The organism is Desulfonatronum thiosulfatophilum, assembly GCF_900104215.1.
GTDB classification, from domain to species: Bacteria; Desulfobacterota; Desulfovibrionia; order Desulfovibrionales; family Desulfonatronaceae; genus Desulfonatronum; species Desulfonatronum thiosulfatophilum.
Genome location: NZ_FMXO01000001.1, coordinates 1 through 115,343, shown reverse-complemented (window position 1 = coordinate 115,343; position 115,343 = coordinate 1). Strand labels below are relative to the sequence as shown.

Below are 115,343 nucleotides of genomic sequence, written 5' to 3'. Positions count from 1 at the left end.
TCTATCCTCGGGTGGTGACCATCAAGGCCACGAACATGTGCGCCATGTACTGCACGCACTGTCTGCGCATCGCTCACATCGGCGCCAAAGACCGCATCTACAGCAAGGAGGCTTACGGCGAGGCCCTGGACTATATTCGCGACAATCCGGAAATCCGGGACGTGCTGGTGACCGGCGGGGACAGCCTGGTTCTGCCCAACAGCATGCTGGAGTGGCTTCTGGGTGAGCTGGACGGCATCGACCACGTCCGGATGAAGCGCCTGGGCACCCGCATCCCGGTGACTACGCCACAGCGCGTGGATGCCGAACTGCTCGACATTCTGGAGGCCAGCAACGACCGCAAGCCGGTTCGCGTCGTCACCCAGATCAATACTGCCCGGGAGATCACCCCGGTCTCCAAGGCCGCGTTCAAGGCCGTCGCCAAGCGCGTGGCCGCGGTGATGAACCAGGCCGTGCTGCTCAAGGGCATCAACGATACCCGCGTGAAGATGTGGAAGCTGTGCGAGACCATCCATGAGGCCTATGTGCGGCCTTACTATGTCTTCAATTGCAGCTACCGCAATCCCCAGTTCGCGCATCTGCGGGTTCCCGTTGCCGTGGGGCAGGACATCATTGAAAGCATGTACGGTAATATTTCCGGGGATGCGATTCCCCGGTACATCGCCACCGCCGGCGGCAAGATCCCGTTGCATAAAACAAACCTTCTCGGGCGCAAGGACGGCAATATCCGGATGCAAAAGCCCTGGAGCGGGGAACGGGTCATGTATCCGGACGCGGATCCCAAGGAATACGCCCGTACCGATTTCGGATTCGGCAAGTACGAAGAGTAGCCGCCACAGTCGATTTTTTTTGCAGCAGGAAGGAGTGTTCAGGGTATGTACGACAAGATAGCCGAGTATATCGCGGCCCATGAGGCCGAAGCCCTGGCCCTGCTTCGACGGCTGGTGGAAATTCAAAGCGGCAGTTGGAACAAGCCGGGACTGGATCGGATGGCCGTTGCCATGGCCGATGTCCTGGGCGGCATTCTGCCCCAGGTGCGGGTTTTGCCTTACACTTCACACGGAAACATGGTTCAGGGGCAGACGTTGCCGGCCGCGGCCGGAAGCAGGGGGATTCTGCTGGTGGGGCACATGGACACGGTTTTCCCCGCGGACACTTCCTTCACCATGTACCGTGAGGACGCGCAAAACTGTTACGGTCCGGGCGTTTACGACATGAAGGGAGGACTGGTTGCCGGCGTCTATGCGCTCAAGGCGCTGGACCATCTGGGTCTGCTGGAAAAAATTCCCGTGACCTTTTTCTGCAACTCGGATGAGGAAATCGGCTCGCCGGCCTCGAAGACATGGATCGACGAAAACGCCATGCGGAACACGGCGGCTCTGGTCCTGGAGGGAGGTGGAATAAACCGTGAGGTGGTCACCGGCCGTAAAGGGCGGATGGGCCTGCGGATGACGGTACGCGGGCAGGCCAGACATGCGGCCAAGCCAGGGCCCAAAGCCAGTGCGCTGCTCGAGGCGGCGCACAAAGTCATCGCCCTGGAAGCTCTGAACAACAATGTTGAGATCACGGTGAATGTCGGGCGCGTGGAGGGGGGAATCGGACCCAACACCGTGCCCGATACGACCACATTGCTGGTGGATGCGCGTTTTTTATCTTCTCATGATCAACAGCGACTCGAAGAAGAAATCCGCTCGATAGCCGCCCGAAACACCATACCCGGAACATCATGCGAACTGGAGATGATCTCCGGTCGTCCCGCCATGCCCCAGTCCGCCGCCAACATGAAACTGTTTGAAGTGGCCCGCCTGCAGGCCGCGGCAATGGGATACGATCTTCCCCAGGAATTGCGATTCGGGGTTTCAGATGCCAACTATATTGCCGATCACGGAATTCCTGTCCTGGACGGCCTGGGTCCGGTGGGAGACATGGACCACAGCGACCAAGAGTACATCGTCAAACAAAGCGTGATGGAGAGAGCCTGCCTGGTGGCCGCAACTCTGCTCGCGCTGAGTGCCACTTTTCCCAGCTAAGTCTATCAATTCGGGCAGATATTTGACAGCGCCCTACTTCTTCGGCATAAAAACAAGAGCTAGGTTGTTGGCAGATGTTCTTTTGGAGTTTAACAAATTGCTTTGGAGGTGTGACTATGGTTGGGAAAAAATGGTTCGTTGCCTTGGTTGTCGCTCTCGGGTTGTCCCTGTCGGGCCCTCAGGCCATGGCGAAACAAGATATTCTTTTCGGCGGCGCCTCCATTACCGGGGTGTATTACCAGGTCGCCCTGCAGATCAGCAACATGATGAACAAGCACATGGGCAACCAGTACAACTACATCGGCCGCCCCACCGGCGGTTCCGTGTTCAACATCAACGCCCTGGATCGCGGCGCATTCGACTTTGCCGTGGCCCAGTCCGACAGGAATTATCAAGGCTATAACGGGACCGCGGATTGGGACGGCAAGCCGGTAAAGGGCTTGCGCAGCGTATTCAGCATGCATCCGGAAACCGTGATGCTCGTGACCCGTAAGGAAGCCGGCATCAACAGCGTTGAAGATTTGAAAGGCAAGCGTGTGAACATCGGCAACCCCGGTTCAGGTCAGCGCGGAAACGCCGAAGACGTTTTGCGGCTCTACGGCCTGGATTTCAACAGGGACTTCAATGCCGAGGCGCTGCAGCAGGCCGAAGCATCCCGGGCCCTGGTGGACCAGAAGATCGACGCCTTCTTCTACACTGTCGGCAATCCCAATTCCGCCATTGAGGAGCCGGCCCAGTCCATCAACCTGGATATGGTTCCCTTGAATTCCGATGCCATCAAGGAATTCGTGGCCGAGCATCCCTACTACATCATGACCGCCATTCCGGCCGGCACCTATCGCGGCATCGACAGGGACATCGAAACCTATGCCGTGACCGCCACAGTCGTGACCAGCGAGAGCGTCAGCGAGCAGGTCGTTTATGACATGGTCAAGACCGTATTCGAGAATCTGGACGAACTCCGGGCTTCCCACGCCGCTTTCAGATATTTGAAACCCGAAGAGATGATCCAGGGACTTTCCGCTCCGCTGCATCCCGGTGCAGAGAAGTTCTACAAGGAACAAGGCTGGATGTAGTTGACCGTTTCCAGTCATGAGGGGCCTTTTTGGCCCCTTTTTTATGCTCTTTCGTCGTTCACGCACAAAAATAATATTTATTTGTGGATCTGTAACTACTCAGCTAATCCATGTCAGGATGATCAACCACGAAGAGCACGAAGGACACGAAGGATGTTTTCTGTACGGGTGATTTAATGCACAGTGTCCACAAAGTGTTTTCTTTTCTTTCTTCCTTCGCGCTCTTCGTACCACTTCGTGGTGATAAAGATTCTCATGACATCAAAGAAACCAATCTGCATCAGAATTTGCTGGATAATGACATGGATTTTACTGACATGACTTGTTACGGCTCGCACAACGGACAGCAAGGACAGAAATGATGACCGACCAGAATCCTGTCGGAATACCAGCAGATCAGAAACCGTCTCGGCGCAAAGCATCCGTTCGCGAATCCGCCGAAGACCTGGTTGCGATTGTCGAGGCCGGCGCCAGAGAGCCGAAGAATCCCATCGCATCATGGCTGATTACCTTTTTATGCCTTGGCTGGTCCGGTTTTCAGCTCTATCTGGCCTATGCGCCGATGAACTCCCATATCGCCCGTTCCTGGCATTTGGGATTTGCAATCTGCCTCGCCTTTCTGTGTTATCCCGCATACAAGCAGTACAGTCCGCCGATGTGGGTCACCTGGACCCAGAAGGTGATCCCCAGTTTCGCACGCCGTTCCATCCGCACGCACATTCCCATTTACGATTATGTCCTGGCCGCGCTGGCCACCGCCGGCGCATTGTATATCTGGTGGGACTACAGCGGCATCATCACCCGCATGGGCCTGCCTTCCCAAACAGATATCATTATGGGCGTGATCCTGGTCGTGCTCCTCCTGGAAGCGGCTCGCCGCGCCTTGGGACCGGCCCTGGCCATTTTGGCCACTATTTTTCTGTTCTACACCGTGGTCGGGCCGCATCTGCCTGAAATCTTACGGCACAGAGGCGTTCCCCTGGATTTCATCATCAGCGACATGTACCTGACCACGACAGGTATCTTCGGCGTGCCTCTTGGGGTTTCCACGGATTTTGTCTTCCTGTTCGTGCTTTTCGGGGCCTTGCTGGACCGGGCCGGCGGGGGCAAATACTTTATTGACGTCGCTTTCTCGGCCCTGGGCACCTTTCGCGGCGGCCCGGCCAAGGCCGCGGTCATGGCCTCGGGGCTGACCGGCATGGTCTCCGGCTCATCCATCGCCAATACCGTGACCACGGGCACCTTCACCATTCCCCTGATGAAAAAGGTGGGCTTTCCCGCGCACAAGGCCGCGGCCGTGGAGGTCGCTTCCTCGGTCAACGGCCAGCTCATGCCCCCGATCATGGGCGCGGCAGCGTTCATCATGGCCGAAATCATCGGCATCCCTTATCTGGATGTCGTGCGTGCGGCGTTGTTTCCCGCGCTCATTTCCTACCTGGCGCTGTTGTACATTGTGCACATTGAAGCCATGAAAATAGGCATCAAGGCCATTCCCCGCTCAGAACTCCCGAAATTCACCAAAACCGTGCTCCGCGGATGCCATTTCCTGATCCCGCTGTCCGTCCTGATCTTCTACCTCGTGGTTATGCGTCGCTCTCCCGTGACCGCCGCATTTCTGGCCATTCAGAGCCTGGTCGTGCTCATGCTCATCCAGCGCCCGATCATTGCATTCCTGTCCTTGGGCGCACACAGGAGGGCCGGAACCCTCAACCCAGACATCGACTTGAAAAGCTTTTTGGCCACTGCCGCCTGGCAGGGCGTGCAGGATGTCTGGAGCGGGTTGATCATGGGCGCCCGAAACATGATTTCCGTTGGAGTGGCCACGGCCACCGCCGGAATCATCGTCGGCGTGGTGACCATTACCGGTCTGGTGGGGCGATTCATCACCATTATTGCCACCTTGTCCATGGGCAATATCGTGCTGATGCTCTTTTTCACCGCGCTCACCAGCTTGATTCTGGGCATGGGCATGCCCACCACGGCCAACTACATCATTATGGCCACCCTGACCGCACCGGTGATCATTCAGCTCGGTGGAGACGCGGGCTTGATTTTTCCGCTGATCGCGGCGCACCTGTTCGTCTTCTACTTCGGCATTCTGGCGGACGTGACCCCGCCTGTGGGATTGGCGGCCTATGCCGGCGCGGCAATTGCCCGGACCGATCCGATCAAGACCGGAGTGCAGGGCTTCGCCTACAGCATGCGCACTGCGATTCTGCCGTTTATTTTCCTGTTCAACACCGACCTGTTGATGATTGCCGGAGTAACCGCTGCCGGCGCGATCATCTGGCTGGATGACCCTGTCCAGTTGGCCTGGATCTTCTTTTCCGGGTTGATCGCCATGTTCGCCTTCGCCTCGGCGCTGCAAGGATGGCTGGTGACAAGCTGCAACTGGTTTGAACGCATCCTCCTGCTTGCGGTTTGCGCCACGACATTCCGGCCCGGTTTCTTTGAAGCCTACTTTCCCTTTGAACGGCTGGGTATGCAAATCATGGGCGTTTCAATCTATTTTGCCCTGTTCGCATGGCAGATGGTCCGTACGCGTCGTCCGGTAGCCAATCCCTGATTATCACGGGCTGTGAACCAGACACCTTTTATTCGTCTCTGGAGGAGTGATCCGCATGTACAAGCGCATTCTTGTCCCCATTGATTTGCAACAGGACGACCGGGCAAGGCGGTTGGGCCTGAACCGGGCCGTGGAGCTTTGCCGGTTTTATCATGCCAAGTTGTTCGCGCTCACGGTAGTGCCGGACATGGGCATGCCCATCGTGGCCCATTATTTTCCCGAGGACGCCGGCGACAAGATCGTGGCGGAAGCGGAAACAATGCTGCATGAAATGGTCGATTCCTACATTCCCGACGACATCGAGGTGCAGCATCTGGTGGCCCAGGGTTCGATCTACAGGCGGATTTTGCGCATGGCCGAGAAGGTCGATGCCGATTTGATCGTCATGCCCGCGCACCGAATGAAGCTGCAGGACTATCTGCTGGGGTCGAATACGGCCAAGGTGGTTCGCCACGCTCCGTGTTCGGTCCTTGTGGTGCGTTGCGACAATGACGATTGCTATGAGCTTTACGAGCAGAATGGTTGATCCGGCGCGTTGAGCCGGCGCGACATCATCAATAAGAAGCCCCCGACGCCAACGAGTTCTTGCGAGACTCCTTGGTGTCGGGGGCTTCTTTCATTTGTTCGGGTATCTACATCAGCTGTGGATTGGCGAGAGTTACTCCTGAGTCGCTCGCAGGGCTTGGTCCAGGTCGGCGATGATGTCTTCAGCGTCTTCCAGCCCCACGGAAATCCGGACCAGGTCCGGGGTGACACCGGCCTGGAGTTGTTCTTCCGGCGTCAGCTGGGCATGGGTCGTGCTTGCCGGGTGGATGACAAGCGTCTTGGCGTCCAGGATGTTGGCTAGGTGGGAGCAGAGCTGGACCGAGTCGATGAACCTGCGGCCGGCGCCCAGACCGCCCTTGATGCCAAAGCCGAAGACAGCGCCCGGGCCCAGGGGAAAGAGGTGCTTCGCTCGGTCATGGTCCGGATGCGACCCAAGGCCGGCATAGTTGACCCAGGCCACCTGATCGTGGGCGGCCAGGGCTTCGGCCACCTGCTGGGCGTTGCGGCAGTGGGCCTTCGCACGCAGCGGCAAGGTTTCCACGCCCTGGAGGATCAGGAAAGCGTTCATGGGGGAAAGGGCCGCTCCGGTGTCCCGCAACAGGCCGGTGCGCATTTTCAGGGTGAAGGCCTGACAGGAATCCGGATGGTCCGGGGAACAGAAGTTCTCCCAGATATTCAAACCGTGGTAGGCGGGATCCGGTTCGGTAATCTCCGGGAACTTTTTCTCGGCGCTCCAGTCAAAGCTGCCTTTTTCCACCACGGCTCCGCCGATGCTGTTGCCATGGCCGCCGACCATCTTGGTCAGGGAGTAGACGAGGATATCCGCGCCGTAGTCGAAGGGGTTGAAGATCGGCGGCGGACTGACGGTGTTGTCCACCACGAAGGGTAGCCCGCGGCTGTGGGCAATGGCGGCGATGGCTTCCATGTTGTCAATGTTGCAGCGGGGGTTGCCGATGGATTCGGTGAAGACGAGCCGGGTATTTTCGTCGATGGCCTGTTCAAAATTCTCCGGCCGAGAAGAGTCGACGAACCGCACCTGGATGCCGAAGCGGCTCAGAGTGTGCGCGAACAGGGTGTGGGTTCCGCCGTAGAGGTTGCTTCCGCTGACGATGTTTTGCCCGGCAGAAGTGATGTTGGCCACTGTATAAAAAATCGCGGCCATGCCCGAAGCCACGGCCAGAGAGACGCTGGCGCCGTGCATGGCCGCAAGGCGTTGCTCCAGCACCTCGGTAGTCGGGTTCATGATCCGGGTGTAGATGTACCCCGGTTCGCTGAGTCCGAAAAGATTGGCCGCATGATCGCTGTCCCTGAAGACGTAACTGGTTGTCTGATAGATGGGTACGGCCCTGGATCGTGTTTGAGAATCCGGCGACTGTCCGGCGTGGAGGGCCAGGGTACTCAGGCCAGGACGGCGTTGCTCCTTCATGACTCATCTCCTTTCATAACACGAACACCTTGACGTTCCGCGGCATCCATGAATTAACTTTAATCGAAATCGAAATCGAAATCGAAATCGAAATCGAAATCGAAATCGAAATCGAAATCGAAATCGAAACCAAACCGAAATCGAAATCGAAAATATCTTTTCGTTTTAAATTAATATCGTCCACATCACGATTCGCCTCAAGTCGCTGAGGCTTGCTCCTGCACGGCACGAAAGATCACTCATGCTGGCACCATGGAATCAAAAAGTCCAGTTCACCCCGGCTTCCAGCCCCGGAACGGCCTTCAGGTCGTAGCCGCGGCGCTTGTCTCCCCCGGAATCATAAAAATCCAGCCTTCGTCCGAAATTGTACGTGGGACCAAAACGAATCGTCAGTGACGGAGTCGGGGTGACGTCCAGATAAATTCCCGAAGTGTACGTTTTCGCCCGTACATACCCTCGAGGCATGACCGTGTTGTTGTCGGCAAGGCGGTAGGTGCCTGAATTGATGCCAACACCAAGCCATGTGGACCAGACGGGATTGAAGGTATAGCGCAATTCGCTTTGAGGGAAGCCGAGACGTGCGGAAAAGCCCGTGGCGCCGGGGTGACGATATTGGACAAAGGGACCGACCATGGCAAAAGTGCTGGAAAAGCCGAAACGGCTGGTGGGGGCCAGACCGATGTACCCACCGAGGCCCAAGGACCAGTCTTCATCCCAGCCGTAGATCACGCCGCCGTTGGCAGCGATGCCCAAGGAACGCGATATCTGCTTCTCGAACCCGGAGCGGATTGCTCCCTGAACAAAATAGGACCAACGTGATGATAGGCGTCCCCGCTGGTCCACCAGCAGTGAGAGCGAGTGCAAATCGTTCCATGGATCTGTTCTTGCGTCGCCAAAGGGCAGGGCATGCTTGTCCTGCCAGGAATACCAGGATGTCTGCCAGCTCAGAGTGTACCGGGAATAGGATGCATCGACACGGGAATGCGACACCGAAACCTTGCCCTGATCACCATTAAGATGTCCTGGGAACTGATGGTTTCCGCTGATTTTGACACTGCCCGTCGGCACGACCCGGTCCGGGCGCGACTGTCCGGTGCCGGCCGGTGATTCCTCACGGCTCCAGCCCGGCGCGGTGAAGAGCAGGACCAGGCCGAGGATCATCGAGATTTCAAGCATGCGGCGCATGCGGTTCAAGCAGATTGTTGAGCCCATGAAATTCTCCTTGCACGCAAAAAAAAATCCCGCCGCGCGGTTTCGCGGGCGGGATACGACGACGCTGACCTATGCGCAACATCTCCAGGGTTGTTCTTCCCCCTTGGCCAGGCGCTGAATGTTGTCCTTGTGTCGGGCATAGACCAGGATCATGACGAGCAGGGACAACGGAAGAAAATTATACATACCGGTGAGGAGCAGCAAAATGGGCATCAAGGTGACCAGGGTCAGGGAACCGAGGGAGACGAATCCGCCCAGCTTGATCACGGTCAGGCAGACGAGGAGGCCGAGAAACGTGGGCCAAAAGGCCAACCCCAGGTACAGACCGACGGTGGTGGCCGCTCCTTTTCCTCCTTTTCCACTCAGAAAGACGGAATACATATGGCCCAGAAGCACGGCCAGGGCTGTGAGGGTAATGAAGAACCAGGAGTTGCTGAAGGAGACCGCCACGGCAACCGGAAAAAATCCTTTGAGCATGTCCAGCAACAGTGTCGCGACGCCGCACCCTGTGCCGCAGACGCGAGCCACATTCGTGGCGCCCATGTTGCGGCTGCCATGCTTGCGCGGATCGGGGAGGCCCCGCATTTTGGTCAACAGCAAGCCGAACGGGATGGCCCCAACCACGTAGCTCATGCCCAACCAGAGAATCGTAAACATTGTCTACTCCTTTTCAATTGATTGATCTTCTATGACTTCCACCACTTTTATCTCATTGAGCAATGGATCAACTCTGCTCAGTCGCAGCAGGTAGCTCCCTCCAATGCAAAATTTGTCTCCCAACAGTCGTTTCGGGGCACGAACCATCACCTGTTCCGCGGGCAGGGAGAATACTGCCTGAGTCGGTGTTTCGTCCACCAGAACAGCGGACCAAAATTTTTGCGGTCCCTGGAGGCGCAAATATTCCAGCTTCCAGTAGCGCATCCGGTAGCGTTGCACCCGGCCGACGGCCTCGAGACGCGATCGCCACATGGGCAGGCCGGCTTCAAGGTCCGCCTTGCCCAATCTGCCGGATCCGCTTTGCAGCCACGCTGCGACTTGTCCAAGATTCAAAAAATCCACATATCGGCGCAGCGGCGAGGTGACCGAGGCATAGGCCTGGACGCCCAGGCTGGCATGCAGCACCGGCTTGGTCTGCAGTGTTGCGTTGGCCAGCATGCGGGCCATCCGGTACATGTCCTCGGGTCGTGTATAATGTCCACCCGTTCCCGGCGGCAAGGCCACGTTCTGGGTTCGAAAAAGGAGCGGCAGATCATTGGCGCAAGCCCATCGGGCCAGTTCGGCATTGGCCAGGACCATGAATTCGCTGACCAAAAGCTGGGCTTTGTGAGCGGGATCTTTCGACTCCAGGAGCACCTGCAGGTTGGCGTCCTCTCCTGTCAGCTTCAATTGTGGATCCGGCTGATCAAAGACCACGGCGCCCTGGCGGATTCGGCGGTCGCGGAGCATGGCCGCCAGAACGTGGGCCGCGGCAAAGGGTTCACGCCCCTCCAGGATATCCTGTTCCACCTGATCATAATGGGTATTGGACCAAACCTGAACCCAGCCCATACGGGGTTGCAGTGATTTGACCCGGGCCTCTGAATCCAGCTCGAATTCCAGAAGCAGGGCAGGGCGGGGTTCGTTTTCCCGCAGGCTGAACAGGCCGATGCCCAGCTCTTCGGGAAGCATGTGGCAGACACCTTCAGGAAGGTAGAGGCTGGACGCGCGCTGGGCAATGGCTGCATCCAGTTCCGATCCCCATGGCCATTCCAGAGCCGGGCAGGCAATGGCCAGGGTCAGGTGAAATCCTCCGTCGGCGGTGCGCTCCAGAGCAAAGGCGTCGTCAATGTCCTGCGTTGTTTCCGAGTCCACGCTGAACAAGCGCAGGGGCTCGAAAGATCCGGTCCGGGCACGGACCGCATCGCTCAAGTTCCGGATTTCAAGGTCGTGGTCGCGAGCCCACGCGTCCTGCCATTCATAACCGGCCTGGTCCAGGAGGTGATTGTGGTGGGGCGGAACAAGGCCCCAGGCCTGGGCCAGGATCAAGGCCTGCTGCGGATGTTCCGGCAGCTTCTTAATCAGGTTGCGCCAGAGCTCGTCCTGAGAGGCATCTTCGGGATTCGAAATCCGTCGCAGGAGCAGGTCTTTCAGCCTTCCGGCGGCGGGTTCCGGCGGGCAGCCGTCCGTATTGCCCGTTTTCCAGAGCTGATTGAAAAAGTCCTGGCCGGCCACGACCAGTTCCTGGTGTTCACGGGCGGCCTCCTGCTCGGCCAGCCGGGCTTGCACGGTCTGTTCCGGGTAGATCAGGAAGGAGGGGGGCTGAAACTTGAAATGCGTCTTGGCGTCCAGCAGGACACGACCCATGGCGGAAAGCTGGTCATGATTCGGACTGTCCCAGATCAGCTCCGCGAACCACTCCAGGGGGGCGGAGGTCATTTCACCCTGGGCCAGATTCCAGATATCCATCACCTCAATGGTCCCGGCCAGTTCAGTCCGCTGTTCCAGATGGCAAGCCAGGCGCTCTTCCATCTCGCTTCGGGTGGCGGGGTGGGGGTATTTCGGGCCGTGCCAGGGCAGCAGCCGGGCAGCGGGGAGGACCATTTCCCGGCCGCGCTGGGTAAACAGCCGGACTCGGCCGCTCTGTTCCTCAATCACCACGGCCAGGTGGACCTGGTTGTCCTGGAGGTATTCGACGATGGTACCTGGTCCTGGTGGGACCTGGGGCTTGATCAAAACATTGTCCTTTGCCTTGCTTTCCCGGATCGAAGAGTCAGACCCTGATCGCAGTATAGGGGGAGATGAGAGCCGTCAGGCCCTAATGCCGGAAGGACCGCTGGCCGGTGAAGACCATGGCCACCTGGGGCTCGGCTTGGTTGACCGCCTCGATGATTTCATGGTCCCGGATCGAGCCGCCGGGCTGGGCAATGGCCATGACGCCCTGGGCTACGGCCAGATCCACGCCGTCACGAAAGGGGAAAAAGCCGTCGGAAACCAGAACCGATCCGGGCAGCCCGCCCTTGGCCAGTTGGGTCCGGGATTGAATGTCATCCAGCGCGGTGCGGGCCTGGTCGTCGGATTCGGCCTTGGCCTGCAACTCGTAAAGGGAGATGCCCTGTTCGGTAAAGCAGAGCCAGTCGGCGTATTTGGTGTAGGCCTTGTGAATGGTCAGCTGGACGCATCCGACCCGGTCCTGCTCGCCGGTTCCTACGGCAACGGTAGCTCCATCACGCACGAAAAGAACGGAATTTGACGTGACCCCGGCTTCCACGGCCCAGGCAAAGAGCAGATCGTCCATTTCCCTGGGGTTCGGCGTCCTGGCCTGGAACAGAACATTGTCCTTTTCGGCTTTGGCCGGCAGGAAGTCCTGGGGGGTTCGAATCCGGTTGGTAAAGGAAAACTGGACGATCATGCCCCCGTCGGCCAGGGACTTGATGTCCAGAAACGGTTTCCCGGCGAATTCCTCGAGACGGGCCAGCCCCGCTAGGCGGAGGATACGCAGGTTCTTGCGCTTTTTGAGGAGTTCCAGGGCCTGGGGATCGTATTCCGGCGCGGCCACGACTTCAAAGTAGGACTCCCCGAGAAAGGCGGCACAGGCGATGTCTACGGTCCGGTTGACGACAACGGTACCGCCGAAGGCGGCGATGCGGTCGCTCCAGTAAGCGTTCTTGAGGGCGGTTTCCAGCCCCTGCTCATTCCACGCGGCGCCGCAGGGATTGTTGTGCTTGAGGATCACGGCCGCAGGCTTGGCGTGCAGGTACTGCAGAATGTTGATTCCGTTGTCCACGTCCGTGAGGTTGATCTTTCCCGGGTGTTTGCCGGACTGGAGCATGTGCTCCTCGGTAACGGCGGAGACCAGCCCGTCGCCTGCGTCGCGAAATTTAATTCCGTCCAGTTCCAAAGTTCCTTCGGCAAGAGCGTAGAGGGCCGCGGGCTGATCCGGGTTTTCGCCGTAACGCAGGCCGCGGTCCTCGCCGTCGATGTGCCAGGAACGCTTGTGAAAAAGCAGTTCCTGGTCCCCCAGGCGAATGGTCATGGTCTTCGGAAAGGGATCCGAGGACAGGGTCCGGTAGATATTTTTCAAATCCTGCATTTATGCTCCGTTTTCGGTTGAAACGAGTTGAAAGTCTATTGGGCGATAGCCGCTTTCGCATCCCGCTGCGAGTGATCCGGGGAATAAGGGCATGAGGGGCATCAGAACCTGGGTCGCATCCGGATCAGGCGGCTTGAAAAGCCGGGCCGGAACGCTTAGACAGAGCCAAAGCAGCAGTGTGCTGTCTCAAATGAATGCATCAAAACGAAGGAAGGCAATACCCGTGGAAAAGGTGTTAATCAAGTTGGCTGATCAGCTTGCGGCGTTCGATGAGGCCTCATTGACCGCGTTATGGGACAAATACGAGAGCATGGCCGCCGAGTTTCAGCCGACGAAAAAATGGGAACAGGCCGTCATGATTCTGGGCTTGATTCAGGTCGTACGCTGGAAAAATCATCTCTTCAACCATCATTGGGCGGCCCAGCAGAAACCGAAAAAAGATCTGGATCCGCCGGCGTTGCCGCTGCCCGGGTCAGGACAGAAAGGGCGCGAATCCAAGCCGGCCAAGGTGCTTCCCTTCAGGGCGCTCAAGGACGAATAGGCCGTGCAGGATGTAGTAGTAGTATCGGATCGCCTCGACATGGGCCACGGCCTCGAATCCCCTGGTATAACCGTGGCGGGCCCTGCTGAAGTATTCCTGTTGGCTGAGCAGGGGAAAAACGGTTTTCACGTCGTTCCAGCTCGTTTCCACCAATCCGAATTCTCCGGCCAAGCGCATGGCGTCCCAGGTATGCCCCAGTCCCTGGTTGTAGGCTGATAAGGCCAGAAACCAGCGGTCCCATTCCGCTATGTCCGGCCTGTCCAAACGATCCCATAGCTGGCGCAGATAGGCTGCTCCCGCCATGATGCTCCCGGTGGGATTCATGGGATCGTCCAGGCCGAGGGCTTGGGCCGTGGCCTGGGTGATCTGCATGATCCCGCGTACACCGGTCCGGCTGACCGCCGAGGCATCGAACATGGATTCGTGATAGATCAGGGCAATGAGCAGCAACGGGTCGATTTCATGGCGCTCGGCCGCTTTAAGGATGGTTTTGCTGTAGCGTGGGAGTTCGCGCTGCAAGGTCTCCAGAAAATGGCGCAGGGCAAAGTGATCGCTCCTGTCCGGAAGGAATCCGAGGTACTTGTCCTGAATCCTGGTCAGCTCGCTGTCCGTAATCATTGTTTTCCAGAACCGTTCCAGATGTTTCGCGGGTCCGGCATGATCCCCGCGCCAGAACCAGCGGTATTCCAGTGAGGCATCCAGACTGTCGGCGAGCTGCAGGTCCGCGTAGAACGGCTCCCAGAGCGTAAAGCGACCGGTATCCACGAGGGTATAGCGGGCATCGGATTCCACCATGGCAGCGAACTGGACCGGCAATGATCCTTCATTCGTGAATAGGGCCGGCGTCGTGCACGCGAGGTCGTCCAATAGTCGGGCGTATGTTTGCCGGAGCAGGGTGTTCTCCGGCAGGAGCAGCTGCTCCGCGCACAGGTCGGAGAGGTCCGGTGAGCCCTGGTTGTTTCGTTGATGAACCACGCCCACGGAATGGCGGGCGTAGGTGGGGCCGGCGGATACAGGAGCCACCAGGACATCCAAAAGGTGGCGCGGGGGGGCATAGCCGGCGCCCACCAAGAGATCGGCCCGGTGGCGGCTCAGCTCATCCCAGGCTGCGCCGGCGCTGTCCATGTGGATCCAGACAGGGTGCATTCCGGCCTGCTCCGCGAACAATTCCACCAGCTCTCGTTCCAGGCCCGGTCCGTAAGGAGAGATTTGGGAATGCACCAATTCCGATTCCGGCGCCAGGACCCTGATTACAGGAGCGATCAATCCCGGGGGACGGGCATTCCAGAGCATGTTGTTCACCAGGATGAGCTGAACAAACACCAGTAAAAAAATGAGCAGGCGGGCGCGCGGGCCGGGAAGAGTCGAAACGATGTTTTTCATGGGCGATACAAGCATCCGCCGGACTGGACGTGCTTGCGTCCGGCAAAACATCCGTCGCACCCCGGGATAATCGTCAGGATCATGAAGATATCGAGGTTACGATTCGCGTGGGATGGTCTGAGGTTGAGCAGGAGCGGACTCTGAGAAGGTTGCGGCCCTAAAGGCTGTACCGGGACAGTTGTCTGCCGAACGAGAGGAAAAAAAATCGTAAGGACCGAGGTTCTTATTGAAATGATCGTGCATTTTTTTGAGATGCATTGACTTTATGGACGGCCTTTTTTAGGGAGTGAGGTCGTCTTGCGCAAACTTCCATAGGTACTTTCAAGGAGTGGTTAATGTCAAATGTGGTAATCGTCGGCACCCAGTGGGGTGATGAGGGCAAGGGCAAGATCGTTGATCTGTTGACGGAGCGCGCGGAACTGATCGTACGCTTTCAAGGCGGGAACAATGCCGGTCATACCTTGGTCGTGGGCGGGGAAACATTCATCCTGCACTTGATCCCCTCTGGTATTCTGCATTCCGGCAAGGTCTGTCTGATCGGCAATGGCGTGGTCCTGGACCCGGAAGTTTTTTGCCGTGAACTGGACGCCTTGGCCGCACGCGGCATTGATGTCGGTTCGAAACGCCTGGCGATCAGCCCCAAGACCCACGTGATCATGCCGTACCACCGCCTTCTGGACAAAGTACGGGAAGAAAAGCGTACCGGCGAGAAAATCGGCACCACCGGCAGGGGCATCGGTCCCTGCTATGAAGACAAGGTCGCGCGGATCGGCATCAGAGCCGGAGACTTTGCAAAGCCGGACCTGCTGCGATCCAAGATCATCGAAGCCCTGGCGGAAAAGAATGCGCTGTTCACGAACTACTTCGGCGCTGAAGCCATGGATGGGGATTCTGTTTTCAACGAAGTCATGGAGCATGGGGCGCGGCTGGTCGAGTACCTCGGCGACGTGTCGGAACGCATTGCCCTGGCCGTCAAGTCCGGGCAAAATATCCTGTTCGAGGGCGCTCAGGGAACGCACCTGGATATTGATCACGGCACCTATCCCTTTGTGACATCCTCCAACACCGTCTCCGGCAATGCCGCTGCCGGGGCGGGATGTTCCCCGAGGGACCTGGGCACGGTGCTGGGGATCGTCAAGGCGTATACCACCAGGGTCGGTTCCGGACCGTTTCCAACGGAACTGTTCGATGCGGTGGGCGAGCGCCTGCAGCACCAGGGCGGCGAGTTCGGCGCGACCACGGGCCGCAAGCGACGCTGCGGGTGGCTGGATCTGCCGCTGCTCCGGGAATCCGTCCGCCTCAACGGCGTGCATGAAGTCGTCCTGACCAAGCTGGACGTCCTCAGCGGCCTGGACCGGATCCAGATCTGCACCGGGTACGATCACAACGGTAAAACTCTGCTCTATCCTCCCCAGGGCGAAGGTCTGATGGCCGAGGTTCAGCCCCGGTATGAAGAAGTGGAGGGCTGGCAGGAAGACATCAGCGCAGCCGTTTCCTGGGAGGATCTGCCCGTTGCGGCCCAGATCTACATTCAGCGGATCGAGCTGGAACTGGGCGTGCCCGTATCCATTATTTCCGTGGGGCCGGACCGCAGGCAGACCATTGAACGCAGAGGCTGACGTGGATTGCGATGAACAACCCATCCCAGGAGAGCGAAACTGGTAAAGCGATCGACCCTTTCTCGCTGAGAGGTCAGGACAGGGTCCTGGATTGTCTTTCCCGTCTGATCGAACGTCCGCCGAGAGTTCTGTTGCTGGAGGGCGGAGCAGCTGAGGATCGTGAAAAGCTCGGGCTGTACTGGGTTGCGTTGCTGAACTGCATGGCATTGCTGAACCGCGAATCAGGTCGAGAACCATGCCGGAGCTGTCCGGCATGCACTCAGATTCGGGATGCGGCATTTTTGGACTTGATCTATCTTGACGGTCGGGAAGGGCGGATCAGCATCGATGCGGTGCGGGAGTTGCGGGGGCTTTTGGGGCAGGCTCCGCGGAGCGGGAAGCGCAGGGTTCTCGTGCTGGGCGAGGCGCAGGAGTTGACCGTGGAAGCCGCCAATGCCCTGCTTAAATCCATGGAAGAGACGGATTCCCGGAACAGCTTCGTCCTCCTGACTCCGCAACGCGAACGCCTGTTGCCGACCCTGGTCTCCCGGAGCTGGGTCGTTACCCTGCCCTGGGATTTGGAAGCGGCCGGGTCTGCCGCGGTTGCCCCGGAATGGGAGGAGGCGCTCTGCGTGTTCCTCAAGTCAGGGCGGGGCTGGTTCGGCAAAACCATGGCCAAGGGGCAGGTCGACCGCGCCCTGGCGTTCAACATGATCCATGCTACACGACGCAGTCTGATCAAGGCATGCCAAGGCGTCTCGGATTCAGAGCTTTCCAGGGTCTTTCAGGCCCAGGGGCATCCCCGGATTTGGCGGCGGATCGACCTGCGGCTCGATGAAGCTGAAGAAGCGCTGCGTGACCAAGTATCGCCGGCCCTGGTACTGGATTGGCTGGCGACCGGAATGCGGCAAAGTCTGTCGACACGGCAGATTTGAGCACCCACTTTCAACCAGCATTTCTCCCTCAGCATTTGGAATCCTGATCCGGTTCATCCTTCATTTCCATCTCTCGCTCGATTTCCGTTGCACTTTCCATCTCAGCCATTTCGTCAGGGGTGGCGGGCATGGCGGTTTTCATCTCCCGTACGGCCGGATTCTGATGGTTCTTCAGCTTCCCCAGGATATTGCCGAGGGATGTTTCCAGCTTGTTTGCCGCTCCTTCCACGGCCATGGTCAATGTCCCGGCCTTGTGCGTCACAGCGATGGGGTTGCGGCCCTTGAGGCGGGCTTCCATCATGCAGCGCTTGTCGTTGTCGCCGCCGCGAACGAGGCTGTTTTCGTCACTGAGATGGACTTCCACGCGAGTGACATGGTCGCGGTGCTTGGCCAAGCTTTCTTCCACGGTATTCTGAACTTCGGCGGACAGCTTCTCACGACCTTCGATATGCTTGTCAGTGTTTACTTGAATGATCATTTTTTCCTCATTGTCTTGCGGTTGAGGGCCGGTTGAACTCCAATAAATTCAAAGTGCATGCCGGGCCTTTGAGTAGTTGCCTCTGACGCAACAGCGTTCTTTTCCACAACATCGCGGCGTCCCGCCCAAGCACAGGGCAGTTCCGTATTTATCCGGATGTTCCGCGGGCAATATTTTTGCAACGCCTTGCCGATGAGATCTGTTATGCTACTGCCGTGCTAATCATAGAAATAATTGAGCCTGATGCCAATGGATTCGACATCCCGGATATAAAACTCTCCATCCGGTGATCGGCCGAAAAAATATTCGATCAAAAAAAGAAGCCTGTGGTTCAGGAGCAGCGAGTTTTCAATTTGGAATCCGGCCCGCATGGAGACATCCATGTACCATTCATCGTCTTTGAAATTGCGGATGTTGATGGAGCCGATGGGCCGAAGCCCGACGTCAAGCCACGCTTTGGGCATTTCAAATTCCAGCCCTGATCGGACGAACCACGGCTTGACAGGGGTAGGCTCATGCTGGAACCAACGGCCTCCGCCTCCAAAAATGCGCAATCCATGGAACAGGTCATAGGAGATAAAGGAGCCGATCCCTTCCGGGCTCGGTTTCATCCGTTGCTTGAAGGGGTCTGATTGATATGCATTAGTAAATGGCGGATTATGGATAAAAAAACGCTCAAACTGGGAAAAATTCTCAGTGTTGGACAGGAAGGAGGATTCGAATCCAAAACCAGCCGCGAGATCATGGGGAAATACTTCATCAGGTTCAAGGACGGAAAAGAGGCCGATCCGGTTGCCGTCCACTTTTTGAATGTCCCAGGAATTTCCTTCTCTTGAGATGTTGAATGTCTCATCCGGCAGTTCTTGAACTCGGCTCTGGTAACCGTTCCCGTGAATTGTCGAACGCACTTCCGCGTAGGCGCCTGAATCGGCCGCCGATATGGCGTGCACCGATGCAAGCAACAGCATCCCCATGGCAATGACCACAGCCATGGATATCGTGCGGAAGGGCCTTTTCATAACGCGTCTTTCTTTGTTGTTTCAGATGTCTTGGAGTACGTGGAATAAATGTTGTCCGACCCCGGGTACGACCTGTCGGCGCGGGGTGCAGAGGAGATGTGGGGATCCCTGTTACGTGGCATGGATCTGTTCCTTCCTCGCGTTGAACCACAAGTACTCCCGTCAAATCCAGCCGCGGATCAGAAAAAAAAGCACCAGAACCGGAATCGGCGCTCCCAAGATCCAAAGCATCAACCTGCCGACTTTTCCGGAATCTTGCAGCCTTCTACGGTTGCTTTTCAAATGCCACCTTTGGTGGTTTCTCATTTGGTAGTATCCTCCATGTTTCGGAATCAGAAAGCTCCCCTGGTTCCGATCATGGCTGTCAATCATGACGGATTTTGCTGGTGAGACTTTCATGTGTCGCTTTCCTCTGTTTCATTCACTGTGAAGCGAATCCGCAAACAAGACAAGCAGTCTGGGGCTGAGCAGGTACGCTATGTCTTGCTCGTCATCCCGGATACCGTGCCGAGCTTGAACCGGAGCAGACATTTAGTTCATGTTTGCCTGGTTTCGAATCATTTACATCGTCCGGGGCAAGGTTGCCGGTCGTTGCGGTTGAACAACCCGATCCTCGCTCCGAAGATTTACAACATGTCATACGATCAGATGAATTGAAGCGGTTCAAGCTTTAGAATTCCAAACGCAATCCGCCCCCGAATCGTCCATAATCCCTCAGGTCATCCAGCTCATCTACGGCCCCTCTGGCTTCCAGAAAGAGGGATGCGTTGAACTGGTTCGGTTCTCCGTAAATTCTGTACCCCGTATTCACGATGAGATCGAAACGATCGTTGTCGCTGGAAGTCCAGAAGCCGACGCCGGCTCCAAAAAACATACGATGGTAATGATAGTTCGCCAGCAGATCGATCATGAACGAATCATCGTCGCCGTCTCCCCTGAAAACGGGAGCGAAACCGACCATGCCCAGAATGGAAATATTTTGATGGATGGGATACCTGTACCCAATACGGAACAATGCGTAATTGGCCGCATTAGGTTGATGCATGTAGCCGAGATCGGCAACAAAATTGCCGGGTATTCTTGTGACCAGTTCCTGGACTTCGTCAACCGGAGGAGGGGTCGGAGCCGGGGTCGGAGCCGGTGCGGGCGCTGGAGCCGGCTGCTGGGTCGGGGCCGGTGCGGGGGCCGGCGCTTGAATCGTCTGCGCCAGGGTTATGTTTCCACACACCGCGGGTACGATGAACACATGCCTGTTCGGGCCACTGTCCACAAAGAGCTGAAAGGCGTTGAAAGGCTGTGGGCCCGCCCAGACAAGGTCATTGATGATTTCAATGCGTCCATCCGTTCTGAACATCATCCACTGCATTCTCTGTCCAGGCGGAATGCTGGTTTGTTCCACATTGCCCTGTCGGACCTGGTCCACAAACGGGTCCACCAAATCCGGTGCACCCATCATGCTGAAGCCTTCTCGAATGGCCGGCAACGTCTCCCTAACCATCTCCTGGAAATCACTCACCGTGTTCATCTCAACCGGATAAAACGGACTCCGTCCCAATTCCCTGAGCTGTGTCTGGGCCTGCACCGGTCCGACGAGTCCGACCAGCAATAGCGCAGCCAAGATCAGAAATCCGAATTTGAATGCGTGTTTCATGTCAACTCCTCCGTTTGAAAAAAATACAACTCAAACTCAAAAATTCTTGTTTTGTAACTACTCAGCACTTTTTCTTGACGAGACAGAGAGTGTTCCGGCTTGTCTTGATTATTTGGGCATCACTTGTCTGACTGAGCCAGGATTCGTTCATCGAACCATTGCCGGACGCCTGAAACGCCAACTGGTGTTATTCGGGCAATGGTTCGATGTTACGAAGCCGGCGAAATAATTGCGAGGCCGATAAATCAAGACAAGCCGGAACGCTGCTGAGTAATTTCTTTTGATTTTTTAAAAAATGATTCCTCAGCCGTTCTGCTGCCCAGCATGCTCCTTGTATGCATCACTCACGTCTATCATTGCGTAAATGCCCACCGGACCGCATATGGAGCCGCCGGTCAGCAGTAATTTGGATGGATCAATCAGAATCAGTAGATGATGGATCCCCTTGAGATCTGATCCCTTCTGATATCATATTCTTCCTTGGTGATTCTTCCCGCTGCCAGATCCTCCTCCAGCTGGTCCATCTGGCGTTTGGTCTGGTATTCGTAGGCGGCCCCAGTTCCAAGAACGCCCACTGCACCTCCCGTAGCCGCGCCGCCGGCAAACCGCCCGCATCCGATCTGCATCAAGGAAAGGCTTGCCAGTAGAATCACGAGTACAATTGATTTTCTCATTGCTTTTCTCCTTTGACTTTTCTTGTTCAATTTCATCGCCTGTCATAAACATCCTGTGCGGTGAGTCCGAATGGCTTCTGATCAAATACATCTTGAGCAACATCCATGCCCAAGATGAAGAGATATTATAAATCGTTTCATTCCAGATTGTTGAGGATGTTTTGCGTGGCCTGATCCAAGTAAATGTATCTAAGAAAGTGTTGCATGCAACATAATTGTTGCGTACTTTCGCCGAGTGCAGGCCTTGGAATCTGGAAAAGCAAGACATTTCTCCGGCGATGAATTCGGAGCGTTTCGCAAAAGTAAGGCTAAGTCATGGTATCTCAGCCATCGCAAGGTTCATCGCCGCTTCGTGGCGCCGGACCATTCGCGGAGATTTCTTCGGCGAATCGGGTTCTTGCGGAGTAAAGGTTCCGGATCAATCCAAGGCCAAACCGGAGGGTTCTTATGCCTGACGAATTTGAAAAGCCTGATCGTGTCCTGAAGGCCCGAGAGGGTGAAGAAAGCAAGGAGTCTCAGCAGTCACCGGTTGGAAACGAATCACTGCATGACCGGCAGGATCTGCTTCATGAGCTGCAGGTGCACCAGATTGAGCTGGAAATGCAGAATGACGAACTTCGCCGGACCCAGGAACGACTGTATCAGGCGATGGAAAAATATAATGATCTTTATGACTTTGCTCCGGTCGGCTATGTAACTTCAGACATAATTGGTCATATTTTGGAGTCCAATCTTACTTTTGCCGACCAGCTTGGAGTAGCCAGAAGTCATCTGATCCACAGTCTTTTGTGGGGTCACGCCTTCGCGCCTGACCGGGATATTTTTGTATCGCATCACGATCAGGTTTTTCGAACCGGTAAACGCCAATCATGCGAACTAAGACTCAAAGGAAGCGCCGGCCGACTCCTCCATGTACAATTGGACAGTGTTCCTGGAACGGATGTTAATGGCGCCGCGGTTTGCAGAACCTCGGCCACGGACATCACCGCCCGGAAGAAGGCGGAAGAGAAACTGAACAAGGTGCATGAGAATCTGGAACGAATGGTGGATGAAAGGACGGCAAAACTTCGGGTGAGCGAAGAAAAATTCAGAAAGCTATCCCATGAATTTCACGCACTTCTGAATGCCGTCAGTGATACATTGATTCTTTTCTCCCCCAGCTTGGAAGTGTTGTGGACCAATCGGGTGCTGGATTCGGGCCTGGACAAGGAAAGTTCCGCGGCGGTTCGCAAATATTGCGACAAATTGCTGTCTGAAAGTTCCAGTTCGTCCGAAGACGATCTGATGACCCGATGTTTCGAGACGAGTGAGGTAGAGGTCGCGGTAGTCTCCTTCGATGGAGCAGTTTTGGACGTCAAGGCGTTCCCTGTCCGGGATGCCGGGAACATCAACAGCGTCCTGTTGTGGGTCAGCGACGTCACGGAAAAAATGGCCCTGCAGGCCGAAGCGCTGCAGGCCAGTCACCTGGCGGCACTTGGAGAATTGGCCGCCGGAGTGGCACATGAAATCAACAATCCCATCACCGGGATCATCAACTACGGTCAAATCCTGATTAACGAATGCAATCCGGAAAGCCTGGAGAAGGACATCGGAGAACGCATCGTCAAGGAAGGGGAACGTGTCGGCCGGATTGTCAAAACTCTGCTGTCCTATTCGCGGCACGGGCGCCACGACAAGCGACCTGTTCGCATCCAGACCGTTCTAGAGGAATCGCTTGTTTTGTCCCAGGCCCAGATTCGCAAGGAAGGGATTGATCTGAAGATTCACATTGCAGAGGGTCTTCCTCTTGTGAACGCCTACTTTCAGCAGCTACAGCAGGTTTTCATCAATATCATCAACAATGCCCGTCATGCCTTAAACGAGAAGTTTCCCAAAAGACATGAGGAAAAACGTCTCGAGATCAATATTGAGAACGTGTTGATCAACAGTCGACAGCACGTGCGCATTATTTTTTTCGATCTTGGATCCGGGATCAATGGTCATGATCTTCCCTTTATCACCAAGCCTTTTTTTTCCACGAAGGCTTTCGGCAAGGGGACAGGACTGGGGTTGACCATCTCACAGAGGATCATCTCCGAACATGACGGCTTGCTCACCTTTGAAAGCGAAAAGGATGAATTTACCCGAGTGATTATCGAGTTGCCGGCGGTGGGATAACTGCCTGACCGGCACAGGCGCAAGAAATTGGAACTGAGCACGGCATTTATGTGTCCGCGGATTCCGCAGATTTGATCGTTTCAAACGCAACCCTTCTGCGTATCTGCGGAATCAGCGGATAGAAATTGCCGGACCTTATCCGTCTCAACATATTCCTGAAAAGATACCGTGAAAACAATTCAATCCTACTCAGCAAAGAGGTAGAAGATGATCGCAAAAATTCTTGTCATCGACGATGAGGAGTCCATTCGATTCACATTTGAACGGTTCCTTGGCGCAGCCGGCTATGCGGTGACAACAGCTTTAAACCATGCCGACGCCTTGGCTCGTCTCACGGAAGGTGAATACGACGTGGTATTTGCGGACATCATTCTGGAGGATGGTACGGGGATCGACGTGTTGCGCGAGATCAAGGCCCTGGGACTGAATTGTCAGGTGATCATGATCACGGGAGACCCCGGTTTTGAAACCGCCGCCGAATCCATCCGACTGGGAGCGTTCGATTATATCTCCAAGCCGGTGAATCAGGAGTCGTTGCTGCATGTGACGCGAACGGCCTTGAAATTCAAGCTCGTGAGCGAGGAGAAGGAGCGCTACCGGGCCAACCTTGAAGCGATATTCCGGAGCGTCAGGGATGCCATCGTCACTGTTGACAAGGAAGGGGTCGTGGTTGAGCTCAATGACGCGGCCTCGTACATGTGCGGTTTTACGCGCGACGACATCGGCAAGCGCTTTGATGCATTGTTCGGCAATTGCTCCGGCAGATGCAGAGAAATAATCGAGCAGGGGATCAGGACTGGCGAGCCGAGGATTGTGGATCGAATAGAATGTCGTCCAGCGAATCGTCCGGCAAGGGTCATCAGTGTGCGCATGTATCCGTTGCTGGATCAACAGAACATGGCCTCGGGGGTTGTCATGTCCCTCCGAGACGACACGCAAATGGCCGCCCTGGAAAGCGAACTCAAGGAGCACCGCAAGTTCCACCGCATCGTTGGCGTGAGTGAGCCCATGCAAAAGGTCTATTCCCTCATCAAGGCTCTGGCCGGGGTGCAGACCACGGTGCTCATCACCGGTGAAAGCGGAACGGGAAAGGAACTGGTGGCCGAGGCTCTGCACCTTGCCGGAGACAGAAGCCATAAGCCCCTGGTCAAGGTGAACTGTTCCGCGGTTCCGGAGGAACTCCTGGAAAGCGAACTGTTCGGCCATGTCAAGGGCGCTTTCACGGGGGCCATCCGGGACTATCCGGGGCGCCTGCACAGGGCCGACGGCGGAACCATCTTTTTCGATGAAATCGGAGATCTTTCACCAAAAGTTCAGTTAAAGCTGTTGCGGGTTCTTGAAGGCAAGGAGTTCGAGCAAGTCGGGAGTTCGGCTCCCACGAAGGTGGATGTCCGGCTGATCGCCGCCACCCACCGCAATCTCGCCGAACGGGTCAGTCGTGGAGACCTGCGGGAGGATTTGTACTACAGGCTGAAAGTGGTGGAGATCCGGTTGCCGCCCTTGAGGGAAAGGCGAAAGGACATTCCGCTGTTGGTTGAGCATTTTCGCAACAAGTTCAATGCGCTGTTCAAGAAAAACATCGAGGCGGTTTCCTCGGACGTGTTGAGCGCTTTCCTTGAATATCACTGGCCGGGCAATGTCCGTGAGTTCGAGCATACCCTGGAGCATGCCTTTGTCATCTGCAGCCAGAACATTGTCACCTTTGACCACCTTCCGTCAGATTTCATGAATGCCCCAAAATTCGAGAAACAATCCTCCACGAGGCTTCGTGAACTCGATTCCCAGGCCATCCTCGAGGCTTTGGATAAAACCGCCTGGAACAAGGCCAAGGCGGCCCGTCTCCTGGGCGTGGACCGTGTGACTCTTTACCGAAAAATCAAAAAGTACAACCTCACGCCGGTTTCTTTCAGCTTGTGACTCTTTCGGCGCCCCATTAGCCGAGACCCGGCTTGCCTTTTCTTGCTTTGATTGGATTGAAATTGATTCATCCCTCACTTGTCTGTTCCGAAGCAACTACTCAGCTGCTGCCCGGCTTGTCTCGATTTTTCGGCCTCGCAACTCCTTCGTCGGCTTCGTAATCGAACCATTGCCAGAATAAACAGCCTTTAGCGCTTCAAGCGTCCGGCAATGGTTCGATGAACGAATCCTGACTCAGTCAGACAGGCGATGCCGAAAAATCGAGACAAGCCGGACCACTTCATGCCATGAAATCAAAGTACTGAATAAAAACGTCGTGGAGCGGCAAAACTTGCAAGGCCCAAAAAGAGGGATTCTGTTTTCGGGGGAGGTTATTGCCCTGGTGACGTGTTACGAGGCATTTTTGACACTTAAGCAACGATATTGTTGCATGCAACACGGCCGGCATTTGGAATGCCGGATAAACCTTCATGAGACGAGAGCAGTAACTCAATAAATAATTTTGATTTTTTTCTGAGAGAAATCATCGGCAGGGGGATGGCACGCATCTTGATGTGGTATGGACGAATGCCGCGACAAAGCGTTTACTCCGTCAGACAACACTTCATCGCGCTCGAAAAGCGATGGGTTGTTGCAAGGTGCTCAACAGCTCGCCCGATTGCAAAGCGATCCATCCCATTCCTGAAGGTTCCAGATGCAGGCCAATATACTCGTCATTGACGATGAAGAATCCATTCGTTTCAGTTTTCAAAGGTTTCTTTCCGCGGTGGGTCATCATGTGATCACCGCGGAAAAGTATCTCGAAGCCTTGTCGGAAATGGACGCGATGGAATTCGATCTCATCCTCGCCGACATAATTCTCGAGGATGGTTGCGGCATGGATATTCTGCGGGAGGTCGTGAAGCGCAATCTCAAAACCCAGGTGATCATCATGACGGCGTATCCAACCACGGAAACCGAGGACGCCAGTCACCGCATGCAGGCTGTGAACTATCTGACGAAACCGCTCAGACAAAAAGGATTGCTGTATTCCATCGACCTAGCCCTGCAGGCATCTCAAACCAGGCAGGTTAGAACAAAAGATAAACCGTTTCCCTTCAGCGTCTCATGTTCCAGGAACGGCTGTTCCGCAAAGTCGCAATATTTGGAAAGCAATCACTGAAAGCAGAATTCCACTGTGAATTCACCATGTTCCGTGGTGAAGGGGATGGCCATGATCGGTTCTGAGGAGATGTGATGGATGGTGTGTCCCTTGCCCATGATCACGGTGGGTGTCGCGGACAGGATGGTCAGGCCGGATTCCGCCAGCAGCTGCCTTGTCTTGCCGGAAATCATGTTCGTGATCTCGCCCACGGCATCTTTCGTATCCGTGATGACATCCTGAATGTCGTCGCCCAACATGTTTTTGACTACGGCCAATGCGCATTTCTGGGTGAAGGTTACGGAGATGGTTCCAATCTTGTCTCCAGTTAAACCAATGACTCCGGTCACATCGCCCTTCGCCATGCTGTCCTTCTTGACGTACGGCTTTCCGGGCACGGGGGTGATCATGGCCATCGTGGTCAGTACTTCCGATGTCGCCCTTGTGAAGGATTTGGCGATTTCAATGCTCATGGTTCGTGCTCCTTGGAGATTTGTCGGGCGGCATCAGGCCGGCATGCATCAGGGGCAGGTCGTTCAGCTTCGGCTAAAATACCTGCCGCAGAAGGTCTTCCTCGGTACTCGGCCCTTTATTTGCGCCGTCGATCATGGTGACGGCAACCTGTTGCGGCTGCGTACCTGAAATGAACGGCAAAAGAAAGCTCGTTCCCTTCCAATCCGGCCCGGCGATAAGGCCGCTATCCGGATCGATACGGGCCATGGTCAAACCGGAAGGCGGAGTGAAATTCTGCACTGGATAGTTTTCCTCGACTTGCTGGCGGTAGGCCAGCCATGCCGGTAAGGCAGCGCGGGATCCGGTTTCCAGCCTGCCCAGCGGTTGCAGCTGATCAAAGCCGATATAAACGCCGGTCAGAAGGTATGGAGTGTATCCGATAAACCAGGCGTCATGATGATTGTTGGTGGTTCCGGTCTTTCCGGCCACGGGTCGGCCCAGGGCCCGGGCGCGGCGACCAGTTCCGTCTCGGACGGCTTCCTGCAGCATCTCCGTGATGATGTAGGCATTCTGGGGAGATATGGCCGGCGTGGTTCGAACTTCGTTTTCCAGTAGTGGTTCACCCCAGGCTGTATGGACGGACAGAATGGTTCGCGGAGCTACCGTAGAACCGTCACGGGCAAATGCGGAAAAGGCCTGGCACATGTTCACCAGGCTGACGGAGGCGGAGCCGAGGCTGACCGCAAGGTCCGGCGAAAATTCACCATGAAGCCCCAACTCCCGAGCCCGATCGATAATTTTGTGTATGCCCACGGACTGGGCCACGCGAATGGTGACCAGGTTCCTGGACTTGACCAGCGCCGTGCGAAGCATGGTCGGGCCGTGAAATCGGCCTTCGAAATTCTCCGGCTTCCAGGTGTCCAGGGTGGCGGCATCCGTATAGACAATGGGGGCGTCCATCAGGATGGATGCCGCGGTGAAGCCGTTGTCCAGGGCGGCGGAGTAGACGATGGGCTTGAAGGTCGAACCGGACTGGCGCATGGCCTGGGTGGCTCTGTTGAAGTGGCTACGATGAAAACTGTAGCCGCCGACAAGGGCCAGGACGTCGCCGGTGTGCGGATCAATGGAGGCGAGAGCGCCTTCCGCCACGGGTTCCTGCTCCAGGGAAAGCTCCCACTTTCGTCCCAGAAGTGCCGCCGGAACGTCCGTGTCATCCATATCCAGGGACAGATCGTCCAGATTTTCTTCCTTGTCCGGGCGCAGGGCGGCCCAGACCACGTCGCCCACGTTCAGGACGCGCTGCGCGTCGCGTACAGGGGGAACGTCTTCAGGTGCCTTGGACGGATCAGGGGTTCTGGCCCATCCCATGGTCTGAACATCGATCCAGCCGTGATACGGCCCGAAGCGAACATAGGCCCCGTCTGAGCGCACGTCCGTGACCAGAACCCGGATCCAGTCGCCGGCCAGCAAGGCCGCCGGGGAAATTGCCTGCGATTCCAGAAAAGAGTCGGCATCCTGACCGGCAAGATTGCGGATCGGACCCTGCCAGCCTTGTCGCTTTCCGAGGGCGACCAGTTCATTACGCAGGGCGTTTTCTGCGGCTGTTTGGTGGTTCAAGTCCACTGCGGCCTGGACCTTCAACCCGCCGTTATAGACCTTTTCTTCTCCGAAGGTGGCGATCAGTTCCCGGCGGACCTCCTCCAGATACCAGGCGCCCTGTCTCCAGGAAGGGTCGCTTCCGGTGTCGAAGACCATGGGCTGTTCCAGGGCGGCCAGGTGCTCCTCAGCGGTAATCCAGCCCAGACTGAACAGGCGGTCCAGGACGTAGACCTGTCTGGAGCGAGCCCCGGAGGCGTTGCGCAGGGGATTGTTCATGGAGGGGGCCTTGGGCAGTCCGGCGAGCAAAGCCGCCTCGGCCAGGGTCAATTCATCGGCGTGCTTGTTGAAGTAGGTCCTGGCCGCGGCTTCGATCCCGTACGCTCCGGCGCCGAAGAATATCTGATTCAGGTAGATGGTCAGGATCTCATCCTTGGTCAGGTAATGCTCCAGGCGGTAGGCGAGGATGGCTTCCTTCAGCTTACGTTCATAGCTGCGCTCCGGGGTGAGGAGCAACGACTTGATGACCTGCTGGGTGATCGTGCTTCCCCCCTGAACGATGCCCCGCGCTTGGATATTGCGGATCAGGGAGCGCAGGATTCCGGAGATGTCGATTCCCTCATGGTGATAAAAGTTGCTGTCCTCCGCGGCCAGGAAGCTCTGGGTCACCTGCAGGGGCAGATCCGTAGATTCCACGAGAAACCGCCGCTCATTGTAAAAGTACCCGAGAACCTGCCCGTCTTGGGCCAGAACCGTGGTGACGAGTGAAGGATTATAGTCCGTGATTGTCTTGAAGCTCGGCAGATCACGGGCAGCCCAGAAATAGAGTCCGAAAAGTCCGCCGATTCCGGTGAGCATCAGGAGAACGACGAATGCGCTTCCTATGACGAGCAATTTTTTGCGCATGAAATGTATCTCTGTTCATCCGTCGGCAGCCCCCAGGCGGTACGCAACGTGTCGTACAGGGCGCGCAGAGCGGATGGATCGGTCTTGAACAGGGCGCACAGCCCCGCGGTTGAGGAAACACGGTTCACGGCCAGGCATTGGCGCGAGGAGAACGTGAACAATCCGGCGTTAATATACCAGAAGGGATAGAGACGGCAATAAAAGGGCCGGTCCGTTCTTGGAAGGATGCAACCTTCCGTTCCCAGAAATATGCAGCTTCCGTCTGAAGTCAAAGCCAAGCGACGGTGTGTTTCACCTTCCGGGAAAAGGACCTGGATGCGCTGGCGTTCTCCGGGAAACAGCCTGAAAAGCCCGTGCAAAAAGAAGTCGGTATTGGATGTCCGGGAATGCCCCGGAGTACCCAGGAGCAGAGCATGGGGCTCGAGGCGTGCCTGCTCTTCGAGACTGACCGGAAAACACGATTCCTCCATGGCCGGATCAATCCGACAACATGTCGGATGCAAAAGCGCGCATTCCGCGCAAATTCCAATTTCCGTTCGACCCGCCAAACCCACTCCGAATCAGCTGCTCCAGTCCATTGCCTTGCGATTCACAAATCCCATCTCTTTCCAATAAATCGCAATCGAAATCGCATCCCCGAAAAACATCAAGCAACCACCATCGCCACCCCTAAAGACATCCCATTCATTCAAACCAGCACGGCGCAGTATGTTTCACCCGGAAAACTTTACCCTTCCCTTGCCGAGGAGGTCATGAAGATGGACCATGCCGCGGAGCATTCCGGATGAGTCAACCACCGGCAGCACGGTGATGGCCGCGGATTCCATGATGTCCAGGGCCAATGCCGCGGTCTGATCCGGGGCAGCGCTGCGCGGCGCCCTGGTCATGACCTCCTCCACGGCCAGTTCCGGATCCAGGCGATTCTGGCAGACCAGACGGCGGATATCGCCATCCGTGAGAATGCCGGCGAGTCGACCGGCTTCGTCCTCCACGGCCACGGTTCCCAGACCGCCCTCATTGAGGACCGACAGGGCCTGATCAAGGGAAGCGCCGGAGCGGACCACGGGCAGCATGTCACGATGCATGACGTCGCAAATGGAGAGGCGGAGGCGTTGTCCCAATGCGCCGCCCGGATGGCAGCGTTGAAAGGCGCAGGCATCGAAGCGTTTCCAGTGGATCAGACATACGGCCAACGCGTCGCCCACGGCCAAGGCCGCGGTGGTGCTGGCCGTGGGAGCCAGACCGAGAGGGCAGGCCTCCTTGGGAACCGCCACCTTGATCACGATGTCGCACAAGACGGCCAAAGAAGAGCGTTCATTCCTGGTCAGGCCCACGATGCGCACGCCCAGGGAGCGCAACGTGGGCAAAATGGCGTTGAGTTCATCGGTCTCGCCGCTGTTGGAAATGGCCAATGCCACGTCCTCCGGACGGATCATGCCCAGATCGCCATGAGCCCCTTCCACGGGATGCAGAAAAAAAGCCGGGGTGCCCGTGCTGCTCAGGGTGGCGGCAATCTTGCGGCCCACCAAGCCGGATTTGCCCAGGCCGATGACCACGACTCTGCCGGAGCAGTTGGCCAGGACCTCCAGGGCGTGCAGGAAGCCTTGCCCCAGTTCGTCGCGGACAGCGGTCAGTCCGGAAATTTCGACGTCCAAAACCTCGCGTCCCAGGGCCAGCCAGTCTTGCCGCTCAGAAAGCGGTCCGGGAAGCTGATCAATTTCTCGGACCATCATCGGCACCTACGGACTAGCCGCAACATTTGTCTTCCAGACACATCTTGGAGCAGGAACCGTCCACGGCAACCGGATAATTCCCGTCAAAACAGGCCAGGCAATATCCGACATCTCGGCCGGTGGCCTGCAGTAGGCCATCGATGCTCAGATAGTGCAGGCTGTCCAGGCCGATGTAACGGGCAATATCCCCCACCGGATGGTTCGCGGCAATCAGTTCGCCCTTGGAGGAAAAATCGATGCCGTAATAACAGGGATGACGGATGGGCGGACAGCTGACGCGCATGTGAATTTCCCGGGCACCCAGCTCACGCAGCTTCTTGACCCGGGTGCGGATGGTTGTGCCCCGAACAATGGAATCCTCGATGATCACGAGGCGCTTGTTCTTGATCAACGATCTGACGGGATTGAGTTTGACCCGCACCCCAAAATCGCGCATGTCCTGGGAAGGCTGGATAAAGGTCCGGCCGATGTAGTGGTTGCGGATCATGGCCAGTTCAAAGGGCAACCCGGAAGCCTGGGCATAGCCCACGGCGGCGTACATTCCGGAATCCGGAAAGGGCATGATATAGTCGCCGTCCACGGGGGCTTCCTGGGCCAGCAATTCGCCCATCTGTTTGCGTGCGGAATAGACTTCCGTGCCGAAGACCAAGGAATCCGGCCGTGCAAAGTAGACCAGCTCGAAAATGCAGGATTTGGTCGGCGCGGGTTCGGCAAAACGCCTGGAAGTCAGGCAGCGGTCCTCGATGATGACCATTTCCCCCGGATCGATGCAGCGCAGATGCTCGGCCTCAAGCAGGTCAAAAGCGCAGGTTTCGGAAGCAATGACGTAGCTGTCGCCCATCCGGCCCAAGGACAGGGGGCGAAAGCCCAGGGGATCGCGCAGGGCGATGAGCTTGTTGTTGGCCAGGATGATCAACGAAAAGGCGCCTTTGATCCGGGAACAGGCCAGGGCGACTGCTTCTTCCAGGCCTTTGCCGTTCAGGTTCCGGGCGATCAGGTGGACGATGACTTCGCTGTCCATTGTCGTCTGGAAAATGGACCCCTGCTCCTCCAGTTCCCGGCGCAGAGCCTGAGCGTTGACCAGGTTGCCGTTGTGGCCGATGGCTATCCGGAAGTCCCCGAAACGGACCATGAACGGCTGGGCGTTGCGCAGCAGGGAGGCTCCGGTGGTGGAGTAGCGAATGTGGCCGATGGCCGTGTCGCCCTTGAGCTCCTTGCCCAGGTGACGTTCGTTGAACACGTCGGCCACCAGTCCCATGCCCCGTTGTTCCCGGAGGTTGGCTCCGTCCCAAGTCACGATGCCCGCGCTTTCCTGACCGCGGTGCTGCAGCGCGTACAGGCCGAAATAGGCCATCCTGGCTGCTTCCGGATGACCGGAAATGCCGACAAGTCCGCAATATTCTCGTTTCATAAAATGCCTTTTGGATGAGTAAAACGAACCGTGCTCAACCGCGATGATACTCCTGCAGACTCTTCACTTCCAGCCCCCGGCCCCGGAGTTCCTGGAGGGCCTGGGCCATGGCCCTGGCTCCGGCCAGGGTGGTGGTGTACGGGATGCCGTAGAGCAGGGTGGTCTGGCGGATCGATGAGGAGTCGCGGATGGTTTTTTTCTTGCCGGAGGAGGTGTTCACCACCAGGTCGATGGCCTTGTTCTTGATATGATCCACAACGTGAGGTCGGCCTTCGTGGACCTTGAAAACCTGTTCGGGGTGCAATCCTTGGTCTTGAAGATAGACCGCGGTGCCCCGGGTGGCAAGAATGCGGAAGCCGAGCTCCTGAAAAACACGGGCCACGGGCAGCATCTCTTCCTTGTCTTCGTCGTTCACGGAGATGAACACCGTGCCGGATTCCGGCAGCCGTTGCCCGGCGGCCAACTGGCTTTTCATGAAGGCCAGGCCGAAGCTTTCGTCAATGCCCATGACCTCGCCGGTGGAACGCATCTCCGGCCCCAGCAGCACGTCCACCCCGGGGAAGCGGCGGAAGGGGAAGACGGACTCCTTGACGGAAAAATAATTGAGGGGGCGCTGTTCGGGAATGTTCAGATCCCGCAGGCGGGCACCGAGCATGACCCGGGTGGCCAGTTTGGCCAGGGGCAGACCCGTGGCTTTGCTCACGAAGGGCACGGTGCGTGAAGCGCGGGGATTGACCTCGAGGATGTAGATGGTTCCGCCCTGGATGGCATACTGGATGTTCATCAGTCCGACTACGCCCAGTTCCCGGGCCAGAGCCGCGGTCTGGCGGCGGATTTCGGCGATGATTTCTTTGGGTAAAGTGTGGGGCGGCAGGACGCAGGCCGAATCACCGGAATGAATTCCGGCTTCCTCGATGTGCTCCATGATGCCGGCGACATAGGTGTCTTCACCGTCGCTGAGCGCATCCACATCCACCTCCACGGCATGCTGCAGGAACTTGTCGATCAGGATCGGATGGCCGGGGCAGACTTGGGCGGCTTCGGTGAAGTACGAGCGCAGCTGGTTTTCGTCAAAGACGATTTCCATGGCCCGTCCTCCCAGAACATAAGAAGGCCTGACCACGACCGGGTAGCCGATGCGTCCGGCAATGACGATGGCTTCATCCGGAGTCATGGCCGTGCCGTTGTCCGGTTGACGCAAGTCCAGTTTCCGGAGCATGGCCTGGAAACGCTCCCGGTCCTCGGCACGGTCGATGCTGTCCGGGCTGGTGCCCAGGATGTTCACCCCGGCCCGCATCAGGGGCACCACCAGGTTCAGCGGGGTTTGCCCTCCGAACTGGACGATGACTCCCTCGGGTTGCTCCTGTTCAACGATGTTCATCACATCTTCAAAAGTCAGCGGTTCGAAATAGAGACGATCGGATGTGTCGTAGTCCGTGCTCACGGTCTCCGGGTTGGAATTGACCATGATCGATTCCACGCCCATTTCCCGCAGGGCGTAGGAGGCGTGGCAGCAGCAGTAGTCGAACTCGATGCCCTGGCCGATGCGGTTGGGTCCGCCTCCCAGGATGATCACCTTGCGTTTCTCACTGGCCCGAGATTCGCTTTCCTGCTCGTAGGTGGAGTAGTAGTACGGCGTGTACGCCTCGAATTCCGCGGCACAGGTATCCACCAGCTTGTACGTGGGCACGATGTCCAGCTCCTGGCGCATCTTGCGGATGTCGGTTTCCGAACGCTTCCAGGCTACGGCAAGCTGGGCGTCCGAAAAACCCATCTCCTTGGCCTGGCGCAGAATGTGCGGCATCTTGGGATTGGCCGCGGACAGGCTCTCGGAGAGGGCAAAGGCCTTCAACTCGTTTTCAAAGGCAACCACTTCGGCAATCTGGCGGATAAACCAGGGATCGATCCCCGTGGCTTCCTGAATTTCGGTCTCGCCCAGTCCGGCCACCAAAGCCTGGCGCAGGATGAACAGGCGTTTTGAATGGGGCAGACGCAATCCGGCAAGAATGGTTTCCTGGTCCGGCACCTGCTGGGAAAAATCCGAGCATAAACCGGTCACCCCCACTTCCAGGGAGCGCATGCCCTTTTGCAAGGCCTCCTTGAAGGTCCGGCCGATGGCCATGGTCTCCCCGACGCTCTTCATGGACGTTGTCAGGTAGTCCTGGGAACCGGGAAATTTTTCAAAGGTGAAGCGCGGAATCTTGATCACGCAGTAGTCAATGGCCGGTTCGAAGGAGGCCATGGTTTCCCGGGTGATGTCGTTGGGCAGTTCGTCCAGGGTGTAGCCCACGGCCAGTTTCGCGGCGATCTTGGCAATGGGAAATCCGGTGGCCTTGGAGGCCAAGGCCGAGGACCGGGAGACCCGGGGGTTCATTTCAATGACCACCATGTCGCCGTTGACCGGGTTGATCGCGAACTGGACATTGGAGCCGCCGGTTTCCACGCCGATTTCGCGCATGACGTCCAGGGACGCGTTGCGCATCCGCTGGTATTCGTCATCCGTCAGGGTCTGGGCCGGGGCCACGGTGATGGAATCGCCGGTATGCACGCCCATGGGGTCCAGGTTCTCGATGGAACAGATGATCACGGAATTGTCGTTCTTGTCCCGCATCACCTCCATTTCGTATTCCTTCCAACCCAGGACGGACTCCTCGAGCATGACCTCGGTTTTCAGGCTGGCGGTCAAGCCCTGTTCGGCCATGGATTCCAGGTCCTCCTGGTTGTAGGCGACTCCGCCTCCGGTGCCGCCCAGGGTGAATGCCGGGCGGATGATGATCGGAAAGTCGATTTCCTTGGCGGCCTGACGGACCTGATCCATGTTCCGGGCGATCAGGCTTTTCGGGACCTGCAGGCCGATGTTCAGCATGGCCTGCCGGAATTCCTCCCGGCTTTCGGCCTTGCTGATGGCCGGCAGAGAAGCGCCGATCAGTTCCACGCCGTATTGCTCCAGAACTCCGGATTCGGCCAGGGCCACGGCGATGTTCAGGCCGGTCTGCCCGCCCAAAGTGGGGAGCAGGGCGTCCGGGCGTTCCCGGGCAATGATTTTGGCGACCACGTCGGGGTCAATGGGCTCAATGTAGGTTTTATCGGCCAATTCGGGATCGGTCATGATGGTGGCCGGATTGGAATTGACCAGGATGACTTCATAGCCTTCTTCCTTCAAGGCTTTCAGGGCCTGGGTTCCGGAATAGTCGAACTCGCAGCCCTGACCAATGACGATGGGGCCGGAGCCGATGAGCATGATGCGGCGGAGGTCGGTTCGTTTGGGCATGTTGAAATGTCTCGGATGGGTTGCGGGTGTGGATGATGGATTGAATGTCCCGGTAAAGGCGGAAGTGCCGTGCAATGCGTTGCTCGTTCGGCTTCACGTGCGGTGTTGCGGCGACAAACCGAACTGGAAACGTTTACTCGAGACTGATGGCAAAGGCAAATCATCGCAAATCGGTCACAACCGAAGGTTCATGCTTCAGAATAAATGTTAATCGGACATTGACACAGCAACTTGCCCTTTTTCATGAACGATGTCCTTTACCGAAACAGGATCAGGAAGATCATGAGACATTACCCGTTTCCTTCATTCAGGCATCACGGAAGAAGGCCCAGTAATTTCATGGTTGAGTTTCGAAAAAACAGGTTGAAGTGAACCTGTTTTTGTTTTAGTCGCCTGTTGGAACAAACTGTGTTTTTTCAGTGGTGTGATCATGGCGGCATTCTTGCCGCTGGGGAAGCGCAACCTGCAGAATTTTGAACATGCATCTTGTGTAAAGAGAAAAGTGTTCCTCTCTTTCGCAGAATTCTACGCAAATGCCTTCGGCGAAAGCCGGCCCCGGAGCCTTTTGTCCGCAAGATAAATCTGATTGTAGTAACTGTTCGACACATCCTTACGAGGGCTACACAATTTATCCCGTACTGATAAAAGGCAACTCATACCAGAAAAACGAACCTCTCACTGCGCTGCCTCCGGCTCCGACAACGGGTGTGCGGCGGACAACCAATTGACATGAGGATTGATCATGAACGAGGTATCACGTCCCTGGACCAAATATTACGATTCCCAGGCTTCAGCCAATTACGAGCCGCCGGTCATGGCGATTCCGGAATTGTTGCGTCAGGCGGCGCAGAAAGATCCGAACCGCAAGGCCGTGGTTTTTCAGAACTGGTCCATGACCTACGGCGAGTTTGATCGACTGGCCGGAGTCATGGCCGCGAACCTGCGTGCGATGGGACTGCGTCCCGGGGCGCGGGTGGCGGTCCTGCTGCCCAATCTACCCCAGACCTTGATCACCTATTACGCCGTACTCAAGGCCGGGGGAGTGCTGGTGATGATGAATCCGCTGTACATGGAAAAGGAGCTGTACGATCAGCTTGCGGACAGCGGAGCCGAATTCATGGTCACCCTGGATTTGCTCTGGTCGAAGATCGAAGGGCTGCGCAGAAAAGTGCAACTACGCAAGATTGTCGTCACCAGCATTGCCGACGCCTTGGGGTTTCCTTTACGCCAGCTCTACAAGGTCAAGGCCTGGAAGCAGCGAACCGGCACGGACGTGCCCTACGGCGATGAAAACGTCGTCAAATGGAAACAGATCGTTCAGGGGCGGGAAACCTACTCCCATGTATATTCCGATCCACACCATGATGTGGCCATGCTTCAGTATACCGGCGGCACCACCGGCGTGCCCAAGGGCGTGATGCTCTCCCACTACAACCTGACCGCCGATGTCCAGCAGTGCCTGGCCATGCTGCCCAAATTGAAAACCCAGCAGCATACTCTGCTCGCGGTTTTGCCGTTCTTTCACATCTTCGGCCTGACCGTGTGCATGAATCTTTCCGTGGCCCTGGCCGCCACCATCATTCCTTTTCCCCGGCTTGTGGTGGACGATCTGCTGAAGGCGATTCAGAAGTACAAGCCCACCATCTTTCCCGCCGTACCGGCCATTTTCGTGGCCATGATCCAGCACAAGAAACTGGCCCAGTACAAGTTGTCCTCCATCGACTATTGCATCTCAGGTTCCGCGCCTCTGCCCGTGGAGGTGATGAACAAATTCGAAAGCATTACCGGTGCGGAGATCATCGAAGGCTACGGCCTGACGGAAGCCGCTCCCGTGACCCATCTCAATCCCCTGGACGGCCAGCGCAAGCCGGGCTCCATCGGCATTCCTTCGCCGGGTACCGATGCGGCCATCGTGGACATGGAGGGCGGCGCCGTGCCGGTTCCGCCGGGCAAAATGGGTGAACTGGTGGTTCGCGGGCCGCAGGTGATGCTCGGCTACTGGAATTGTCCGGATGAGACCGCCTGCACGGTGCGTAACACCTGGCTGTACACGGGCGACATCGCCACCATGGACGAGGACGGCTTCTTTTTTATCGTAGACCGCAAAAAGGATCTGATCATTTCCGGCGGGTACAACATCTATCCCCGAGACGTGGACGAGGTTCTTTACCAACATCCCAAGGTCAAGGAGGCCGTGGCTGTCGGTATTCCGCATCCGACCCGGGGCGAAATCGTCAAGGCTTATATTGTACCAAAGGACGGGGAATCTATTGAACAATCAGAAATAATTGAATTCTGTTCCCAGAAGCTGGCCAAGTACAAGGTTCCCAGGCGGGTGGAATTCCGAACGGAGTTGCCCAAGACCCTCGTCGGCAAGGTGCTGCGCAGGGCATTGCAGCAGGAGGAGATGGAGAAGGCCCAGTGCCGACGCAAGGGCGGGGATAGAAGGGCGAAAGAGTAAATGCCGGGCTTCAGGGCTGCGCGCCCAGCCAGTCCAGCATCTCCAGCGGACTCTCCAGAACCTTTTGCGCTCCGCACCGAAGCAGCTCCTCCCGGCCTCGAAAGCCCCAGCCGGCTCCCAAAGCGGTCATCTTGGCGGAGCGGGCCGTCAGCATGTCCGCATCCGAGTCGCCGAGAAAAAGGATCCGGTCCGTGGCAAGCTCGAGGTGTGCGGCAATTTCCAGGGCTGCCGTCGGGTCCGGTTTGCGCGGCCTTTCCGGTTTCGCGCCCATGACCGTTCGAAAGTTCGTGGAGGGAAAAAAATGCGCCACCATGGCCAAAGCGGCGTCTTCCGGCTTGTTGGTGAGGATCGTCATGGGAATGTCCCGAGCCTCCAGTTCGCGGATCAGTTCCGAAACCCCGGCGTATGGCTTGGTTTTATCGGCCCAACGCCGCGCGTATTCCGCTCGCATGTCCCGCACGAACCGGGCAATATGCGACTCCTCGCGAAGTTCTTCAGGCAGGGCCCGCGTCACCAGCATGGTCACGCCGTCCCCGACGAACCGGCGATAGGCGGAGACCGGGTGCGCGGGGAGGTTGCCGCGGGTCAGCACAGTGTTCATGGAGTCGGCCAGGTCTTCAAGGGTGTTCAGCAATGTGCCGTCCAGGTCGAAAATCACGCCGTGGTGGGAGTTGCGAGGGACCATCTCTGTTCCTTTAGAGGTTTTTGTGAGTCCATGTTTCGTTGTCTCAGCAGCGTTCCGGCTTGTCTCGATTTTTCGGCCTCGCAACTCCTTCGCCGGCTTCGTAACATCGAACCATTGCTCGAATGAACATCAATTGGCGCTTCAGGCGTTTGGCAATGGTTCGATGAACGAATCCTGGCTCAGTCAGACAAGCGATGCCAAAAATCGAGACAAGCCGGAACATTCCGAGTTTTGTCATCAAAGAGGCAAGTCGTTACGTTTCGTTGGATATTCAGGATCATATGCTCAGCAAGTAATCGCATTTTGCCCGGATTTTTTCCGTACGTCGAGTCCGTGTCTGGACGGACAAGGTTCAGAGGCGGCGTTGTGATTGTGCTGGAGGTCGTGTTGCACCGGAAATAAGCTGAAGTCTGAATCGTGTCAGATCGCGTTGCTGTGCCGGAGCCAGAGACGCGGAGCGATGAACAATTCAAAGGGAGACGGGGATGACCGTTGCATGCAGATTTGGCCTTTGGGGATTGTGCTTCCTGTTGCTGGTTATGCCGGTCCAGAGCCTGGGAGGAGAACCGATCCGGGTGGGCATGTCCGGCGCGTTCAGCGGTCCGATCCGGGCGCTGGGCATTGAAGTGTACCGGGGGGCCATGGCCTATTTCGAGCATGTCAACAGCCAGGGGGGAATCAACGGACGCCCCGTGGTGTTTTTGGCTTATGACGATGCCTATGACCCGGCGATTACCCTGGAAAATACGCTTAGACTGGTGGAGCGGGATCAGGTGGATGTTCTGTTCAGTTTTGTCGGCACCCCGACAGTGAGTCGCATCCTCCCGCTGCTCAAAGTGTATGAGTCACGGAATATTCCTCTCTTTTTTCCGGTCACCGGAGCCGAACCGCAGCGCCGGCCGCCCTATGAACAGTTCGTCTACAATCTTCGGGCTTCCTACAGTCAGGAGGTGGAGGCTCTGGTTCTGGAATTCATCAAGCTGGGCAAGACGCGATTTGCCATCCTGTATCAGGCCGACTCCTACGGCCGCAGCGGTTGGGACGGCCTGCGCAACGTCCTGCAGCGGCATTCACTGAACATTGTCGAGGAAGCCACGTTTCGACGCGGGTTCCAGTTTGAGCAAAGCATGGAGGAGCAGGTCGACATCCTGCGCAAGGCGAATCCGGAAGTGGTGATCAGCATCGCCACCTACGGCGCGGCGGCCGCGTTCATCCGTGACGCCCGCGACCAGGGCTGGGACGTTCCGGTAACCAATGTGTCCTTTGTGAGCAGCGAGAGCATGCTCGACCTGCTGCTGGAACAGGAACAATTGACCGGCGGCAGTTACACGCACAATCTGGTCAATTCCCAGGTGGTGCCCAGTTATGAGGATTACTCCATGTGGGGCGTCATGGAGTATCGTTGGATCATGGACAATTGTTCATGCGAGCCGCCTGTGCAGCTCATGCCTGATCCGTATACGCCGCGCCGATACAGTTTCGCCGGTTTTGAAGGGATGCTGAACGCAAAAGTATTCACGGACATGGTGCGAAAAATTCCTCTTGATCGGCTGTTTGAAAAATCGCCGGCGGATGCGAATTACGCGCTGCTCATCCATCTGGGCATCGGCACGCCGATTGTTCTTGGTCCCGGTCATCGCCACGGGATGGACACTGTCTATTATGCAACTGTCCGGGATGGGCGGTTCGTGCCCTTGACGGATTGGAACGAGTTGAGTCAGCAGGAGCGCCCATGAAATCTTCGAAACTGTTCCGCAAGGCATTGCTGGCCATGGTGCTCGTCTTCGGCGCCATGGCCACGGGTTCGTCCTTCTATTCCGGTTGGACTCTGTACCGGCAATTGATGCTCGAAAACGAAAGCAAGGCCGTGGCCATCGCCCGGAGCATCGCCAATTCCAGCACCGAATTGCTGCTGGGCCGCGATGCGGCCACCCTGCAGGGGGTGATCGACCAGTACCTGGAAATCAAGAACGTGGCCTACGTTTTTGTTTATGACCGCTCCGGCGACGTGGTCTCCCATACCTTCACGCCCAGGGTTCCCGAGGAGTTGCTGGGACTGTACGAATCCTCCTTCACGGACGGGACGCTGCACCACGACGTCATCGTCCAGAAGGTGTCCCTGTCGTCCATGGGCAGGGTGCTGGACATTTCCCATCCCATTCTGGGAGGTCTTGCCGGCGACGTGCATGTGGGCATGGACCTGGACAGCATCACCGCCTTCATCTGGAGGGAAGTGCTCTTGCAGCACGGCATATTCATCCTTTTTTTTCTCGTGGGCATCAGTGTGGCCTATGTGATGATGATCCGCATTTCTTACCCTCTGACACAGCTCACGGAGTATGCCAAACGAGTGGCGGATCATGATTTCGACGCGCCGCTGCATATCCGGTCCAAAGATGAGATCGGAGATCTGGCCATGACCATGCAGCATATGGCCCGCCAGCTCGAGGAGATGATTTCCGGGCTGCGCGGGCGGATTCGAAAAGCCACCCGGGAAATCCAGGAGAACCTGATTTTTTTCAACGCCATCTACATGAACATGGCCAACGGCATGGTCGTCTACGATCTGCATGGCAATCTGCAGCAGTTCAATCCCGCGGCCCGCGAGATGCTGGGACTTTCCGAAACAGAATTCGCGACGAAAAGCATCTCGGAACTGTTCGGGGACGAAGTGGGGGACCACATTCACTCCATGATGCGAATGATTCGTGCTCAGGAGTTTGAATCCAATTCAGGCTCCCTTGACGGGGGCGTCCATGGCCCGGAACAAAAAATGCGTTTTCAGGCGATGATCCAGAAACATGATGGAAAAAAAATGGACATCGAGTTGGTCACAACGACATTACGGGTGAACGATGAATGCTTTTTCATTATACTTGTCCGGAATATTACGGCCGCGAAAAGGGCGCAAAGGGCCTTGAAGCATGCCCATCTCGTCCTTGACCGACGTGTCAAGGAGCGGACAAGCGAACTGCACGCCGCCGTGGACAAGTTGCGTGCGGAAATGAATGAACGTTTGAAAGCTGAGACGGAACTGCTCCAGGCCAAGGAGGCGGCCGAGGCGGCCAACAGGGCCAAGAGCGAATTCGTGGCCAATATGAGCCATGAAATCCGGACACCCATGAACGGCGTGGTGGGCATGACCGAACTGCTTTCCAGGACCGAACTGACCGATCAGCAACGCCACTTTACCCAGACGGCTAAAAAATCAGCGGAAGCCCTGCTGGGAATCATCAATGACATTCTTGACTTTTCCAAGCTCGAGGCCGGCAAGCTTTCACTGGAATCCATTCCCTTCAATCTTCGCGTAATCATCGAAGAAATGGCCCATCTGCTGGCAGCCAGGGCCGAGGAGAAGAACCTGGAGTTCATTGTTCGTTATCCTCCTTCCTGCCCGGACAAATATGTCGGTGATCCGGGACGGATCCGCCAGGTGCTCACCAATCTGCTGGGCAATGCCATCAAGTTCACCGCGCAAGGCCACGTCTATCTGGGAGTGGATTGCATGGAATCGAGTCCGGGGAGCTATCAGCTGCGGATCACTGTGGAGGACACCGGTATCGGGATAGATTCCCAAATGACCCGCCGGATCTTCGAATCCTTCACCCAGGGTGATCAGTCCACCACGCGCAAGTACGGCGGAACGGGTCTAGGGCTGTCCATCACCCGGCAGATCGTCGAATTGATGAACGGAACCATCCAGGTCCAAAGCAGGCAGGGACAGGGATCGACCTTTACGGTGACTCTGGATATGCCCCAGGCGGAACAGGAAATCGACGAAATCCCCACCAACGTGAACATGGATACCCTGCGGGCTCTGGTCGTGGACGACAACGCCGTGAATCTGGAAATCCTCGAAGAGCTTCTTGCCGGCTGGGGAATTGCCTGCGCAACCACCACTTCCGGCGAGAATGCCCTGGAACTCCTGCGCCGGGGCATCCGGAAGGAAAGATCGTTTCATATTGCCATCCTGGATTATCATATGCCGGGAATGGACGGCGCGGATCTGGCAGGGCGGATCAAGGCCGACCCGGAGCTGGCCGGAACCAAACTGATTCTGCTCAGCTCCATGGGCCAGCGAGGGGACGCCAAACGGATGGAACAGATCGGTTTTGCCGCCTACCTGATCAAGCCGGTTCTGCAATCGCATCTTTACGACACTCTGGTTCTGTTGGCCGGCCACGATCAGCCAGAAGGCGCTTCCCTGATCACGAGGCACCGCATTGTCGAAGCCAGGGCTGCCCAGGCCAAGCGTGACCACGGACAACACAGGCTGTCCGGCACGGTGCTGCTGGTGGAGGACAATCCGGTGAATCAGGAAGTTGCATCCGGCCTGTTGCGCGAATTCGGCCTTGCCGTGGATCTGGCCGAAGATGGGTTGAAGGCCGTGCAGGCGGTGTGGGACAAGCAGTACGATATTGTTTTCATGGATTGCCAGATGCCGAAATTGGATGGGTTTGAGGCGACCAGAAGAATTCGATCCCTGGAGTCCGGAAGCCGCCGGACTCCCATCGTAGCCATGACCGCTCACGCCATGGCCACGGACAAGGATAAGTGCCTGGCCGCCGGGATGGACGACTATCTGGCCAAGCCGGTCAAGACCGATGATCTGTACAGTGTTCTTGAAAAATATCTTTCCGCCTCGTTGCCGAAAGCGCCGGAGGACGCCGGGGCGGAGCGGTCCCGAACAGACCCGTCGCCAGACTTGTCTTCCACGATCCATAATAGGGCCATGGATATTTTCGGGAAACATACTCCGGCTCTGTTGGATCAATTGAAAATCGCGGTGGATGTTCGTGATGCGGAAAAAGCCCTGATGTGCGCCCATACCCTGAAAGGCAGTGCGGCCAATCTGCGTCTGGAGGAAGTGCGCGCCTTGGCCGAGGACATGGAAGCAGTCCTGGGACAGGGCGACTGGGCCGGAGCCAAGGCTTTGCATGCGAGGTCCGAAGCGCTGGTCGCGGACATGTTTCCAGAGCATGCCGAGAAGCAGCTCAGGGAGGACGGCCAGGATCTCGTTCCCGAGGAAAAGGCCATGCACGCCTTTGTCGAGGCGGTCAGGAATCAGGCTGGAGAAGAGATTGCGGTGTCCATGACCGCCCTGCAAAGCGCCCTGAAATCCCGGAATGTGCGCCGCATCGAGTCAGTCAGCGCGGAACTGGAATCGTTTTTCAATCGCGAGGGACGATCGGATGCCGCGATTTATGCCCGGATCTTGCGCGGCCATGCCGAGAACATGAACTTGTCCGCCTTGCGCAAGACACATGCATTTCTGAGTCGAATAGAGGAAAAGCAATGAGCATGAAGACGGTCTTGATTGCCGATGATTCGCCAAGCAACCTGCAGCTTTTATACACTATTCTCTCCAAATCCGGTTACGTGGTCCTGGTTGCCGAGAACGGCGCCGAAGTTTTGGAAATCATAGAGGAAGAAACGCCGGACATTTTTTTGCTGGACGTCATGATGCCCGGCATGGACGGATTGGAACTGTGCCGCAGGATCAAGCAGAGTGGCAGGTTCGCGGCCACGCCCATTGTCTTCATCACGGCCAAGAATTCCTCCGAAGATATTGTCGGCGGCTTCTCCGCCGGAGCCGTTGACTATATCACCAAGCCCTTCAACGAGGCGGAAATCCTGGCTCGCGTGCAGACGCACATTCGGTTGCACGACGTGCTTCTGGAACTGGAGCGATTGCGTCAACTGGCCCTGGATGCAAACCCTCTGACCCAGTTGCCTGGAAACAACACCATCCTCAGGGCGATCCGCGATGCGTTGAGGAGTAGTCAGGAAGTGAGCGTGGTCTATGTGGACATCGACAATTTCAAGGCGTTCAACGACAAGTACGGTTTTGCGGCCGGGGATCAGGTTCTGCGGTTCACAGCCAATAAGCTTGTCACGGTGGTGGAAGAGATTTGCGGCAAGGGGCAGATGGTCGGCCATGTGGGAGGAGACGATTTTGTCTTCATCGCCCCATCACACTGTACGCTGGATGCGGTCAGGCTGTTAATACGTGAGTTCGATCACGGCATCAGGAGCTTCTATGACACCCATGACCTGGAAAAGGCGGAAATCATGGTAGAGGATCGCACGGGGAACCTGCGGTCATTTCCCCTGATGAGCATCAGCCTGGGGGTGGTGGAGTTACAGCTCGGCGTGTTCAAGCATCATCTCGAGGTCGCCAGCATGTGCGCCGAAGTAAAATCAATGGCCAAAAGCATTTCCGGCAGTTCCTTTTTCGTGAATCGCCGCGAGCGCAACAAAAAATCCTCGCCGGAACGCGAAGCCGGCGATTGGGAGAGGGAGCCGGACCCGGACAAGCCGGACCTCAGGTGAGTAGTTACTAAGATTTTATGTTTATTTGGATCTGGATCATGTTTGCAGCAGATTTTGCATCGCCTGTTCCACTTCCTGAATGGAGACCGGTTTGGCCAAATAATCGTTCATTCCGGCTTTCAGGAATTTTTCCCGATCTCCAGGCATGGCATAAGCCGTTATGGCGATTATGGGCACATTCGGGTTGTAGAGGGTTCCGTCATGGGCACGGATGATTTCGGTGGATTCCACTCCGTTCATCACGGGCAGTTGGATGTCCATCAGCACGCAGTCGATGGTCTGCGATTCCATCAGGGCCAAAGCCTGTTTGCCGTCTTCGGCTTCATGGACAATGTAGCCATTTTTTTCCAGGAGCATCTTGAGAGCAAATCTGTTGAGATGATCATCCTCGACCAGTAAAATTTGTGCTGACATGGTATCATCCTAAAAGCGCAAGCTTTGTTTCAACCTCCGGCAGGACGAATATGGGCCGATGGAGGGAAGAGAGCAGAGGTAATACGGACATCGATTTGAGTAGGTTACCAATTTTTTGTCATATCCATTTCTCACTGCCGACAGTCTCTCTTGCAAGAACATTTGCAATCAAATCAACGTCTTTCTTTAAGCCGTGGTTCCCACGGCGCGATGAACGGATGACGGATTATTGTGTGCGGGATGGAGAAGTGGTATGGAAAACGGCTATTTCTTATATGCAACCAATCAAGAATGCAAACCTGTTCAACCATGATTGTCCAACCGCTTCAGAAACTTCAATCTCTTGCGCCCATTGCGCCGGAATGATTCGTTCAATCAAGCTATGAACGACTCCCGTCGCCGCGGGCGCAAAGACCACGATTCCCTGCGTATTGTTCGAGATCAACAACTGATCACATCCTGTGCCTTGGACGTCATCGAGACCGTGGAGCGAACCCGCGGCCTTCCGCTTCAACCCCGCGACAGGATGGCCCTGAAGCTGCTGACACCCAGAAATTCCGCGCTGCTGGTGCAACAGTCTCGCTATTACCTGGGCTGCCGGCAGATCAGTTTCGACATCCTGACCGATGATCTCGGCCTTGGCGCGCACAGACTGATTCCCTCCGGAGTCCATGTCCTGAACCGCAACGGAGTCTGGTGGAACGATTCCTACGGGATCGGTCGTTTTCTGTGGAACCTGTATGCGGGAGAGAACCCGAATGACGGCATTTGTCGGGTACTGGAACGCCTTTTCAAGTTTGAGGTATCCGGGATCTTCGGGCCCAGGGCTAACTTGTCAGTCCGGGACAAGTCTCGAACCATCGAAGGCGAGTTGCGTCCTGATCTGCGCTTGTACATCCACCGCCGGGAAGGATCCGTCGAAACAACGCTGCGCAAGCTGATCAAGGCCCGGGCCGTGTATCGTCCGCAGGATCTGGGCTTGGATCTCGAACCACAGGAATCAGGCCGGATCGCATTGCTATTCGGGAAGACGAAGCGGTATGCCGTCAGCTTTACGATGGTGAAGATCTAACTCGCGGGCAACACGGTTCCGAACCGGTCCGGGTGTGTTGAGGATATTGGGCGGAAAGATCATTGTTTTTGCATCTTTTGAAAGCTACCCGCTTGCTGTTATGTTTGTTTTAGCATAACGTTCCGCCATGAACAATTTACCACCTCCCTCCATGCGATTGCACATTTGGCTGGAGAATGACCAGGGAACCTTGATCGGCCTTGGCCGGGCCATGCTTTTGATCAAGATCAGGGAAAGCGGCTCCTTGCGCAAGGCCGCGGAGGAACTGGGCATTTCCTACCGGGCTGCATGGGGTAAAGTCAGGCAGGCCCAGGAGTACCTGGGCGAGGAACTGGTTCGCAAAAACGGCAAAGGATATGTTTTGACGGAAGCCGGGGAAAATTTGGCTCGCGGTTTTATGGAATGGTACGACAAGGTGGAGCGTTTTGCTCTCGACCAGGCCCAGGATCATTTTCCCTGGCCGGTACTGCCTTTTACCGTCAAACGATCCTCTCCACCACAATCCAATTCGGCAAGGTGACTGCATGCAAAATGAATCCCCAAATGTCCAAGTTGGTAAAAGGTCCTTTGACGATTTTCTTTTGATGGTTCGCGACTTTCACGGATCCGCTGCCCCGGGCTTGGTTCTTGGCGGTTTCATGGTCGAGGAGGCCAGACGGCATCTGCCCGAAGAAACGCTTTTCGACGCCATTTCCGAAACCACCCACTGTTTGCCGGACGCCGTTCAGTTGCTCACGCCCTGCACCATCGGCAACGGCTGGCTGCGAATCATCAATCTTGGTCGGTACGCCCTGACGCTTTACGACAAGTATGCCGGCAACGGTGTCCGAATTTTTCTTGATTCCCGAAAAGTCGAATCCTGGCCGGCCATGAAGATATGGTACATGAAGCTCAAGCCCAAGAAGGAACAGGACAGCGTGGCACTGTTTGAAGAGATCAAGGCCGCTGGAGCGAGCGTATGCAGCCTGGAGAACGTGCAGATAGCTGCGCATTTGCTGCAACGCCGGGGTCGGGGTGGAATCGTGGTCTGTCCGGTCTGCGGGGAAGCCTATCCCCAGTTGGATGGACGTATTTGCCGGGCCTGCCAGGGTGAAGCGCCTTATGTGGGAAACGTATCGACCATTGCTTCGCCTCCCCTCCGGGCGGTGCCCGTGGACCAGGCGGTGGGTCGCAAGGCCCTGCACGACATGACCCGGATCGAACCGGGCAAGAGCAAGGACGCCGTGTTTGTCCACGGCCAGGAAATCACTGTTGGGGACATCTGCCGGTTGCAGCAAATGGGGCGCATGCACGTTTATGTGCAGGACCAGGAAGGGGTGGAGCGAGAGGATGCCCCGGATTGGGTGCATGAAAACCAGGCCGCTGAATCCTTTGCCCGGGCCATGGCCGGGGAGGGTGTTGAACTGCGTCTCCCCCCCCGAGAAGGCAAGGTGGATCTCCTGGCCGCCCGGGACGGTCTGTTGAGCGTGGGCACGGATCTCCTGGAAGCCTTCAATCTTGTTCCGGACGTGATGTGCGCTTCACGCCACGACGCGGTGCTGGTTAAGCAGGGCATGGCCGTGGCCGGAACCAGGGCCGTTCCGCTCTACATTTCCAAACAGCATTACCTGCGGGCCATGAGCATCCTGGAGCAGGGGCCGCTTTTTTCCATCCTGCCCCTGCGCAAGGCACAGGTCGGGATACTGGTCACCGGCACCGAGGTTTTTCAGGGGCTGGTGGAGGACAAGTTCATCCCCATCGTCAGTTCCAAGGTGCAGGCTCTGGGCAGCGATGTGCTGGGTGCCAAAATCGTCCCGGACAGCCGGAGCGACATTGCCGCTGCCGTCCGGGAACTGTTGGATCTTGGGGTCGATTTGCTGGTCACCACCGCAGGCTTGTCCGTGGATCCGGATGACGTGACCAGACAGGCTCTTCTGGAGGCCGGAGCCGAGGATCTGCTGTACGGTACGCCGATCCTGCCGGGTACCATGACCCTTTTCGCCCGAATCGGCCAGGTTCAGGTGCTGGGCGTTCCGGCGTGCGCCTTGTTTTTCAAGACCACCAGCCTGGATCTGTTCCTGCCTCGTCTCCTGGCCGGACGGACGGTCACCCGGCGGGAACTGGCCCGCATGGGAGCCGGCTCCTTATGCATGCAATGCCGGACCTGTTCCTTTCCCAAGTGTCCCTTTGGAAAATAAACGTCTACATATTGTTGAGTTTGCTTGATGCTGGAAATAACAGTTTTTATCTGCGGGGCCGTGGTCATGATCCTGGAATTGACCGGATCACGGATCATGGCCCCATTTCTTGGCACTTCTCTCGTGGTCTGGACCGGCCTGATCGGAGTTGTTCTGGCTGCCCTCAGTCTCGGATACTGGTGGGGCGGACGTTTGGCCGATCGCAATCCGTCCATGTCGAGACTGGCCTGGATCGTCTTTTCAGCCGGCGCGCTGATCGCGCTGATCGCGCTCATTCAGGCGCCCATTCTCCGGCTGCTCCAGGCCCATGTATCCAATCTTCACCTTGGGGTGCTGCTGGGAACCGTGATTCTTTTCGCGCCGGCCAGCATTCTTTTAGGCATGATCGCTCCCTTTGCCGTCAAGATGAAACTTGCTTCCCTTGAACAGTCCGGTGCCGTTGTCGGTCGCATGTACGCCCTGTCCACCATCGGCAGCATCGTGGGGACGTTCATGGCCGGGTTTGTGCTGCTCTCGTTTTTCGGCAGCCTGTCCATCCTGCTGTTTCTCGGCGGGGTGATGACCCTGCTGGCCATGGCTCTGGCCCCCCGATCCGGGCTTGCGGTGAAATCCGCGTTTCTGGTCCTGGTGGTTCTGGGAGCCATGCTCCACGTCCAGCACAGACAGGCCCTCGCGGAGCGCGGCTTCATCGACATGGACACGACTTACAACCGCATCATTGTGGCCCGGGCCGTGGAAGAATCCACCGGAAGACAACTGCAGGTGATGTCCACCGGGCCGGGATGGTTGCAGTCAGCCATGTATCTGGATGATCCGTTTGAACTGACCTTGCCCTATACCCGTTTTTTCCGACTGGCCGAGGTCTATGTCCCAGCCTTTCGCCGTGTCTTGATGGTTGGCGGAGGAGGATACTCCTTCCCGAAATTCCTGATGCAGACCCGGCCGGATCTGGAACTGGACGTGGTGGAGATCGATCCTGCCTTTACCGCGTTGGCAAAATCATACTTTCATTTTTCGCCCGATGACCGTGTGGCCGTCCATCATCTTGATGCCCGTCGGTACCTCAATCAGGTTCACCAGCCCTACGATGTGATCATCCTGGATGCCTTCAACTCCCATTACTCCATCCCATATCAACTCACCACACGCCAGGCCATGCAGCGTATCGCCGCAAATATGGACGATAACGGCGTGGTGCTGGTCAATCTGATATCCGCTGTTTCCGGTGACCAGGGACGTTTTCTGAGGGCTCTTCTGGCCACCATGGAAAGCGTTTTCGTCCAGGTGAACGTCTATCCCGTCACTGAGCCGGACAATGACGCCTTGGTCCAGAATATCGTCCTTGCGGCCCGGAAGATCCCGGACACGACAACCCCTGCGTTGAACGACAATAACGGACTTTCGGATATAATCGCCAGCCGCTGGACACATCCAATCCCGCGCGACCTCCCCTTGCTCACGGACGCCCTGGCTCCGGTGGAGCGATATCTGCCCTAATTACGGCAACAGACGTTCATTCCGTAGCTGCCTATCCTCGGGTACGGGTATTCTTTGACTAGAATTTCTTCAATTCAAAGAGTTTCTTGGTCTGCGTGGATACGATGTGGAAATACTTGTCCTGGGGGATGTAGATGTAGGGCACGTCCTCCATCCGGCGGAAGAGAAAATAGGACAGGATCATTCGGTTCACGGCCTGGTGACCGATGATAATGATGTTCTCGGCATTGCCGCTGAGGTACAGGGCCTTCTTGATTCCCAGCTGGATGCGGGGCTGAAGAGTGATGTATCCTTCGCCTTCAGGATAGATGTAGCGGTACTTGTCCATGCTGCGGGCTACATGGATCTGCGGATGCTGTTTCCGGATTTCATCGTAGGTCATGGACTCGCAGATGCCGGCATCGATTTCATCCAGTTCCTTCAAGGGGACATGGACGGATTTTTCCTGGCAGGCTGCGATAATCTCGGCCATTTGAATGGTTCTGGTTTTTGTGCTGGTGAAGATGAACGGGACCTGAACGTTCTGAAAATGTTTCGCAAGTTGTTCCGCCTGATGCAGCCCCTTTTCAGTCAGTCTGGAGTCTCCGCCGATCCGGCGTTCCCGGTTAAAATACGTTTCTCCATGGCGGACAAGGTAAAGATTGGGAATCATGTCGGAAACGAGGATGTCGCGGATGCGGGGATAGTGGGGAATGTCATCCGTTACCTTTTCCCGCACCACTCGATTTTGAAGAGAGTTGAGGATGACGAAATTGTCCTCGGAGCGTAGCGTCTCATATTGGCTTTCATACAACTGAATCCGCTTTTCAAAATTTTGCAGAGCCTCCGGAAAGGTCATGTGCCCGAATTCGGAAATTTTGGTCTTGTGAGCAATGCTGGTGGCCAGCAATGTCTTGTCTTCGTTGATGCACTCGATGAACAGCACAGGAATGGGGCTCATGCCGCTGCAGATGGACATCCGCCGGGCCCGGGTGATGTTAGTGGCGTCGAGAAGAGCAATGTCTCCTCCCGAGGCAAGGAAATCCACTGCCGCTTGCATATTCTGGCGGGCGATCTGTTCTCGAATTTCTACGCCTTCATGATTTTCCGGGCTGAAGAAGTCTGCATGAGCCGTGTTGGCCGAGAGCATGCTTCTCCGGACCTCGCCGTTGTTGAATATCGAAACGGTAAAATTTTCCGCTTCCAGACTTTCCTTGAGCCGTAAGGCGATGGTCGACTTGCCTCGAGCCGGAAGACCGACCATGGCGATGCAGAGTTTTTTGATCGTAGTTTCCACTAAAGTTCTCCAGGATGAATGATCCACTGACATGTCCGGCTGATGATGCGACAGTTTCGTTCCCAACATCAAGATGTTGCCATTGCCGGATCTGAGCGACGAGGCGAAATTGGGAAAGCAGAAGCATTGCCTGCGGCAACCGCTGATAACGTATCGGCAGCCGCAAAGTAACTATTGATTGCATGGTATGAAGTGGTCCGGCTTGTCTCGATTTCTTGGCATCGCCTGTCTGACTGAGTCAGGATTCGTTCATCGAACCATTGCCGGGCGCTTGAAGCGCCAAATGCTGTTTATTCACGCAATGGTTCGATGCTACGAAGCCGACGAGGGAGTTGCGAGGCCGAAAAATCGAGACAAGCCGGACCGCTGGTGAGTAGTTACGCCGCAAAAAAAAGCAGCGGAGGACTTGTAGCCTTCCGCTGCCTTGTCTCGATATGTAAATCGAATATGTCGGATTTACAGGTTATTGTTCCTGCAACAGCCTCAGGAATGGGCTGGAGGGAGTAAGGATGATCTGAGTGTTGCCGTGAAAGGTCTTCTTGTATGCTTCCAGAGTCCGCATGTACTCGTAGAAATCAGGGTTACGGTTCAAGGCTTCACCGAATATTTTCACGGCTTCCGCATCGCCTTCACCGCGCAGGTGCTGCGCCGTCCGCGTGGCTTGCGCCAGCAGGATGACCCTTTCACGATCAGCTTGAGAACGGATGTTGGCGGCGGTTTCTTCACCCTCGGCGCGGTAGGTCTTGGCCTCCCGCTCACGTTCGGCAATCATCCTGTTGAATACGGCGCGCTGTGTTTCCGCGGGCAGGTCGGTGCGCTTGATACGAACGTCGATGACCTCGATGCCGTACTCCTGGACCAGTTCATTGCTTTTGAGCGTCAACTCTTCCATGATCTGCGACCGCTTGGTGGTCACGACTTCAGTCAGGGTGTGCCGACCAAGCAAGACTCGCAACTCGGCATAGATGATGTCGTCCAGGCGGGCCTGCCCCATGGGTAGGGTGCGCAACGTGGTGTAGAACCGCAAGGGATCAACGATGCGCCACTTGGAGTAGTTGTCCACCATCATGTTCTTTTTGTCCCTGGTCAGAATTTCCGCGGGGCGGGAATCGTAGTCCAGGATTCGGGCGTCAAAATACAGAACGTTTTGGATGAAGGGCAGCTTGAAATGCAGCCCGGGTCCCTTTGTCTCTCCCACTGGTCTACCCAGCTGGAGAACGATGCCTCGTTCCGTTTCATCAACAATATAAGCGCTCTGCGTTACCAGAATGAAAAGGAGGAAAGCGGCAACCAGGAATACTGGAAGCGTCAAGCGGGGCGTCTTCATTGTGCGCGCCCTCCTCGAACCGCGGGGGAGCCCGTGGGGGCGGAGGCCCCTGTGGATACCGCGGGTTGACCGGCCTGTCGACCCGCATCAGCGGGTTCAGGATTTCTGGTGCGTGGAGCGATTCTGTCCAGGGGCAGATAGGGAAGAACCTGACTCAAGGCCTGATCCGAGAGAAATGTTTTCGTCAGTTCGGGATTGCTCAGAATCTCCTCCATGGTTTCGATGTACATCCGCGTTCTGGTGACATCCGGAGCCTGATTGTATTCCGCCAGTATGGAGAGGAAGCGTTGCGCTTCACCCTCGGCCCTGCGGACGATGGCTTCCTTGTGCGCCTCGGCCTGGTTCAGGATGATCGCGGCTTCACCGCGAGCCCGGGGCACGATGTCGTTGCGGTAGGCCTCGGCCTGGTTCTGGATGCGAACCGCGTCTTCCCTGGCTCGAACCACGTCTCGAAACGAGTCAATAACCGGTTCCGGCGGCTGCACGTCCTGCAATTGTACCGCCAGGATTTGGATTCCGGATTCGTAACGATCCATGATCATTTGCATCAAGGCACGGGTTTCATCCTGAATGGCCGGTTTGCCATCGGTCAAGGCCGCATCCAGCATGTTGTAGCCGATGACTTCGCGCATGGCCGTTTCAGCGGCGCTTTTCACGGAAGCGTCCGGCATCTGGATGTTGAACAAGTACTTGACGGGATCCTTCAGTTGGTACTGGACGATGAATTGCACATCAACGATGTTTTCGTCACCGGTAAGCATGTGCGATTCTTCAGGTACTATCCTGTACTGCGGTTCCCCCCCCGCGGCCGTAGGCTGTCCGATCGTCCGGTAGCCGATTTCAAATCGCCGGACTTGGGTCACCTTGGGAGTCTTCACGGACTCGAATGGATAGGGGATGCGAAAGTGAGGCCCCGGTTCCGTTATTCGGTGAAAGGCTCCAAAGCGTTGCACTACACCGAGTTCGTCGGGATTGACGATGTAGATCCCGGATGCAAGCCAGAGCAGGAGAACAACCAAGAAAATAACCTTGCCGCCACCAGGCAGCTTGATATTCTTCAATTTGTTCAACTGTTCGTTGATTTGCGCGAGATCCGGGCCCCCGTTCGGAGGGCCGTTCCTTTTCCGTTTGTCTTGGAGTTTATCCCAGTCCCAGTTCATCGCGTGAATATAAGTTAAGAAGCATATCAGGTCAAGACTGTATGCAGGGTATACGGCATGACCTATCGGGGCCTGCGGCAAGTCTGCTCATTAATTGGATCTGCTTGGCTTGAACTCGAAATGTGAATAAGAGATTAATCGTCAAGGCAAACACCACTGAAGTTCATCGACGAGGAGCAGAAACATGAAATCCGTGAAGCAGGAGATATTTCGGGCGTATGATATCCGGGGGGTCGTGGACCGGGATTTTGACGAGGAATGGGTGGAAATGCTCGGCAGAGCATGTGGAACCTTTTTCCTGCAGCACGGCAAGCGGCAAGCCGTAGTCGGACATGATTGCCGGCACAGTTCTCCGGGGTACCAGAGCGCCATGATCAGGGGCTTGCTCGCAACGGGCGTGGATGTCCTTTTCATCAACATGGTTCCAACGCCGGTGTTTTACTATGCGGTCAAGAAGTTCAACCGCGAGGCGGGGGTGATGATCACCGCCAGTCATAATCCACCGGAATTCAATGGGTTCAAGGTGTGGCTCGGCGAGGGGACAATTCACTCAGAGGATGTTCAGGAACTGTACGCCATCATGCGCCGGGGCGAATTCGCCCGGGGGCAGGGCATGGCCGTGGAACACGACGTTGTTCCGGCGTACCTGGAAGAGGTTGGGTCCCAGGTTTGCCTGGAAAGCCCGGTTCGGGTCGTGGTGGACGGCGGCAATGGCGCGGGCGGGGAAATCTGCGCCGAGTTATTGCGGCGGATCGGTGCGGACGTTGTGGAATTGTATTGCAAGCCGGACGGCGATTTTCCCAACCACCACCCGGATCCGACCCGGGATGAAAACAATGTTGATCTGCGGGCCAAGGTTCTGGAGACAAAGGCCCATGTCGGCATCGGTCTGGACGGGGACGGGGACCGTATCGGCGCGCTGGATGAACAGGGTAAGATGATCTACGGGGATCGCCTGCTGGCTGTTTTCGCCCGCCAAATCCTCAAGGACCACCCCGGCGCAACGGTCATCGGGGAAGTGAAGTGTTCGCACCTGATGTTTCAGGATATCGCCGATCACGGTGGAAAGCCGATCATGGGGCAAACGGGCCACTCCCTGATCAAGGCCAGAATGAAGGAAACCAATGCGGTGCTGGCCGGTGAAATGAGCGGGCACATGTTCTTTGCCGACCGCTACTACGGATTTGACGACGCATTGTATGCTTCCCTCAGGCTGGTGGAGATCATCGGCCAGGCACCGGACAAGCCTTTGAGCACGTACCTGGCCGAATGGCCCAGGATCTTTTCAACGCCGGAACTGCGAATGGACTGCCCGGAAGAGATCAAGTTCCAGGTCGTGGAAAAAGCCCAGACCTACTTCCGGGAGCGCTACGACATCGTTGACGTCGACGGGGTCCGGATTGTCCTTCCCGACGGTTGGGGATTATTACGCGCTTCAAATACCCAACCCGTTCTGGTGTTGCGTTTTGAGGCTGAATCCGAAAAAAGACTGACGGAGATTCGGGCTCTGGTGGAAGAGCCCCTGCAACAGTGGATTGCTGAATTCTCCGGCAAGATGCCGTGATTAATGAGCCGGTCGGTCGTGAGCGAGGTCGTCGAGTGCCATTTAGCGTAAGAAGGGATGCCCCCCCCTGGGAGGGGTTGTTGCGAACCCTGGGCGTGATCTTTGTGTTCATGGGCGTGATCTGGCTATTCTGGAAGCATAATCAACGGACCATCGAAATGCTGGATACGCGTCAGGTTGTGATGGATCAGACCGGCGCCTTGACAGAGGAGCAGAAGGATTCCGTCGTGGATCTGTCGCGAGCCCTGCGTGCATCTTTTGGGCTGGAACTGCGCCTGCTCATCGCAACGGATGCCCTCGCCACGCCTGCCCTGGACGCCAAAACCATCTACATTGCCCTGAATCCGGAACAGGAGCAGGTGCTCGTGGTGCTGCCTCCCATTGTGGAACGAGCTTTGGGGTATGGTTTTACAGCCTATCTGCGCCATGAGCACTTCATGCCGTACTGGGAAAGCGGCAACTGGCAACGGGGATTGGGAGAAGCCTTGGGTATGATCTGGGATACATTGAGCAGCCCTGGCGCCGCCCGCTTCGAGCCTCGCGATTCAGGAGAGCAATTTGGAAATGACGGGTCCTACCGGGGCCCCGTGCAAACAGAGGATCAAAAGGAATGAATCAGGAACGGAAGACAATTATTTACACTGATGGAGCATGCCTGGGAAACCCGGGCCCGGGCGGTTGGGGAGCGGTGGTGATCAATGGCCCGGAGCGCCTGGAACTCTCCGGGGGATACGGGCTGACAACCAACAACAGGATGGAAATGCTGGCCGTGGTCGAGGCCTTGAATGCATTGCCGGAGCCCAGTGCGGTCTCGCTGTACACCGATTCAAAATATCTGCATGACGCCGTGAACAAGGGATGGCTGGCGAACTGGAAGCGTAACGGATGGCGGACGGCGGACAAGAAGTCGGTCAAGAACCAGGATTTGTGGATGCGGATTGATGCGCTGCTCAAGACCCATAACGTTTGTTTCAACTGGGTGCGCGGTCATTCCGGAAACCCGGAGAACGAGTGCTGCGACCGACTGGCCAGCGCCGCGGCATCGGGCGCGGGGTTGCCGAAAGACACGGGGTATATCCGGTAGCGGATAGATACATGCCGGAAACGACTGCGGTAATCTTGTTGCGACGGCTGTAAAAAAGGCGTCCCTTGTGCAAGGGACGCCTTGAGTATGACCTGAGCCGCATGCATGCCGACGGCTCGTGAGATAAATCCTACAGGCCCAGCTTTTCCTTGATGTACGCAATGTCCACATTGTTGCTGACGATCTGGGCGCCTTGCTGAATCTTGACCATGTCCCGAAGTTTCATCCGGGACAGAATGGCATCCATTTTCTTGGACATGGTAAAGGTGTCGTCCCGGACGACGATGATGGGCACCCCCTTGACTTCGGCCCGGGTCAGGATGATGTCGTTGGGATAGATGTTGCCGGTGAGAATCAGACATGGACATTCGCCTTCCAGGGCTACGAGCTGGACGTCCGATCTGTCGCCGCCCATGATGATGGCGGTATTCTTGTTCTTGCGGAAGTGGGTCATGAAGTTTTCGACCTGCATGCTGCCGATGAGGAAATTTTCAACGACCCGGTCGGCCTTGTCCTTGGCCGCGACCAGCTTGCCGTTCAATCGCTGGGCCAATTCGCCCACCTGTACCGCGCCGAGCAGCGGATCCCGCGGCAGAATTCCAAGGACCTTCACGCCGCTGCGTTCCAGGAAGGGAACGAGCATGTTTTTCAACTCATCCATGAAATCCATGGGAACATCGTTCAGAATCGTGCCGATCAGCTGATCTCCCAGGGTGTCCTTGAGCACCACAAGGTAGTCGTAATTCAACTCCTTGGAGTAGCGATCGATGACGATGGATTTGATGCCCAGGGTGCGGATGACCTCGACCGCGTCGACATTGCAGTATTTTCCGGAATACATGCTTCCGGAGCCGGCCACGATGGTGACGTCCTTCCCTTTGCTGATTGTTTCGTAGCTGCGCTTGATGTCGCCCATGAGATCGTGGGTCAGGCCGCCAAAGGCCTTGGTCTTGAAGTCTTCGGTGACAAGAACCGGGGTGACGACTTCAGGATCCTCGCTCAGGCCCAGGACATCCTGGACAAAGAAAGCATCCTCATCGCCCATTTTGCCGTCTTTTTGCACGGGCACGGCGCCCACTGGCTTAATGTAGCCGACGTTCAGGCCGTCTTTTTGAAATTTCAGACCAAGTCCCATGGCTATCAGGTTCTTGCCTGAATAACCGGACGTCGAGCCAACATACATGCCGACCATAGGATGCCTCCTTCAGTACGTTCGTTATCGTGTGGGGTGAATGAACTTCCGTCAATCTTCTAGCAATTTACTTCAATCAAATTACGCGGACTCAATATCAATCGCAAGGTTTTCAAGGCAAGTCTCCTCCAACCTAGATAAATGGCATGTTCTGCCCGATGAAAGGTTGGATGGACAAGCAAGCAGATCGGATCCTGTTTTAAAAATCGGTTGACTGGGTATTTTTTTCCTTGATAGCTGCACCTCTCCGGAGCACGGACCTTCGGGGAATGGCAGCAGGTGAGGGCTCAGGCGCGATCCGGTGCAGGAATGCTTGCCGCCGGACATGAACGGGCAGCCCTGCCAAGTGAAAGGCCGACAACGCTCGGTGAATGAACAGGTTCATTTGCACATATAACAGGGGGAAGGTCAACGTGACACTGACTCGGGATGAGTTGTCAAAAAAGAATTTCAATTACACGTTTGGGGATTTGTGTTTGTTGCATGAAGCATTGACGCACAGCTCCTTTGCAAACGAGTCTGCCGGAAGAGGCCAGAGCAACGAGCGGCTGGAGTTTCTGGGAGACGCGGTTCTGGAGCTGTGCATAACCGAAGAGCTCTTTGCCCGGTATCCCGATGCCAACGAGGGACAATTGACCACGTTCAGGGCCATGCTGGTCAACGAAGCTGTCCTGGCCGACCTGACCCGCAAACTGCGGATCGACCAGGCCCTGTTGCTTGGTCGGGGGGAGGAGAATCAAGGAGGGCGGCACCGCCAGGCACTGCTAAGCGATGCTTTTGAGGCCTTGCTGGGTGCCGTTTTTCTGGATGGAGGCTATGCCACGGCCAAGGAGTGGGTTGTCGAGCAGTTTGCCGATCTATGGCCCAAACAGGTTGAGGTGACCGTGGAGAAGGATCATAAAACCAAGCTGCAGGAATTGACCCAACAGAATTTTCGGGACAGACCGTCCTATGTTCTGGAGGGCAGCTCTGGGCCGGAGCATGAGCGAACCTTTCATGTCCTGCTCAAGCTGCCGTCTGGGGATGAGTTTCGAAGTTCGGGGAGCAGCGTGAAAAAAGCCGAACAAAATGCCGCAAAGCAAGCCCTGATGTTCCTCAAAAACAGTTGACCTGCGGCGGTAGACATCCGTCCCATGGAACCCACGGTCCATGGGACGGATGTCATGAGGAGGTCAACCGATGTCACAAGTACTGCAATTTTGTTACTGATAAACCGGCTGTGCCGACTAACCGCTGATGAGCTGCATGGCCATTCTGGGCAGGGAGTTGGCCTGGGCCAGCATGGCAACCGCAGCCTGGGTGATGATCTGGTTGCGCACGAACTCGGTCATCTCCAGAGCCACATCCGCGTCTGAAATCCGTGATTCCGCCGCCTGAAGGTTTTCGGCCTGGATGGAGAGGTTGGTGATGGTGTTGGCCAGGCGGTTTTGCAGAGCGCCGAGGCTAGCTCGAATATTATCTTTGGAAAGGATGGCATTCTCCAGGGCATCAAGCGCTTGCTGGGCGCCCTGTTGGGTGGAAATGGAATATCCTGCGCTCTCCTCCAGGTGTGGAGCACTTTTGGCCCCTCTATTCGCGCTGCTGCCCACTCCCAAAGCCGAGGCCGTGGAATTGCCGATGGCGATATAGTAGTAATCCTCAGCACTACTGTTTGCCGGCCCGAAATGGATTTTAAGCGGTCCAGTTGAATTCAATCCTTCGCCTTTATGATCTCCACCCCAATTGGCTGCGTTTGCGGCTGAAGAAGAAAGGTTGCCGTTCAGGAGGTAGATCCCGTTGAACTTGGTGGCGTTGGCAATTCGGGTGATTTCCGAGGCCATGGCCTGGTATTCCGAGTCGATGATCAGGCGCTGGTCCGAATTGTAGGTGCCGGTGGCGGCCTGAGTGGCCAGTTCCTTCATCCGGATCAGCTTTTCGTCGATAACGGCCAAGGCTCCGTCCGCGGTCTGGATCATGGAGATGGCGTCGTTGGCATTGCGGATGCCCTGGCGCATGGAGGAAATCTCCGCGCGCATCAATTCGCGAATAGCCAAACCCGCGGCGTCGTCCGCGGCGCTGTTGATGCGCAAACCTGAAGAAAGCCGTTCCGTGGACGTCCCAAGCCTGCCATAACTTTGGGCAAGGTTCCGGGCGGCATTCTGGGCCATTAAGTTGTTATTGATAGTCAAAGACATAGCAAGACCTCCTCAAAAGGTGTGACACGGTAATGTCTCGTGCTAAGCAATCCAGATGCCAATATTAAATATCTACATTATTTCAATAACTTGAATTGCCTGGCGCTTTTTGAGGCGACAAATTCTCAAGGATTCTGAACAGGTACAATTGACTGCGTCATGTATAATGATGTTTTGAAGTTTTTATTTTAAATTCAATATATTATGGTATAAAAATTTTTGTCGACTCGAATTCTTCGAGTGAACATCCATGTCATTGGCATGACACGAGGCTGAAAATATTGCTTATCCAACTTGGGCTGCATCCCAGGCAGTGGCAATGGTCAGTGGTTGTATTTATAAGAGTTACCGGTAGCCCGTGAGATGAGTAGCAAATCTCATTTTTTTCAATGTATTGAGATATTGAATCTTGCTGCTTGCGTTGAAAGGCGGGCAGTACGCCAATGATGATTGGAACGCCTGAATGCGTACCTGGCCCTAAAGTAATCAGCCTTACTGGCCGATATTTTAATTGAAGCGATGAGGAGTTCGCCCTGATCAAACTTCGGGTTCACTCGATCATTTTAGCGAGAGTGATTTGATCAGACGGCGAAGACAGGACAAGGCAATCCGGTCAACTCCAGATATTTGGAAGTTTCAAAAGATTGCGGCGTCAAGGAGGAGGAGTGTGGATATGGAACTGGTAAGTGTTGTGGAAAAAATTGCATCCCCTTCAGAAGAGACATTGCTGAACAATGTCGAGAAGATCGATGAAAAAGCAAAAATGACTGTCGAGCCTGGTGGTCATGGTCCTGACGGCATTTCTCCAAGACAGGCCAAGAACATTTTGATGGAGGCCATGGATGTCGCCAAGGACAGGTTGGACGGAACGGGATTGAATGTGCGGCTGAAAATGACCGACAAGAGCGAACGGTTTCAGGTGGAGGTCTACAATCCGGAAACCAAGGAGGTGTTGCGACGTTTTCCGCCGGACGAGATCATCCGACTGGCTGAATCCATTGACGAAATGGCCGGCTTGATCGTGGATCGCTCACTGTAAAGGAAGGAAGACGACAAGTTCAGCCATGGGCTTTTTCTTGTGAGCCCTCCGGAAATTGGGTAGATATATTTGCTTCAACGCTGATTTGCGTTGAACATCTGGTGAACTTACACCCAGAAAGCAATACATCCCGCCACCTCACCTTCTACCCAACCATCTCATGCCCGGAATAGATCTGCACACCCACTCGAATGCTTCCGATGGAACCCTGACTCCCACTGAATTAATCCAGACGGCGGTTGCCGCTGGTCTGGAGGCCATTGCCCTGACCGACCATGATACCACCGGCGGCCTGGACGAGGCCTCCCGCGCGGCCGAGAATCTGGGAATAGAATTCATTCCAGGTTGCGAGCTGAGCGTTGTTTCGCCTCACGGCAATATGCACATCCTGGGGTACTGGATCCCCTCGGGCCAGAGCGCGCTCAGCGACTCCCTGCAGTATCTGCGTGACCGCCGGCATGAGCGCAATCATCTGATCATGGCGAAACTCAACGCCCTGGATATGGAAATTGTCTATGAAGAGGTTCTGGCCGTGGCCGGAGGCGATGCCGTGGGCCGCCCCCATATTGCCCAGGTGATGCAGGCCAAGGGATATGTGCGGGATACCGGCGAAGCCTTCCGGGATTATCTCGGTTCCGAGGGCAAGGCGTATATTCCCAAAGTCAAGCTGGACCCTCGCCAGGGCATTGAGCTCTTGAAATCCGTCGGAGCCACGGTGGTCCTGGCGCATCCGTTTCTGCTCGGATTGCAGGGGCCGGATCTTCGGGGTGTTCTGCGCCAGCTCAAGGAATTGGGCCTGGACGGTATTGAAGCACATTACACCTTGCATCGGCCGGATCAGACCAACCTGTACCTGCAACTGGCGCGGGAGATGGATTTTCTGGTCACCGGCGGGTCGGATTTCCACGGCTCCGTCAAGCCGGATGTCCAATTAGGCGTCGGCCGCGGCGGTTTGTTCGTATCCGCCGAGTTGTTGGAGACGATGAAGGAACGTCGTGTCCAACAGGGGCTTTCCGTCTGATCGCGCATTGACAACTGCTGATGGCTTTTCATTCGCCTTGCCCTGAACTGCTGGCGCCGGCCGGCAATCCCGTCAAATTCCAGGCTGCGTTGCTCTACGGCGCGGATGCCGTGTATCTCGGCGGACCTTCATTGAATCTGCGGGCCGGGGCCGACGGCTTTGGGCGGGAAGCTTTGTCCGATGCCTTGGTCCAGGCTCATTCTTCCAATGTCAAAATCTACTATTGCCTGAACGCGTTTCCCCAGGAGAAGGATCTGGGCCTGGTTCGAACCTGCCTGGAGCTGCTTTCGGACATGGGCGATGCTTGCGTTGACGGGCTGATCGTGGCTGATCCCGGCGTGTTTTTTCTGGCCCGGAAGATTTTGCCGCATGTCCCGATTCATGTCAGCACGCAGGCCAATACCGGCAACAGCGCCGCTGCCGCATTCTGGCGCGAGTTGGGTGCGACGCGGATCAATCTGGCGCGGGAGCTGGCCTTGGGCGATATCCGGAGCCTGGCCCGGGCCGTGCCGGATTTGGAACTGGAAATGTTCGTCCACGGCGCCATGTGTCTGGCCCTGTCCGGACGCTGTTCGCTGAGCGCCTATCTGAACGCCCGCTCCGCGAACAAGGGCAGCTGCACCCAGCCCTGCCGGTTCAAGTATCGGGCAAAGGCCATGGCCGTGGAAGAACAGCTGCGGCCTGGCGAAATTCTGTGGGAAGTTTTGGAGGACGAGGATTATACGGCCTTTTTCAGCCCGCGCGATCTCTGCCTGGTCAAATATCTGCCCTGGATTTGGAAAAACCAAATCAGGGCCGTGAAAATCGAAGGCCGGATGCGTTCCGCGGCCTATGTCGCCCTGACTTGCGACGTCTATCGCACGGCATTGGATGATCTGGGCATGGGGCGATTCCGGCCGAGTTTGTATCTGCATGAACTTGGACTGGCTTTGCATCGACCCATGGATTCCGGCTTCTTTCTTCCCGGTGCTCCGAGTACGACCGCCAGACGCTGGGATTGCGCAGGCCGGATGACCATGGTCGGCCACCTGATCCGTCAGGAAGGACAGGAAAAATGGATGGTCCAGGTTCTGGATCGCTGGGACGCGGCCAAACCTTTGGAACTGGTGTTGCCGGGCCTGCGGCGCCCTGTGGTGGAGGCGTCGGAGTATGGCCTGGAGAACGAGCGGGGCGAAAAGCTTGCTGTCGCCCATCCAGGACAGCGCGTCCTGCTCTCCTGCGGTCACCCATCCTGCCGACCGGGCATGTTTGTCCGGCAGGACCAGCCGGAAAGAATTTCACCCACCCGATAGTTCAAGGTGTCGGCTCAACGTAGCTGATCATCCCGCGGCCATATCCTCCAGGGCCGCCTTGTCCAGGAGCCGGATGGTGCGCCCGTGGACCTCGATCACGCCGTTTTCGGACATCTTTTTCAGGGTCCTGGAGAGGGTTTCCGGCGTGGTGCCCAGCAGGGTGGCCAGCTGGCCCTTGGTTACATCCAGTTCCACTTCGTCCGCCCGCACCAGCTCGCTGCCGGCATGCAGCAGATACGCCGCCAGCCGGGCCGGGCTTTCCTTGAGGGACAGGTTTTCCACCAGCCTGGTCAACTGACGCAGCCGCTTCGACAGGTCGGCCAGCATGTTCATGGCCAGATTCGGATCCTTGGCCAGAAGCCTGCGAATGGCGGCCCTGGGAAAGAAAAAGGTTTTCGTCTCACGCAACGCCGCGGCATTGGCCGGATAGGCTCCCCCGGAATAGACCGGGACTTCGGCAAAAATTTCATCCGGCCCGACGAAATGGAGCACCTGCTCCTTGCCGTCAAATGACATCTTGAACACCTTCACCTGCCCGGAAAGAACAAGAAAAAAGCCCGCCGCCGGATCTCCCTCGGAGAAAATCAGATCGCCGGGCTGATACCTGATCGGTTCGGCAATATTGGCCAGCGCCTGGAGTTGCTGCGTGGACAGCCCTTGAAAGACCGGCATCTTGCCGAGCAGGGTAGTGATGTGTTCATCCATGTTGGACTCGGTGTGTTGGCGTGTTGGCGATGATGTTGTCGAAAAAATGACGACTCATGTCATCCTAAAAAGCGTACGCTGCTTTTTTTCAAAAAGCGGACTGGATTATAGGAGAGTTTCGCCTTGCGCAGTCCTTCGTCGTCCAGATCCTGTTCGCGATTGACGTACTCGAAGCCGCTTGCCGCATTGGCCAGGAACAGCTTGTTGATGGCCTGATAGACGCCCTTGTAGCCGGTGTGCCCCTTTTCAAAGTGGATGACCATGGTGTTTTCGGTCAGGGCCTCGGCCACGGTATAGGCGACGATCTCCTCATTCACCTCCAGAACGCCGCCCTTGAGCCCCGGAATCCTGTCCCACTCCTTGAGAACGCGTCCTATGGCCGTGTTCTCCGCTTCCAATGCATCGGAATGGGCGCATTCTTTCCAGGAGCACCAGTTCTGCTGCATTTCCAGCACCCGCTCCACGCAGTCCATGTCCAGATCGTGATAGACTGCTTGGTAATTTCGATCAAACTGATTGAAGTGATTCTTTTTTTTGTGAAACCGATTTCCTTTCAGTTCCACCAACTCCCGGACCAGATAGATGTAATCCCACTGCCCCCGGGCATCGGACACCACGAGCCGCTCGCCGAAACAACCCCGCCAGATGCGGGCCAGTTCCTCGGGCACGCGCTGAAACCGGGCCGACCTGAGCCTTGTGGCATGCTCCTCCCAATCAATCTTCTCCCATGATCCGATAGGGGCCCAGTAAACAGGTTCCGGCTTCTGTTGCCTGATCCAGACCAGGTCCTTCTCGAAAAACCATTCCAGGCCATACTCCTCAGCCCAGCCGAAGATGTTCGCAAAGCTGTAGTCCGATGTTTTCTGGGAGCACTGGGCCAGCAACAGCAGATACTGCTCCTGGTCCCGCAAACTGACAGGGTGGAATTCAATGGGCATGATGTTCTTGATTGTTTTGGATGATGTTGAGGATTGTCGCGGTCATGAAGAGCGGCCACCGGAACGTGCCGGTCACGACCGCAGGGCAAGATCCGGAGTAGCGGCTATGCGCGCACAAGGGACGAGACGACCAGACGGTGGATTTCCTGGGCCGTCCGGGGATCGACGGATTCCAGCTCGCGCAAGGCCTCCGGGGTGAGCAGGAAAGTTTCCACTGCGGATTCCGCCTGATAAGAACAGCAGGATCGCCAGGGCTCATAGGCAGCGGGCACAGCGAAAAAGGTGCCCTGGCCAAGAGTTCGCAGCGTAGTGCTTCGCCCCGAGGAAACCGTAACGCTCTCTCGGACAGCGCCTTGATGAATGAAGAACATCCCGGGCGCCGGGGCGTTTTCTTCCAGCAGTTCCTGCCCCGCGGCAAATGAACGGGCCTCCAGATATGGACGGATTCGTTCCAACAGCGTTTCAACGTGTTCCTGCTGTTCCAGCTGATCCAGAAGATCGTCGGCGACCTCATCGAAGAGTTGGCCATGGGATCTTCTTCGTGAGTCCGGCGTGGCTTTGGCCATGGTCGTCAGTGCAGTGTTCAACAACTGGTCCTCGATCCATTCCAGGGCCGTGTTTTTGTCCGGAAATATCCGAACCTTGGAAGCCGTTTCCGGTCCAGCGACCTGGTTGAACAGGTCCACGAACAGCCCTGGTGGTGCTGTAAGAATGAAATTTTCATTGCGTGCAGAGATGCGTTGGGCCAGACGGACGAAATTGTTTACCGCCGAGATGTCGAATCCGGTCACTTTCTGAAAATCGACCAGAATGAAGCGGGCTTCCTCGTTGGTCCAGGCTTGCATGACCGCCGAGGTCAAGGCGTTCACGGAACCGAAAAAAAGAAAGCCGTTCAGATTAAAGATATAGGCACTTCGTCCATGCTCCGCAAGCAGACGCTGATGGGGCAGGGGGCGTGCCTTGCGGCTGCGGGTCTGGGCGCAGGTGGAAGTGGACTCGACAGCCGGAATCCGAGTGAGCTTGGCCACAAACAAGGTCACGGTCGCCAGCAGACCCAGCAAAACACCGTACAAATATCCAAATATGCCGATAGTGGCAAAAACGCCGACCACGATCATGTAGTCGGCCCTGGGCATGCGTTTATAGGTATCCAGTATCCAGTCCGAAAGGAAAAAAAGGCCCAGAAGCAGTAAAAAGCCGCCCAACAGAGCCTTGGGGAAAATGGAGATGATTTGCCCGCCGAAAAAAAGCGTCGCGATGAACATGGCTGTGGCCGTCAGCCCGACGATCCTTGTGTCAGCGCCGGTCTTGAACCCCAGCATGGCGAGACTAAGGGAGGTGTATCCGGCGGATGACCCGGCCAGCGCCGCCAAGGCATTTCCGCCGCTGTTGACCAGTAATTCCCGGTTCAAGTCCAGGTCTCGCTGCGCGGCCAGTTCGATGCCGCCGGTGTTCAGAAGAAATCCAAGCAGGGAGATGAAGGGTATGATGGCCAAAGTCGGCAGCTGGGGAAAGAGGGCGTTCCATTGGATGAATTGATAATCCGAAAGGCTGAATACCGGCCAGAGGTGCGCCGAGGAGAAGGAAGCGAAAAAAAGTCCCGATTCTCGGGCCTGTTCCATATCCAGGTCAAAGACGGGCATGGCCAGATGGTAAAGGATCAAGCCAACGATCATCGAGCCGGGCAGAATTAAAAAGTGCGACCAGCGGCGCAGACAGAAAAACAGCAGCAGGGCATAGGCGGCTCCTGGGGCCCAGAGCATGAGCGCTTCCGTGGACAGCAAAGCCGGCACCGTGGACCAGGTCATGGAAAACCCGGTCATCACTTCCAGGCTGCCTTTGCTCAGCAGCCAGCCGGTGCCGGCAAGAAACCCGGCAACAACAGGATAGGGCATGAACCGGATGTAGCCTGCAAAACGCATGACCCCGGCCAGCAGGAAAAACACGGCAGTGGCCATGGTGGAAAGGATCAATGCAGCCACAACCGTGATGAAGGCCGCCTCGGTGTATCCGGTACCCAACGTCACGGCGATGCCGGCCGCGGCTCCGGCAAAAATGGCCACGGGAGCATCCTGAGGGGCAGTGATGGTGGGGCGAAAACTGCTGAAAAGGGCTGATATCAGAAGGAGCGCCACGGCGCCGGCCATGGTCAATCCCATGCCCCGTTGGGCGTGAACCTCCAGAGGTCCGGAAAAAATCATCGCGGCAAAGGAAACCTGAATAATGATCAACATCAGGCTGATCACCAGCCCGATACTGATTCCGGAAAGACACTTGACCGAGCCGATGTCGTTCAGGATTTCTCGGGTCAAGGATCGGCTGGAGGAAGCAGCGGATGGATCGTTCATGATTTCCTTTCAACGGTCAGAGATTGGCTGGATTCACTCTTCTGGGCTTAAAATCTTAACCGCATGATTTCGTTGTGTGTTTACCAAGAATTTTGCCCAGGTCAAGCAGGCAGGCCACTCTGCCTAGACTTGAGAGCTGTGTCGAGGTGAAAGGCAAGCCGTACGACCCGCTTTCTGAATTTGTTGCTGGCTATGGGTGGCACGGGCATATATTTGCGGATTATCATTTCACAAGAAATTTTTCTCCAAATGCAAGACGATAATAAATTTTTACTGAGTTACTCAGAAATTTAAATAATAATGCTGAAGGTTTTTCAAGAAGAAGGTATTGGCATGCATATTGATGAATGATCAGCATGAAAACGAATAGTTTTACAAAAATTTGAATTGATATCCGATAAGCAACATTTTTCCGAGTAACTGATCAATCAATTGTGGTAAGTATGGCCTGGATGCCCGCCTTCGCGGGCATGACGTGACTGGAAAGCGTTCAATTGAAGTCATTCCCGCGAAGGCGGGAATCCACTTGCAAGGTAGCACGCAAGCTGTGCCCGATCTATTTGAGCAGTTACTTTTCCGTATGGTGTTGAATCCTGTTCATTGCAGAGTGCTTGTCTCGGCGCTGCCGCGGTTACGACGTCGGCTTTCGTTTCAGCCCCTGGCTCAGGGGAGTGCTGTTGCGACGGATGGACATATTCATGTTCATCCGTTGTTCATTGTCGGCTGATCAGGCCATGACATGGAACATAACATTTTGCTGGACAGGACTATGTTGTTCAGCTGCAAACCGAATGGAGGAGGGGAAAATGATGTCGTCAATTTGCGGTTCATTTGCTCAACCCGGACGAAGAACGCTCTGGGCAACAATTCTGGTTGTCTGCCTGTTGACGGCGCCAGGCATCAATTGGTGGAGCGCTTCCGAAGCCGGCGCATCGCCGCAGCTCAGCGTCATCTATGTTCCCACGCCGGAGAGGCTGGTCCATCGCATGTTGGAAATGGCCGAGGTTCGGGAGGATGATTACGTGATTGATCTCGGCTCGGGGGATGGCCGCATCGTGGTCGCGGCTGTCAGGGATTTCAACGCCCGGGCTGCTCACGGCATCGACCTGGATCCCCAGCGGGTTGCCGAGGGCCGGGAAAATGCCCGCCGGGCCGGCGTCGAGGACCGCGCCACTTTCGAGGAGGGGGATCTGTTCGAAATGGATTTTTCCGAAGCCACAGTGCTGACCATGTACCTCCTGCAAACGTTGAATCTGCGCCTGCGCCCGGTGATTCTGGAGACGATGAGACCCGGAACGCGAGTCGTCTCCCACGCCTTCAACATGGGCGACTGGGAACCGGACCAGCATGAAGTGGTCGACGGACGCAACGCCTATCTCTGGATCGTTCCCGCACAGGTGCAGGGGCGATGGCAGCTCTCCACAGCCGACGGCAGGGAAGTCACCCTGTCCTTGACCCAGTCTTACCAGAACATCAGCGGTCATGCCGTGGTGGAAGGCGCTTCCATGGACCTTAATGACGTAAATCTGCGTGGCGACGAGATCCGCTTCGTCATCGGCTCCGACAACTATGTCGGCAGGGTGGAAGGCGATACGATGGTTCCCGTTCAAACCTCCGGCGCGGCGCAAGGCTGGAATGCCAGACGCAACTAGCTGCCGGCCAGCCTCAAACGAAAAGCTTCGCGGCGGACTGAGCGTTGCCGACGGTGTCGCGGTTCTGGTCGGCGTGGTCATCGGCATCGGCATCTTCGGTTTTCCGCCCCTTGTGGCCCAGCAGGCAGAGACCCCATACATCTACATGGGCTTGTGGCTGGCCGGTGGGCTGATCATGCTGCTGGGCGCGCTCTGCTACGCGGAACTGGGCTCGACATACCCGCATGCAGGAGGCGAATACCACTTCCTGCAGCGGGCATGGGGATCAGGGGTGGGCGTGCTTTTCGCATGGGCTCGCGGCACTGTCATCCAGACCGGGTCGATTGCCGCGGTGGCTTTCATCTACGGGGAATACGCACAGCAGCTGGTGCCCCTTGGGGCATGGGGCGCTGCAATGCACGCGGCCGTCGCCATCATGGGGCTGACGGCCCTGAATATTGTCGGCACCCGTGAAGCCAAGCGGGCGCAGATCCTGTTCTCGTCGATGACCGTTCTGGCCCTGGCCCTGGTTATCGGCGGCGGACTGCTCAAGTCGGCGCCGGCCATGGCGGAGCCGATCATCGGCGCCGGGACCTCAACCGCTTTGAGCGGCAATCCGGCCGGGGCTTTAGGCATGGGCATGGTCTTCGTCCTGCTCACCTACGGCGGCTGGAACGAGACGGCCTACCTGTCCGGAGAACTGCGCGACCCGCAGCGGAGCATGAGCCGGGTCCTGTTGCTCGGAGCAGCCATTGTCATCTTCGTGTATGTCCTGGCCAACCTGTCGTATCTGCACATTTTCGGACTGGAAGGCCTGCGTGAGACCCATGCGGTGGGAGCGCAGATGATGCAGCTCGTTGCCGGCCCCAGGGCCGCTTTCCTGTTGAGCGTGATGGTCTGCATCGTGGCTCTGAGCACCCTCAATGCCACAATATTGACCGGGGCCCGCGTCTACTATGCCCTGGGGCGCGACGTACCGCGTCTTTCCATGCTCGGCGCCTGGAGCGAGCGCTCCGAGACGCCGGTCAGGGCGTTGGCGCTCCAGGGGCTGATCACCCTGGCCCTGGTCCTGTTCGGGGCCATGACGCAGGACGGCATCGGTACCATGGTCGCCTACACCGCGCCGGTTTTCTGGCTGTTCATGCTCCTGACGGCGATGTCCGTTTTCGCGCTGCGTCACCGGGATCCGCTTCGCAGACGTCCCTTTCGGGTCCCCGTGTACCCGCTCACCCCGCTGCTGTTCGGGATAACCTGTCTTGGATTGCTATGGTCGAGCACCCTCTATGCGGGGCCCGGCGCCATTGTCGGATTAGGTGTCCTTGCCGCAGGCGCGCCCTTGCTGCTGTTGCGGGGCCGGAACACTTCGACTGGATAGTTGCGGCACCTGTTTCCAGCCGCTGTCATGCCCCGGTCTGTTGATCGAGACATTTTTCATCGCTTCCGGTTCCCAGCCACTTGTCGAGAATCCCTGCCAGCTGAGCGGGCTCAAGAGGCTTGGACAGAAAGTCGTTCATGCCTGCCTCGAAACACTTCTCCCGATCCTTGTCCAGGGCGTGTGCGGTCATCGCGATGATAGGCACGTCGGGATTCTTGGCGGCAACGGAGACGTTTCCGGACCCGGAGCGGATCATTCTGGTGGCTTCCAATCCGTCCATGACGGGCATTTGAATATCCATGAAGACCAGGTCGTAGGCGGAATGTTCGAGGATGGTCAGGGCCTCGGCGCCGTTCTGCGCCAGTTCCGCCTGAACACCCATTTTTTTCAGGATGCCCAAGGCAACCTGCTGGTTCACGATATTGTCTTCCACCAGCAGGATTTTCGCCGACTTCGGTATGTTCGGCAACGCAATACCTTGTTTGTGAGAGGGTCGGCAGGCACCGGCATCGCCCGCGCCAAGCATCGCGGTCAGGCAGTCCAGCAGGACGGAAGGCCTGACCGGCTTGGTCAAGGAGGCCGAAAACCCGAGTGCTTGAATGTCCTTCCTCATGTTATGACGGTTCAGGGGGATCATGGCCAGCATTTTGGTCAGTGGAAACGCTTTTGCCAGCCTGGTCGTTTCCGGATTCAGCGGTTCCTCCGCCTTGTTCAAGGCCAGATTGACCAGAGCAACCCTGAATGGGGTCCCCATGCTCGCCGCCTCGGAGAGCAACTTCTGGACAGTCCGATGATCGGGCGCATCCACGGGAACAAAATTCCAGTGGGTCAGCCACCGGATGAGCATTTCCCGGGCTGTGGCGTTCTCCTCCCCGACCAGAACACGTGTGCCCCGGACCTCCAAGGGGGCATCCTTCGGGAGGGCGTTGTGAGAAGTCTTTAAACTGATGTCCACCCGGAATTCCGTGCCCTTGTGCACAGTGCTCTGGACAGTGATCTCCCCGCCCATCAGTTCGACCAACTGCTTGCAGATGGCCAGTCCGAGCCCGGTGCCGCCGTATTTCCGGGAAGTGGAGGCGTCGACCTGGGTAAACTTGTTGAACAGCTTGCCGATCTTGTCCGCCGGAATGCCGATGCCCGTATCCCGGACAGCCATTCGCAGCCAGGCTTGGCCGCCGCTTCGCTCCAGCAGAGATACGCGCACGCAGACCTCCCCGTCGGTGGTGAACTTCAAGGCATTGGAGGTCAGGTTGGTCAAAATCTGGCTCAGCCGCTTCTTGTCCCCGTAGAGCATCACGGGCACGTCCGGGTCCGCGGCACAAATGAATTCAATCCCGTTTTCCCCGGCCTTGAGAGCCATCATGGCCGCGAATTCGTCGAGCATGTCATGCAGTGAGAATTCAATCTGCTCCAGCTCCATCTTGCCGGCCTCGATCTTGGAAAAATCCAGGATGTCGTTGATCAGGTTGAGCAGGGTCGTGGCGCTGGAACGGACCACTTCGGCCTGATAGCGCTGTTCGGCATTCAGGTTCGAGTCCATCATCAGTTCGATCATCCCGACGACGCCGTTCAGGGGCGTCCGGATTTCATGGCTGATGTTGGCCAGAAAGTCGCTCTTGGCCGCATTGGCCTGTTCGGCCGCTTCCTTGGCCGACTGGAGCTCCCGGTTGACCTCGCGTAGCTCGGCCTCGGTTTTGTTCAGCTTGATGTTTTGCTGCATGGCCGATTCGAAGGTGGACAGGAGCATGTCGATGATCTGGAAGCGGCTGGAATTCAGGGTGTAGTACTGTCCGGCAAAAAACACCTCCACCGAAACCTGGGCGATGCCAGCCTTGCGCAGTTCCATGTTCGTCAGAATGTGCTCCAGGCGGCGCAGCAGCAATTCCTGGTCATAGGGCTTGGTGATGAAGTTGTCCGCACCGCACTGGATGCCCCGAATCACATTGCGTGGATCGGACAAGGACGTCAGCAGGATAACGGGGATATCGCGGAGCTGATCGTCGTTCTTGATCCGGGAGCACATTTCATAGCCGTCCATTTCCGGCATCATGATGTCCGTGACCACCACGGTGGGATGGACGTGTTGCGCCATTTCCAATCCCTGTTTGCCGTTCCGGGCCAGGTGGACCACGTAACCTGCCTCTTCCAGAAGGTGCTGCAGGCGCAGGGCCTGGGTCAGGCTGTCTTCGACGATCAGGATTTCTTTGCTGGTTTTCATGAATGGCTCTTGGGAGTGTGAAGTTTGGGAACGGCGGTCAATGTGAGAAGCATCTCGGCGATCTTGCCCGGCGGCAGCATATAGGTGCATGCACCAAGTTGAAGGGCTTCGCCGGGCATGCCGTGGATGATGGACGAGGCCTGATCCTGGCCGAATGTGATCCCCCCGGCGTCCTTGATCATCTTCAGTTCCGCGGCTCCGTCGCGGCCCATGCCCGTGAGCAGGATGCCGATCCCGGCGCTGCCAAGGGCTCGGGACACCGACCGAAACAGACAGGAAACCGCCGGACGCATGGAATGTTCCGGTGGTGCGTCGCTGAGCACCACGGTGGAGTGCGGCCCATACAGCAGATGCAGGTTGTCCGGAGCGACATAGGCGTGACCGGGAAGAATGGTTTCACCGTGCCTGGCCGGACGGACGGACATGGGAACGGTGTTGTTGAGCCAGTCCGCGAAACCGTCGGCAAAGCCCGCGGCAATATGTTGCACGATGAGCAAAGGCACGGGAAACGTTGCCGGCAGGGCGAACAGCAGTTCCTGGATTGCCGTTGGTCCGCCTGTGGACGCGCCCACCGCCACGACCTGGATCGGTTTGACGGGCAATTCCTCGGGTCGGAGGTCGGTGCTGGAGATTTCCCGGCGCGGGACACGAAGCTTGCGAACCTTTGCCGCGGCGGCCTGCCTGATGGTGGAAAGCAGCTCGACTGTGGACGCGGCGTGATCCGGATGACGCAAGCCGGCCCGTTGCTGCAAAATGGCCACGGCTCCGGCCTCCATGGCCTGGAAGGTCCGGGACACCTCGCCAGGGCGCCACAGGGAACTGATGATCACGATGGGCACCGGATCTGTTTCCATGATCGCGCGGGTGGTCTCGAAACCGTCCATTTCCGGCATCTCGATATCCATGGTGATCACGTCGGGACGCGAGTGTCGCAGGAACTTCAGGGCCTCGCGGCCGTTGCGGGCCATGCCGACAACCCGCATTCCCGGATCGGTTCCGATGAGATGTTCCAGGTATTCCCGCACGGATTGGGAATCGTCCACCACAAGAACGTTGATCATGTCATTTGCCAAAATTTAGTTCCAGAAGAGCTCTTCAGCATATTCCGATGGGAAGAAAGGTTTTGCGTTTCATGGTGTCGTTCATCTCGCCAGCCGGCGCAGCACTTCCAGCAGATTGCCCTGATCGAAACTGCTTTTGACGATGTAGGCGTCCGCGCCGACGTCTATGCCGCGTTCCTTGTCCCGGCGCGATTCCAGCGAGGTGACGAGCACCACGGGAAGATGCGCTGTGTTCTTGTCGGAACGGATCCTCGACGTCAGGTCGAACCCGTTCAGTTCCGGCATTTCAACATCCGAAACAACGAGGTCGAAACGTGTTTGATGCAGTGCTTCCCAGGCAGCGGCTCCGTCAACCGCAACCCGTACCTCGTAACCCGCCGCGGTGAGGATGTTCTTGAGCAGGGTTCTGGAGGTGATGGAGTCCTCGGCCACCAGTATCTTGAGGCGGGGCTTTTCCGGTGATGTCGGGGCGGCGCGGGTCGGGCTCGCGATCCGGACCGCGGATCGCAGCAAATCGTTGACGTTGAGCACCGGAGAGAGCCGGCCCGAGCCGAGTACCGCGGCTCCGGAGACATTCCGCACCCGGACCAGTTGCCTGCCCAGGCTTTTGATCAAAATTTCCTGTTCGTTGAGTACCGCGTCCACGGAAAAAGCCATTTGTTGCCGCCCTGCCTGCAGGACAACCACCGTGATATGGGAAGATGCGGGCGGACTGTCGGGCAAAGGGGCCATTTTCAAAACCTGTCCAAGGCGCAACAGGGGCAGGTGAGCGCCCTGGAAGGCAATGCCGTCTCGTCCTTCCAGGGTAAAGACGGCATCCCGCGGCAGACGCAACGTGCTTTGGACATGGGCAACCGGGAGGACGAAGGTCTGTCCGTATTCGCTGACCAGGAGCCCTCGAAAACCGGCCATGGACATGGGCAGGGTGATCCGAAAGACGCTGCCGCGGTGCGGAAAACTTTGGATCTGGATGTCCCCGCCCAGGTTTTCCACGGCTTCCAGAACAATGGCCATGCCCAGACCGCGTCCGGATATATCGGTAATGATCCGGCTGGTAGAGATCCCGGAGCGCAGAATCAGTTTCAAGGTTGCCTGCTCATCGAGATTTTGGGCTTCTTCCTGGGAAATCAGTCCTCGCTTGAGGGCTATGTCGCGGATTTTCAGCACATCCATGCCCGCTCCGTCATCGGAAACCACGATTTGGAGGAGGTTGCCGCGGATTTGCGAAAAGGCCACGCGAATGGTTCCGATTTCCGTTTTGCCATGGTTGCGGCGAATCTCCGGAGGCTCGAGACCATGGTCGATGCAGTTGCGTACCAGATGGACCAGCGGATCCTTGATTCGCTCCAGGATGCGTTTGTCCACTTCGATATCCGTACCGCTGGACGTGAACAAGGCCTCCTTGCCCTGGGCGCGGGCAATATTCCGTACGGTTCTGGGCAGGACGTCGACGAGAGCGGCCGCCGGAAACATGAGCACGGACTTGGTTGTCTCCAGCAGATCGGCAATAAGCTGACCGGCCCCGCGAGTTTGCGCGATCAGAGCGCCGCGCATGGCATCCAGACCTTCTTCGAGTTCCATCAGTCGGGACTGGTTCCAGTCCCACGACTGGAGCATGGTCCGCAGATCCTTGTCCTCCGGGGTGGAGCCGTTGCCCTCGAATCGGCGGGAAGTGCGTTTTGCCGTACCCTCAAGCTGGCTCCAGCGTCGTTTCCACGGGCCAAGCAAGGCAAGGATGTCGGCCAGATCCTGGGTGCGCTGTTCCAGGGCCAGCTTGATGGAAACAAGCTCTTCGGTCCGCAACAGGATGGAATCCAGCTTGCGGGCGGAAATGCGGATGGTTTCGGCAGTTGGATCAGGGGGCGTCTCCGGAGCAGGGAGCGCTGGGGAAGTTTCGGTTGCCGGTTCAGGCGCGGTTGCAACGGGAGGATTCCGTTGCGGCTCAACAGCGGCATCCGTTTGTTCCGCGGATGAAAGGGGCTGCTCCGGGAACGACAAGGGCTCGTCATTCTGGGTCCGCGGGACCGGCTGAACGGGCTTGGCCGGCTCTGGAACACCTTCGGCGCGGACCGGAATATCCGCGGGAAAGGCCTTGGAACGCGGGGTTGCGGAAGGATTCGGTAACGAAGGATCGCCCCGGCGGGCGACGATCTGGTCCAGGGTGGCCAACAGCTCGTCGTCCGGGATTTGTTCCGCGGCGTTCGGCGAGGCGAGCATCGCGCCCAGGACGTCCACGGTGCGCTGGAGGATGTCGTAATCCTCCCCGTGCAGCGTCAGCTTGTTATTCTTGAGCGCCAGGAAGATGTTTTCCAGGGAATGACAGACCGTTCCAATGCCGCCCATGTCCACGGTGTGCGCCGCTCCCTTCATGCTGTGGGCGGCACGGAAAACCTCTTCCACGGCTTGTTTGCTCTGGGTGGAATCGTCCTGGCGTTCAATTTCCACCAGTCCCCGGACAATGGTCCGCAGATACTCATCGGCCTCCACGGCAAAGGTTTTGCGCAGCCGCAAGAGGAATTCATGGTCGGATAGAGGCATGTAAGATCGCTGGATCCTGGTTCAATGGGTGAAGGGGCTTCATCTGTTTCGATCAGACCCTGCCAGCAGAAAAGCCGAATCTGCAAACCGCGCAACATGCTCAGACTTTGTACTTCCCGATCAATTCGCTCAACTTGAGACCCATGTCGCGCAACCCGCGGGCAGCGGCCTCGAGTTGGCGCATGGCGGACACGTTCTGGTTCCCGGCTTCCTTGATATTGACCATGGCCTGGGAAACCTGATCCATGCCCAAAAGTTGCTCCTTGTTCGCGGCCGCGATCTGGGCGGCGGACTGGACCGACTCCGTAAAGGTCTTGTTCAGGCTCTGGATGGCGGCCGTGGCTTCCCGGGCCTCATGCACGCCTTGATCCACGGCCTTGCCGCCTTGTTCCGTCGCCATGACCGCGGCGGCAGTGGCTTTCTGGATGTCGTTGAGGATGGCGCGCACCTTGCGCGTGGCCTGCTTGGACTGTTCCGCCAGGCTGCGAATTTCCTGGGCCACCACGGCGAAACCCCGCCCCTGTTCTCCGGCCCGGGCCGCTTCCACCGCGGCGTTGACCGCCAGGAGGTTGGACTGCTCCGCAATGTCGTCCACGCTGGCGGTGATCTCCCCGATGGCCTGGGTCTGATCGCTGAGTTTCATGATGGTGTCGGCGATGGAAATCATCTGCTCGTTGATCCGTTCCATACCCTGGGCCAGGGTTTCGGTGGTCTGCTGCCCGGCCTGGGCGGTGCGTAGACCTTTTTGGGCATTGTCCGCCACATCCCGGGCCTTATGGCTGGTGATCTGGGCGGTTTGCTTGACCTCCTCCACCGTGGCCACGGTTTCGGTCACGGCGGCGGCGCTTTCCTGGGCCCCGGAGGTGACCTGGGTGACCGAGGCGGAAATCTGGCCGGCGGATGCGCCCAGGGATGCGGAAACCTCGGCGATTTCCTGAAGTTGCGTCCTGAACGCCGTGCTCATTTCGTGCAGGGCCCTGGCCAGAACGCCGATTTCGTCCTGACGCTCCCGCAAGGTCTCGGGCACTTCCTTCCGCAAATCTCCTGCGCTGATTCGTTTCAGCAGGTCCACGCCGGAATTGATGGGGCGGCTGACGCTGCGCGTGATGGTCACGGCCAGAAAAATACCCAGGAGCAGCCCCAAGCCCATGGCGATCAGACTGACGGTCTGGAGCAGCGAGCTCTGGGCTTTGGCCTCGCGGAGCGTATCCTCGGCCATTTCCAGGTTCCGGGACACCAACTGGTCCAGGATGATCAGGGCTTCTTCCTGCCGCTCGGTCAGCGGGCCCAGAAGCTGGGTCAGGGCGGTTTCCAGGAGTCGGGCTGAACGGTTGGCTATGTCCAGCATTTCCCGGAACCGGAAGAACACTTCCTGCATGCTTGGGATCATTTCGGCCATGTATAAAGCTTCAGCCTGACCGCGGCTGTCTTGTCCCATGGCCTGCTTGATCCGGCCGACGGAGTCGTGAAAGCGGTGATGGGGGGCGATGAAGGCGCGCAGCAGTTCGTGCAGTTCCTGGTTGTCCGTGGAGAAAGAGGGCAGCCAGCGTCCGAAGTTGCAGGCCGCGGGATCATCGCCCCCGGTGAACGTGTCGTCGCGGTAGACGAGGTGGAGCACCTCCTGAACCAGGATATAGTGGTCCTTCATGAACCGTTCGATTTGTCGGGAAACTGCTATGGGATCGGCAATGCCAAGTGCGTCGAACTCCCGGCTGATGTCCATGAAGAGCGTGCTCTCGACCTGCCAGGCGTCCCAGGCCGTTGTGAACTCTCGCCACAGTTCAGCATCCTGCTGGTCGTGCTCCAGAGAGGAAAAAATCTCCTGTGCGGCGTGCAGGCGCCGGCTCATGACCTGCATCAGTTCATACTGCTGGCGTCGATCCTGGATGGCTATCCCAGGGATGCCCAGAATGCGCTGGGCGCCGCGCAGCTTTTCTGCCTCGGCCTTGATTTCCAGAAGACTGGTCACGCCCTGAAGCCGATGCGATCCGATATCGCGCAGAGCCTGTTCGGTCCGGGAAATGCCGTAATGGCCGACGAGTCCCAGCAAAACGGCAATCCCCACCAGAAGACCGAATCCCCATCCAAGTTTCTTGCCGATGTTCAGATTTGCCAGGTTCAGCATCATTCAGCTCCGAGTTTCTGTTTGTGGACGGACAGTACGTGGCGCCGAAGTTTCAACCTTGGGCTATTCGCAACCAATCAGCCCTGATTTGGTGCCACGTGTTCAATCTTCAGCGTATCGGCTTGCTCCGGCAAGTGGTCGCTGTAGCGTTGCCGTGATTATGATTCTTCGTTGACCAGCAGAGTCGGGTCGGACAGCAGTTTGACGGCGTCCAGCAGGATCAGGTCCGTCCCGATGATGCCGCGCAGATAGGTGCCTCTGCCGTCCTGCATGGTGGACGGCGGGGGGTGAACGGCATCCAGGGCCGCGGTTTCCGCGCCGACCAGTTCTTCGGCGAGAATTCCGAACTCCATGTTCTCCGAAGTCAGGATCAGGACCTTGTCTTTTGGGGATGGCCCATTGTGGGGCAAACCGAAAAGAACCCGCAAATCCATCACGGAAATGATCTTTCCCCGAACGTTGATGATCCCGTGAATATGCTGCGGCGTGCAGGGAACCGGGGTGATGTCCGACGGGACGAGAACCTCGCGCACATGGACGGATTCCACGGCGTACCGCTCCCCGGACAGGAGAAACTCCACGAAGTTCAGGTTCTGTTCCGGATCGCTCGCCCGGGTCGTGGATCGCGCCAGCAACCTCGCCCGGTGGCGCAGAATGCGCCGTTTTTGTTCCAGAGTTCGTTCAACCATGGGATTCGTCCGATCCGCTCCGAGTTGCTCGTCCAAAAGGGTCATCGCAGACCTTCCCGCGCAATCATTGTTCCAATGGTTTCCATGAGTCTTCCCGCGGTCATACCGTCCATTTCAGGAACGGGCGTCTCCGCGGGCAGAGCCGAGAGCAGTTCCAGGGCGTTTTCGAAATGTCGTCCGGCTTCCTTGAGTTGGCCGTCGCGCGAAGCAATGCTGCCCAGACCGGCGTGGGCGGCGATGCATTCCGGTTCAAGATAAAGCAGATGCTTCAAGGCCTGCCTGGCCTCCTGATCCTGTCCCGACTCCTGGAGGATCATGGCCTGCAGATGCAGAACTCCGGCATTGGTCTTGTCCTCGATCAGGGCGCGGCGGCACCAGTCCAGGGCCTCGCCCAGGAGCCCCTTGTCGGCCTGAATCGTGGCCATGAGCTGCATGGCCTTGCTTCTTCGGTCGGGTGCAATCGGCATCATCTCTTGCTCCGTAAGCAAGGGAGCCAGCAGGGTTCGGGCCTCATCCGGCCGACCCCTGCGAAGAGCCTGAACCGCCTGCTTGTATTGCGGCCACAAATGTTCCGGGGTAGGGGGTACGGGGCTGGCCAACGGCGGCGGGGGAAGTTGGGCTGCGGTCTCGTGGCCGGCAGTTATTCTGTCCCGGAACGAGCATTTTTCGTCCCCACGGGCAAGGCCGGCTGGAGTGTTTTTTGCGTCTTCACGGCTTTCGGCAAGAATGGTGTTCGACAAATCCGACGGATCGGGATCATCAGGAAACTCAATCCGGTACGTAGCCGTATCCAGCATGCTTTTGCGATAGACCGTAGCTCCCGGCAGGTGGATCGGCCTGAATTTGCTGGACCGCAGTCGGGCGCTTTCGCTGGCGGAGACGATCAGCCAGCCGCCTTCCACCAGACACCGATAAAAACCGGTCAGCACGCGGCGAATGGTTTCCGGCAACAGGTAGATCATCACGTTGCGGCAGATGATCAGGTCCAGTGAATGCGTGTTGTTCAGCAAGGCAGGATACTCGTCCGTGGCCAGGTTCAGGGGAGCAAAGGTTACGTTGGCCCGGTATCGGGGCTTGACCGCATAGGTATTGTTGCCCAGAGGCAGAAAGTAGCGATCCCGTATCGCATCGGAAACTCCGCGGAAGGACCACTTGGAATAGACGCCCCGCCTGGCCTTTTCCAGAGCCCGGGGGTTGATGTCCGTGGCGAGAATCCGAATGTTCCAGGTGGGCGGTTCGGGCAGGTTGTGATCCAGGAGCATGGCCACCGTGTAGGCTTCCTCCCCGGAACTGCATCCGGCGCACCAGATGCGCAGCGAACGGCGGGACGGCTGTGCGGCCATCAACCGGGGCAGGATATGCAACCGCAGGGCATCCAGGCTGTTTTGCTCACGGAAAAAATATGTCTCGCCCGTGGTCAATCGTTCAGCCAGCAGCGGAATGTACTGGTCGCTCAGGGATGAATCCAGCAAGGTTCGCATGAATGCTTCAGGACTTTCGCTGCCCTGGGTAGTCCAGAGATCAAGAACGGCTCGCCGCAAATCGTCCAGCTTGTTGTCCTCGATCCGCAAGCCCATTTTTTTGCCGATCAAGGTTCCCAGTCTGCTCAGAAAATCCGGTGAAATCTCCGCAAAGCTGGTTCCCGGAGATTTCCTGTCCTGGGAGGAAGCTGCCGGCATTTTCATTCGTGGCTTCCGGAGGCGCTGTGGGACATTGCTTCCGGCTCGGACGGAGCCGGCAAGTCATTAAACAGATCGGCAGGACTTGGAAGGGAGGTTGCTGCCTTGATGAACATGCGCATGTCCTGGATGAGGACGATTTCATCGTCAACCGTGGAGACCACGGTGCAGCCCCGCCGTCTGTCGCCGGAATATGATTCAGACATTTCCGGATCGTCCTCCAGGGGCAGAGATATGGTCTGTTCGGCAAGCTCCCGAACGTCGTCCACGCTGTTGGCCAGCAGGGCCATGAGAATTCCGTCGGCACTGGTCAGAATGAATCGGTCCTCGGGGTCGATTTCGTCATCTGTCCGGTTCGGGCGAGACCGGATATCCACCACGGGAATCACCTCGCCGCCAATATTAATCAATCCCCGAATCATGGGCGGCAGGTTTTGCCCCGGCGTTGTTTCCGCGGCCGGCAGGACGCGGATGACCTTGGAAACAGGCAGAGCATACAGTTTCTGATCAATGCCGAAGAGAAGGTAGGATGCGGAATGTTGCATGCGGATGTCGGGAGAGCCGTCGATGCGGAATTACATGACCGGCAACGTGAACAGGAATCCGACACAATACCGGGTCATTTTCAGTAGTTGCTGTTCAATAAACCTGTATCGGTACACGTAGGGGAAAAATAGATTGGGAGCAAGGGGGGTAGCCGGATATGATACCCGGATAATCCTAGTAAACCGGTTTTTCACCAGGCATCTTGAGACAACGGCCCGCACGAGCACTTGATGCGAAGCGCGGGCATGGCATTGTTTACAAGTCCTGGCGCACAAGATAAGAATTCTATCTTTTGCGGCAGGTTGTTTTTTGGTTCAGAGTGTACTTGAGAGCTCAAAGTCGAAAACAGGGCACATCGGATCATTCGATCCTCCACCCTTTTCTTCACGGACTTGTCTTGTCTTCCGTTATGTGTCGGATCGTTTTTTTTGTAACCGACACCAAGATGACGACGTAGTGCCGTATGCAGTGCGACACTATTCCTTATGTAACTTCCAGCAAAGAACCGGATAATTCCGGATTGGAGCAGATTAACCCATGACGAAACCGACTCGGTTCATGATGGCTGTTTGTTTTTTGGCGCTGCTGATAAGTTTGGTGCAACCCGGCACGGCCCGGTCCGATGTCGAGGCGCGGATTCCGACGCAGATGCAATTGCGGGAATTGTTGTCCGCGAATCCGGAACTGGTCCTGGACGTGCTTCGCGAGCATCCGCTGGAGCTGGTGCAGATCCTGGAACAGGGCCTTCTGGCAAAACGGGAACTGGAGCGGCAACGCCAGGAGCAGGAAGACCTGGCCATGGAACGCAATCCCGAAATTTCCAAGGACCGTCCGATCCGCGGCAACCCCGAAGCACCCATCACCATTGTCGAGTATTCCGACTTTTTGTGCCCGTATTGCAGCCAGGCTACGGCCACGGTAAAGCGGCTGCTGGACCTGGATGATGCCGGAGAGTTGCGACTGGTTTTCAAGCATCTGCCCCTGAATCCCGTTTCCCGGGAACTGGCCCTGGCCTATGAGGCCGCAGCCATGCAGAGCCATGAAGCAGCCTGGCAGCTGCACGATCTTCTGTTCGAGCGCCAGGCGGAACTTCGCGGCAATGCTGAAGCAGTCCTGGAACGCATTGTCGCGGGACTGGACATCGACCTGGATCGCTTTGCCGCGGACCGCGCGAGTCCGGAAGCGGCCGAGCGGATCATCAAGGATATGGAAGAAGCGCGAAGCTTCGGTTTCGGCGGCACGCCAATGTTTCTGATCAATGGCATTCCGGTGCGCGGCGCAGTTCCCCTTCAGGAATTTCAGCGCGTTGTCGAAATGGCCGGAACGAAATCCAGCGGCGGCTACGCCGGCGAATAAGGAGCAAAAATATGTCCACCCCTGAAACCCCCGTCCTTGCTTCGAATTTCATCAAGAATATCGTCGAGGAGGATCTGCGGGCCGGAAAAAACAACGGACAGGTGACCACCAGGTTTCCCCCGGAACCCAATGGTTACCTGCATATCGGCCATGCCAAATCCATCTGCCTGAACTTCGGCCTGGCCCGCGAGTTCGGCGGCGTCTGCCATCTGCGTTTCGACGACACCAACCCGATCAAGGAAGATGTGGAGTATGTCGAATCCATCAAGCGTGACGTGCGTTGGCTGGGCTTCGACTGGGAAGACAAGCTGTTTTACGCCTCGGATTATTTCGAACAACTCCATGAATACGCCTGCGAACTGATCCGGCGGGGCAAGGCCTATGTCTGCAGTCTGAGCACCGAGGAAATCCGGCAGTACCGCGGCACCCTGACCGAGCCCGGTCGGAACAGCCCGTACCGTGACCGGAGCGTCGAGGAAAACCTGGACCTTTTTGCCGGAATGCGGGCCGGAAAGTTCGAGGAGGGACAGCATTCGCTGCGCGCCAAGATCGACATGGCTTCGCCCAACGTCAGCCTGCGTGACCCGGTGATCTACCGGATCAAGAAGGCCGCGCACCACCGGACCGGCGACACCTGGTGCATCTACCCCATGTACGATTTCGCGCACTGTCTCTCCGACGCCATGGAGGGCATTACGCATTCCATCTGCACCCTGGAGTTCGAGAACAACCGCCCCTTGTACCACTGGTTCCTGGATGCCCTGGAAACACCATGCCACCCGGAGCAGATCGAGTTTGCCAGGCTCAACCTGAGCTATACCGTGCTCAGCAAGCGCAAACTGATCCAACTGGTCCAGGACAAATCCGTTTCAGGATGGGACGATCCGCGCATGCCGACCATTTCCGGGCTGCGCCGCAGAGGCGTGCCCCCGGATGCGCTGCGCACCTTTTGCGACCGGATCGGCGTGTCCAGAGCGGATTCCATGGTGGACATCTCCATGCTGGAGCACTGCGTTCGCGATGCTCTCAATGTTCGGGCGCCGCGGGTAATGGTCGTGCTCAAGCCGTTGAAGGTCGTGATCACCAATTATCCCGAGGGCCAGGTTGAGGAGTTGGACGCCCCTCTGCACCCCGAGAATCCGGACATGGGTTCGCGAAAGGTGCCATTTGGGAGGGAATTGTACATTGAGCGGGACGACTTCATGGAGGACCCGCCGAAGAAATTTTTCCGGCTGGCCCCGGGCCGTGAAGTTCGCCTGCGTTACGGCTACTATATCACCTGCCGGGATGTGGTGAAGAACGAACAGGGCGAGATCGTGGAACTGCGATGCATCTATGATCCGGCTTCCCGGGGCGGCGGCACCCCGGACGGCCGCAAGGTCAAGGCCACCATGCACTGGGTCTGCGCCCAAACCGCCAAGCCGGCCCGGGTGCGCATCTACAGCCACCTGTTCACCGTGCCCAATCCCAATGAAACTTCTGAAGGCCTAGACTTCCGCGCCAATCTCAATCCTGATTCCCTGGAAGTGCTGGAAGACTGCCGGGTCGAACCGCACCTGGCCACGGCCGAGTCCGGCAGCCGCTGGCAGTTCGAACGACTGGGCTATTTCAACGTGGACCCGGCGGACAGCACCCCGCAAGACTTGGTCTTCAACCGAATCGTCTCCCTGCGCGACACCTGGGCCAAGGTTCAGGCCGCGGAAAGCGGGAAGAAATAACGGCAGTGCGATGAGGGGGACCGGCCTTTCACACCGGCCCTCGCATCATAAGGTACGCCAATGTCGAGAAATCGAAACCGCTTTCCAATCGAGTTGGGGCTGGTCTGCATTCTTTTTGCTCTGACGGCTTTCGGTTGCTCGCCGGATGCGCCTTTGCGGAACGTCTGCGCCGATGAGCTGGGATGTGTCTGGATTGAGCCCGGTGCTGAGGTAAAAATCGTCAGTTTACATACCTTCAGCGGCATCCAGGAAAGAATCAGCCGGGAACATCTCCGGAGTCTGGAGATAGCCATCGCGGAACGGGGAGGCAAACTGCATGGTCATCCTCTTGTCGTGGTCACCGCGGATGAACAATGCTCTCGCGCCGGGGGTCTTGTTTCTGCCCAGAAAATCGCCACGGACCGGAATATCGTGGCCGTCCACGGCCCGAATTGCTCCAGCGCGGCCATTCCGGCGACACGAATACTCTCGGAAGCCGGTCTGGTGCTGGTTTCCGGCACAGCCACGGCGCCGTCCCTGACGTCCCAATCCGGCGATCCCGGCGAGCACCGCCAGCCGGGTTTTTTTCGAACCGCGAGCAATGACGAATATCAGGGCATTGCCGCCGCTCACTTTGCCTATCATGTCCTCGACGTTCGTCGTGCAGCCACGGTCCATGATCAAGACGCCTATGCCATGGGATTGGCTGAAGCCTTTGCCGCGGCGTTTCAGGAACTTGGCGGCGAAGTGGTTTATGTGGGAGCCATCAACCGCGGCGATCGGAACATGCACCCCCTGGTCCAGGCCCTGGCCGGTCAACGGCCTGAACTTGTCTTTTTTCCCATCTTTTCCATGGAAGGCCATTATTTTATCCAGGCACTCCGAAGCTATCCCTTATCTGAAAAACTGAGCCTGCTCAGCGCGGACAGTCTCCTGAACCGACCGTTTCTTGAAATCTGCGGCAATCGTTGTCTGGGGATGTTTTTTATCGCTCCGGACAGCGCGGAAACCCCGGCCTATGTCTCCTACCTGGAGCGCTACCTCCAAACATACGGGGAAGGTCCCCAGGGATATTTCCATGCCCATGGATATGATGCCGCGGTCATCCTGCTGCACGCCCTGGAACAATCCTCCTTTCCCGAACCGGACGGGTCGTTGCGCATCGAACGCCAGAGGCTGCGTACGACCTTGTCCTCGATCCGCGATTTTCCCGGGTTGACCGGCAGGCTGAGCTGCGATGCGTTCGGCGATTGCGGCATGCCGCGGTTCAAGCTGGTGAGCTTGAACCGCGGCATGGAATTCGAGGAACTCCTGGAAAACGTCATCGCCGTGCATGCTCCCTTGGAACAAGCAAATCCTTCCGTCAGTCAATGAAGATGCGAGACGCCGTGGTCCGGAGGTGGCGAAGCGCGCCTATTGGCTTCAAGTTCGGGGCTATCATGGCCTTCATGATGTTCCTGATCCTTTTTACGGCCGTTATCGGTTCCATAGCGCTGCGCATGACCCTGAACCATGTCGAGTCCGTGATCCTGACCAGCACGGAGATCCGGGAATTGACCATGGAGATCGATCGGGAACTGCAGCATGCCCGGCAACTGGAACGGGCCTTCTTCATGCAATGGCCGCGCATCGGTTTCGAACAGGCCATGGAATCCTCCGGTTACGAAGCGAAACAGCGGATTCGGAAAGTAATCGAACTGACCGGTTCTTTACGCAATAAACTGGACAATTCCGCCATCAGTCGTGAATTGCAGGAGGCTGTCCTGCACCTGGAATTCTATCTTTCCGCAGCGGAACGCTATGCCGGAACCTTTGGAGATGCCGTGATCCTGGTTTCCGAATTGGCCCGCCAGGAAACCGGACGCCAGACCAACCTTGCCGTTCTCTCCGACATATTCATCGAACGAATCGAGATGCTGCAGGCGACCGATATGCTGCTGCTGTTCCGCACGTACCAGACCTGGCAGAATCTCTACCTGGGAACCCGGCAACGTCCGGACATGCAATCCGCGCTGAACGCCTTGAAACCATTGCAGGAAACAATCCTCTCCTCACCGGATCTGACGGAAATTAGCCGCCAGGATCTGTTGAACATTCTGGTGGCTCTCGAATATGTCATTGCGCAGATCCTGGAACTGGACTGGCAACTGGAAGACAAATTCCGGGAATTTGACCTGCAGATCAGCGCGCTGACGCCCATATCCGAACAATTGACGTCCCTGGCCCGTCTGGAAGTGGATCGGGCCAGGGACGGCATCGACAAGACCCGCTGGAACACCACGCTGCTCTTGTTCCTGGCCGTGCTGTTCGCCATGGCTCTGGGTATGTCCACGGCACTGGTCATGCACCGCTCCATTACCCGCAAGTTCGCGGCCTTGACCCTTTCCGCGGACCGCTTGCGGGGCGGCGATTTCCAGGCCCGGGCCACGGTGCGTTCCAGCGACGAGATCGGTCGCCTGGCCGAGACCTTCAATACCATGGCCGAGCGGATCAGCAACCTGATGCACGATCTGCAGCAGCGTTTCGAAATGAGTCAAATCCGACTCTTCCAGGGCATAGAATCCATCGAGGAAGGTTTCGCCCTCTTCGACAAGCGTGATGGCCTGGTTACGGCCAACCGGAACGTGATCAAACTCCTGCCGCCCACTGGACATGTCCTGCGACCCGGTGCAACATTTCGGGAGTGCCTTGCCTCGGTAATTGATGCGGGATTGTTCCGAGGGGAAAGGGCTTCGGTCTGGATGGCAACCCAACTGCAAATGTTTCGTCGCGGGGCGGGATCGGATGAATTGCGATTGACCAGCGGGCGCGTGCTCAAGATTCGGTATTCCCGGACCCAGCATCATGAGACCGTGGTCCTGCTGGAAGACGTGACCGAACGTGTACGGATGGAGGAGCAACGGCTGGACATGGAACGCCAGTTGCTGCATGCGCAGAAACTGGAGAGCCTCGGAGTCCTTGCGGGAGGCATTGCCCATGATTTCAACAACCTGCTTTCAGCAATGATGGGCAACATGGAGCTGGCGCTGGCCCTGCCGTCCCTGGAGGATCCAGCCCGGAAACGAATTCTGCAGGCACATACGGCGGCGCGCCGGGCCGCGGATTTGACCCGGCAGATGCTGGCCTACTCCGGCAAAGGGGGCTTTGAGGTCCGCCCCCTCATGCTCAACGATCTGGTGCAGGACAACGTGCATATTTTCCGGACCGCCCTGCCGAAAAACATCCGACTGATCCTGAATCTCGCACCGTCTCTGCCCCTGATTCGCGCCGATTCCGGTCAGATCCAGCAGGTGATCATGAACCTGATCACTAATGCCGCGGAGGCCATCGGCGATCAGCCCGGAACCATGACCTTGTCCACCAGGGTGCGCTATTGCGACGCGGATTGCATTCACCGTTCCCGGACTACGGAAAAACCTGCCCCGGGCTGGCATGTCCTGCTTGCGGTCCAGGATTCGGGAGACGGAATGAGCGACGAGATCCTGACCAGGCTGTTCGACCCGTTCTTCAGCACCAAGTTCACAGGACGCGGGCTGGGCCTGTCCGCCGTGCTGGGCATCATCCGGGGACATCGCGGTGGAATCATCGTGGAGAGTTCGCCTGGATCAGGGACAACCTTCGAGGTTCTTTTTCCCCTGGATGAATCGGTGATCCGGAATACTTTGAATGATGGGGAACCGCCGGTCGGGGAGGAGTCGGTTCTTCCCGAAATGAATTCGACAATTCCGGAGTTGGTGCTTGTCGTGGATGACGAGGAAATGGTCCGGGAATTGTCCGTGGAGGCGCTGCAGCATCTTGGATATTCGGTCCTGGTCGCCGAGGACGGGCTGGATGGGGTGCGGATTTTCAAGGAATATCAGGAGCATATCGGCTGCGTCATTCTGGATTTGATGATGCCGAACATGGACGGAGTGACGGCATTTGCTGAATTGCGCAAAATCCGCAAGGATATTCCAGTCATCCTCTGCAGCGGATACAGCCCCCAGGAGACCGAGCAGCGCTTCGCGGGAGACCGTCCGACAGCCTTTCTCCAGAAACCCTTCAGCATCAAGGCTCTCCAGAAAACACTCCAAACCGCATTCAACTCGTATTCCTGATCGCGCTAAAATCGAAATCCCTATCGAAATCGCAATCGCAATCGATAAAAATCACCATGACCACTCCAACCACTATCACCCCCCCAATCCCCGTGCCGCAACCATCCGCCCTGAAAGCCAGCCCGGGTTCCGAGCCGTGACCTCCGAACATGCCGCTACCGCGTTTCTGGACGACCACGGCACGGTGTCGGGGACCGGTTCGCAGGCCATGGTCCTGCGTGGACGTTTGGATGTAGGTTCCACTGGAGGGATCTGGCGAAAGATTCGGAAGTCTCTGGATAAAACCCGAGCCAGGACATTGGATCTGGACGTTTCAGGACTGGAGTATGTCGACAGTTCCGGGCTGGCCTTGTTCTCGGAATTGAAAGACCATCTTCAGTCCCAGGGAGGAGCGTTGCGGCTGGTCGGCCTGCGTTCCGATCTGCACCCACGGTTGCAGTATTTCCAGGAATCCGCGCAGGTCGCGGTGCATCCGCGGCGGCGTCCCGGCATCCTGGAAAAGTTCGGACGCGGGGCCGAGGTTCTCTTTCAGGATGTCCGGGAACTGGTGGGATATGTCGGAGCGTTCACTGCGGGCTTTGCCAAGGCGGTGCGTCATCCGGGAACGATACGCTGGCGGGATTTCTGGCTGAACTGCGAGACCGTGGGCGCCAACGCCGTATTGATCATCGCCCTGATCGGCTTCCTGATGGGGCTGATCATCTCCTTCCAGTCCGCCATGCCGCTGCGCATGTTCGGTGCGGAGATCTATGTGGCCCGGCTGCTGGGACTGTCCATGATCCGGGAATTGGGGCCGCTGGTCACGGCCATCATTCTGGCCGGCCGCTCCGGGGCCTCTTTTGCCGCGGAACTGGGGACCATGAAGATAAACGAGGAACTCAACGCCTTGACAACCATGGGGCTCGACCCGATCCGGCTGCTTGTGGTGCCGAGGATGCTGGCGGCCATGTTCATGACCCCGCTTTTGACCATGCTGTTCATAATATTTAGCCTGATCGGAGGGGCCGTGGTCATGCTTTCCCTGGGCTATCCTCTGATCACCTACACCACCCAGGTGACCATGTCCGTAGGCGTGACGGATCTTTTCAGCGGCCTGTTCAAGGCATTCGTCTTCAGCATATTGGTGGGCTGGATCGGGTGCGTGCGCGGACTCCAGACCGGCCACGGAGCCTGGGCCGTGGGGGCGGCGACCACCAGCGCCGTGGTCAGCGGGATCATCTTGATTGCCGTTGCGGACGGCATTTTCGCGGTGGTGTATTATGTCTTCAACTACTGATCAAGAATCGGCATGGAAAGAGCCGATCATCGTGGTCCGCGATCTTCGGGCCGGTTACGGGGATGCCGTGATTTTGGAAGACGTTTCGTTGGACGTTTTTCCCGGCGAGATTCTCGTGCTCCTGGGCGGATCAGGATGCGGCAAGAGCACGCTTCTCAAGCAGATGATCGGACTGGAAACACCTATGCGGGGACAGGTTTTCATCGAGGGCTCCGACGTACACGCGGCAGCGGGCGAGGAGCGAATGCGCATCCTGCACAGCTTCGGCGTGAGCTATCAGACTGGCGCCCTGTTCGGTTCACTCAGTCTGTTGGAAAACGTTTTGTTGCCATTGGAGGAATGTACGGATCTCCCCAAGCCCTTGCGGGAAAAAATTGCCCGCATGAAACTGGCCCAGGTGGGACTGGACGGTTTTGAGCACCATGCCACGTCGGAACTCAGTGGCGGCATGGTCAAGCGCGCGGCCATCGCCCGGGCCATGGCTTTGGATCCGCGAATCCTTTTCCTCGATGAGCCCTCAGCCGGGCTGGATCCCGTAACATCCGCGGAACTGGACGAGTTGATCCTCGGACTGGCCCGGGGAATGGACATGACTTTTGTAATCGTCACGCACGAACTGGCCAGCGTTTTCGCCATTGCCGACAGGGTGATCATGCTGGACAAGGGCAAGCGGGGCATCGTGGCCCAGGGAGATCCCCGGGAACTTCGAGATACGGCCACCGATCCGGTGGTGGTGGATTTCTTCCATCGTCATGCGCGGCATGAACGGCAACATTATTCGTCAACATAGGTTTTCTCATGAGCGCGCAAGCAAATTACGTCAAACTCGGACTCTTCGTGCTGATCTCCCTGGTCTTGATCATCGGAGCATTGATCGTCCTGGGCGGCGGAAGGCTCTGGACAGAACACATCGGCGTTGAGACGTATCTGGACGAGTCGGCCCAGGGGCTGGAGACCGGCTCGGTGGTCAAAATGCGTGGCGTGCAAGTCGGCAATATCCAGAATATCAGTTTCGTGTACATCAAATATCCGGATGCCTTCGAGGCGGGTCACCGCTACGTGCTGGTGGAGATCGGGTTGCAACCGGACAAGTTTGGCGACATTTCCCGGGACGAATTCACTGTCCTTCTGGCGGAGGAGATCAGAAACGGTTTGCGAGTCCGCATCACTCCCCAGGGGCTGACCGGATCGGCCTTTCTGGAACTGGACTATACCAGCCCGTTCCGGGCGCCGCCGCTGCCCATCAACTGGCAGCCCGCCCGACCGTATATCCCCTCGGCCCCGGGAACCATAGCCCGATTTGAGGAAACCTTTGAATCCGTGAGCAGGACCCTGAAAAACATCGAGGTCATCAACCTCGAAGAATTCGTTGAACGCCTGGAAGATCTTGTGACTGTAGTTTTGGACAAGGTTGAAAATATTCAAACCGACCTGATCAGCTCTGAAGCAGTAGGTTTACTCGGCGAATTGCGTCAGACAAACGAGAAGTTTTCCCGGCTGCTGGGAGACCTGGCCCCCGGGCAGCAGGTTGAGGCCGACGTGCATGGCATCCTTGCCGACATCTCCCGGACCGTCCAGGAGTTGCGGGCCATGGCCGAAGGAATGAATCATTGGATACAGAGTGAAGAAGGTGGAGTGGAAGACCTGCGGATGAGCGTTGCCGATCTGCGACGATCCATGGCCCAAACTCCGGAGATGGTGGATGAGTTTTCGGCTGCCGCGGACATCGCCCAGCAGGGGTTTGTTCAATTGCAGCAACTGCTGCGGCAGGTGCAGTTGCGTTTGAACTCGCAACTGGAGCAGATCGACGCCCTGTTGCATAACCTGGAACGATCCAGCGAGAACGTGCGTGAGATCACCGAAGACGCCAGGGATTATCCCTCCAGGCTGTTTTTCGGTGAGCCGCCGCGCGGTTCCCGGAACTAGGAGTCAAGATCATGACCTCAACATCCCGTATTCTCGTCCTCGGTCTGATGCTTTTAACCGTCGGATGCGCGACATTGTCCCGCCCGGATCCGGACCGGCGTCACTACATGTTGCAGGTGGAGCGGCCCCAAATACTTCAAGCCGAATCCAAGCCGGGTGAGGGCGTCCTGGCAGTGCGCGCTTTTCGCGTGGCTTCGGCGTATGATGCCAAGGGCATCGTAACAATCCGTTCCGGAGGACGGGTGGAGAGTGATTTTTACAACCAGTTTTTTCTGTTGCCCGGAGAGATGATTTCCAGCCAGGTCCGACAATGGCTCAGAGCCTCCGGAATGTTCGCCCTGGTTTCGAATCTTGGCGGGCTGAAGGCGCCGGACATGATTCTGGAAGGGATCGTACAGGAACTCTACCGGGATTATCGCACCGGCTCCCCGCAGGCCGTGCTGGCGATGCAGATCCTGCTTCTGCGTTCGGATCAATTCGGCGCCATGGATGTGGTGCTCCAGGAGAACTATCGTCAGGTCCGGGATTTGCCGGATGATTCCATCCAGTCACTGGTCGGCGCCTGGAACGACGCTCTGGAGCATGTTCTTATGGATCTTGAAGACAGGTTGCGGGAGGTTATGCCCGCCTCTTTGGACAATCCCCTGTAAATCAGGTCTGCGCACCCGCCTAGTGGTTTTCTTGCCGCGCTTCACCGAGGTTCATCCCAACCAGGGAGATGTCGGACATAGCCATGACGCACCGGGTCTACGACGCCGCCACCCACGTTTTTGATCCTCTTCACGCCTACTGGGAGTCCGAGACCAATCGCAAGATCGTCACGGCGCTTCTGGTGGCTCTTTTTCTGTCTTCACTGATCGCTATTGAACTGAACAGGCAGGCGCTGCTTCCGGATCCGTTTCGGGAAATAATCGGATACAGCCACTTTCAGGCCATCAACGCCGCCTTCACCCTGGTCCTGCTGTTGGAGGTTGTCAGCCTGATTTTCGTGCTGCCCTGCTCGGTATCCAAGTCCGTGGGCAAGCAGTTTGAAATCCTGGCCCTGATCCTGTTACGCAACTCATTCAAGGAACTGGTCTACCTGCCCGAACCGATCCAGATCGGGACGGATCTCACGCCGGTACTGCGCATCCTGTCTGACGGTTTCGGGGCACTTGCCATCTTCGTTATCCTTGGGTTCTATTACCGACAGCAGAAACATCGCGGCGAACTGATGAGCGGCGAGACAAGGTACCGTTTCGTAGCCGCCAAAAAGCTTGTCGCCCTGGGGTTGTTGGTTGTGTTTCTGGGATTGGGACTGTACGGCGGCTGGGACTTTCTTTTCGAAACACGAACTTTCGCCTTTTTTGCAACCTTCTATACCGTGCTGATCTTCAGCGACATTCTCCTGGTGCTTGTTTCGCACCGGTTCCTGCCGACGTTCCATGCCGTTCTGCGCAATTCCGGATATGCCGTTTCCACTTTGCTTTTGCGCCTGTCTCTGACGGCGCCGCCCTATTATGACGCCGGTATCGGCGTGGCCGCGGCCTTGTTCGCCCTGTCCTTGACCTGGACCTACAACAATTTTTACGCATCCGGTGAGGGTTAGTTCCATAGCAACTACTCAGCTGCGTTCCGGCTTGTCACGATTTTTCGACATCGCAACTCCTTTGCCGGCTTCGTAACATCGAACCATTGCTCGAATAAACTTCAATTGGCGCTTCAGGCGCTTGGCAATGGCTCGATGAACGAATCCTGGCTCAGTCAGACAGGCGATGCCGAAAAATCGTGACAAGCCGGAACACTCCAAGTTTTGTCATAAAAAGTGCTGATAGTTACGTTCCATATTTGATATCCGTCACGACAAGGTGAATTCTGCGAGAGCAACGAATCAGCGCATTCGTTTCAGAGTGGACGATCATCCTGAGCGGACATTGAAATGGATCGATGGAGTTGCGGTGGATCCGAAACAAGGCTAACCAACATTTGCGTTGATGTTCGGTCATGATGTTGCATTGCTTTTCCATTATTATAATGACTTCTGGTCTTCGGCGTTCACCAGTGTGACGTCGTGGAGCTCTCCGTAATTTTTGCAAGACACCGGAAACATGGTGCGACGCGAACTCTTGCCGACCTTTCAGAGGTGCAATGTTGAAATCACATCCTTTTGCCTTGATCATCATCTGGCTGGTCATGACAGTCTGTGCCGCAACAGCTCGAGCGGAGACCATCTATGTGTCGGATGTGCGGGAAATATCAATGCGGATCGGTCCGTCCACGGAAAATCGCATCCTGCGCATGCTGCCCGCCGGATCAAAAATGGAACTGCTGGAGGAACGTGACGGCTGGCTTCGAGTGCGCGCTACGGATAATGTCGAGGGCTGGGTGCTCAAGCGTTTCACCAGCGGCGATACTCCGGTGAGCCTGAAATACCAGACGCTTCGCGAAGAATACGCCTCGCTGCATTCCGCATCCAGCGGCGCCCTGGGCCGCATCGCTGAACTGGAGGAAATCAACAAGAACCTGATGGAGGTTCTGTCCACCACTTCGAACAACCTTTTGAGTCTGGACCGGGAACATGCCGCACTGCGGCTGGATGCCGCCAATGTCCTTGACCTGCGAGAACAATTCGACCGGATGGCCGTGAAACTGGCCGCGGTCCAGACCGAAGCCGAAGCATTGCGCCAGGACAACAGCCGGATGAAAAATCTGGATCGCTTTTACTGGTTTCTTTGCGGCGGCGCTGTTTTTCTGGTCGCCTGGCTGGCCGGTGTGATCACCGGACGCATGCAGGGCAAGCGCCGGAACACGCTGCAGTACACCTGAATTGCCATTGGGTTGTCTTTTGATCCGGAGAAATTTCCGTCCGGATGGCAACCGACAAGGAACGTCATGCTCAACAACAACGAACTGATCGATCGAGTCATGGACAGGATTTCCGGAAAGATCGCCGAGGAATTGCGAAAGTCCATGGTTCAGGCCCTGGAAGCCGAGTTGAAGCAGAACATCACCCGGACCATGATGCAGGGAGAGTTCTACCGGATTATGAACTCCGAACTCCAGGACGGGCTGAAGCAGATCTACAAGGAAATCTCCCATGCCAAGAAGCATGACGGCCAGCCCATGTCCACGGTCGGCGACGGGTCCCAGACCTCTTCGCTGATCTCGGAAGCCTCGGACCAGCTGGACGAGATCCTGATCGCCACGGAACAGGCCGCGGTCCAGGTCATGGACATCGTAGAAAACCAGATGGAACTGCAGGCAGAGATGACCGCCATCCTGGAACGATTTCGCAGTGGAGGGGCCCGGGCCGTGGACGTCAACGCCCTGATTTCGACGAATCAGCGGCTCAGTGATGATTTCATGCGGATCATGACGGCTCTGTCTTTCCAGGACCTGACTGGCCAGCGCATCAAAAAGATCATTGCGGCCATCAAGCAGGTCGAGCGGATCACCATGGATCTATTCGTTTCCACGGGGTTGAAGATCAAGGGGCTGGATGAGGACCCGGACAGAGATATCCAGATCTTGAACACCGAGGCCCGGAGGAAGGTTTCCGAACTTAAAGGGCCGCAGACCGATACCAAGCAGCAGGACGTCGACGATCTGTTGGCGCAGCTTGGGCTGGACTGATACCTGTGTCATGTTGCATGTCTGCACAGCCGATCAGCCCGGCTCCGAATCTGGACTTCGCCGGATTCGTGTTCCCATGGAGCCGTGCCACGCGATGAATTCCGCGCATTTTTCCAACTACCCGGTCTTTCACCTCCAAATCGGCGAATGCTTTCTTTCCAAGAAGCCGACATTGGTCTGCACCGTTCTCGGTTCCTGCGTCGCTGTTTCTTTTTTTGAACCCGTGATCCGCCTGGGGGGCATTTTTCATGCCCTGCTGCCGGACTCGCCGGACAATGACGGAGGGACGCCAACCACGCAGCCTTGCCGGTTTGTGGATCAATCCATTCAACGGATCCTCTCGGCCGTGGAACGCAATGGCGGCCGGCGCAGGGACATTCAGATCAAGGTGTTCGGCGGCGCCGAACTGTTCGGCTTTTCCGGCGGAACCGGTTCGGCCGCGAACAGTGTCGGCCGAAGAAACGTTCGGACGGCCATTGTCGAACTGGAGAAGACCGGCTTGCGGATCATGGCCTCGGATGTGGGGGGGACACTGGGACGGAAGCTGTATTTTTTAAGCGATACGGGGGAAGTCTGGGTGAAACGCATCCAACGAACCTTGTTTTCAGAATAGTCCGGTCCGATCCCGGGCTGCGTCAATCGCGAACAAAGCGCACTGGCAATAAGATGGAATAGGCCAGTGTATGTCTTGGTCGAAATCGAAATCGTAATCGAAATCGTAATCGAAAAAACAAAATAGGACATAAAAATATTTCGATGCCGATTTCGATTGCGATTTCGATTGCGATTTCGATCCAGACAATAATGCCGAGATTTTATTCATTTGCTCAGGGGACCTTCATACGCCACACCGGCCCACGTCCCGCGGCCGCCACTTCTGAGCCAAAGAGAGCGCAGTCATGAAATCAAAAATCAAAGTACTGGTCGTTGATGATTCGGCCCTGGTCCGTCAAACCCTGATCGAGCTTCTGACGTCGGATCCGGGGATCGAGGTCATCGGGGCGGTGAGCGATCCCTATGCCGCGGTGGAACGGATGAAGGACATCGTCCCGGATGTGATGACCCTGGACGTGGAAATGCCGCGCATGGACGGCTTGACCTTTCTGCGCAAGATCATGTCCCAGCATCCGATTCCGGTGATCATCTGTTCCACCCTCACCGAGCAGGGCGCGGAAACCACCCTCAAGGCTCTGGAATACGGAGCCGTGGAGATCATCCAGAAGCCCAAGGTCGGCACGAAAAAGTTCTTCGAGGAATCTCGAATCAGGATCTGCGATGCGGTCAAGGCCGCGGCCGGCGCCAAGCTGAAACCATACGCTTCCATACAGATCAAGCCGAAGCTGAACGCCGATGCCGTCATTCCCATGTCGCCCGCCCACAAGGCAATGGTCAAGACCACGGAAAAAGTCATCGTGGTGGGTGCGTCCACCGGAGGAACCGAGGCCTTGCGCATTCTGCTGCAGTCTTTGCCCATGGATTGTCCGGCCATCGCCGTGGTGCAGCATATGCCGGAGAACTTCACCGCGGCCTTTGCCAAGCGGCTGGACGGCATCTGCCGTATCACCATCCGCGAGGCCGCGGACGGTGATACGATGCTGCGCGGGCAGGCGCTCATCGCTCCGGGGAATCGCCACTGTCTGCTCAAGCGCAGTGGGGCGCGATACTATGTGGAGATCAAGGACGGTCCGCTGGTCTCCCGACACCGTCCCTCGGTGGATGTCCTGTTCCGCTCGGCGGCCCGCTATGCCGGGGCCAATGCAGTGGGCGTGATCATGACCGGAATGGGAGACGACGGAGCCAAGGGCATGCGCGAGATGTTCGACGCCGGTGCCCATACCGTGGCCCAGGACGAACAAACCTGCGTCGTGTTCGGGATGCCTCACGAGGCCATCAAATTGGGCGGCGTGCGCAAGGTGCTGCCTCTGGGCGGCCTGGCCGGCGAAATACTGCGCATGAGCTGATTTTGTCGGCGTGTCTTTTTACCGGGATTCCATACGAGCTTCCATGAGGGCATCCCGTTGCGTCTTGGTGAAAAGAAACCTATCCTCTACGGACAAGCCCAGTGATTGTTGGTGAGTCCGGTAGAGTTGCAGGTAATTGAGGGTGGAAGATTGCAGGTTGTCCAAGCCGAACCGTTGCGCGGTCCGTTGGATGGATTCCGGCGTTCCTTCCAATTCCACCACTTGGGTGAAGGGCAGGGTGTCCAGGCAAATGATGCAGGATTCCCATTGCCAGGTGGCCCTGAATTTCTGGTACCGGAATGCAACGCCGTAACCGAGGTGTTCCAGAATTTTCCGCAGAGCCGCCATGTCGCCCACGACCGTCTCGACTTCTTCCAGTATCTTATATCTTGAATCATCCGCTGGGAGGGATTCAGGCTTCTTTTTCAGGGTCAAGACGGTTTCTCCCGCATGGCGGAGGCGGAGAAGGATGTTTTGGCTGCGCAACAACTTGTCGGGCGTGTCGAAGATGAAATTGTCTTCGAACCCCTGGGAGCAAAACGTTGCTCCCCCTCTGACGAGCCGTTCCCGGAGCAAATCCATGTCCGGCTCCAGAAATTTTTGTTCAATTTCCAATGCCACAACCACTCCTTTGAATGAAGGACGCTACAGGGAAAGCCTCTATTGAGCTGAGGCCCGGTTCGACTTTGATTTGCGGCATCGAAACTCATGACGTGCAGCCGGAAAGTTTCCTTGTCCCGTCAACCGCCTTGCGTGAACGAAGCGATATGGAGCAGATGAATGAATGATAAGCAGTTAGCCGCATTGCAACAGGTCAGGAAATATGAGGTCATCATCAAGCAGTTTATTCAGGATGAGCGCGGCGTCGGTATCATCTACACGGATGACGCCATTGCCGCGAAGATCCTTCGCAACACATTTTCCAGCCACCTTCAGCTGAAGGGAGACTGCCTGCGCTTCGCCATGCGCGAGAGCGAGCTGCTCAAGGAAGCGAGGCGGATCATCGAGCTCAGGGGCAAGATCCTTTTCTTCATTGAGCGGGTCGTGGACAACCGCAGCAACAATCAGCTGATCAAGTTTCTAAAGATAACCTATCCTGAAGCGTCGATAATCTTGTTGACCACGGAAACGGATCGCAGCCTGCTCGTGTACCTGCACGAGATAGGGGCGGACAATTTTATTGTCAAACCGGTTTCCGTGAACACGTTGATCGAAAAGATCGCGCTGACCATTCGTCCCCAGGGGCAATTGCCCAAGCTTGTGGGGCTGGGCAAGGAGCTGGTCCAACTCGGGGAGTATCACAAGGCGCTGGAAACGGCGGACAAGCTGCTTGAAATCAAGCCCAACAGCTCCGCGGCATTGATGATCCAGGGAGACGCCTACCTAAAGATGGGCCGGGACGAGGACGCTTTGCAGAGCTATCTGCAGGCAGCCGAATATGCCAAGATGTATCTTGAGCCTCTGAAAAAGATCGTCGAGTTCTTTCGCCAAAAGCAGGACGTGACATCCCAGTTGGCCTACCTGGAAAAACTGGAACGCTTGAGCCCCATGAACATGGACCGAAAGATCGAGATCGGAGAGTTGCATCTCGATCAGGGCAATTTGGAAACGGCACAGGACTATTTTCAGGAAGCCGTGAAAATTTCCACCAAACAGGCCAGGGACATGATCGACCAGGTCAAGTTGACCGTGGCTGAAGCCTGTCTGAAAAAGGACGCGGGAATGGCCGAACGGTATTTTCGCGAAATCCTGGACGGCAAATCGTCGCTGTCCCAGTCGGATGTTCACGTTTTCAACCGCCTGGGCATCGCTCTGCGCAAGCAGGGCAAATGGGAGCAGGCCGTCAAGGAATTCAAGAAGGTACTCAGTGTTGCCAACGACACTGAAGTCATTCATTATAATATCGGCATGGCGTACATGGAAGGCGGTCGGTACTGGGATGCGCACGATGCCTTTGAAAAAGCGTTGAAAGTTAATGAAGCCGGCATCCTCGGAAATGACGTTACCGCATACAACATCGGGGTGTTGATGCAGCAGCTGAGTAAACGGGACAAAGCCCTTGCGATGTTTCAGCGGGTCAAGGAGCTGAGGCCTGATTTTCCGGGAATTGACAAGCGCATCTCCGATGTTAGTTAGCTGCAGGCAGCTTCTGATGCCGGATTCGTGCGCGTTGCATTGAACGACGCAGATCAGCCTGTTCCGGTGGGACCCCGAAATCAAGGCAAAGCCGGTCGTCAGCTGAGGTGATACGAATCCTTTTGTTCTCGTGAATATCATTTTCTATCTTGGAAGCAACTGGCGCAATTCGCGCATAAAAATAAGGAACAACCCTTGTCCGCAGAAATAAGCGACCCTCGCATCGAGGGCGACTTGCAGGTAGAGGATCTTCTGGAGCAGCCCAAGCGTTACAAGGTGCTGCTCCACAATGACGATTATACGACCATGGAATTTGTCGTGCATGTCTTGAAAACGGTCTTTGGCAAGTCCGAAAGCGAAGCGTCCATGGTGATGCTCAAAGTACACCAGGAGGGCGTGGGGATATGCGGGATCTACACGGCGGAGATCGCCGAGGCCAAGGTGGTGATGGTTCACCACATGGCGCGGAAAAGGGGTTTTCCGTTGAAATGCACCATGGAAGAGGTATAAAATATGGTCAGTAAGGAATTGCAGCGCTCCTTCTTGGTTGCGGTGCGTGAAGCCAGGGTGCGCAATCATGAATTCTTGACCCTGGAACATCTGCTTTACGCGATGATCAGAAACTCCACTGCAAAGGACATCCTGGAACATTGCGGCGTGGAATTGGGCAAGCTGAAAAGCCAGCTGGAACGCTTCTTTCTGGAACACATGCAGGTCATGCCCACCGGGGGCATGACGGAAGTCGTCCAGACTCCCAGCCTGCAACGAGTGATCCAGCGCGCCATCCTGCACGTGCAATCTTCCGGCAAGACGGAAGTCACCGTGGGCGACGTCCTGGCCTCCATTTGCCAGGAGCAGGAATCCTACGCCAACTATTTTCTGCAGTCCTTCGGCGTGGACCGGCTGGACATTCTGGAGTTCATTTCCCACGGCATGCCGGCGCAGGCTCAGGGGCAGCCCGAGGAAGAAGCATGCACTGAATGCCGCGGATCGGACCAGAAGCAGAAGAAGGAGTCGTTTTTGGAACAATTCACCGTGGATCTGGTGGCCAAGGCAAAGGCCGGTGAAATAGATCCCCTGGTGGGAAGAAAGCTGGAACTGCATCGCACCATGCAGATCCTGGCCCGCCGGCGCAAGAACAATCCCATCTACGTGGGCGATCCCGGAGTGGGCAAGACAGCCCTGGCCGAGGGCTTGGCCCTGCGTATCGCGGAAGGGGATGTACCGGAGTATCTCGGCAAGGCTACGATCTACGCCCTGGACATGGGAGCAATTCTGGCCGGCACAAAATACCGCGGCGACTTCGAAGCCCGGATCAAGGGCGTGCTCAAGGAATTGGAAGCCATTCCGGACGCGATTCTGTTCATCGACGAGATCCACACCATTGTCGGCGCCGGCGCCACCAGCGGGGGAAGCATGGATGCATCCAATCTGCTCAAGCCCGCGCTTGCCTCCGGCAAGCTGCGCTGCATCGGCTCCACCACCTATGAGGAATTCAAGAATCACTTCGAGAAGGACCGCGCCCTGTCGCGGCGCTTTCAGAAGGTGGAGCTCCCCGAGCCCAGCCGTGACGAAACCGTGCAGATTCTTCAGGGGCTGCGCCCCTATTACGAGGAACACCACGGGGTGCGATATGCGCCGAGTTCCCTGGAAGCCGCGGTGGATCTTTCCATTCGCCATCTCAACGACCGTTTTCTGCCGGACAAGGCCATCGACGTGATCGACGAGGCCGGCGCGGTGTTCAAGTTGAACGCCAAGGCAAAGAAAAAGAACGTGATCCGGCCGCTGGAAATGGAGCAGGTCGTGGCCCGCATGGCTCGCATCCCGGAAACCCGGGTTTCCGCCTCGGATAAGACGCAGTTGCAGGAGCTGGAAGGGCGGTTGAAGGAAGTCATTTTCGGCCAGGACGATGCCGTTGAAAGCCTCTCCAAATCCATCAAGCGCTCCCGGGCCGGTCTTGGAGCCGAGCACAAGCCCACTGGATCGTTCCTGCTCAGCGGCCCCACCGGCGTGGGCAAGACCGAGCTGGCCCGGCAGCTGGCCCAGGTGCTGAACATCAATTTCCTGCGCTTCGACATGAGCGAATACATGGAGAAGCATGCCGTGGCCCGACTGATCGGCGCTCCTCCGGGGTATGTGGGGTTCGAGCAGGGCGGTTTGCTGACCGACGCCATCCGCAAGAATCCGCACACCGTGCTGCTGCTTGATGAAATCGAGAAAGCGCATCCGGATCTGTTCAACATTCTGTTGCAGGTCATGGACTACGCGACATTGACGGACAATGCCGGGCGCAAGGCCGATTTCCGGAACACGATTCTGCTGATGACCTCCAATGCCGGGGCGCAAGACATGAGCGTGGCCAGCATCGGGTTCGGCGAGCCCGGCAAGGATGATCGCAGCCATCTGGGCAAGAAGGCCGTGGAAAAGCTGTTCGCCCCGGAATTTCGCAACCGACTGGACGCCACGATCTATTTTCACTCGTTGACCAACGAGGTCATGGAACGCATCGTGGAAAAATTCGTGGCCGAACTCAATGTCCAGCTCAAGGACAAGCGGGTCAAGGTCTCGCTGACCCCGCGGGCTCTGCAGCGCCTGGCTGAACTGGGATTTGATCCGGTCTACGGGGCCAGACCCCTGGGACGACTGATGCAGACGGCCATCAAGGACCCCCTGACCGACGAAATCCTCTTCGGACGACTGGTCAAGGGCGGCAAGGTGCTCGTGGACGTGTCGGAGAACGTGGCGTCTGATTCCGCCAAAGTCGGTGATTCCTCCAGGGTCGATGACTTCGTGTTCAGCTACGAATAGCCGGGATTCATCACGCTGATCGGAGAGCCGAGCCGCAGTCGGCTTGGCTCTTTGTTTTCAAATACACGACATGCCTGTCTATGCCTTGAATCACAGGATCGTTTTCCCACCCGTGGAAAACGCCGAGCCGGACGGGTTGCTGGCCGTGGGCGGTGATCTCACGCCGGAACGACTTTTCCATGCCTACAGCCTGGGCATCTTTCCCTGGTATGCTCCCGGTTCTCCCATTCTCTGGTGGTCCCCCGACCCCCGCCTGGTGCTCTTTCCCGAGGAACTGCACATTTCCTCGAGCCTGCGCAAGTTTCTGCGCAGGAATGCATTCCAGGTCAGCTTCGACAAGGCGTTCAAGTACGTGATCACGCGCTGCGCCACCGTTCCCAGACCGAACGGTCCGGGGACCTGGCTCGTCCCGGAAATGCGGTGCGCCTACATCAAGCTGCATGAGGTCGGAGTGGCGCATTCCGTGGAAGTGTGGGAGGGGGGGGAGTTGGTGGGTGGAATTTACGGCGTGGCCCTGGGCCGGATATTCTTCGGAGAATCCATGTTCCACACTCGCGCCAACGCGTCCAAGGTCGCGCTGATCCATTTGGTGCAGCGTCTGCGGCGCTGGGATTTCCAGGTTCTGGACTGCCAGCAGACCACCCAGCACATGTTGCGGTTCGGAGCGCGGGAAATCCCCAGAACCCAATTCATGACCATCCTGGAAGAGACAGCGACCCTGCCGACCATTTTCGGAAAATGGGCTGACGATTAAGCGGAAGACCCCGGCCGACGGCAGGGCGCGCTGTCACACGTGTCTGAATGATGATTGCTCGACTGCCTAAGTTTCCCGTCCGTTGGCTTCCATCAGCGGTTCATGCTGGCTGAGGTCGTACAGTCCGTGCACGGGAAAGGGCAGGGTAAACTGAGGGACGGTTTCAAGTCGCAGTCGGCCAACGCTTTTGCCTTCCGGAACATCAGACAGGGCGGCCAGGCCCTTGGGAATGGGGAAGTCGAGATAACAGCCGGAGATGCTTTCCAGTTTCTCGCCGTACCGGTGTTTCAGGTAGGCCACGAGCTGGTCCCGTTCTTCGGCCGTGAACGCCTCCATCAGGACCTTCTTGCTGTTTTCCAGGGGGATTTCCGTATCCTGGCTGATCGGATCGCCCAGGAGCGCGCCCCAGTCCTGGGCCTCCATTTCCTTTGCCTGCCAGCCCGCCCGGTACAGATGCACCTCCACATTGCGCCGGCCCTTGAAGCTTTTGATGACCATGGTCAGGGCATGGGCCCGGGGGACAGGCAGTTCCTTCTCGGGGCTGATGATGTTCAATTCCATGAATTTCCTCTCTTGTTGTCGTTATTAGGATGGTCTGGCGGTCTGAAGCGACCGCGGGATGACAGTTGGGGAGTAAGGATCTACATTGCTGGGCTCTGGGCCATTGGCTACGGGCTATGGGTTGTTCCGTCATCCGTGCCGGAGAAAATTTTGTGGACCAGTAAAGCCCGCATGATCAGCACAAACATCATGATTCATACCATTTACCGCCTTGCATCGCAATGACGACCACTTCCGATTCCTTCCCCGATCCGCTGGAACCGGCTCGTTTCGAGCTGGTCAGCCCATTTCTGCCCCAGGGCGACCAGCCACGGGCCATTGATGATCTGATTTCCGGAGCCCGGGCCGGAGAGCCGCACCAGGTGCTCCTCGGCGTGACCGGCTCGGGGAAGACCTTCACCATGGCCAATGTGGTTGCCGGGCTGGGCCGCCCCGCCCTGGTCATGGCCCCCAACAAGACTTTGGCCGCGCAGCTGTTCAACGAGTTCAAGGAGCTGTTTCCGCGTAACGCCGTGGAATATTTCGTCAGCTACTACGACTATTACCAACCCGAGGCCTACCTCCCGCACAGCGACACCTATATTGAAAAGGATTCCTCCATCAACGAGGAAATCGACAAGCTGCGCCACTCCGCGACCCATGCCCTGCTGACCCGCCGGGACGTGCTCATCGTGGCCTCGGTGTCCTGCATCTACGGGCTGGGCTCGCCGGAATACTACGCCAAGATGATGATCCCCATCGAGGCCGGGCAGCAGTTGCGGATGGAGGATCTCCTGGGCCGGCTGGTGGAGGTGCTTTATGAGCGCAACGATGTGGATTTCCATCGCGGCACCTTCCGGGTGCGGGGCGACAGCGTGGACATCATCCCGGCCTACAGCCACGAAAAGGGATTGCGGCTGGACTTCTTCGGCGACGAACTGGAAGCCATTCACGAAATTGATCCCTTGACCGGTAAATACCACGGGCCGGTCCGCAAAACCGTGATTTATCCGGCCAGCCACTATGTTTCGGACAAGGACAACCTGCGCCGGGCCATGTCGGACATCCGGGATGAACTGGGCGAGCAGCTGCGCATTCTGCGCCGGGAGAATCGTCTGGTGGAGGCTCAGCGTCTGGAGCAGCGGACCATGCTGGACCTGGAGATGATCGAGGAGCTGGGCTACTGCAACGGCATTGAAAACTATTCCCGGCACCTGGACGGCCGCAGAGGCGGCCTCCCTCCCTCCTGCCTTCTGGACTACTTCCCTTCGGATTACCTGCTGTTCCTGGACGAGTCGCACATTACCCTGCCCCAGATCGGCGGCATGTACCACGGCGATCTGTCGCGCAAGAAGACCCTGGTGGATTTCGGCTTCCGGCTGCCGTCGGCGCTGGACAACCGGCCCTTGAGCATGGACGAGTTCTGGGAACGGGTGGGGCAGGTGGTCTATGTCTCGGCAACGCCCGGCCCGTTCGAGCTGGAGCACGGGAAGGGGCGGGTGGTGGAGCAGATCATCCGGCCCACCGGGCTGGTGGATCCGGAGGTGGAGGTGCGGCCGGTTCAGGGCCAGATGGACGACCTGCTGGCCGAATGCAAGATCCGCCAGCAGCGCGGCGAACGGGTCCTGGTGACCACGCTGACCAAGCGCATGGCCGAGGATCTTACCGAATACCTGCAGAACATGGGCATGCCGTCGCGCTACATGCATTCGGACATCGACACCCTGGAGCGGGTCTCCATCATCCAGGCCTTGCGCAAGGGTGAATTCGTCGTCCTGGTGGGCATCAACCTGCTCCGGGAGGGCCTGGACCTGCCCGAGGTGTCCCTGGTGGCCATTCTGGATGCGGACAAGGAAGGATTCCTGCGCTCCTTCCGGTCGTTGATCCAGACCTTCGGCCGAGCCGCGCGCAACGTCCAGGGACGGGTGATCCTCTATGCGGACAAGGTGACCCGGTCCATGGAGGAGGCCATGGGGGAAACCGCGAGGCGAAGGCAGGTTCAGCAGCGCTTCAATGCCGAACACGGCATCGTGCCCGCCACGATCATCAAAAGCATGGACAATATCCTCGGACATATCTATGCCGAGGCCAGGGACAAGAACCAGCCGGACCAGCTCCGGGAGAGCGGGGCGGGGTACGGCAATCCCAAGGAAATCGGCAAGCGCATCAAAACCCTGGAACGCGAAATGCGCACCGCGGCCAAGGAACTGGAATTCGAACGCGCCGCCGCGCTGCGCGACGAGGTGGCCATGCTGCGCCGCAAGCTGCTGGAAACCGATGCCGGCAACGATTGAATGTTCTGGTGAAAACCATGACGCTCGGCCCGCCGTAATCATCCTGCATTACGGACGTCCCGCGGCGACCCGACGTCTGCACAGGCAATTGCTGGCCGGCGATCCGGGCTGGAAAGAGCGGATCATGGTTCTGGACAATCATGCCCCGGAACCCTATCCGGATGCCTGGCAGCGGCTGGATGAAAATCGATTTTGGGGCGGCGCGCTGGACTACGCCCTGCATGTCTGCGGGGAGCGAGGCTGGTCCCGTCTCTGGTTTTTCAACAACGACGCCTTTTTCATCTCCAGTCCTCCGCACCTGGAAAAAGCATGGCAGCGACTCAGGAAAATCGAGCGCACCATCGGCCCCGCGGGCATTTATTCGCCGTCTTTTGAACACCATCCCTATCATCCGCAAATGGTAGCCAGCCCGAATCACGCCTATCGACGGGCAAGTTGCGTGGACGGCGTGGCCCCGCTGATCAACCTGAAATGCTGGCAGGCCCTGGGCGGGCTGGACTTGGGCGACAATTCCCGCGGCTACGGCCTGGATCTCTGTTTTTCCTTGCGCGCCTCCCGGGCAGGGTGGCCGGTGATCGTGGACCACCATGTCCGCATGCGCCACATCTATCATTCCACGGCCGGATCTATTCCCGGTTTCCTGGCCGTCGCGGCCGCTCAGGAAAAAGCATACCTTGAAGCACGCCTCGGACTTGGGTATGGCGACATTCTTCGCCAGGCGCAAACCGATTTTCACGACGAGGTTCGATTGTGAGTTTCTCCCCTGATGATCCCGGCAAACGCATGGAGCAGCTTGTCCGGCTGATCCGCCACCATGACCATCGCTATTACGTGTTGGATGATCCGGAAATCAGCGATGCCGAATACGACGTCCTGTTCCGCGAACTTCAGGAGTTGGAGCAGCGGCATCCGGAGTTGGCGGACCCGGATTCGCCCACCCAGCGGGTGGGGGGGGAGCCGGTGGCGGCGTTTCAGCCCTTCGCGCACAGCCTGCCTATGTACAGCCTGGAGAATGCCTTGTCCCTGGAGGAGTGGCGGGCTTTTCTCGTTCGGCTGGAGCGCCATTTGCCGCAGGAAAACCTGGAGTTCTGGGTGGATCCCAAGCTCGACGGCCTGGCCGTTGAGGTGGTTTACGAAGAGGGACGATTTGTCCGGGCCGGCACCCGCGGCGACGGCATGGTGGGGGAGGACGTCAGCGAGAACATGCGCACCGTGCGCAACCTGCCGATGCGCCTGCATTCCAACAGATCTCCGGTTCCGGAGCGGCTGGAGGTGCGCGGCGAGGTGATCTTCTTCCGCTCGGATTTCGCCAGGTTGAATCAGGAGCAGGCCGCGGCCGGACTGAAAACCTTCGCCAATCCACGCAATGCCGCGGCCGGTTCGGTCCGCCAGCTGGACTCCCGAATTACGGCGCGGCGGCCGCTACGCTTTTTCGCCTACGGCGTGGGACTGGTCCAGTGGGCCGACGGTGTGGACCGGTGGACCACCCAGGAGCAGATAATGACCGGCCTGGACGCGCTGGGCTTTGCCCTGCCCGAGTTTGCCCAACTCTGTTCGAGTCCGGAGGATGTGGAGCATCGGTATGCGGCTGTAGCCGCGGTCCGCGAGGAGCTGGACTACGAGATCGACGGGGTGGTGGCCAAGATCAACACCCTGGAACACCAGCAGCTGCTGGGCGCCACGGCCCGGGCGCCGCGCTGGGCCCTGGCTTGGAAATTTCCTGCCGGTCAAGGTACGACCCGGTTGCTGGACATCCAGGTCCAGGTGGGGCGCACCGGCGTCCTGACCCCGGTGGCCCTGCTCCAACCCGTCTCCCTGTCCGGGGTCACTGTGTCCCGGGCCACACTGCACAATGAGGATGAAATCCGGGCCAAGGACCTGCGCATCGGGGACATGGTAGTGGTCCAGCGGGCCGGGGACGTGATCCCCGAGGTGGTCGGCCCGGTATTGGAGGAGCGGAACGGTGGAGAACAGCCGTTCGTCTTCCCCGCCATCTGTCCTGTCTGCACGACTCCCGCCATGCGTCTGCCCGGAGAGGCGGCCTGGCGCTGCCAGAACCTGGCCTGCCCGGCACTGCTGCGCGAGAGTCTGGTCTACTTTGTGTCCAAGGCGGGGCTGGACGTGGAAGGCCTGGGCCGGAAGTGGGTGGAAAACCTGGCGGACAAAGGCATGGTCCGTTCGCCCGCGGATTTTTTCCGGTTGACCGAGCAGGATCTGCTGACCCTGGAGCGGATGGGGCCCAAGCTGGCCCGGAACATCATCCAGTCCATCGCCAAAGCCAGGCAGGAGGCCAAGCTGGCTCCGCTGATCCGGGCCCTGGGCATCCGGCACGTGGGCGCGCAAACCGCCAGAGTGCTGGCGGAGCATTTTTCGGATCTGGACGCCCTGGGCCGCGCGGATGAGACTGCCTTGCAACAGCTGCCGGACATCGGCCCGGAGGTGGCGGCCTCGATTCACGGCTTTTTCGCCAACCCGGACAATCAGCGCATCCTGCTGGAATTGCGGGAGCTGGAGGTGTGGCCGCAAGCCGGCGGGCAGAGGGAAACAGAACAAATTTCAGACTCACCATTTGCCGGCAAACGCGTGCTGTTCACCGGCACCCTGCCCGGCATCTCCCGAACCCAGGCCCAGAAGCTGGTGGAGCAGGCCGGAGGGACCGTGGTGGGCGGCATCTCCAGTAAAGTGGATTATGTCGTGGTCGGCGATGATCCCGGCTCCAAGCTCAACAAGGCTCGTAAATTGGGCTTGACGGTGCTTGACGGCGATGCGTTCCTGCGGATGAGCGGCGGGGCGACGAATATTGCGTAGCTTTGAGCGGAATTTTGGGACAAAAAGCCGTTGCAGATGAAACTACTGGGCGCACGGGGGGCACGGGGAAGGAAGAGTGCACCCTTGTACGCCTGAAAAAATCTTAAACCAGGAGAAGAATATGAACGCGTGTTCCGTAGTGATCATGGGTGCAAACGGGAGAATGGGAGGGACCCTGGCTCGGTTGGCTCAGGCGGATCCTGAAATGACCTTGGCGGGTGTTGTGGAGCGGCAGGGGCATGATCAGGGGCTGGCGGATTTCGGCTGTGTTCATGGAACCAGCCTGGAACAGGTCCTGGGTGAACTGTCCGATGCCGTGGTTATCGATTTCACCGCACCGGAAGCCTCGGTGGCCACGGCCAAGATAGTCGCCAAGGCCGGACATCGGGCCGTAATCGGCACCACGGGCATGACCCGGGAGCAGACCGAGGACCTGCGCGAAGCCGCGAAGGCAGCCCCCATTCTCTGGGCGCCGAACATGAGCGTGGGCATCAACGTCCTGCTGCAGCTTTTGCCCCAGCTCGTGAACCTGCTCGGCCCGGCCTATGATCTGGAAATGATGGAGATTCACCACAAGGCCAAGAAGGACGCGCCCAGCGGTACGGCCGTGAAACTGGCCCAGTGCCTGGCCGAGGCCAAAGGCTGGGATTACGACTCCGTCAAGAACTGCTGCCGGGAGGGGATCATCGGAGCGCGTCCTTCCGAAGAAATCGGCGTGCAGACCCTGCGCGGCGGGGACGTGGTCGGCGACCACACGGTCTTTTTTTTCGGCCCCGGTGAGCGCATTGAAATCACCCACCGCGCCCATTCCCGGGAAAATTTTGCCCGTGGCGCTCTGCGGGCCGCGAAATGGCTGGCCGGACAGACACCGGGCAAGCTCTACGCTTTCACGGACCTGCTGGAATCCTGAAGGTTCACAAAAACGAAATCGCAATCGCAATCGATTTCTTGACTCAACCGATTCATCCCGCTCATTCCCCCAGAATCCACGCGGCCGCCGCGGCCAGGTCAGGCGCGACAATGTCGGGATGGTTCGGATTCACCGGGGGGCGCAGGTCCAGGATTCTGCCGCTGGGAACCACCAGATCCAGATCCTGGGCCGTTTTGAGTCCGTACCCGCTCAGGACGAGTACGGCGGCAGCAAGGTTGCCGGCGCGGGCGAAGCAGATGTCCGCGTGCTTGTCGCCGATCATCATGGACGTTTCCGGGAGCAAATCGTATTTGTCCCGCAGTTGCTCCCAGAGGCCAGGCAGAGGTTTGCGGCATTGGCAGTCGTCCTGGGGGGCGTGGGGGCAGAGAACCGTGTCCGTGAACTCGACGTCGAAGTCCCGCAGGACTTCGCCGATGCGTTCCTGGACGGCGTCGTACTGTTCGCGGCTGAAATACCCCCGACCGATGCCGGACTGGTTGGTCACCAGAAAGAGCCGGTGGCCCGCCTTGACCAGGGAGCGCAGCGCAGCGCCCGCGCCGGGAGTGAGGCGGACATGTTCCGGATCGCACAGGTAATGGCATTCTTCAATGACCGTTCCGTCCCGGTCGAGAAGAATATTCATTGGGTTCTTGATCATGAGGACGACCTCGGGAAGCTGAATTATGTTTGAGTTGCTGGTGGTGGTGGGGTTGGCGACGCTGGTTTCAGGGCTCTGTTCGCTCTCCGAGGCCGTGCTCTATTCCGTGCCCTGGAGTCATCTCGAACAGATGCGCAAGAGCGGCAAGAAAAGCGGGCTGCTGCTCTTTGATCTGCGCAACAATGTCGAACGGCCCATCGCCGCGATCCTGACCCTGAACACCGTGGCCAACACGGCCGGTGCGGCCGTGGCCGGAGCCTTTGCCGCGGCCCTGTTCGGCACGGAAAGCCTGATCTATTTCTCGGCCATATTCACGGTGATCATCCTGGTTTTCGCGGAAATCCTCCCCAAGACCATAGGGGTGATGTACTCCCGCCAGCTGGCCGGATTTCTGGCCAAACCCCTCTGCGGCATGGTGTTGGTGTTCAGCCCGGTGATCTGGCTGATGGACCGGGTGACCCGGTTGATCGGCCGCAAGAAATCCGGCCCGGATACCTCGGAGGATGATCTGCGGGCCGTGATCAGTCTCACCCGAAGAGCCGGCGTGATCAAGGCCCACGAGGAGCTGTCCATCCGCAACATCCTGACCCTGGACACCAAGATGGTCAAGGACATCCTCACGCCGCGCACGGTCATTTTTTCCTTTCCCTCGGAACTCACCGTGGGCCAGGCCCGGAAGCTGAAGACAGCCTGGCCCCACAGCCGTATTCCGGTATATGATGAAGATGACCAGGAAGACATCGTCGGCCTGGTCTATCGGCGCGAACTCTTGGAAGCCTTGGCCAACGACCAGGACGATCTCGTGCTCAGCAAGCTGATGAAACCCGTCCAATTCGTCCTGGAAACCACGACCCTGGACAAACTTCTGGTGCGCTTTCTTGAATCCAGGATGCACATGTTCATCGTGCTGGACGAGTATGGCGGTCTGGCCGGACTCGTGACCCTGGAGGACGTGCTGGAAGAGATTCTTGGCAGCGAAATCGTGGACGAAACCGACCAGGTCGTGGACATGCGCGAACTCGCCCGCCAACGCCGCCGCCTCGTGACATCGAAAGCCGCATCCTGATGCAGTCGTGATGTTCTTTGGCGACGAAAGTAATGACTTAGGTGAGCCTTACAGTATTTGTAAAATTGTGATATGGTTCCGCCTTATTCACTGGAGATCAGATATGTTCTGGGAATTACGGTAATGGCTCGATGAACAAGTCCTTGGCTCAACATGCAAATCCGAAATCAAGCCATGCTGTTGGCTACCTTCGAAACACTGCTGAGCAGTTCCCCTCCTGATGTTTGCTTTTCCCAAATTAAATTCAATTGACGCCATATTTAAGAATTATGCGAAATAAAAAGGCAAAATTGCCTGGTACCACTATTATCAGAGCCTGTGTTGTCGTATTCGGGATCTTCCTTCTACTGATGGGCTTGAGATACATGATGACGGATATGGATGATCTGATCCAAAATCGAAGAACACAAGCCGAGCCGTCCCTTATGCTGAGGCTGCCCGTGGAGCGTGTTTTCATGGATACAGAAGAGAACGCTCAGTCCAGTCTTGATTCCGGCCAGGAGGCGGAAGGGGGCGAAGATGCTGAGGACGAGACGCTTTCCGAAACTTCTTCACCGTCCGAACAATTGCCGGACAAGGCGTTGTCGGACGAAGAATTATTCAAGGAAGAATCCCCTGATCAGGAACCGTCGGATGAGGTGATATCGGATGTACAAGGTGATGCATCACCCGCCGAAATGCCGCATCCAGTTCCTGATGAAACCGTTGAGAATGGTGGAATAGATGCTGCCGAACACCACTATTTCGTCCAGGTCGGGAGTTATCATGTGCGGCGTAATGCCGAGAATTCCGCATCACGACTCAAGGAACATTCCTATCCCGCGGAGATCCGGATGATAGTCCGAAATGGGCAGACCTGGCATGTTGTTTTCGCCCATGGATTTGCCCATGAGCGCGAAGCCCATGAATGGGCGGCGCACTTCAGAGAAAAGGAGCAACGCGAAGCCTTGGTGGTGCAACTGTCGCCATCCGGATATCGGCTGCTCAGGTTCATGGGAAATTGATGGTAACGAATGTGCCGAGCTGGCGGCAGAAATAGCGAATACTGGAAGGGATCGTACGTAAGATTGAACAAAAGCCGGAGTTTTTCATGTGAAAGGCAATCTCTCTTTCCAGGGAAAACGTGAAGAAACGTCATGATCAACTTTTAGCTCTCCTCTCGCACTGTCCATTCCCCAGCACATAGGGAGGGCCAGAGCTTTACAAGAACATTAACTTTCACAACTTATCATTCGACAGAAATTCTCAGCCTCTTCATCGAAAACAGCCCTTCAATCCCTCCAACCGACGTGAACCTACGCTCGTCCTTTTGCTCCTCCTTAGATGTCGCTCTCCGTGATGGCAGAAAAAGAGGGGAAACCCTTGGCATACAGGCTTCCCCTTCACTGAGTTCTATCTTCCAGTCAGCTGGTTCAGTTGTCTCGAAACACTTCGTCCAGATTTTTGGCGTCCAGGATTCGTTCGGCCCAGAGGTCAAGTTGTTCAGGCGTGGCCTTTCGTAAGCGTTCTTGGACTTCAATGTTCAGGATGTTTTGGCCAAAGCGTTTGGTGAAGAGGCGTTGAATAATGGCTTGGCGGCCTTCAATGCGGCCTTCGTCACGACCTTCAACGCGACCTTCAACACGGCCTTCGTCGCGACCTAGATTTTTGATGTATTGGGCGAGCATGGCGGTCTCCTCGTGTTCCATGATGTCGGCGCATAGAGCTTGTTGTTCTTCCGGCTGGACATGGGCATAAACGTCAATAAAATCAGTATATTTTTCGAACAGCATCCGTGATGCCAATTGGTAAAGGCCCAGATAGGCGTGGCGCAAAACTTCTATACGTTCAGAGTGAGAGTATTGCATCTTGGGCATAAGTATTTTGGCCACGGGATTGTTTACACTGTAGTAATCCTTGGCATGGAGTGCAAATAGTTTCAGGTGCACGTATTCGAAGTGGAGGAAGGTAGTTCCGATCAGATGGCTCTCCAGTTGGCGCGGTACATCTTCGCGCCAGTTCTTGCGATCCGTGAACAGAACCGTGGGAATGACCACGGCGTCCGGGTGAGCTTCCATCAGGTCCGTGGTGTAGCGTAACAGCTTGTAGATGGAAAACTTGTCCTTGTCCTCCTGGAACTCAACCAGCCAGAGGAGCAAGCAGCCGTGTGCAAAACGGAACAGAATCGGCATGTCCAGGGCCAGGGCGGAGTCGGAAAGGTGATGTTTGCGCGGCTCCTGACGGACAAAGGTTATTTCCAACAGTTCGCCGTACAGCTCCAGAGCCTGCGGATAGAACAGTTCAAGGGACTCACGTGGGAAGTCCTGGAACAGGTTCTTGAAGTTATGGTCGTGGGATTGAGGAGGCATGAAAGTTGTTGAATTTTATCATCTGTGCGGAATGTAAGGGATATGCTTGGCCAAGGCAAGGAACCCGCTACCCGCCAACAGCACCCGCCAGCCTCTTCATCGAATATACTCCTTTCACTCCTCCGACCGGCGTAAACCTTCGCTCGTCCTTGGAATCCAGCAAATGCTTCACCCCATCGAAAACCTCGGCCACGAACTCTTTTGAGCCGATGATGCCGGAGTCCGTGAAATACCGACAGCGGTGACGGAAAACGTCGGCGCGGCTCAGTCTGTAGCGTTTCTTGCGTTCGCGTTTGACCAATTCCGGATCGAGCTGCTTGCCTTTGCCGGTATCCATGGCCCCGGTTTCATAGACGAACCGGCGATATTTCCGAATGATCTCCTTTGGATCAAACTCGTTCCATTCCTTCAGCCCCAGGTCCAGGTCAAGCAGGCCAGCCCGGTTGCCGGTCTGAACCAGATATCCCAGGCCGGACCAGCGGTAATCTTCGGGTTTGCGAACCAGACCGGCCCGGACCGGATTAAGGTCCACGTACGCCAGTAGGTTGACCAGGCTGGCGCCTTCCTGAACGATCACGCTCTTGAATCGATCTCCCCAGAAAAATCCCTTCCTGTTCCGATGCTTGTTGAAGTACCGCGTAAAACCCTGCTTGATGTCCTTCATAAACGCCCCCAGGTTGACCAGCCGCCGGCGATAGTCCCGTAGCTGATGCGGCATGATGACGGCATCGTCGCCGAACTGCCTCCTGTAGCGCTTCACGATCTCTGCATCCGTGGCCGCTTCTTCCGTATACATCCTGACAACAAGATGAAAATGATTGCCCATCAGGCAGAACCCGAGCAAGTCGACAAAATAGAATCTGCTCAACCGGGCCACAATGGACATGAGGTGATCCTTCTCGATATCCTGCAAAGGGAACCCCTCCAGCGCCGTTCTGGACATAACGTGATATATAGTCGGACGATCATCCCTCACAAATCTAGCTATACGGGCCATTATTGCACTCCTTGGGGGTAGTGGGGAAGGGGAGAAATGAAGATAGTCGTTATTGCCGACTCGTGTCAATCAACCTGTCCCTTAGCTCATCCCTTTGGATCAAACTCGTTCCATTCCTTCAGCCCCAGGTCCAGGTCAAGCAGGCCAGCCCGGTTGCCGGTCTGAACCAGATATCCCAGGCCGGACCAGCGGTAATCCTCGGGTTTGCGAACCAGACCGGCCCGGACCGGATTAAGGTCCACGTACGCCAGTAGGTTGACCAGGCTGGCGCCTTCCTGAACGATCACGCTCTTGAATCGATCTCCCCAGAAAAATTAGTTCCTTCTATGGCTCGTGGCTACCGACCGACTCGAAATCTGATCGCCTAACCTATCTCCGGGGGCAAGCTTCAATTTGGCCTACCCACATGAAACAGCGAGGAACCTCAAAATTGGGAGCCCCTTCTGTTCCGGAAGCTCCCAATATTAATCATAATTCAGGAGATCCCCATATTGCTGCCAAATTTCCACCTACAATTGTTCCTATTGTAGGTGTTCCAGTAAGTGTTTGGTCTGTGTAGTTGACAGTTACGGTAATGTTGGTGTTACTGATTAGCATCAGTACAGGTGACAGTGTATGGACCTGTAACTCGAGCAACTACATTAGTCGAGCCTGAAAAATCCGATATTTTCGTTACAGGATCATCATAG

At 57.2% G+C, this 115,343-nt stretch carries 89 protein-coding genes and 1 pseudogene (1 of these 90 running past the window's edge); 51 read left to right on the top strand and 39 right to left on the bottom strand.

Translation table 11 applies throughout. The annotated features are described in order from the left end of the window. The 5 genes from BLP93_RS00465 to BLP93_RS00440 all read left to right on the top strand — a co-directional run. On the top strand, window positions 1-830 hold the 3' portion of the coding sequence (locus BLP93_RS00465; RefSeq protein WP_092116119.1) for a KamA family radical SAM protein. The gene continues 754 nt to the left of window position 1, outside the view; the window shows 830 of its 1,584 coding nt (coding positions 755-1,584); the start codon falls outside the window, past its left edge; the stop codon is at window positions 828-830. A 45-nt stretch (window positions 831-875) separates the two neighbouring features. Continuing rightward, window positions 876-2,030: a M20 family metallopeptidase gene (locus BLP93_RS00460; RefSeq protein WP_092116117.1), complete on the top strand. Its 1,155-nt coding sequence runs from the start codon at window positions 876-878 to the stop codon at window positions 2,028-2,030. A 116-nt stretch (window positions 2,031-2,146) separates the two neighbouring features. After that, complete coding sequence (locus tag BLP93_RS00455) at window positions 2,147-3,106, top strand: TAXI family TRAP transporter solute-binding subunit (protein ID WP_092116115.1); 960 nt, start codon at window positions 2,147-2,149, stop codon at window positions 3,104-3,106. Between the two features lie 358 nt (window positions 3,107-3,464). After that, window positions 3,465-5,672, top strand: coding sequence for a TRAP transporter permease (locus tag BLP93_RS00445; RefSeq protein WP_244148600.1), 2,208 nt, complete (start codon window positions 3,465-3,467; stop codon window positions 5,670-5,672). 55 nt (window positions 5,673-5,727) lie between these two features. Further along, complete coding sequence (locus BLP93_RS00440; protein WP_092116109.1) at window positions 5,728-6,198, top strand: universal stress protein; 471 nt, start codon at window positions 5,728-5,730, stop codon at window positions 6,196-6,198. 132 nt (window positions 6,199-6,330) lie between these two features. Here BLP93_RS00440 and BLP93_RS00435 read toward each other — a convergent pair whose 3' ends face one another. The 5 genes from BLP93_RS00435 to BLP93_RS00410 all read right to left on the bottom strand — a co-directional run bounded on the left by BLP93_RS00435 (window position 6,331) and on the right by BLP93_RS00410 (window position 12,925). Continuing rightward, window positions 6,331-7,644, bottom strand: coding sequence for an O-acetylhomoserine aminocarboxypropyltransferase/cysteine synthase family protein (locus tag BLP93_RS00435; RefSeq protein ID WP_092116107.1), 1,314 nt, complete (start codon window positions 7,642-7,644; stop codon window positions 6,331-6,333). Between the two features lie 258 nt (window positions 7,645-7,902). After that, a complete protein-coding gene (locus BLP93_RS00425) occupies window positions 7,903-8,856 on the bottom strand; it encodes a hypothetical protein (RefSeq protein ID WP_092116103.1) in 954 nt (317 codons plus the stop codon). Between the two features lie 69 nt (window positions 8,857-8,925). Further along, window positions 8,926-9,513: a glycerol-3-phosphate 1-O-acyltransferase PlsY gene (gene plsY / locus BLP93_RS00420; protein WP_092116101.1), complete on the bottom strand. Its 588-nt coding sequence runs from the start codon at window positions 9,511-9,513 to the stop codon at window positions 8,926-8,928. A gap of 3 nt (window positions 9,514-9,516) precedes the next feature. Then, window positions 9,517-11,568 (bottom strand): ribonuclease catalytic domain-containing protein, encoded by a 2,052-nt coding sequence (locus tag BLP93_RS00415; RefSeq protein WP_092116099.1) that lies wholly within the window; start codon window positions 11,566-11,568, stop codon window positions 9,517-9,519. Between the two features lie 82 nt (window positions 11,569-11,650). After that, a complete protein-coding gene (locus tag BLP93_RS00410) occupies window positions 11,651-12,925 on the bottom strand; it encodes an IMP cyclohydrolase (protein ID WP_092116097.1) in 1,275 nt (424 codons plus the stop codon). 223 nt (window positions 12,926-13,148) lie between these two features. Here BLP93_RS00410 and BLP93_RS00405 point away from each other — a divergent pair, with 223 nt between their 5' ends. After that, window positions 13,149-13,466, top strand: coding sequence for a hypothetical protein (locus BLP93_RS00405; protein ID WP_092116095.1), 318 nt, complete (start codon window positions 13,149-13,151; stop codon window positions 13,464-13,466). Here the strand turns inward: BLP93_RS00405 and BLP93_RS00400 are convergent. Continuing rightward, window positions 13,398-14,849: an MltF family protein gene (locus BLP93_RS00400; RefSeq protein ID WP_161946131.1), complete on the bottom strand. Its 1,452-nt coding sequence runs from the start codon at window positions 14,847-14,849 to the stop codon at window positions 13,398-13,400. The genes BLP93_RS00405 and BLP93_RS00400 overlap by 69 nt on opposite strands. A 335-nt stretch (window positions 14,850-15,184) precedes the next feature. On the opposite strand from BLP93_RS00400, the gene BLP93_RS00395 reads away from it, so the two are divergent. Together BLP93_RS00395 and BLP93_RS00390 are read left to right on the top strand one after the other, a co-directional pair. Continuing rightward, on the top strand, window positions 15,185-16,468 hold the full coding sequence (locus BLP93_RS00395; protein ID WP_092116091.1) for an adenylosuccinate synthase: 1,284 nt from the start codon (window positions 15,185-15,187) through the stop codon (window positions 16,466-16,468). Between the two features lie 11 nt (window positions 16,469-16,479). Beyond that, window positions 16,480-17,382 carry a hypothetical protein gene (locus tag BLP93_RS00390; protein WP_092116089.1) on the top strand — a complete coding sequence of 301 codons (903 nt, stop codon included), beginning with the start codon at window positions 16,480-16,482 and terminating at the stop codon, window positions 17,380-17,382. Window positions 17,383-17,410: 28 nt separating this feature from the next. Here the strand turns inward: BLP93_RS00390 and BLP93_RS00385 are convergent, their stop codons facing one another. From BLP93_RS00385 to BLP93_RS00365, 4 genes are all read right to left on the bottom strand, one after another. After that, on the bottom strand, window positions 17,411-17,860 hold the full coding sequence (locus tag BLP93_RS00385) for an HPF/RaiA family ribosome-associated protein (RefSeq protein WP_092116087.1): 450 nt from the start codon (window positions 17,858-17,860) through the stop codon (window positions 17,411-17,413). A 218-nt stretch (window positions 17,861-18,078) separates the two neighbouring features. Continuing rightward, on the bottom strand, window positions 18,079-18,879 hold the full coding sequence (locus tag BLP93_RS00380; protein WP_092116085.1) for a DUF1207 domain-containing protein: 801 nt from the start codon (window positions 18,877-18,879) through the stop codon (window positions 18,079-18,081). A 670-nt stretch (window positions 18,880-19,549) separates the two neighbouring features. Further along, window positions 19,550-20,530: a hypothetical protein gene (locus BLP93_RS17130; RefSeq protein ID WP_092116081.1), complete on the bottom strand. Its 981-nt coding sequence runs from the start codon at window positions 20,528-20,530 to the stop codon at window positions 19,550-19,552. Window positions 20,531-20,955: 425 nt separating this feature from the next. After that, on the bottom strand, window positions 20,956-21,204 hold the full coding sequence (locus BLP93_RS00365; RefSeq protein WP_092116079.1) for a hypothetical protein: 249 nt from the start codon (window positions 21,202-21,204) through the stop codon (window positions 20,956-20,958). Between the two features lie 447 nt (window positions 21,205-21,651). Between BLP93_RS00365 and BLP93_RS00360 the strand changes: the two genes are divergently transcribed. The 3 genes from BLP93_RS00360 to BLP93_RS00350 all read left to right on the top strand — a co-directional run bounded on the left by BLP93_RS00360 (window position 21,652) and on the right by BLP93_RS00350 (window position 26,440). Further along, on the top strand, window positions 21,652-23,361 hold the full coding sequence (locus tag BLP93_RS00360; RefSeq protein ID WP_092116077.1) for a PAS domain-containing sensor histidine kinase: 1,710 nt from the start codon (window positions 21,652-21,654) through the stop codon (window positions 23,359-23,361). Window positions 23,362-23,568: 207 nt separating this feature from the next. After that, window positions 23,569-25,278: a sigma-54 dependent transcriptional regulator gene (locus tag BLP93_RS00355; protein ID WP_092116075.1), complete on the top strand. Its 1,710-nt coding sequence runs from the start codon at window positions 23,569-23,571 to the stop codon at window positions 25,276-25,278. Between the two features lie 694 nt (window positions 25,279-25,972). Further along, a complete protein-coding gene (locus BLP93_RS00350; RefSeq protein WP_092116073.1) occupies window positions 25,973-26,440 on the top strand; it encodes a response regulator in 468 nt (155 codons plus the stop codon). Here BLP93_RS00350 and BLP93_RS00345 read toward each other — a convergent pair. From BLP93_RS00345 to carB, 6 genes are all read right to left on the bottom strand, one after another. After that, a complete protein-coding gene (locus BLP93_RS00345; RefSeq protein WP_092116071.1) occupies window positions 26,434-26,892 on the bottom strand; it encodes a chemotaxis protein CheX in 459 nt (152 codons plus the stop codon). The two genes, BLP93_RS00350 and BLP93_RS00345, sit on opposite strands and share 7 nt — an antisense overlap. A 73-nt stretch (window positions 26,893-26,965) precedes the next feature. Beyond that, window positions 26,966-29,374, bottom strand: coding sequence for a penicillin-binding protein 1A (locus BLP93_RS00340; RefSeq protein ID WP_092116069.1), 2,409 nt, complete (start codon window positions 29,372-29,374; stop codon window positions 26,966-26,968). Beyond that, the gene (locus BLP93_RS00335) at window positions 29,350-29,844 is read right to left on the bottom strand and encodes a hypothetical protein (RefSeq protein WP_092116068.1); all 495 of its coding nucleotides are present in this window, start codon (window positions 29,842-29,844) and stop codon (window positions 29,350-29,352) included. Before BLP93_RS00335 ends, BLP93_RS00340 begins: the two co-directional genes overlap by 25 nt. A 243-nt stretch (window positions 29,845-30,087) precedes the next feature. Next, window positions 30,088-31,107: a KpsF/GutQ family sugar-phosphate isomerase gene (locus tag BLP93_RS00330; protein WP_244148599.1), complete on the bottom strand. Its 1,020-nt coding sequence runs from the start codon at window positions 31,105-31,107 to the stop codon at window positions 30,088-30,090. Window positions 31,108-31,120: 13 nt separating this feature from the next. Beyond that, window positions 31,121-32,518 (bottom strand): amidophosphoribosyltransferase, encoded by a 1,398-nt coding sequence (gene purF, locus BLP93_RS00325; protein ID WP_092116066.1) that lies wholly within the window; start codon window positions 32,516-32,518, stop codon window positions 31,121-31,123. Between the two features lie 34 nt (window positions 32,519-32,552). After that, window positions 32,553-35,789 carry a carbamoyl-phosphate synthase large subunit gene (gene carB, locus BLP93_RS00320; protein WP_092116508.1) on the bottom strand — a complete coding sequence of 1,079 codons (3,237 nt, stop codon included), beginning with the start codon at window positions 35,787-35,789 and terminating at the stop codon, window positions 32,553-32,555. A gap of 742 nt (window positions 35,790-36,531) precedes the next feature. Between carB and BLP93_RS00315 the strand changes: the two genes are divergently transcribed. After that, entirely contained in the window at window positions 36,532-38,250 is a 1,719-nt protein-coding gene (locus tag BLP93_RS00315) for a long-chain-fatty-acid--CoA ligase (RefSeq protein ID WP_092116064.1), read from the top strand. A 10-nt stretch (window positions 38,251-38,260) separates the two neighbouring features. On the opposite strand, the gene BLP93_RS00310 is transcribed toward BLP93_RS00315, so the two are convergent. Further along, window positions 38,261-38,935: an HAD family hydrolase gene (locus BLP93_RS00310; protein WP_092116062.1), complete on the bottom strand. Its 675-nt coding sequence runs from the start codon at window positions 38,933-38,935 to the stop codon at window positions 38,261-38,263. A 485-nt stretch (window positions 38,936-39,420) separates the two neighbouring features. Between BLP93_RS00310 and BLP93_RS00305 the strand changes: the two genes are divergently transcribed. The 3 genes from BLP93_RS00305 to BLP93_RS00295 are packed head-to-tail and all read left to right on the top strand — an operon-like array spanning window position 39,421 to window position 45,268. Beyond that, window positions 39,421-40,671: an ABC transporter substrate-binding protein gene (locus BLP93_RS00305; protein WP_208596535.1), complete on the top strand. Its 1,251-nt coding sequence runs from the start codon at window positions 39,421-39,423 to the stop codon at window positions 40,669-40,671. Continuing rightward, entirely contained in the window at window positions 40,668-44,234 is a 3,567-nt protein-coding gene (locus BLP93_RS00300; protein WP_092116060.1) for a response regulator, read from the top strand. Before BLP93_RS00305 ends, BLP93_RS00300 begins: the two co-directional genes overlap by 4 nt. After that, entirely contained in the window at window positions 44,231-45,268 is a 1,038-nt protein-coding gene (locus BLP93_RS00295; protein ID WP_092116058.1) for a GGDEF domain-containing response regulator, read from the top strand. The genes BLP93_RS00300 and BLP93_RS00295 overlap by 4 nt, the downstream gene beginning before the upstream one ends. Before the next feature lie 36 nt (window positions 45,269-45,304). On the opposite strand, the gene BLP93_RS00290 is transcribed toward BLP93_RS00295, so the two are convergent. Further along, window positions 45,305-45,682: a response regulator gene (locus BLP93_RS00290; protein WP_092116056.1), complete on the bottom strand. Its 378-nt coding sequence runs from the start codon at window positions 45,680-45,682 to the stop codon at window positions 45,305-45,307. 382 nt (window positions 45,683-46,064) lie between these two features. On the opposite strand from BLP93_RS00290, the gene BLP93_RS00285 reads away from it, so the two are divergent. From BLP93_RS00285 to BLP93_RS00270, 4 genes are all read left to right on the top strand, one after another. Beyond that, window positions 46,065-46,754 (top strand): hypothetical protein, encoded by a 690-nt coding sequence (locus BLP93_RS00285; protein ID WP_092116054.1) that lies wholly within the window; start codon window positions 46,065-46,067, stop codon window positions 46,752-46,754. A gap of 127 nt (window positions 46,755-46,881) precedes the next feature. Further along, window positions 46,882-47,274: a winged helix-turn-helix domain-containing protein gene (locus BLP93_RS00280; protein WP_092116052.1), complete on the top strand. Its 393-nt coding sequence runs from the start codon at window positions 46,882-46,884 to the stop codon at window positions 47,272-47,274. A gap of 4 nt (window positions 47,275-47,278) precedes the next feature. Further along, the gene (locus BLP93_RS00275; protein WP_092116050.1) at window positions 47,279-48,931 is read left to right on the top strand and encodes an FmdE family protein; all 1,653 of its coding nucleotides are present in this window, start codon (window positions 47,279-47,281) and stop codon (window positions 48,929-48,931) included. Between the two features lie 27 nt (window positions 48,932-48,958). After that, a complete protein-coding gene (locus tag BLP93_RS00270) occupies window positions 48,959-50,428 on the top strand; it encodes a fused MFS/spermidine synthase (protein WP_092116048.1) in 1,470 nt (489 codons plus the stop codon). A 58-nt stretch (window positions 50,429-50,486) separates the two neighbouring features. Here BLP93_RS00270 and BLP93_RS00265 read toward each other — a convergent pair whose 3' ends face one another. From BLP93_RS00265 to hflK, 3 genes are all read right to left on the bottom strand, one after another. Next, entirely contained in the window at window positions 50,487-51,704 is a 1,218-nt protein-coding gene (locus BLP93_RS00265; RefSeq protein ID WP_279615046.1) for a bifunctional nucleoside/nucleotide kinase/histidine phosphatase family protein, read from the bottom strand. 463 nt (window positions 51,705-52,167) lie between these two features. Beyond that, window positions 52,168-53,031 (bottom strand): protease modulator HflC, encoded by an 864-nt coding sequence (gene hflC / locus BLP93_RS00260; RefSeq protein WP_092116046.1) that lies wholly within the window; start codon window positions 53,029-53,031, stop codon window positions 52,168-52,170. Beyond that, complete coding sequence (gene hflK / locus BLP93_RS00255) at window positions 53,028-54,191, bottom strand: FtsH protease activity modulator HflK (protein ID WP_092116045.1); 1,164 nt, start codon at window positions 54,189-54,191, stop codon at window positions 53,028-53,030. The genes hflC and hflK overlap by 4 nt, the downstream gene beginning before the upstream one ends. Before the next feature lie 184 nt (window positions 54,192-54,375). Between hflK and BLP93_RS00250 the strand changes: the two genes are divergently transcribed. The 3 genes from BLP93_RS00250 to rnhA are packed head-to-tail and all read left to right on the top strand — an operon-like array spanning window position 54,376 to window position 56,839. After that, window positions 54,376-55,755, top strand: a complete 1,380-nt coding sequence (locus BLP93_RS00250; protein WP_092116043.1) for a phosphomannomutase/phosphoglucomutase — start codon at window positions 54,376-54,378, stop codon at window positions 55,753-55,755. Window positions 55,756-55,790: 35 nt separating this feature from the next. Beyond that, on the top strand, window positions 55,791-56,369 hold the full coding sequence (locus BLP93_RS00245; protein ID WP_139162866.1) for a TPM domain-containing protein: 579 nt from the start codon (window positions 55,791-55,793) through the stop codon (window positions 56,367-56,369). Further along, on the top strand, window positions 56,366-56,839 hold the full coding sequence (rnhA, locus tag BLP93_RS00240) for a ribonuclease HI (protein ID WP_092116039.1): 474 nt from the start codon (window positions 56,366-56,368) through the stop codon (window positions 56,837-56,839). The genes BLP93_RS00245 and rnhA overlap by 4 nt, the downstream gene beginning before the upstream one ends. A gap of 130 nt (window positions 56,840-56,969) precedes the next feature. On the opposite strand, the gene BLP93_RS00235 is transcribed toward rnhA, so the two are convergent. Further along, window positions 56,970-58,031 carry a phosphotransacetylase family protein gene (locus BLP93_RS00235; RefSeq protein WP_092116037.1) on the bottom strand — a complete coding sequence of 354 codons (1,062 nt, stop codon included), beginning with the start codon at window positions 58,029-58,031 and terminating at the stop codon, window positions 56,970-56,972. A gap of 371 nt (window positions 58,032-58,402) precedes the next feature. Here BLP93_RS00235 and rnc point away from each other — a divergent pair, with 371 nt between their 5' ends. Next, complete coding sequence (gene rnc, locus BLP93_RS00230) at window positions 58,403-59,140, top strand: ribonuclease III (protein ID WP_092116035.1); 738 nt, start codon at window positions 58,403-58,405, stop codon at window positions 59,138-59,140. A gap of 117 nt (window positions 59,141-59,257) precedes the next feature. Here the strand turns inward: rnc and BLP93_RS00225 are convergent, their stop codons facing one another. Then, window positions 59,258-60,205, bottom strand: a complete 948-nt coding sequence (locus BLP93_RS00225) for a flagellin N-terminal helical domain-containing protein (RefSeq protein ID WP_092116033.1) — start codon at window positions 60,203-60,205, stop codon at window positions 59,258-59,260. Between the two features lie 673 nt (window positions 60,206-60,878). Here BLP93_RS00225 and BLP93_RS00220 point away from each other — a divergent pair. The 3 genes from BLP93_RS00220 (at window position 60,879) to BLP93_RS00210 (ending at window position 63,557) form a co-directional block, all read left to right on the top strand. After that, window positions 60,879-61,244, top strand: a complete 366-nt coding sequence (locus tag BLP93_RS00220) for a flagellar protein FlaG (RefSeq protein WP_092116030.1) — start codon at window positions 60,879-60,881, stop codon at window positions 61,242-61,244. A gap of 160 nt (window positions 61,245-61,404) precedes the next feature. Then, on the top strand, window positions 61,405-62,265 hold the full coding sequence (locus BLP93_RS00215; protein WP_092116028.1) for a PHP domain-containing protein: 861 nt from the start codon (window positions 61,405-61,407) through the stop codon (window positions 62,263-62,265). Window positions 62,266-62,285: 20 nt separating this feature from the next. Continuing rightward, the gene (locus BLP93_RS00210) at window positions 62,286-63,557 is read left to right on the top strand and encodes a peptidase U32 family protein (protein ID WP_092116026.1); all 1,272 of its coding nucleotides are present in this window, start codon (window positions 62,286-62,288) and stop codon (window positions 63,555-63,557) included. A 27-nt stretch (window positions 63,558-63,584) separates the two neighbouring features. On the opposite strand, the gene BLP93_RS00205 is transcribed toward BLP93_RS00210, so the two are convergent. The 3 genes from BLP93_RS00205 to BLP93_RS00195 all read right to left on the bottom strand — a co-directional run bounded on the left by BLP93_RS00205 (window position 63,585) and on the right by BLP93_RS00195 (window position 67,548). Then, the gene (locus tag BLP93_RS00205) at window positions 63,585-64,262 is read right to left on the bottom strand and encodes a Crp/Fnr family transcriptional regulator (protein WP_092116024.1); all 678 of its coding nucleotides are present in this window, start codon (window positions 64,260-64,262) and stop codon (window positions 63,585-63,587) included. Between the two features lie 59 nt (window positions 64,263-64,321). Beyond that, on the bottom strand, window positions 64,322-65,200 hold the full coding sequence (locus BLP93_RS00200; RefSeq protein ID WP_092116022.1) for a DUF2156 domain-containing protein: 879 nt from the start codon (window positions 65,198-65,200) through the stop codon (window positions 64,322-64,324). 104 nt (window positions 65,201-65,304) lie between these two features. Further along, window positions 65,305-67,548, bottom strand: a complete 2,244-nt coding sequence (locus BLP93_RS00195; RefSeq protein ID WP_092116020.1) for a SulP family inorganic anion transporter — start codon at window positions 67,546-67,548, stop codon at window positions 65,305-65,307. 806 nt (window positions 67,549-68,354) lie between these two features. On the opposite strand from BLP93_RS00195, the gene BLP93_RS00190 reads away from it, so the two are divergent. Then, window positions 68,355-69,200, top strand: coding sequence for an SAM-dependent methyltransferase (locus BLP93_RS00190; RefSeq protein WP_161946130.1), 846 nt, complete (start codon window positions 68,355-68,357; stop codon window positions 69,198-69,200). Further along, window positions 69,184-70,554 (top strand): APC family permease, encoded by a 1,371-nt coding sequence (locus BLP93_RS00185; protein ID WP_092116017.1) that lies wholly within the window; start codon window positions 69,184-69,186, stop codon window positions 70,552-70,554. Before BLP93_RS00190 ends, BLP93_RS00185 begins: the two co-directional genes overlap by 17 nt. A gap of 25 nt (window positions 70,555-70,579) precedes the next feature. Here the strand turns inward: BLP93_RS00185 and BLP93_RS00180 are convergent, their stop codons facing one another. The 7 genes from BLP93_RS00180 to BLP93_RS00150 all read right to left on the bottom strand — a co-directional run bounded on the left by BLP93_RS00180 (window position 70,580) and on the right by BLP93_RS00150 (window position 81,409). Next, on the bottom strand, window positions 70,580-72,772 hold the full coding sequence (locus BLP93_RS00180; RefSeq protein ID WP_161946129.1) for a response regulator: 2,193 nt from the start codon (window positions 72,770-72,772) through the stop codon (window positions 70,580-70,582). After that, window positions 72,769-73,833, bottom strand: coding sequence for a chemotaxis-specific protein-glutamate methyltransferase CheB (gene cheB / locus BLP93_RS00175; RefSeq protein ID WP_092116502.1), 1,065 nt, complete (start codon window positions 73,831-73,833; stop codon window positions 72,769-72,771). Before cheB ends, BLP93_RS00180 begins: the two co-directional genes overlap by 4 nt. A gap of 81 nt (window positions 73,834-73,914) precedes the next feature. After that, window positions 73,915-76,371, bottom strand: a complete 2,457-nt coding sequence (locus tag BLP93_RS00170; RefSeq protein ID WP_092116013.1) for a hybrid sensor histidine kinase/response regulator — start codon at window positions 76,369-76,371, stop codon at window positions 73,915-73,917. Window positions 76,372-76,471: 100 nt separating this feature from the next. Then, window positions 76,472-78,499, bottom strand: a complete 2,028-nt coding sequence (locus BLP93_RS00165) for a methyl-accepting chemotaxis protein (protein ID WP_092116011.1) — start codon at window positions 78,497-78,499, stop codon at window positions 76,472-76,474. A gap of 155 nt (window positions 78,500-78,654) precedes the next feature. Then, window positions 78,655-79,230: a chemotaxis protein CheW gene (locus tag BLP93_RS00160; protein ID WP_092116009.1), complete on the bottom strand. Its 576-nt coding sequence runs from the start codon at window positions 79,228-79,230 to the stop codon at window positions 78,655-78,657. Then, window positions 79,227-80,870: a CheR family methyltransferase gene (locus BLP93_RS00155; protein ID WP_092116007.1), complete on the bottom strand. Its 1,644-nt coding sequence runs from the start codon at window positions 80,868-80,870 to the stop codon at window positions 79,227-79,229. The genes BLP93_RS00160 and BLP93_RS00155 overlap by 4 nt, the downstream gene beginning before the upstream one ends. Further along, window positions 80,867-81,409 carry a chemotaxis protein CheW gene (locus BLP93_RS00150; RefSeq protein WP_092116005.1) on the bottom strand — a complete coding sequence of 181 codons (543 nt, stop codon included), beginning with the start codon at window positions 81,407-81,409 and terminating at the stop codon, window positions 80,867-80,869. The genes BLP93_RS00155 and BLP93_RS00150 overlap by 4 nt, the downstream gene beginning before the upstream one ends. 538 nt (window positions 81,410-81,947) lie before the next feature. On the opposite strand from BLP93_RS00150, the gene BLP93_RS00145 reads away from it, so the two are divergent. From BLP93_RS00145 to BLP93_RS00085, 13 genes are all read left to right on the top strand, one after another. Then, window positions 81,948-82,766 carry a DsbA family protein gene (locus BLP93_RS00145; protein ID WP_092116003.1) on the top strand — a complete coding sequence of 273 codons (819 nt, stop codon included), beginning with the start codon at window positions 81,948-81,950 and terminating at the stop codon, window positions 82,764-82,766. Window positions 82,767-82,777: 11 nt separating this feature from the next. Beyond that, entirely contained in the window at window positions 82,778-84,484 is a 1,707-nt protein-coding gene (locus tag BLP93_RS00140; RefSeq protein WP_092116001.1) for a glutamine--tRNA ligase/YqeY domain fusion protein, read from the top strand. Window positions 84,485-84,544: 60 nt separating this feature from the next. Then, window positions 84,545-85,837 carry a branched-chain amino acid ABC transporter substrate-binding protein gene (locus tag BLP93_RS00135; protein WP_092115999.1) on the top strand — a complete coding sequence of 431 codons (1,293 nt, stop codon included), beginning with the start codon at window positions 84,545-84,547 and terminating at the stop codon, window positions 85,835-85,837. Next, window positions 85,834-88,560, top strand: a complete 2,727-nt coding sequence (locus BLP93_RS00130; RefSeq protein ID WP_092115997.1) for a hybrid sensor histidine kinase/response regulator — start codon at window positions 85,834-85,836, stop codon at window positions 88,558-88,560. The genes BLP93_RS00135 and BLP93_RS00130 overlap by 4 nt, the downstream gene beginning before the upstream one ends. Before the next feature lie 136 nt (window positions 88,561-88,696). Then, window positions 88,697-89,836, top strand: a complete 1,140-nt coding sequence (locus BLP93_RS00125) for an ABC transporter permease (RefSeq protein ID WP_244148597.1) — start codon at window positions 88,697-88,699, stop codon at window positions 89,834-89,836. Further along, complete coding sequence (locus BLP93_RS00120; protein ID WP_092115995.1) at window positions 89,820-90,626, top strand: ABC transporter ATP-binding protein; 807 nt, start codon at window positions 89,820-89,822, stop codon at window positions 90,624-90,626. The genes BLP93_RS00125 and BLP93_RS00120 overlap by 17 nt, the downstream gene beginning before the upstream one ends. 8 nt (window positions 90,627-90,634) lie before the next feature. Then, window positions 90,635-91,762, top strand: a complete 1,128-nt coding sequence (locus BLP93_RS00115; protein ID WP_092115993.1) for an MlaD family protein — start codon at window positions 90,635-90,637, stop codon at window positions 91,760-91,762. Between the two features lie 11 nt (window positions 91,763-91,773). Continuing rightward, on the top strand, window positions 91,774-92,412 hold the full coding sequence (locus BLP93_RS00110; protein WP_092115991.1) for an ABC-type transport auxiliary lipoprotein family protein: 639 nt from the start codon (window positions 91,774-91,776) through the stop codon (window positions 92,410-92,412). A gap of 68 nt (window positions 92,413-92,480) precedes the next feature. Then, on the top strand, window positions 92,481-93,350 hold the full coding sequence (locus BLP93_RS00105) for a hypothetical protein (protein ID WP_244148596.1): 870 nt from the start codon (window positions 92,481-92,483) through the stop codon (window positions 93,348-93,350). A 539-nt stretch (window positions 93,351-93,889) separates the two neighbouring features. Beyond that, window positions 93,890-94,567, top strand: a complete 678-nt coding sequence (locus tag BLP93_RS00100; protein WP_092115989.1) for a TIGR04211 family SH3 domain-containing protein — start codon at window positions 93,890-93,892, stop codon at window positions 94,565-94,567. 66 nt (window positions 94,568-94,633) lie between these two features. Next, window positions 94,634-95,374, top strand: a complete 741-nt coding sequence (locus BLP93_RS00095; RefSeq protein ID WP_092115987.1) for a protein phosphatase CheZ — start codon at window positions 94,634-94,636, stop codon at window positions 95,372-95,374. A 94-nt stretch (window positions 95,375-95,468) separates the two neighbouring features. Next, window positions 95,469-95,987: a chemotaxis protein CheD gene (locus BLP93_RS00090; protein ID WP_161946127.1), complete on the top strand. Its 519-nt coding sequence runs from the start codon at window positions 95,469-95,471 to the stop codon at window positions 95,985-95,987. Between the two features lie 286 nt (window positions 95,988-96,273). Next, window positions 96,274-97,335: a protein-glutamate methylesterase/protein-glutamine glutaminase gene (locus BLP93_RS00085; protein ID WP_092115983.1), complete on the top strand. Its 1,062-nt coding sequence runs from the start codon at window positions 96,274-96,276 to the stop codon at window positions 97,333-97,335. 18 nt (window positions 97,336-97,353) lie between these two features. Here the strand turns inward: BLP93_RS00085 and BLP93_RS00080 are convergent, their stop codons facing one another. Beyond that, on the bottom strand, window positions 97,354-97,956 hold the full coding sequence (locus tag BLP93_RS00080; protein ID WP_092115981.1) for a class IV adenylate cyclase: 603 nt from the start codon (window positions 97,954-97,956) through the stop codon (window positions 97,354-97,356). Window positions 97,957-98,115: 159 nt separating this feature from the next. On the opposite strand from BLP93_RS00080, the gene BLP93_RS00075 reads away from it, so the two are divergent. From BLP93_RS00075 to aat, 4 genes are all read left to right on the top strand, one after another. Continuing rightward, window positions 98,116-99,471, top strand: a complete 1,356-nt coding sequence (locus BLP93_RS00075; RefSeq protein WP_092115979.1) for a tetratricopeptide repeat protein — start codon at window positions 98,116-98,118, stop codon at window positions 99,469-99,471. A gap of 207 nt (window positions 99,472-99,678) precedes the next feature. After that, window positions 99,679-99,981 (top strand): ATP-dependent Clp protease adapter ClpS, encoded by a 303-nt coding sequence (clpS, locus tag BLP93_RS00070; RefSeq protein WP_425248208.1) that lies wholly within the window; start codon window positions 99,679-99,681, stop codon window positions 99,979-99,981. 3 nt (window positions 99,982-99,984) lie between these two features. Further along, complete coding sequence (gene clpA, locus BLP93_RS00065) at window positions 99,985-102,279, top strand: ATP-dependent Clp protease ATP-binding subunit ClpA (RefSeq protein WP_092115975.1); 2,295 nt, start codon at window positions 99,985-99,987, stop codon at window positions 102,277-102,279. Between the two features lie 70 nt (window positions 102,280-102,349). Continuing rightward, window positions 102,350-103,033, top strand: coding sequence for a leucyl/phenylalanyl-tRNA--protein transferase (gene aat / locus BLP93_RS00060; protein WP_092115973.1), 684 nt, complete (start codon window positions 102,350-102,352; stop codon window positions 103,031-103,033). Window positions 103,034-103,099: 66 nt separating this feature from the next. Here aat and BLP93_RS00055 read toward each other — a convergent pair whose 3' ends face one another. Further along, entirely contained in the window at window positions 103,100-103,594 is a 495-nt protein-coding gene (locus BLP93_RS00055) for a hypothetical protein (RefSeq protein WP_092115971.1), read from the bottom strand. A gap of 221 nt (window positions 103,595-103,815) precedes the next feature. Here BLP93_RS00055 and uvrB point away from each other — a divergent pair, with 221 nt between their 5' ends. From uvrB to dapB, 4 genes are all read left to right on the top strand, one after another. Then, window positions 103,816-105,867, top strand: a complete 2,052-nt coding sequence (uvrB, locus tag BLP93_RS00050; protein ID WP_092115968.1) for an excinuclease ABC subunit UvrB — start codon at window positions 103,816-103,818, stop codon at window positions 105,865-105,867. Next, window positions 105,851-106,621: a glycosyltransferase family 2 protein gene (locus BLP93_RS00045; protein ID WP_092115966.1), complete on the top strand. Its 771-nt coding sequence runs from the start codon at window positions 105,851-105,853 to the stop codon at window positions 106,619-106,621. Before uvrB ends, BLP93_RS00045 begins: the two co-directional genes overlap by 17 nt. Continuing rightward, entirely contained in the window at window positions 106,618-108,675 is a 2,058-nt protein-coding gene (gene ligA, locus BLP93_RS00040) for an NAD-dependent DNA ligase LigA (RefSeq protein ID WP_341844722.1), read from the top strand. The genes BLP93_RS00045 and ligA overlap by 4 nt, the downstream gene beginning before the upstream one ends. 121 nt (window positions 108,676-108,796) lie before the next feature. After that, window positions 108,797-109,585: a 4-hydroxy-tetrahydrodipicolinate reductase gene (gene dapB, locus BLP93_RS00035; RefSeq protein ID WP_092115964.1), complete on the top strand. Its 789-nt coding sequence runs from the start codon at window positions 108,797-108,799 to the stop codon at window positions 109,583-109,585. Window positions 109,586-109,646: 61 nt separating this feature from the next. Here the strand turns inward: dapB and BLP93_RS00030 are convergent, their stop codons facing one another. Next, entirely contained in the window at window positions 109,647-110,243 is a 597-nt protein-coding gene (locus tag BLP93_RS00030) for a D-glycero-alpha-D-manno-heptose-1,7-bisphosphate 7-phosphatase (RefSeq protein WP_244148595.1), read from the bottom strand. Window positions 110,244-110,268: 25 nt separating this feature from the next. On the opposite strand from BLP93_RS00030, the gene BLP93_RS00025 reads away from it, so the two are divergent. Both BLP93_RS00025 and BLP93_RS00020 read left to right on the top strand, forming a co-directional pair. Next, window positions 110,269-111,309 (top strand): hemolysin family protein, encoded by a 1,041-nt coding sequence (locus BLP93_RS00025; protein ID WP_092115962.1) that lies wholly within the window; start codon window positions 110,269-110,271, stop codon window positions 111,307-111,309. 248 nt (window positions 111,310-111,557) lie between these two features. Continuing rightward, on the top strand, window positions 111,558-112,313 hold the full coding sequence (locus BLP93_RS00020; RefSeq protein ID WP_161946126.1) for an SPOR domain-containing protein: 756 nt from the start codon (window positions 111,558-111,560) through the stop codon (window positions 112,311-112,313). Window positions 112,314-112,721: 408 nt separating this feature from the next. Here BLP93_RS00020 and BLP93_RS00015 read toward each other — a convergent pair whose 3' ends face one another. The 3 genes and pseudogenes from BLP93_RS00015 to BLP93_RS00005 all read right to left on the bottom strand — a co-directional run. Further along, window positions 112,722-113,657 (bottom strand): DUF4351 domain-containing protein, encoded by a 936-nt coding sequence (locus tag BLP93_RS00015; RefSeq protein ID WP_092115958.1) that lies wholly within the window; start codon window positions 113,655-113,657, stop codon window positions 112,722-112,724. A 67-nt stretch (window positions 113,658-113,724) separates the two neighbouring features. Next, the gene (locus tag BLP93_RS00010) at window positions 113,725-114,654 is read right to left on the bottom strand and encodes a transposase (RefSeq protein ID WP_092115956.1); all 930 of its coding nucleotides are present in this window, start codon (window positions 114,652-114,654) and stop codon (window positions 113,725-113,727) included. Window positions 114,655-114,746: 92 nt separating this feature from the next. Further along, a pseudogene (locus BLP93_RS00005) lies at window positions 114,747-114,968 on the bottom strand (hypothetical protein); the annotation flags it as partial. Between the last annotated feature and the right edge of the window lie 375 nt (window positions 114,969-115,343).

Coding starts and splice junctions, on each gene's coding strand:
- BLP93_RS00250 (WP_092116043.1), top strand. CDS start 54,376: ATGAAATCCGTGAAGCAGGAGATATTTCGGGCGTATGATATCCGGGGG.
- BLP93_RS00305 (WP_208596535.1), top strand. CDS start 39,421: ATGACCGTTGCATGCAGATTTGGCCTTTGGGGATTGTGCTTCCTGTTG.
- BLP93_RS00085 (WP_092115983.1), top strand. CDS start 96,274: ATGAAATCAAAAATCAAAGTACTGGTCGTTGATGATTCGGCCCTGGTC.
- BLP93_RS00165 (WP_092116011.1), bottom strand. CDS start 78,499: ATGATGCTGAACCTGGCAAATCTGAACATCGGCAAGAAACTTGGATGG.
- BLP93_RS00360 (WP_092116077.1), top strand. CDS start 21,652: ATGCCTGACGAATTTGAAAAGCCTGATCGTGTCCTGAAGGCCCGAGAG.
- rnc (WP_092116035.1), top strand. CDS start 58,403: ATGAACAGGTTCATTTGCACATATAACAGGGGGAAGGTCAACGTGACA.
- BLP93_RS17130 (WP_092116081.1), bottom strand. CDS start 20,530: ATGAAACACGCATTCAAATTCGGATTTCTGATCTTGGCTGCGCTATTG.
- BLP93_RS00340 (WP_092116069.1), bottom strand. CDS start 29,374: ATGCGCAAAAAATTGCTCGTCATAGGAAGCGCATTCGTCGTTCTCCTG.
- BLP93_RS00445 (WP_244148600.1), top strand. CDS start 3,465: ATGATGACCGACCAGAATCCTGTCGGAATACCAGCAGATCAGAAACCG.
- BLP93_RS00170 (WP_092116013.1), bottom strand. CDS start 76,371: ATGCCTCTATCCGACCATGAATTCCTCTTGCGGCTGCGCAAAACCTTT.
- BLP93_RS00295 (WP_092116058.1), top strand. CDS start 44,231: ATGAGCATGAAGACGGTCTTGATTGCCGATGATTCGCCAAGCAACCTG.
- BLP93_RS00200 (WP_092116022.1), bottom strand. CDS start 65,200: ATGCCCATTGAATTCCACCCTGTCAGTTTGCGGGACCAGGAGCAGTAT.
- BLP93_RS00120 (WP_092115995.1), top strand. CDS start 89,820: ATGTCTTCAACTACTGATCAAGAATCGGCATGGAAAGAGCCGATCATC.
- BLP93_RS00075 (WP_092115979.1), top strand. CDS start 98,116: ATGAATGATAAGCAGTTAGCCGCATTGCAACAGGTCAGGAAATATGAG.
- BLP93_RS00105 (WP_244148596.1), top strand. CDS start 92,481: ATGTCGGACATAGCCATGACGCACCGGGTCTACGACGCCGCCACCCAC.
- uvrB (WP_092115968.1), top strand. CDS start 103,816: ATGACGACCACTTCCGATTCCTTCCCCGATCCGCTGGAACCGGCTCGT.
- BLP93_RS00210 (WP_092116026.1), top strand. CDS start 62,286: ATGGCTTTTCATTCGCCTTGCCCTGAACTGCTGGCGCCGGCCGGCAAT.
- BLP93_RS00145 (WP_092116003.1), top strand. CDS start 81,948: ATGACGAAACCGACTCGGTTCATGATGGCTGTTTGTTTTTTGGCGCTG.
- BLP93_RS00330 (WP_244148599.1), bottom strand. CDS start 31,107: ATGATGGTCCGAGAAATTGATCAGCTTCCCGGACCGCTTTCTGAGCGG.
- BLP93_RS00280 (WP_092116052.1), top strand. CDS start 46,882: ATGAACAATTTACCACCTCCCTCCATGCGATTGCACATTTGGCTGGAG.
- BLP93_RS00030 (WP_244148595.1), bottom strand. CDS start 110,243: ATGATCAAGAACCCAATGAATATTCTTCTCGACCGGGACGGAACGGTC.
- hflC (WP_092116046.1), bottom strand. CDS start 53,031: ATGAAGACGCCCCGCTTGACGCTTCCAGTATTCCTGGTTGCCGCTTTC.
- BLP93_RS00310 (WP_092116062.1), bottom strand. CDS start 38,935: ATGGTCCCTCGCAACTCCCACCACGGCGTGATTTTCGACCTGGACGGC.
- BLP93_RS00190 (WP_161946130.1), top strand. CDS start 68,355: ATGATGTCGTCAATTTGCGGTTCATTTGCTCAACCCGGACGAAGAACG.
- BLP93_RS00345 (WP_092116071.1), bottom strand. CDS start 26,892: ATGAGCATTGAAATCGCCAAATCCTTCACAAGGGCGACATCGGAAGTA.
- BLP93_RS00390 (WP_092116089.1), top strand. CDS start 16,480: ATGAACAACCCATCCCAGGAGAGCGAAACTGGTAAAGCGATCGACCCT.
- BLP93_RS00440 (WP_092116109.1), top strand. CDS start 5,728: ATGTACAAGCGCATTCTTGTCCCCATTGATTTGCAACAGGACGACCGG.
- BLP93_RS00150 (WP_092116005.1), bottom strand. CDS start 81,409: ATGCAACATTCCGCATCCTACCTTCTCTTCGGCATTGATCAGAAACTG.
- BLP93_RS00155 (WP_092116007.1), bottom strand. CDS start 80,870: ATGAAAATGCCGGCAGCTTCCTCCCAGGACAGGAAATCTCCGGGAACC.
- BLP93_RS00235 (WP_092116037.1), bottom strand. CDS start 58,031: ATGGTCGGCATGTATGTTGGCTCGACGTCCGGTTATTCAGGCAAGAAC.
- BLP93_RS00380 (WP_092116085.1), bottom strand. CDS start 18,879: ATGAAAAGGCCCTTCCGCACGATATCCATGGCTGTGGTCATTGCCATG.
- hflK (WP_092116045.1), bottom strand. CDS start 54,191: ATGAACTGGGACTGGGATAAACTCCAAGACAAACGGAAAAGGAACGGC.
- BLP93_RS00025 (WP_092115962.1), top strand. CDS start 110,269: ATGTTTGAGTTGCTGGTGGTGGTGGGGTTGGCGACGCTGGTTTCAGGG.
- BLP93_RS00130 (WP_092115997.1), top strand. CDS start 85,834: ATGAAGATGCGAGACGCCGTGGTCCGGAGGTGGCGAAGCGCGCCTATT.
- BLP93_RS00355 (WP_092116075.1), top strand. CDS start 23,569: ATGATCGCAAAAATTCTTGTCATCGACGATGAGGAGTCCATTCGATTC.
- BLP93_RS00135 (WP_092115999.1), top strand. CDS start 84,545: ATGTCGAGAAATCGAAACCGCTTTCCAATCGAGTTGGGGCTGGTCTGC.
- BLP93_RS00185 (WP_092116017.1), top strand. CDS start 69,184: ATGCCAGACGCAACTAGCTGCCGGCCAGCCTCAAACGAAAAGCTTCGC.
- BLP93_RS00410 (WP_092116097.1), bottom strand. CDS start 12,925: ATGCAGGATTTGAAAAATATCTACCGGACCCTGTCCTCGGATCCCTTT.
- BLP93_RS00215 (WP_092116028.1), top strand. CDS start 61,405: ATGCCCGGAATAGATCTGCACACCCACTCGAATGCTTCCGATGGAACC.
- BLP93_RS00455 (WP_092116115.1), top strand. CDS start 2,147: ATGGTTGGGAAAAAATGGTTCGTTGCCTTGGTTGTCGCTCTCGGGTTG.
- BLP93_RS00460 (WP_092116117.1), top strand. CDS start 876: ATGTACGACAAGATAGCCGAGTATATCGCGGCCCATGAGGCCGAAGCC.
- BLP93_RS00045 (WP_092115966.1), top strand. CDS start 105,851: ATGCCGGCAACGATTGAATGTTCTGGTGAAAACCATGACGCTCGGCCC.
- carB (WP_092116508.1), bottom strand. CDS start 35,789: ATGCCCAAACGAACCGACCTCCGCCGCATCATGCTCATCGGCTCCGGC.
- BLP93_RS00335 (WP_092116068.1), bottom strand. CDS start 29,844: ATGGAGGAATCGTGTTTTCCGGTCAGTCTCGAAGAGCAGGCACGCCTC.
- BLP93_RS00395 (WP_092116091.1), top strand. CDS start 15,185: ATGTCAAATGTGGTAATCGTCGGCACCCAGTGGGGTGATGAGGGCAAG.
- BLP93_RS00055 (WP_092115971.1), bottom strand. CDS start 103,594: ATGGAATTGAACATCATCAGCCCCGAGAAGGAACTGCCTGTCCCCCGG.
- BLP93_RS00270 (WP_092116048.1), top strand. CDS start 48,959: ATGCTGGAAATAACAGTTTTTATCTGCGGGGCCGTGGTCATGATCCTG.
- BLP93_RS00425 (WP_092116103.1), bottom strand. CDS start 8,856: ATGGGCTCAACAATCTGCTTGAACCGCATGCGCCGCATGCTTGAAATC.
- BLP93_RS00115 (WP_092115993.1), top strand. CDS start 90,635: ATGAGCGCGCAAGCAAATTACGTCAAACTCGGACTCTTCGTGCTGATC.
- BLP93_RS00435 (WP_092116107.1), bottom strand. CDS start 7,644: ATGAAGGAGCAACGCCGTCCTGGCCTGAGTACCCTGGCCCTCCACGCC.
- aat (WP_092115973.1), top strand. CDS start 102,350: ATGCCTGTCTATGCCTTGAATCACAGGATCGTTTTCCCACCCGTGGAA.
- BLP93_RS00010 (WP_092115956.1), bottom strand. CDS start 114,654: ATGGCCCGTATAGCTAGATTTGTGAGGGATGATCGTCCGACTATATAT.
- BLP93_RS00365 (WP_092116079.1), bottom strand. CDS start 21,204: ATGAGAAAATCAATTGTACTCGTGATTCTACTGGCAAGCCTTTCCTTG.
- BLP93_RS00220 (WP_092116030.1), top strand. CDS start 60,879: ATGGAACTGGTAAGTGTTGTGGAAAAAATTGCATCCCCTTCAGAAGAG.
- BLP93_RS00275 (WP_092116050.1), top strand. CDS start 47,279: ATGCAAAATGAATCCCCAAATGTCCAAGTTGGTAAAAGGTCCTTTGAC.
- cheB (WP_092116502.1), bottom strand. CDS start 73,833: ATGATCAACGTTCTTGTGGTGGACGATTCCCAATCCGTGCGGGAATAC.
- BLP93_RS00290 (WP_092116056.1), bottom strand. CDS start 45,682: ATGTCAGCACAAATTTTACTGGTCGAGGATGATCATCTCAACAGATTT.
- BLP93_RS00285 (WP_092116054.1), top strand. CDS start 46,065: ATGAACGACTCCCGTCGCCGCGGGCGCAAAGACCACGATTCCCTGCGT.
- BLP93_RS00385 (WP_092116087.1), bottom strand. CDS start 17,860: ATGATCATTCAAGTAAACACTGACAAGCATATCGAAGGTCGTGAGAAG.
- purF (WP_092116066.1), bottom strand. CDS start 32,518: ATGAAACGAGAATATTGCGGACTTGTCGGCATTTCCGGTCATCCGGAA.
- dapB (WP_092115964.1), top strand. CDS start 108,797: ATGAACGCGTGTTCCGTAGTGATCATGGGTGCAAACGGGAGAATGGGA.
- BLP93_RS00015 (WP_092115958.1), bottom strand. CDS start 113,657: ATGCCTCCTCAATCCCACGACCATAACTTCAAGAACCTGTTCCAGGAC.
- BLP93_RS00205 (WP_092116024.1), bottom strand. CDS start 64,262: ATGGATGAACACATCACTACCCTGCTCGGCAAGATGCCGGTCTTTCAA.
- BLP93_RS00225 (WP_092116033.1), bottom strand. CDS start 60,205: ATGTCTTTGACTATCAATAACAACTTAATGGCCCAGAATGCCGCCCGG.
- BLP93_RS00160 (WP_092116009.1), bottom strand. CDS start 79,230: ATGACCCTTTTGGACGAGCAACTCGGAGCGGATCGGACGAATCCCATG.
- BLP93_RS00315 (WP_092116064.1), top strand. CDS start 36,532: ATGAACGAGGTATCACGTCCCTGGACCAAATATTACGATTCCCAGGCT.
- plsY (WP_092116101.1), bottom strand. CDS start 9,513: ATGTTTACGATTCTCTGGTTGGGCATGAGCTACGTGGTTGGGGCCATC.
- BLP93_RS00350 (WP_092116073.1), top strand. CDS start 25,973: ATGCAGGCCAATATACTCGTCATTGACGATGAAGAATCCATTCGTTTC.
- BLP93_RS00100 (WP_092115989.1), top strand. CDS start 93,890: ATGTTGAAATCACATCCTTTTGCCTTGATCATCATCTGGCTGGTCATG.
- BLP93_RS00095 (WP_092115987.1), top strand. CDS start 94,634: ATGCTCAACAACAACGAACTGATCGATCGAGTCATGGACAGGATTTCC.
- BLP93_RS00195 (WP_092116020.1), bottom strand. CDS start 67,548: ATGAACGATCCATCCGCTGCTTCCTCCAGCCGATCCTTGACCCGAGAA.
- BLP93_RS00400 (WP_161946131.1), bottom strand. CDS start 14,849: ATGAAAAACATCGTTTCGACTCTTCCCGGCCCGCGCGCCCGCCTGCTC.
- clpA (WP_092115975.1), top strand. CDS start 99,985: ATGGTCAGTAAGGAATTGCAGCGCTCCTTCTTGGTTGCGGTGCGTGAA.
- BLP93_RS00180 (WP_161946129.1), bottom strand. CDS start 72,772: ATGAAAACCAGCAAAGAAATCCTGATCGTCGAAGACAGCCTGACCCAG.
- BLP93_RS00140 (WP_092116001.1), top strand. CDS start 82,778: ATGTCCACCCCTGAAACCCCCGTCCTTGCTTCGAATTTCATCAAGAAT.
- BLP93_RS00300 (WP_092116060.1), top strand. CDS start 40,668: ATGAAATCTTCGAAACTGTTCCGCAAGGCATTGCTGGCCATGGTGCTC.
- rnhA (WP_092116039.1), top strand. CDS start 56,366: ATGAATCAGGAACGGAAGACAATTATTTACACTGATGGAGCATGCCTG.
- BLP93_RS00110 (WP_092115991.1), top strand. CDS start 91,774: ATGACCTCAACATCCCGTATTCTCGTCCTCGGTCTGATGCTTTTAACC.
- BLP93_RS00090 (WP_161946127.1), top strand. CDS start 95,469: ATGAATTCCGCGCATTTTTCCAACTACCCGGTCTTTCACCTCCAAATC.